The sequence below is a fragment of the Roseburia sp. 1XD42-34 genome (assembly GCF_009917385.1).
In the GTDB taxonomy this organism is placed as follows: Bacteria; Bacillota; Bacilli; order Bacillales; family Amphibacillaceae; genus Virgibacillus.
Genome location: NZ_QWLJ01000001.1, coordinates 57,672 through 173,014 on the forward strand (window position 1 = coordinate 57,672; position 115,343 = coordinate 173,014).

At 38.0% G+C, this 115,343-nt stretch carries 87 protein-coding genes, 2 pseudogenes and 1 riboswitch (1 of these 90 only partly in view); of the genes and pseudogenes, 58 read left to right on the forward strand and 31 right to left on the reverse strand.

What is annotated here, in order from left to right; genetic code table 11:
• Positions 1–412: 412 nt before the first annotated feature.
• From D1839_RS00250 to D1839_RS00300, 11 genes are all read left to right on the forward strand, one after another.
• Positions 413–1,759, forward strand: a complete 1,347-nt coding sequence (locus tag D1839_RS00250) for an aminotransferase family protein (protein WP_120377890.1) — start codon at positions 413–415, stop codon at positions 1,757–1,759.
• An 841-nt stretch (positions 1,760–2,600) separates the two neighbouring features.
• On the forward strand, positions 2,601–4,010 hold the full coding sequence (locus tag D1839_RS00255; RefSeq protein ID WP_120377891.1) for an APC family permease: 1,410 nt from the start codon (positions 2,601–2,603) through the stop codon (positions 4,008–4,010).
• A gap of 399 nt (positions 4,011–4,409) precedes the next feature.
• Positions 4,410–5,066 (forward strand): GntR family transcriptional regulator, encoded by a 657-nt coding sequence (locus D1839_RS00260; protein ID WP_120377892.1) that lies wholly within the window; start codon positions 4,410–4,412, stop codon positions 5,064–5,066.
• Positions 5,067–5,266: 200 nt separating this feature from the next.
• Complete coding sequence (locus D1839_RS00265; RefSeq protein WP_120377893.1) at positions 5,267–5,662, forward strand: thioesterase family protein; 396 nt, start codon at positions 5,267–5,269, stop codon at positions 5,660–5,662.
• Positions 5,663–5,676: 14 nt separating this feature from the next.
• Positions 5,677–6,807, forward strand: coding sequence for a Leu/Phe/Val dehydrogenase (locus D1839_RS00270; RefSeq protein WP_120377894.1), 1,131 nt, complete (start codon positions 5,677–5,679; stop codon positions 6,805–6,807).
• 231 nt (positions 6,808–7,038) lie between these two features.
• A complete protein-coding gene (gene pdhA / locus D1839_RS00275; RefSeq protein WP_120377895.1) occupies positions 7,039–8,103 on the forward strand; it encodes a pyruvate dehydrogenase (acetyl-transferring) E1 component subunit alpha in 1,065 nt (354 codons plus the stop codon).
• Positions 8,103–9,125 (forward strand): alpha-ketoacid dehydrogenase subunit beta, encoded by a 1,023-nt coding sequence (locus D1839_RS00280; protein ID WP_120377896.1) that lies wholly within the window; start codon positions 8,103–8,105, stop codon positions 9,123–9,125. Before pdhA ends, D1839_RS00280 begins: the two co-directional genes overlap by 1 nt.
• A 12-nt stretch (positions 9,126–9,137) precedes the next feature.
• Complete coding sequence (locus D1839_RS00285; RefSeq protein ID WP_120377897.1) at positions 9,138–10,355, forward strand: dihydrolipoamide acetyltransferase family protein; 1,218 nt, start codon at positions 9,138–9,140, stop codon at positions 10,353–10,355.
• On the forward strand, positions 10,356–11,765 hold the full coding sequence (lpdA, locus tag D1839_RS00290; protein ID WP_120377898.1) for a dihydrolipoyl dehydrogenase: 1,410 nt from the start codon (positions 10,356–10,358) through the stop codon (positions 11,763–11,765).
• 119 nt (positions 11,766–11,884) lie between these two features.
• The gene (nhaC, locus tag D1839_RS00295; RefSeq protein ID WP_120377899.1) at positions 11,885–13,309 is read left to right on the forward strand and encodes a Na+/H+ antiporter NhaC; all 1,425 of its coding nucleotides are present in this window, start codon (positions 11,885–11,887) and stop codon (positions 13,307–13,309) included.
• A gap of 701 nt (positions 13,310–14,010) precedes the next feature.
• On the forward strand, positions 14,011–14,766 hold the full coding sequence (locus tag D1839_RS00300; protein WP_120377900.1) for a GNAT family N-acetyltransferase: 756 nt from the start codon (positions 14,011–14,013) through the stop codon (positions 14,764–14,766).
• 443 nt (positions 14,767–15,209) lie between these two features.
• Here the strand turns inward: D1839_RS00300 and D1839_RS20645 are convergent.
• The 3 genes and pseudogenes from D1839_RS20645 to D1839_RS20655 all read right to left on the reverse strand — a co-directional run.
• Positions 15,210–16,019: pseudogene (locus tag D1839_RS20645) on the reverse strand (ATP-binding cassette domain-containing protein); the annotation flags it as partial.
• A gap of 15 nt (positions 16,020–16,034) precedes the next feature.
• Positions 16,035–16,289 (reverse strand): ATP-binding cassette domain-containing protein, encoded by a 255-nt coding sequence (locus tag D1839_RS20650; protein WP_120377903.1) that lies wholly within the window; start codon positions 16,287–16,289, stop codon positions 16,035–16,037.
• 3 nt (positions 16,290–16,292) lie between these two features.
• Entirely contained in the window at positions 16,293–16,454 is a 162-nt protein-coding gene (locus D1839_RS20655) for a hypothetical protein (protein ID WP_158589571.1), read from the reverse strand.
• A 210-nt stretch (positions 16,455–16,664) separates the two neighbouring features.
• Here D1839_RS20655 and D1839_RS00325 point away from each other — a divergent pair, with 210 nt between their 5' ends.
• From D1839_RS00325 to qoxD, 5 genes are all read left to right on the forward strand, one after another.
• Positions 16,665–16,898 carry a hypothetical protein gene (locus D1839_RS00325; RefSeq protein WP_120377904.1) on the forward strand — a complete coding sequence of 78 codons (234 nt, stop codon included), beginning with the start codon at positions 16,665–16,667 and terminating at the stop codon, positions 16,896–16,898.
• A gap of 522 nt (positions 16,899–17,420) precedes the next feature.
• Positions 17,421–18,371, forward strand: a complete 951-nt coding sequence (gene qoxA, locus D1839_RS00330) for a cytochrome aa3 quinol oxidase subunit II (RefSeq protein WP_120377905.1) — start codon at positions 17,421–17,423, stop codon at positions 18,369–18,371.
• A gap of 44 nt (positions 18,372–18,415) precedes the next feature.
• Complete coding sequence (qoxB, locus tag D1839_RS00335; RefSeq protein WP_120377906.1) at positions 18,416–20,362, forward strand: cytochrome aa3 quinol oxidase subunit I; 1,947 nt, start codon at positions 18,416–18,418, stop codon at positions 20,360–20,362.
• The gene (gene qoxC, locus D1839_RS00340; RefSeq protein WP_120377907.1) at positions 20,362–20,958 is read left to right on the forward strand and encodes a cytochrome aa3 quinol oxidase subunit III; all 597 of its coding nucleotides are present in this window, start codon (positions 20,362–20,364) and stop codon (positions 20,956–20,958) included. The genes qoxB and qoxC overlap by 1 nt, the downstream gene beginning before the upstream one ends.
• Positions 20,959–21,243, forward strand: a complete 285-nt coding sequence (qoxD, locus tag D1839_RS00345; RefSeq protein WP_120377908.1) for a cytochrome aa3 quinol oxidase subunit IV — start codon at positions 20,959–20,961, stop codon at positions 21,241–21,243. It abuts the gene before it with no gap.
• A 380-nt stretch (positions 21,244–21,623) separates the two neighbouring features.
• Here qoxD and D1839_RS21205 read toward each other — a convergent pair.
• Positions 21,624–21,758: pseudogene (locus tag D1839_RS21205) on the reverse strand (GntT/GntP/DsdX family permease); the annotation flags it as partial.
• Between the two features lie 627 nt (positions 21,759–22,385).
• Positions 22,386–22,622 (reverse strand): hypothetical protein, encoded by a 237-nt coding sequence (locus D1839_RS00355; RefSeq protein WP_120377909.1) that lies wholly within the window; start codon positions 22,620–22,622, stop codon positions 22,386–22,388.
• A gap of 259 nt (positions 22,623–22,881) precedes the next feature.
• On the opposite strand from D1839_RS00355, the gene D1839_RS00360 reads away from it, so the two are divergent.
• The 6 genes from D1839_RS00360 to D1839_RS00385 all read left to right on the forward strand — a co-directional run bounded on the left by D1839_RS00360 (position 22,882) and on the right by D1839_RS00385 (position 29,859).
• Positions 22,882–23,274, forward strand: coding sequence for an ArsR/SmtB family transcription factor (locus D1839_RS00360; protein WP_286164670.1), 393 nt, complete (start codon positions 22,882–22,884; stop codon positions 23,272–23,274).
• On the forward strand, positions 23,240–25,366 hold the full coding sequence (locus tag D1839_RS00365) for a heavy metal translocating P-type ATPase (RefSeq protein WP_147358265.1): 2,127 nt from the start codon (positions 23,240–23,242) through the stop codon (positions 25,364–25,366). The genes D1839_RS00360 and D1839_RS00365 overlap by 35 nt, the downstream gene beginning before the upstream one ends.
• 144 nt (positions 25,367–25,510) lie before the next feature.
• A riboswitch (cyclic di-AMP (ydaO/yuaA leader) is annotated at positions 25,511–25,667 on the forward strand.
• 502 nt (positions 25,668–26,169) lie between these two features.
• On the forward strand, positions 26,170–27,522 hold the full coding sequence (locus D1839_RS00370) for a TrkH family potassium uptake protein (RefSeq protein ID WP_120377911.1): 1,353 nt from the start codon (positions 26,170–26,172) through the stop codon (positions 27,520–27,522).
• A gap of 667 nt (positions 27,523–28,189) precedes the next feature.
• A complete protein-coding gene (locus tag D1839_RS00375; protein WP_120377912.1) occupies positions 28,190–28,513 on the forward strand; it encodes a PadR family transcriptional regulator in 324 nt (107 codons plus the stop codon).
• Positions 28,506–29,066 (forward strand): HAAS signaling domain-containing protein, encoded by a 561-nt coding sequence (locus tag D1839_RS00380; protein ID WP_120377913.1) that lies wholly within the window; start codon positions 28,506–28,508, stop codon positions 29,064–29,066. The genes D1839_RS00375 and D1839_RS00380 overlap by 8 nt, the downstream gene beginning before the upstream one ends.
• The gene (locus D1839_RS00385) at positions 29,059–29,859 is read left to right on the forward strand and encodes a DUF4097 family beta strand repeat-containing protein (protein WP_120377914.1); all 801 of its coding nucleotides are present in this window, start codon (positions 29,059–29,061) and stop codon (positions 29,857–29,859) included. The genes D1839_RS00380 and D1839_RS00385 overlap by 8 nt, the downstream gene beginning before the upstream one ends.
• A 119-nt stretch (positions 29,860–29,978) precedes the next feature.
• Here the strand turns inward: D1839_RS00385 and D1839_RS00390 are convergent, their stop codons facing one another.
• Positions 29,979–30,587 carry a YdhK family protein gene (locus tag D1839_RS00390; RefSeq protein ID WP_120377915.1) on the reverse strand — a complete coding sequence of 203 codons (609 nt, stop codon included), beginning with the start codon at positions 30,585–30,587 and terminating at the stop codon, positions 29,979–29,981.
• 473 nt (positions 30,588–31,060) lie between these two features.
• Between D1839_RS00390 and D1839_RS00395 the strand changes: the two genes are divergently transcribed.
• Both D1839_RS00395 and D1839_RS00400 read left to right on the forward strand, forming a co-directional pair.
• Complete coding sequence (locus D1839_RS00395) at positions 31,061–32,446, forward strand: sensor histidine kinase (RefSeq protein ID WP_120377916.1); 1,386 nt, start codon at positions 31,061–31,063, stop codon at positions 32,444–32,446.
• A complete protein-coding gene (locus tag D1839_RS00400) occupies positions 32,443–33,111 on the forward strand; it encodes a response regulator transcription factor (protein WP_120377917.1) in 669 nt (222 codons plus the stop codon). Before D1839_RS00395 ends, D1839_RS00400 begins: the two co-directional genes overlap by 4 nt.
• A gap of 126 nt (positions 33,112–33,237) precedes the next feature.
• Here the strand turns inward: D1839_RS00400 and D1839_RS00405 are convergent, their stop codons facing one another.
• Positions 33,238–33,561: a four-helix bundle copper-binding protein gene (locus D1839_RS00405; protein WP_072741757.1), complete on the reverse strand. Its 324-nt coding sequence runs from the start codon at positions 33,559–33,561 to the stop codon at positions 33,238–33,240.
• Positions 33,562–33,797: 236 nt separating this feature from the next.
• Between D1839_RS00405 and D1839_RS00410 the strand changes: the two genes are divergently transcribed.
• Positions 33,798–35,861, forward strand: a complete 2,064-nt coding sequence (locus tag D1839_RS00410) for a copper-translocating P-type ATPase (RefSeq protein ID WP_120377918.1) — start codon at positions 33,798–33,800, stop codon at positions 35,859–35,861.
• A 992-nt stretch (positions 35,862–36,853) separates the two neighbouring features.
• Complete coding sequence (helD, locus tag D1839_RS00415; RefSeq protein WP_120377919.1) at positions 36,854–39,154, forward strand: RNA polymerase recycling motor HelD; 2,301 nt, start codon at positions 36,854–36,856, stop codon at positions 39,152–39,154.
• 316 nt (positions 39,155–39,470) lie between these two features.
• Here the strand turns inward: helD and D1839_RS00420 are convergent, their stop codons facing one another.
• Together D1839_RS00420 and D1839_RS00425 are read right to left on the reverse strand one after the other, a co-directional pair.
• Positions 39,471–40,067: a hypothetical protein gene (locus D1839_RS00420; RefSeq protein WP_183030177.1), complete on the reverse strand. Its 597-nt coding sequence runs from the start codon at positions 40,065–40,067 to the stop codon at positions 39,471–39,473.
• A 965-nt stretch (positions 40,068–41,032) separates the two neighbouring features.
• Positions 41,033–42,022, reverse strand: coding sequence for a linear amide C-N hydrolase (locus D1839_RS00425; protein WP_120377920.1), 990 nt, complete (start codon positions 42,020–42,022; stop codon positions 41,033–41,035).
• Between the two features lie 88 nt (positions 42,023–42,110).
• On the opposite strand from D1839_RS00425, the gene D1839_RS00430 reads away from it, so the two are divergent.
• Positions 42,111–42,632: a DUF5915 domain-containing protein gene (locus D1839_RS00430; RefSeq protein ID WP_286164680.1), complete on the forward strand. Its 522-nt coding sequence runs from the start codon at positions 42,111–42,113 to the stop codon at positions 42,630–42,632.
• A 389-nt stretch (positions 42,633–43,021) separates the two neighbouring features.
• Here D1839_RS00430 and pdxK read toward each other — a convergent pair whose 3' ends face one another.
• On the reverse strand, positions 43,022–43,828 hold the full coding sequence (pdxK, locus tag D1839_RS00435) for a pyridoxine/pyridoxal/pyridoxamine kinase (protein ID WP_120377922.1): 807 nt from the start codon (positions 43,826–43,828) through the stop codon (positions 43,022–43,024).
• A 497-nt stretch (positions 43,829–44,325) separates the two neighbouring features.
• Between pdxK and sppA the strand changes: the two genes are divergently transcribed.
• The 6 genes from sppA (at position 44,326) to cydC (ending at position 53,067) form a co-directional block, all read left to right on the forward strand.
• A complete protein-coding gene (gene sppA / locus D1839_RS00440) occupies positions 44,326–45,318 on the forward strand; it encodes a signal peptide peptidase SppA (RefSeq protein ID WP_120377923.1) in 993 nt (330 codons plus the stop codon).
• 11 nt (positions 45,319–45,329) lie between these two features.
• Complete coding sequence (locus D1839_RS00445; RefSeq protein ID WP_120377924.1) at positions 45,330–45,797, forward strand: RDD family protein; 468 nt, start codon at positions 45,330–45,332, stop codon at positions 45,795–45,797.
• Positions 45,798–46,692: 895 nt separating this feature from the next.
• On the forward strand, positions 46,693–48,045 hold the full coding sequence (locus D1839_RS00450) for a cytochrome ubiquinol oxidase subunit I (protein WP_120377925.1): 1,353 nt from the start codon (positions 46,693–46,695) through the stop codon (positions 48,043–48,045).
• Positions 48,042–49,055: a cytochrome d ubiquinol oxidase subunit II gene (locus tag D1839_RS00455; RefSeq protein WP_183030178.1), complete on the forward strand. Its 1,014-nt coding sequence runs from the start codon at positions 48,042–48,044 to the stop codon at positions 49,053–49,055. The genes D1839_RS00450 and D1839_RS00455 overlap by 4 nt, the downstream gene beginning before the upstream one ends.
• Before the next feature lie 572 nt (positions 49,056–49,627).
• A complete protein-coding gene (cydD, locus tag D1839_RS00460) occupies positions 49,628–51,361 on the forward strand; it encodes a thiol reductant ABC exporter subunit CydD (RefSeq protein ID WP_120377927.1) in 1,734 nt (577 codons plus the stop codon).
• The gene (gene cydC, locus D1839_RS00465) at positions 51,361–53,067 is read left to right on the forward strand and encodes a thiol reductant ABC exporter subunit CydC (protein ID WP_120377928.1); all 1,707 of its coding nucleotides are present in this window, start codon (positions 51,361–51,363) and stop codon (positions 53,065–53,067) included. Before cydD ends, cydC begins: the two co-directional genes overlap by 1 nt.
• A gap of 323 nt (positions 53,068–53,390) precedes the next feature.
• Here the strand turns inward: cydC and D1839_RS00470 are convergent, their stop codons facing one another.
• The 4 genes from D1839_RS00470 to D1839_RS00485 form a co-directional block, all read right to left on the reverse strand.
• A complete protein-coding gene (locus tag D1839_RS00470) occupies positions 53,391–56,534 on the reverse strand; it encodes a hybrid sensor histidine kinase/response regulator (protein WP_199689867.1) in 3,144 nt (1,047 codons plus the stop codon).
• 505 nt (positions 56,535–57,039) lie between these two features.
• Positions 57,040–58,149 carry a bifunctional diaminohydroxyphosphoribosylaminopyrimidine deaminase/5-amino-6-(5-phosphoribosylamino)uracil reductase RibD gene (gene ribD / locus D1839_RS00475; protein WP_120377929.1) on the reverse strand — a complete coding sequence of 370 codons (1,110 nt, stop codon included), beginning with the start codon at positions 58,147–58,149 and terminating at the stop codon, positions 57,040–57,042.
• Positions 58,146–58,901: a GTP cyclohydrolase II gene (locus tag D1839_RS00480; RefSeq protein ID WP_120377930.1), complete on the reverse strand. Its 756-nt coding sequence runs from the start codon at positions 58,899–58,901 to the stop codon at positions 58,146–58,148. The genes ribD and D1839_RS00480 overlap by 4 nt, the downstream gene beginning before the upstream one ends.
• Before the next feature lie 425 nt (positions 58,902–59,326).
• Positions 59,327–59,899 carry a TetR/AcrR family transcriptional regulator gene (locus tag D1839_RS00485; RefSeq protein ID WP_199689868.1) on the reverse strand — a complete coding sequence of 191 codons (573 nt, stop codon included), beginning with the start codon at positions 59,897–59,899 and terminating at the stop codon, positions 59,327–59,329.
• A 198-nt stretch (positions 59,900–60,097) separates the two neighbouring features.
• Here D1839_RS00485 and D1839_RS00490 point away from each other — a divergent pair, with 198 nt between their 5' ends.
• From D1839_RS00490 to D1839_RS00500, 3 genes are all read left to right on the forward strand, one after another.
• Positions 60,098–60,979, forward strand: a complete 882-nt coding sequence (locus D1839_RS00490) for an ABC transporter ATP-binding protein (protein WP_120377932.1) — start codon at positions 60,098–60,100, stop codon at positions 60,977–60,979.
• Between the two features lie 14 nt (positions 60,980–60,993).
• The gene (locus tag D1839_RS00495; protein WP_120377933.1) at positions 60,994–62,598 is read left to right on the forward strand and encodes an ABC transporter permease; all 1,605 of its coding nucleotides are present in this window, start codon (positions 60,994–60,996) and stop codon (positions 62,596–62,598) included.
• 597 nt (positions 62,599–63,195) lie between these two features.
• Positions 63,196–64,950: an ABC transporter ATP-binding protein gene (locus tag D1839_RS00500; protein WP_120377934.1), complete on the forward strand. Its 1,755-nt coding sequence runs from the start codon at positions 63,196–63,198 to the stop codon at positions 64,948–64,950.
• A 407-nt stretch (positions 64,951–65,357) separates the two neighbouring features.
• Here D1839_RS00500 and D1839_RS00505 read toward each other — a convergent pair whose 3' ends face one another.
• On the reverse strand, positions 65,358–65,525 hold the full coding sequence (locus D1839_RS00505; protein ID WP_158589572.1) for a hypothetical protein: 168 nt from the start codon (positions 65,523–65,525) through the stop codon (positions 65,358–65,360).
• Positions 65,526–65,859: 334 nt separating this feature from the next.
• Here D1839_RS00505 and brnQ point away from each other — a divergent pair, with 334 nt between their 5' ends.
• Positions 65,860–67,218, forward strand: coding sequence for a branched-chain amino acid transport system II carrier protein (gene brnQ, locus D1839_RS00510; RefSeq protein WP_120377935.1), 1,359 nt, complete (start codon positions 65,860–65,862; stop codon positions 67,216–67,218).
• Positions 67,219–67,527: 309 nt separating this feature from the next.
• Here the strand turns inward: brnQ and D1839_RS00515 are convergent, their stop codons facing one another.
• Positions 67,528–68,184: a GntR family transcriptional regulator gene (locus D1839_RS00515; protein WP_120377936.1), complete on the reverse strand. Its 657-nt coding sequence runs from the start codon at positions 68,182–68,184 to the stop codon at positions 67,528–67,530.
• Between the two features lie 115 nt (positions 68,185–68,299).
• Here D1839_RS00515 and D1839_RS00520 point away from each other — a divergent pair, with 115 nt between their 5' ends.
• Complete coding sequence (locus D1839_RS00520) at positions 68,300–69,049, forward strand: EcsC family protein (RefSeq protein WP_120377937.1); 750 nt, start codon at positions 68,300–68,302, stop codon at positions 69,047–69,049.
• Between the two features lie 176 nt (positions 69,050–69,225).
• Here D1839_RS00520 and D1839_RS00525 read toward each other — a convergent pair whose 3' ends face one another.
• Positions 69,226–69,678: a nucleoside 2-deoxyribosyltransferase gene (locus tag D1839_RS00525; protein WP_199689869.1), complete on the reverse strand. Its 453-nt coding sequence runs from the start codon at positions 69,676–69,678 to the stop codon at positions 69,226–69,228.
• Positions 69,679–70,086: 408 nt separating this feature from the next.
• Here D1839_RS00525 and yfkAB point away from each other — a divergent pair, with 408 nt between their 5' ends.
• The gene (gene yfkAB / locus D1839_RS00530; RefSeq protein WP_120377938.1) at positions 70,087–71,220 is read left to right on the forward strand and encodes a radical SAM/CxCxxxxC motif protein YfkAB; all 1,134 of its coding nucleotides are present in this window, start codon (positions 70,087–70,089) and stop codon (positions 71,218–71,220) included.
• Positions 71,221–71,729: 509 nt separating this feature from the next.
• Complete coding sequence (locus D1839_RS00535) at positions 71,730–72,821, forward strand: mechanosensitive ion channel family protein (RefSeq protein ID WP_120377939.1); 1,092 nt, start codon at positions 71,730–71,732, stop codon at positions 72,819–72,821.
• A gap of 108 nt (positions 72,822–72,929) precedes the next feature.
• On the opposite strand, the gene D1839_RS00540 is transcribed toward D1839_RS00535, so the two are convergent.
• The gene (locus tag D1839_RS00540) at positions 72,930–73,727 is read right to left on the reverse strand and encodes a DUF3891 family protein (RefSeq protein ID WP_120377940.1); all 798 of its coding nucleotides are present in this window, start codon (positions 73,725–73,727) and stop codon (positions 72,930–72,932) included.
• A gap of 624 nt (positions 73,728–74,351) precedes the next feature.
• Here D1839_RS00540 and D1839_RS00545 point away from each other — a divergent pair.
• Complete coding sequence (locus D1839_RS00545; protein WP_120377941.1) at positions 74,352–75,305, forward strand: calcium/sodium antiporter; 954 nt, start codon at positions 74,352–74,354, stop codon at positions 75,303–75,305.
• A 371-nt stretch (positions 75,306–75,676) separates the two neighbouring features.
• Here the strand turns inward: D1839_RS00545 and D1839_RS00550 are convergent, their stop codons facing one another.
• From D1839_RS00550 to D1839_RS00560, 3 genes are all read right to left on the reverse strand, one after another.
• Complete coding sequence (locus tag D1839_RS00550; protein WP_120377942.1) at positions 75,677–76,279, reverse strand: alpha/beta hydrolase; 603 nt, start codon at positions 76,277–76,279, stop codon at positions 75,677–75,679.
• A 16-nt stretch (positions 76,280–76,295) separates the two neighbouring features.
• Positions 76,296–76,718, reverse strand: coding sequence for a MarR family winged helix-turn-helix transcriptional regulator (locus D1839_RS00555; RefSeq protein ID WP_120377943.1), 423 nt, complete (start codon positions 76,716–76,718; stop codon positions 76,296–76,298).
• Between the two features lie 673 nt (positions 76,719–77,391).
• Entirely contained in the window at positions 77,392–78,975 is a 1,584-nt protein-coding gene (locus tag D1839_RS00560; protein ID WP_120377944.1) for a Vga family ABC-F type ribosomal protection protein, read from the reverse strand.
• Positions 78,976–79,703: 728 nt separating this feature from the next.
• On the opposite strand from D1839_RS00560, the gene D1839_RS00565 reads away from it, so the two are divergent.
• From D1839_RS00565 to D1839_RS00575, 3 genes are read left to right on the forward strand one after another with little or no spacing between them, the layout of a single operon-like run.
• Entirely contained in the window at positions 79,704–80,456 is a 753-nt protein-coding gene (locus D1839_RS00565) for a DeoR/GlpR family DNA-binding transcription regulator (RefSeq protein WP_120377945.1), read from the forward strand.
• A complete protein-coding gene (gene pfkB / locus D1839_RS00570; RefSeq protein WP_120377946.1) occupies positions 80,453–81,367 on the forward strand; it encodes a 1-phosphofructokinase in 915 nt (304 codons plus the stop codon). The genes D1839_RS00565 and pfkB overlap by 4 nt, the downstream gene beginning before the upstream one ends.
• Before the next feature lie 11 nt (positions 81,368–81,378).
• The gene (locus tag D1839_RS00575; RefSeq protein ID WP_120377947.1) at positions 81,379–83,268 is read left to right on the forward strand and encodes a PTS fructose transporter subunit IIABC; all 1,890 of its coding nucleotides are present in this window, start codon (positions 81,379–81,381) and stop codon (positions 83,266–83,268) included.
• A gap of 498 nt (positions 83,269–83,766) precedes the next feature.
• On the opposite strand, the gene treR is transcribed toward D1839_RS00575, so the two are convergent.
• The 4 genes from treR to D1839_RS00595 form a co-directional block, all read right to left on the reverse strand.
• On the reverse strand, positions 83,767–84,474 hold the full coding sequence (gene treR / locus D1839_RS00580) for a trehalose operon repressor (protein WP_120377948.1): 708 nt from the start codon (positions 84,472–84,474) through the stop codon (positions 83,767–83,769).
• Positions 84,475–84,559: 85 nt separating this feature from the next.
• A complete protein-coding gene (gene treC / locus D1839_RS00585) occupies positions 84,560–86,224 on the reverse strand; it encodes an alpha,alpha-phosphotrehalase (RefSeq protein ID WP_120377949.1) in 1,665 nt (554 codons plus the stop codon).
• Between the two features lie 435 nt (positions 86,225–86,659).
• Positions 86,660–88,567, reverse strand: coding sequence for a PTS system trehalose-specific EIIBC component (treP, locus tag D1839_RS00590; RefSeq protein ID WP_120377950.1), 1,908 nt, complete (start codon positions 88,565–88,567; stop codon positions 86,660–86,662).
• Positions 88,568–88,970: 403 nt separating this feature from the next.
• A complete protein-coding gene (locus tag D1839_RS00595) occupies positions 88,971–89,531 on the reverse strand; it encodes a hypothetical protein (protein WP_120377951.1) in 561 nt (186 codons plus the stop codon).
• 2,093 nt (positions 89,532–91,624) lie between these two features.
• Between D1839_RS00595 and D1839_RS00600 the strand changes: the two genes are divergently transcribed.
• On the forward strand, positions 91,625–92,098 hold the full coding sequence (locus D1839_RS00600) for an acyl-CoA thioesterase (RefSeq protein WP_120377952.1): 474 nt from the start codon (positions 91,625–91,627) through the stop codon (positions 92,096–92,098).
• Between the two features lie 240 nt (positions 92,099–92,338).
• On the opposite strand, the gene D1839_RS00605 is transcribed toward D1839_RS00600, so the two are convergent.
• A complete protein-coding gene (locus D1839_RS00605; RefSeq protein ID WP_120377953.1) occupies positions 92,339–92,797 on the reverse strand; it encodes a YaiI/YqxD family protein in 459 nt (152 codons plus the stop codon).
• A gap of 663 nt (positions 92,798–93,460) precedes the next feature.
• On the opposite strand from D1839_RS00605, the gene D1839_RS00610 reads away from it, so the two are divergent.
• On the forward strand, positions 93,461–93,964 hold the full coding sequence (locus D1839_RS00610) for a GNAT family N-acetyltransferase (RefSeq protein WP_120377954.1): 504 nt from the start codon (positions 93,461–93,463) through the stop codon (positions 93,962–93,964).
• 509 nt (positions 93,965–94,473) lie between these two features.
• Here the strand turns inward: D1839_RS00610 and ebgA are convergent.
• Both ebgA and D1839_RS00620 read right to left on the reverse strand, forming a co-directional pair.
• Positions 94,474–97,503: a beta-galactosidase subunit alpha gene (ebgA, locus tag D1839_RS00615; protein ID WP_120377955.1), complete on the reverse strand. Its 3,030-nt coding sequence runs from the start codon at positions 97,501–97,503 to the stop codon at positions 94,474–94,476.
• The gene (locus tag D1839_RS00620) at positions 97,490–98,962 is read right to left on the reverse strand and encodes an amino acid permease (RefSeq protein WP_199689870.1); all 1,473 of its coding nucleotides are present in this window, start codon (positions 98,960–98,962) and stop codon (positions 97,490–97,492) included. Before D1839_RS00620 ends, ebgA begins: the two co-directional genes overlap by 14 nt.
• Before the next feature lie 179 nt (positions 98,963–99,141).
• On the opposite strand from D1839_RS00620, the gene D1839_RS00625 reads away from it, so the two are divergent.
• From D1839_RS00625 to argF, 9 genes are all read left to right on the forward strand, one after another.
• Positions 99,142–100,035, forward strand: a complete 894-nt coding sequence (locus tag D1839_RS00625; protein WP_199689871.1) for an AraC family transcriptional regulator — start codon at positions 99,142–99,144, stop codon at positions 100,033–100,035.
• Positions 100,036–100,217: 182 nt separating this feature from the next.
• Positions 100,218–100,607 (forward strand): hypothetical protein, encoded by a 390-nt coding sequence (locus D1839_RS00630; RefSeq protein WP_120377956.1) that lies wholly within the window; start codon positions 100,218–100,220, stop codon positions 100,605–100,607.
• Positions 100,608–100,892: 285 nt separating this feature from the next.
• Positions 100,893–101,183: a hypothetical protein gene (locus D1839_RS00635; protein ID WP_120377957.1), complete on the forward strand. Its 291-nt coding sequence runs from the start codon at positions 100,893–100,895 to the stop codon at positions 101,181–101,183.
• Between the two features lie 556 nt (positions 101,184–101,739).
• Positions 101,740–102,159 (forward strand): YwqH-like family protein, encoded by a 420-nt coding sequence (locus D1839_RS00640; RefSeq protein ID WP_120377958.1) that lies wholly within the window; start codon positions 101,740–101,742, stop codon positions 102,157–102,159.
• Complete coding sequence (locus tag D1839_RS00645) at positions 102,159–102,440, forward strand: DUF5344 family protein (RefSeq protein WP_120377959.1); 282 nt, start codon at positions 102,159–102,161, stop codon at positions 102,438–102,440. The genes D1839_RS00640 and D1839_RS00645 overlap by 1 nt, the downstream gene beginning before the upstream one ends.
• A 46-nt stretch (positions 102,441–102,486) precedes the next feature.
• Positions 102,487–103,164, forward strand: coding sequence for an LXG domain-containing protein (locus tag D1839_RS00650; protein WP_120377960.1), 678 nt, complete (start codon positions 102,487–102,489; stop codon positions 103,162–103,164).
• Positions 103,165–104,376: 1,212 nt separating this feature from the next.
• A complete protein-coding gene (locus D1839_RS00655) occupies positions 104,377–104,778 on the forward strand; it encodes a VOC family protein (RefSeq protein ID WP_120377961.1) in 402 nt (133 codons plus the stop codon).
• Between the two features lie 275 nt (positions 104,779–105,053).
• Complete coding sequence (locus D1839_RS00660) at positions 105,054–106,250, forward strand: class I SAM-dependent rRNA methyltransferase (RefSeq protein WP_120377962.1); 1,197 nt, start codon at positions 105,054–105,056, stop codon at positions 106,248–106,250.
• 829 nt (positions 106,251–107,079) lie between these two features.
• Positions 107,080–108,045 (forward strand): ornithine carbamoyltransferase, encoded by a 966-nt coding sequence (gene argF / locus D1839_RS00665; RefSeq protein ID WP_120377963.1) that lies wholly within the window; start codon positions 107,080–107,082, stop codon positions 108,043–108,045.
• A gap of 660 nt (positions 108,046–108,705) precedes the next feature.
• Here argF and thrB read toward each other — a convergent pair.
• Genes thrB through D1839_RS00680 form a run of 3 tightly spaced genes read right to left on the reverse strand, consistent with a single transcriptional unit; the run spans position 108,706 to position 111,963 of the window.
• Entirely contained in the window at positions 108,706–109,608 is a 903-nt protein-coding gene (gene thrB / locus D1839_RS00670; protein WP_120377964.1) for a homoserine kinase, read from the reverse strand.
• On the reverse strand, positions 109,605–110,666 hold the full coding sequence (thrC, locus tag D1839_RS00675; RefSeq protein WP_120377965.1) for a threonine synthase: 1,062 nt from the start codon (positions 110,664–110,666) through the stop codon (positions 109,605–109,607). Before thrC ends, thrB begins: the two co-directional genes overlap by 4 nt.
• Positions 110,632–111,963: a homoserine dehydrogenase gene (locus D1839_RS00680; RefSeq protein ID WP_120377966.1), complete on the reverse strand. Its 1,332-nt coding sequence runs from the start codon at positions 111,961–111,963 to the stop codon at positions 110,632–110,634. Before D1839_RS00680 ends, thrC begins: the two co-directional genes overlap by 35 nt.
• Before the next feature lie 214 nt (positions 111,964–112,177).
• On the opposite strand from D1839_RS00680, the gene D1839_RS00685 reads away from it, so the two are divergent.
• The 3 genes from D1839_RS00685 to D1839_RS00695 all read left to right on the forward strand — a co-directional run.
• Positions 112,178–112,330, forward strand: coding sequence for a hypothetical protein (locus D1839_RS00685; protein ID WP_158589573.1), 153 nt, complete (start codon positions 112,178–112,180; stop codon positions 112,328–112,330).
• A gap of 415 nt (positions 112,331–112,745) precedes the next feature.
• Positions 112,746–113,567: a squalene/phytoene synthase family protein gene (locus tag D1839_RS00690; RefSeq protein WP_120377967.1), complete on the forward strand. Its 822-nt coding sequence runs from the start codon at positions 112,746–112,748 to the stop codon at positions 113,565–113,567.
• 435 nt (positions 113,568–114,002) lie between these two features.
• On the forward strand, positions 114,003–115,343 hold the 5' portion of the coding sequence (locus D1839_RS00695; RefSeq protein ID WP_120377968.1) for a BCCT family transporter. It continues 207 nt past the right edge of the window; 1,341 of the gene's 1,548 nt are visible here — the first part of the coding sequence; the start codon lies at positions 114,003–114,005; its stop codon lies off the right edge, out of view.

Sequence of the window (115,343 nt, forward strand, 5' to 3'; positions counted from 1 at the left end):
TAGCATGGAAAAGTTTTGGATCATGTTTTGAGCAAAATGGAATGGAAGCTTCGCTTAGAAACAGTAACAAATCCACTGGAAATCTCATGTCAGTTTTTGAACACACATAACCAAACTGCTAAGTCTAATCGACTTTACTGTTGAAGTAAAGCGGGTCCTTAGATGAAAACCAGTTATATGGACAGAATTCCTTTTGGTATTTTCTGACTTTATGGCTGGTTTTTGTTTTATTTTTCATAATATGTAGTGATAAAGCTATTTCTATGCTTATTATCCTGGCATAGCTGTGCCAACTTAGTACCAATTTTGGAATTTAAGCGTGTATCATGGAGCAAGAAGACGCACAGAGAAAGAAATCGTTGAGAAACTCATAAAGCTGAGTTTTGTAATAATTTTATAGGGGGAATGGGTAATGAGTAATAATCTAATTGAAATGGATAAACGGCATTTCATCCATCCAACTTCATCGATTCAGCAACAGCAAAAGAATGGGGCAAAGGTCATTATGGAAGAAGGCGACGGTATTTATTTAAAGGACATCACAGGAAAATGTTATTTGGACGCCGTATCATCGTTATGGAATGTGAATATTGGTCATGGCAGGAAAGAATTAGCAGAGGCTGCTGCGGAACAAATGAAAAAAATGGCGTTTAGTTCAGCTTTTTCCACATTTAGCCATGAACCAGCAATTCGACTTGCGGAGAAAATCACTTCTCTTACACCAGAAGGGTTAAATGCTGTGTTTTTTACTTCCGGAGGTTCAGAATCAAATGATACAGCTGTAAAACTAGTGCGGCATTATTGGAAGATCCAAAACAGACCGGAACGCCGAAAAATAATCTCGCTTAAGCGAGGTTACCATGGGGTGGCGGCTGCTTCTACAAGCGTGACGGGAATCCCGGAATTTTGGGGGATGGCAGGACATATGATGACTGACTTTATTCATGTAGACACACATTATAACAATACAACAGATCAAGCGATCGCTTCCTTACGACAAGCAATTGAAGAATCAGGTCCAGAAACAGTGGCAGCATTTTTTGCAGAGCCTATACAAGGAGCAGGTGGCGTATTAATACCACCAGATGACTACTTTCCTAGAATTAGAGCTCTTTGCGATGATTATGGCATCTTATTTGTAGCTGATGAAGTCATTACAGGCTTTGGGAGAACAGGCAAGATGTTTGGAATCGAAAATTGGAACGTTATTCCTGATGTTATAACATTTGCTAAAGGTGTAACTAGTGGTTATTTCCCTTTAGGAGGTGTCGTTGTTTCAGAAACCATTCATGACGTGTTCAAAGAAAAGTCTCTTGGAACGCTATTTCATGGATTCACTTATAGTGGACATCCAACGGGTGCAGCTGTTGCCTTGAAAAATATTGAAATCATGGAACAAGAACAACTAGTGGAAAATTCACGATTGATGGGGAATAGTCTGTTGCTTGGCTTGCAAAAAATCAAAGAAAGCCTTCAGATTGTAGGAGATGTACGATTTGTAGGCTTACTTGGCGCAGTAGAGCTTGTGAAAGAACCTGCTTCCAACAAACGATTCACTCAAGACCAACAGGTAGCCTTAAAAGCGATTGAAGCACTACATGAGCGTGGAGTTATTTGCCGCGGAGTTACTTATAATAATACGGATATTATTTGTATTGCCCCCCCACTAATTATAAATCAGGAACAAGTTGATCAACTAGTCGAAAGAATATATGAAGCAATTTTAAAAGTTCAGCAACAACTTGGGATAAAACGATAGAGAGAGGATAAGTTTTTCAAGATAATGAAACCGATTACAAATTGTCTGGAACGAGTGTAGTTGGTGAGAGAAAGGGAATTTAGTAATTGTGGTTATCATCATTTTTGTTTATTTCTATTCTCACTTTATGTAAACCGAAAAATAAAACGCATCCGTTTATATTATTGCTGGAAGAACAGAAAGCATATTGTCTCCCCCTTTAAGGTACTTAAATAGGCATGGGATTTATGGAAAATAGTTTATTTATCCCGCATATAAGGTGCTGTCTCCCACTTAGAGGAGTTGGATAATTTGTACTGCAGTAAGTCTAAATGGGAGATAACAGCATCTAAATGTCCTACTTCATAAGCCTTTAGGTCATACCATTTTCGTACTGTGGGGGATGAATGAAAACCTCTACTAATTGAAGAGTCGTTTTATAGGGCGCATTTCAGTCAGTCATTTGTGTTTCCTTGATGGTACCTATATTCGCTTGTTTTATTTTTGCATTTGCCGAGCTTTGGGTAGTTCGAACGGCATTACTTGTTTCTGAGGCACATGCACCGGTAATATTCCGATTATTCAGTAAAATAATATCTAGTAGTGCTGGTATATGTTTATGCAGGAGTGGTTTTGAGTGGTTACTCGATGAGTCTTAGGGCGCCCATTTACCATACACCATGTATTTGTTGCTATTTTTTCCTCATCGTAAGCTTAGTTGCAAAAAAAAGATTTTATCTAACAGAAAACAGAAGCTGGTAGTTTTTATAAATTGTAAGTTAAAAGTCGCATGATTTAAAGATCCACAGAAAAAGTTACTTTAAAGAACATGTAGATAAAGGGGAAGTGAGGAATTGAAATAATGAGTGATGTAAATAAGTTATTAAAGGTGCTTGGAAACAAAGATGTGCTGGCACTTGCCTTTGGTGCCATGATTGGCTGGGGCTGGGTCGTTGCGTCTGGATTATGGATAACAGAGGCGGGCTCGCTAGGAGCGATTTTAGCATTTGCAATTGGCGGTTTACTTGTTGTATTTGTAGGGTTAACCTATGCGGAATTATCTTCTGCTCTTCCATTAGCCGGCGGAGAGCATGTGTATACATTTAAAGCGATGGGAAGAGTAGCTTCGTTTATTGCTACATGGGCGATTATTCTTGGCTATGTGTCTGTAGTAGCATTTGAAGCAGTGGCGTTACCAACCGTGTTTGAGTATATGGTGCCTAACTATAGTCAAGGTTATTTATACACGATAGCGGGTTGGGATGTTACTATAACTTGGGCAGGCGTTGGAATGGTTGGTTCATTACTGGTTGCTTGGATTAACTATCGTGGGATTAAGCTTACATCTGTTATTACGGGTATTTTTACGATGTTTATTATCATAGCAGGTTTGATGCTAATCACGGGGAGTACTTTTGGAGGTAGTATAGATAATATGCAGCCGCTAGTTTATGCAGGTGCAACTGGTGTATTTACAGTCATTATTATGACACCATTTATGTTTGTTGGTTTTAACGTTATTCCACAAGCTGCAGAGGAAATCAATTTACCACAACGTAAGATCGGTCAGCTGCTTATTCTTTCAGTTATGTTAGCAGTCATTTGGTATATTGCAATTATTTTTGGAGTATCTCGTATTTTAAATCCAACAGAACTTAGCGAGTCTAATCTAGTGACAGCTGACGCAATGGTAAAAGCATTTGGGGATAATAAGCTGATGGGGAATGTGCTTGTGCTTGGTGGAATTGGGGGTATTTTAACGAGTTGGATCGGGTTCTATGTTGGAGGGAGTCGGGCTATTTATGCGTTGGCCAATGCGGGAATGTTACCAAAATGCTTAGGGAAATTACATCCAAAATATAAAACACCTCACAGAGCAATTGTGTTAATTGTACTGCTTTCAACGGTGGCTCCTTTATTTGGAAGACCAGCACTTGTATGGCTAGTCAATGCAGGAGGCTTAGGACTTGTTGTTGCTTGGTTAATGGTTGCCATTTCGTTCATTTTGCTGCGAAAAACAGCACCACATATGAGGCGTCCATTCAAGCTTCCTGGAGGGACAATAATTGGTTGGTTAGCTGTCCTTATGTCTATCGGTGTGGTGATTTTGTATATGCCAGGCATGCCTTCATCTTTAGCTTGGCCTTATGAGTGGTTTATTATCGGAGCTTGGAGCATCTTGGGATGTATTTTGTATCATTATTCAATGGCTAAATATGGGAAGGAATACGCAAGTGAATATATGAAAAAAGAGTTAGATCGAATCGCTTAGTTCTACTTTAATAGTATGTAAGTAGATGCAAGCTCCTCCCTTTGAGAAGCGTATGAGATAAAAGAAGCCTAAGCGGGGATAATAACATTTAAATTCCCGATTCGTTTTCAGGTTCATTAGGTCATGCCCTTGCAGTACTAACAATCAATGGGGATAAAAGAAAACCTTTCGTTAATGGTTCACTTTACAAAGCTGTCATATCATTTACTTTTGATATATCTTTCCTGCATCGCTTCTTAAAATGGAAATATTTTATCTTTGTTACGAAAGAACTTTGTATGTTAATAGAACGTGAAAAATTTAGGTAACCAAAACATAATAATTTTGTTATAATAGGTTATATTCAGAATTTATAGACTAAATAAACTAGGTATTATCAACTACAGGGGGTTACCAACCATGCGAATTATAAAGCCGGAATCACTTCATTTACAAGCTTATGCTATTTTGAAAGGAGAAATATTAGAAGGGGGATATAGACCAGGAGAGCGAATAGTAGAGGCTAAAATCGCTAATAAACTAGGAATAAGCAGAGGACCAGTAAGAGAGGCTATGCGTATGCTTATTCAAGATGGGTTATTAACGTATAATGATGGGTATACAAGGGTGTATCAACCAACGTTACAGGATGTGGTCGATATTTTTCAATGCCGAGAAAGCCTCGAGGCATTAGCTGTCAGTCTTGCTATTAAGCAAATAACCGATAATGAAAAAAAGCAATTAGCAAATAATTTGGAATTGACTTATCATGCTTATCAACATAAGAATTCAATAGAGTTGAGTAAATTAGACCAAGAATTTCATGATATCATTATTCAAGCTTCTAGAAATAAGCAATTAATAGAATTGTTAGATGTGATAAGGACAAAAATTCACTATATGCGTATAACGATGGTACAAGGAGAATTTTATCCTTCTTTTGTAAGTGAACATGAAAAGCTGATCCAGTTTTTAGTTGATGGTCAGGAAACAAAAGCAACTACATTGATGAAAACGCATATTCAAAAAGGATTAGAAGGTGTATTAATGCAGATTGGGAATGGTCAGTCCAGGTGAGAAAATAACATCATCTGGATTTTTATTTTCATGTTGATATACTTTCACATGTGTAATGAAAATCAAAAAAATTATAGTTTACAGTTCTCTGTTGACTGCGACGTGAATATATATTAACATACAAAATATACCGAAAATTTAGAAACAAGTCCAGAATTATATATGATTTTATATATGTTTTGGGAAGGGGGATAAATTAATTGAAGACAGGGTTGCATGTTGGTAAAACAAAAACATTAACGATAACAGTAACGAACGAGATGTTTGCTCAATTTGATGGGAAAGTAGTTCACCCTGTTTATTCTACGGCTTCTATGGTGTATCACATGGAATGGGTGTCCCGACAGTTGCTTATTCCTTATTTGGAAGACCATGAAGAGGGGATGGGGGCAGCAGTAAGTGTTCAACACGTTGCTCCTTCGGGGTTAGGTTCCATCATTAATTTGACTGCTATTGTTTTGGGTGTAAATAAGAAAGAAATTACAACGGAGGTACGTGTGGAGAATGAGAAGGGATTAATTGGAAAAGGCAAAATAAAACAGGTTGTTTTACCAAAAGAAATAATTCAGGAAAAAGTTCGTACAACGTCTACTTAAGGAGGTTTGGAGAATTGAAGCAATTAGAACATTTGCAAGAGGTTGATGTGTTTCAAAAAATAGGTGGTCATGAGCAAGTTGTATTTTGCAACGACCCGAAGGCGGGGTTAAGAGCTATTATCGCGATACATAACACCACTTTAGGGCCAGCACTAGGTGGAACACGTATGTATCCATATTCAAGTGTTGATGCTGCATTAGATGATGTGCTTCGTTTATCAGAAGGAATGACCGCTAAATGTGCCATGAGTGATGTTGATTTTGGTGGGGGAAAGGCAGTCATTATTGGGGACCCTAAAAAGGATAAAACCCCGGCGATGTTTCGAGCGTTTGGGCAATTTGTAGATTCATTAAATGGCAGATTTTACACGGGTACAGATATGGGAACGACAATGAACGATTTTATTGATGCAGCAAAAGAAACGAACTTTATCAATGGTCTACCTGAAGCATTTGGAGGTAGTGGAGACACGTCCATACCAACAGCACAGGGCATTATTTATGCGCTAAAAGCGACGAATCAATTTTTATTTCAAACGAGTGCTTTGGAAGGAAAAGTTTACGCATTACAAGGTCTGGGAAAGGTGGGTAGGAAAATAGCCCTGCACCTGCTTGAAGCTGGCGCAGAGGTGTATGTAACGGACATTAATGAAAGCGTTATCAGTGAGTTTTTAGAAGAAGCTAACACATTTCAGAGTGCTGTGCATGTTGTCAGTCCGCTAGAAATTTATCAGGTAAATGCAGATGTTTTTATGCCTTGTGCGATGGGCGGTGTAATGAATGAAAGCACCATACAAATGCTGAATGTGAAGGCGGTTGTTGGTTCAGCAAATAATCAGCTAGCGCATGAAACGGATGCAGAGCTTTTATATGAAAAGGGAATTTTATATGCACCTGATTATATCGTTAATGCTGGTGGTCTTATCCAAGTTGCCGATGAACAATATGGGGCGAACAAGAAGCGCGTTTTACAAAAGACGAAATCAATCTATCAAATGATCCTCCAATTATACGCAGAAGCTCAAGCTAATCGTATAACCACGGTAGAAGCAGCAAATCGTAAATATGCAAGAAGATTGGAAGAACAACGAAATAGAAACAACTTCTACAGTCGAAATCGCAGACCTAAATGGGACATCAACTAATCATCATTACTAAGCTTTTTTTCTGTATACAATGAAATTTTAATACAGCTAGGATTTTCTTAAAAGATAAGAAAGCATTAATTTTAGCGGCTTATGAAATAAGCCACATCTGGCGCAAGCGCCCAGCAATTTGTTTTGGATGTTTCACATCCATGTTACTTTTCACCAAGTAGAAGGCAACTGTATTACTACCAATTGTATACGAGATATAAATGAAAAGGTGGGATATTCATGCGAGAAAAGTATCCATTACTACAGATAATGGATCAAGAAGGTAAATGGTTAGATGAATCGAAGAGGGAAGTGTTATCGGAAGAAAAAGTAAAACAGTTTTACTACCATATGTTACGGATTCGAACTTATGATCAGAAAGGAGTAGCTTTACAGAGGCAAGGAAGAATTGGAACTTATGTACCTTTTGCAGGGCAGGAGGCAGCTCAAGTGGGCAGTGCGTTGGCTCTTGGAAATGAAGACTGGATGTTCCCTACGTATCGAGATCACGGAGCTTCGCTTACCTTTGGAGCGGACCTAGATCGAATGTTGTTACATTGGAATGGGCGGATAGAGGGTTGTTTACCTTCAAGGGAAAAAAAGATTATGCCGGCATCTATACCCATTGCTACGCATTTACCGCATGCTACTGGTGTAGCAATGGCTGAAGAATATAAAGGAACTCGAAATGCGGCAATTGCCTATTTTGGAGATGGAGCAACATCAGAAGGGGACTTTCATGAAGGAATAAATATAGCGAGTGTTTTTAAGGCACCAGTCGTCTTTTTTAATCAAAATAATGGCTATGCCATTTCTCTTCCAGTTGAAAAACAAATGAATTCAGAAACCATTGTTCAAAAATCAGCAGCATATGGTATTCCAGGTATTCGTGTTGATGGTATGGATGCGTTTGCTGTTTACTTTGCCGTTTCTGAAGCTTTAGAAAGGGCTCGAACAGGAAAGGGCCCAACATTAATTGAAGCTGTGACGATGCGGTTTGGTGCTCATACGACAGCTGATGATCCGTCTAAATATAGAGACCAAGATGAAATAAATCGCATTCGGGACGAGGTCGATCCATTATTGCGCATGGAAAAGCATATGAAGTATCGTGGTATTTGGAAGCCGGCGTGGCGGGGTTCGTTGGAAGCAGGGATTCAAGAAGAATTAGAAACGGCAATAAAATGCATGGAAACATATGAACAACCAGACGTCTCTGCTATGTTTGATCATGTTTTTGCTGAGCCAACATGGACGATTGAAAAACAAAAGCAGCATATTCTGTCAATGGGAGGGAGTAGCTAATGGCATTATCCAAAGTGGCTAACAAACAGGAGGTTCAGGTTAGAGCACAGGAACTTACAATGATTCAGGCGATTAATGATGGGCTAAAAACGATGTTAGAAAAGGATGCAAAGGTACTGCTTTTAGGTGAAGATATTGGCAAAAATGGGGGCGTATTTCGAGCAACGGATGGTTTACAGAACAAATTCGGCGAAAAAAGAGTAATCGATACACCTTTAAGTGAAGCGGGTTTTGTCGGAGCGGCAGTAGGAATGGCATTAAATGGACTAAAACCCGTTGTAGAAATTCAATTTTTAGGCTTTGTTTACCCAGCCTTTGAGCAAATTGCTACACATGTAACACGAATGCGCACGCGAACGTTAGGCTATTATTCGATGCCTATGGTAATCCGTGCACCATACGGGGCGGGGGTTCGATCGCCTGAAATTCATTCCGATAGCGTAGAAGCTTTATTTGTCCATTTGCCTGGTATCAAAGTAGTTTGTCCATCCACGCCATATGACGCAAAAGGACTTTTGATAGCTTCTATAGCTGATCCTGATCCGGTATTATTTTTAGAGCCTATGCGCTTATACCGTGGGAAGCGGCAAGAAGTACCAGCACATGATTATCGCATTGAGCTTGGCAAAGGGGAGATCATCCTACAAGGTGAAGATGTGACCATTTTTGCCTGGGGAGCGATGATGCCTATAGCTATGGAAGCTGCTGAACTTATGAAAGAGGAACGTATCTCTTGTGAGGTGATCGACTTACGTACTTTATATCCATTAGATAAAGCGATCATCGCGGATTCTGTACAAAAAACAGGCAGAGTCGTTATTATTCACGAAGGGCATGAAACAGGAGGAGTAGGCAGTGAAATCGTATCGGTCATCATGGAAACAAGTTTTCTTTATTTACGTGCACCAATTGAAAAAGTGACGGGTTTTGATGTACCGGTTCCGTTATTTGCTTTGGAACATGCGTATTTACCTACAACAGAACGGGTGACGGAAGCGATTCAAAAAGTTTATTCATTTTAGGAGGTGAACGCATTGGTTCAAGTAAAACTTAGCGATATTGGTGAAGGGATGAATGAAGGGGAAATAAGTCATTATTTTGTAGGTGTTGGGGATGAGGTGTCTGTAGACCAGCCGCTTGTAGAAATACAAACGGATAAAATGGTAGCAGAAATTCCTGCTCCCGCAGCGGGTACGGTTGCATCGATTCATTATAAAGCAGGAGATATGGTTACGGTAGGGACTGTCATTATGGAAATTACCACCGAAGCTGAATTTACAGCGTCTCTAAGTGAGATGTCAAACACCCCATTGCAATCCATAAGTACTACTGTAGCAAAAAAGATAAACGCTACTACGGTTACTAACCCTTATAACCGCGTTTTAGCAGCGCCATATACAAGGAAAATCGCTAGAGAGCTAGGTGTCGATATAGAACAAATACAGGGGACAGGTCCAGCAGGGCGTGTACTAGATCAAGACGTGTATCAGGCTGTTGAGCAAGCAGAGACAGATAAGTGGACCGAAAAACAGGAAAACGCTACTGCAAAGATGGAACATGTCCAAGAGGAGATCAGGTTTTCTGGAATACGTAAACGGATTGCAGAAAGAATGAGTTACTCTGTACAAACTATTCCGCATGTGACTCATTATGACGAAGTAGATCTTACGCATTTGCTAGCAGAAAGAAACGTATTAAAAGAGATGGGGGAATCTGTTTCTATTGCTGCTTTTTTTATCAAGGCTGTCGTCATTTGTCTAAAAGAATTTCCTATGTTTAATGCGCAATTAGAGGCCGAAAAGGAGATTATTCGCTTATTAAAGCATTATTCTATTGGAATCGCGACACATACAGAAGATGGTCTAATGGTTCCTGTCATCCGCAATGCCGATCAAAAATCGATTCGCTCGATTAATGAAGAAATGAAGACGCTCGTAAAAAAAGCGAAGGCGGGTGACTTAAGATCAGCAGATATGAAACAGGGGACTTTCACAGTAAATAATGTTGGCCCGCTTGGTGGGATAGCAGCCACACCAATTATTAATCACCCAGAGACAGCGATCATGACTTTTTATAAGACAAAGAAAATACCTGTTGTTATAAAAGACGATGCGATTGAGGTTCGAAGTGTGATGAATGTTTCTGTCACATTTGACCACCGGGTCATGGATGGAGCGCATTCGATCGCATTCACAAATCGCTTTAAGGAACTAATCGAGCATCCAACAAAGTTACTATTGGAGTTGATGTAAATGGTAGTAGGGGAATTTGCAGAGCATAGAGAGCTAATTATTATTGGCGGCGGACCAGGGGGCTATCATGCAGCCATACGTGCTGCTCAATTAGGAAACCAAGTTACGTTAATTGAACAGGAACAATTAGGTGGTACGTGTTTGCATAAAGGGTGTATTCCATCTAAAATATTTACTCATGTCGCTAATAAATGGCATCAAACGCAACACTTGTCTGCATTTGGGATTTCAATAGGCGATCTATCCTTGGATATGCAGGAGCTAATGGCTTTTAAAACTACGACCATTAAACAATTGCGTAAAGGTATTGAAAAACTTTGCCAAGCAAATCGGGTAGAAATTGTCCGTGGGAAAGCAAACTTTATCAATGAACATAAGCTTGGAGTGGAAACAGAACACCAATTTACTATATTCACGTTTCAGCATGCTATCATCGCAACGGGCAGCTATCCTGTTTTACCTGGATTGTTAAAAAATAGTCCTTTTGTATGGACGGAGGAAACGATTTTCGCCTTACATGAAATTCCCAAAGATTTAATCGTTTGTGGTAGCGATTATATTGCTTTAGAAGTCGCATTTAGTTATCGAAAGTTAGGGGCTGAGGTAACCATTATCATACCAGAGAAAGCGGATTTTCCATTTGATAAGGCAATTAATCGCGAATTAAAACGGATGTTAAAAAAAGAGAAGATTCAACTGTATGGTGGAAATAAAATTAAAAATATAACTTCTATCGATGGTGAGGTTTGTGTAAGGATTTCTAGCAATAGTCAGGAAATTTCTTTAACTGGTACACACCTTTATATGGAAACAGAGCATAAGCCGAATATAGAATCATTAGGGATCAATCGGATAGGAATGATCTATTCGGAATCAGGCTTCATCAAAGTGGATAACGAAATGAGAACAAACATCCCTTCCATATTTGCGATTGGAAATGTAACTGGCGAGAAGCTTTCAGCGGTAAAAGCAATGAAGCAGGGTAAGGTAGCTGCAGAGGTTATTGCTGGAGTAGCGAGCGAGATAGATACAACTATGATGCCGACGGTAGTCCACAGTATCCCTCCAATTGCTGTTGTAGGATTGACAGAAGAGGAAGCAATACGCCAAGGTTACAAAGTAAGAACTAGTCAGTTTGGATTTAGTGGTAACAGCTATGCCCTGATTGGTAAGGAAAAAAATGGAGTGACAAAGATAGTTAAAGATGCCAAAACGGATCTGTTGTTAGGGTTTCATGTCGTTGGCTTCGGTGCGATTGAACTTATTAGTACTGGAGTTACTGCATTGGAATTAGTAGCGCGCGATGAAGATCTAATTTTTCCGTTCTATCCGCACCCGAGTTTTAATGAAACCTTTTTAGAAGCAGCTGAAGGCTTGACGAATCGTGCTATTCATATGAAACCTTCATAAGTAAATGGTATGCAGTTTATTTAACACTCCATGTTACACGTTGGAGCAATAGTTACAGCGAACGATTACACCCATATGTCACTGTTTTAACGTGAGTATAATAAGAAGGGGAAGATGGTATGTATCGTATTAAAGCTGTGCAAGCACCACCACTTTGGGAAGCAATAATGATGACTGTATTTATTGTATGTATTATCAGTGCGAGTATTATTTTTTTGGAAGCGGCACCACATATTCCGCTCATTCTTTCTCTATTAACACTATGTATTTACGGGCTTGCGAAAGGGAATTCTTATAGGGTAATAGAACAGGGAATTGTCGAAGGAGCAAAATCGGGGATGGGGGCCATTTTTATTTTCTTCTTTATTGGAATATTAATTGCTGCATGGATGATGGGTGGAACGATACCAACTCTAATGTATGCTGGTTTTGGATTGGTGACTCCGAGTTTTTATTTTGCTATTGTATTTGTAGTTACGGCACTTATTGGTGTTGTTGTAGGCAGTTCTTTAACTACGATCGCTACGGTAGGGGTAGCCTTTATAGGCGTTTCTGATGCTGTTGATGTCTCTTTAGCTATTACTGCTGGTGCGATTGTATCAGGGGCTTTTTTTGGTGATAAAATGTCACCTCTATCGGATACGACCAATATGGCGTCATCCACATTGCAGGTTGATTTGTTTGCACATATTAAAAATATGATGGGAACAACAGTCCCAGCTTTTTTGATCTCGTTACTTATCTTTCTGTTTATATCCCCAAACTTAACAGAAGCAAATTTTGGAAAAATGAATGAGTTCCAAAGTGGTTTATTGGATACCGGGTTAGTTCATTGGGCAAATGGCGTCATTCCACTACTCGTTTTATTAGTGCTATCCGTTAAAAAGGTACCGGCAATTTTAACTTTGACGGGAGGATCCTTAGCTGCCATTGTGATGTCTTATTTTCATAGTGCGCCATCAATAGGAAATCTATTTGCTATACTTATGGATGGGTTTGTTTCAGAAACAGGAGTAGAGGGCATTGACTCCTTGCTGACACGTGGTGGGATTAATGGCATGTTGTTTACAATTAGCCTTGTGTTACTTGCTTTAAGTATGGGGGGCTTATTGTTTACACTTGGAATTATTCCGCGATTACTTGCTTCGATCGATCATCTTTTGAATAAGGTGTTTTCAGTCATTTTAGCATCCGCAACCACTGCTATAGGAATTAACGTCTTAATTGGTGAACAGTATTTATCGATCCTATTAACTGGTGAAACATACCAATCACGCTATGCAAGAGTAGGACTGCTAAACAAAAATTTGTCAAGAGTAGCGGAAGATGCAGGAACAGTGATTAACCCGCTTGTACCATGGAGTGTATGTGGTGTTTTTATTACTTCTGTTTTAGGTGTATCTACATTGGCTTACTTGCCATTTGCTTTTTTCTGCGTACTTTCTCCATTGTTGACGGTGCTATATGGGTATACTGGTTGGACATTAACGTATAAAGATCCAGAAGTGGGAGCTCAATCTACATCTCGGAATGTGAATGTATAGTGGATTGCGTAGTATTTTTAACTGGATGTTTATCCCGCATGTAAGGTGTAAGACTCCCACTTCGAAACCTTGAGGGATACAAAGTCTAAGTGGGAAAGAACGGTACCTAAATGGCCGATTCATTTAAGGGCCTTTAGGCCATGCTCTTCTAAATACTATCATTTAGTAGGAGATGGAAGAAAACTCCCACTGAATGAAGTTTCACTTTATCAAGCGAGGGTTAGTGTGAATTACTGAGGCCTACCTTCATAAATAAATCGGGATATGTATGGTAAACTGAACGAAGATTAACTATAGAAAGCGTAAAGGACTTCCGGGAATTTGGGGGTCTTTTTCCTATTTAGAATAGCGGTAATTTATTGCGAACAAATGGTTTGAAAAAAGGAACAATAAAGTTGATTTGATGTTAATTCTTGTGTGAGGGAGCAGGGGATATCGACTGTGGACTTGGTAGCAGCAATCTGGATGAACCATACACTTTGAAGTAGTTTTCCGGAATCTTTGATAGACTCCAAATACATAGATCTACTGCAAAAATGAATAAGTATAGTATAATTAAAAAAGGTGTCGTTTTTTGTTATTCCTGATTGTAGTATAAATGATTATAAAATGGAAATCATTTACTACTTTAAAACAACAGGACAGTTACTATGAATCTTATCTTCTTTATCTTTTAATTATGCAATGATAGGAGAATAATAATGTGTGAAATTAGTTTCGACCATATTTATCATGCTGGTGAAGTTGTTGCACAATCGGATTTGTACGTTCATTATCAAAATAAAGATAAACTACTACACTATGATAGTAATTTCCTGCAATTTTTAAGGATGCCATCGTTGGAAGAATTTAAACAGACTGCTGGATATTTACGTAATTTCCATGCCAGGCATGGTCAGCATCATGTGAAGTTTACATTTCCGCAGAATATAAAGCCAACAGAAGAGCTGATTCAGCATTTCATAGAAGATAATTATAATTATAGATATTTGGAACTTTTTACTATAAAACCCAAGGAATTTCCTTATGTTGAAAAAGATTCAAATATAAGTATTCAATTTGTTACTGAAAACGATTATATGGACTACTTAAATTTAAAATCTCAACAGGATGTGCTGTTTGGTAGTGAGTTTGCAAAAGCACAACGAGATGTGTATAGACAAGATTTTCAAAATACAAACAAATGGCAAATTGTGTCGTATTTCCGGGGAAATATTTCGGGTTGTGTAGACGTAATTATTGGAAAAAGTACAGCGGAGATTGACAATCTTTTTGTGCTTGAGGAATATCGTAAACAAGGCATAGGGAGTAGGTTGCAGCAATTTGTAATGAATCAGTGTTCTGATAAATTAGTGATTTTAGTAGCAGATGGAGAAGATACACCTCGGGAAATGTATATTAAACAAAGATATTGCTACCGTGGTTTCCGATATGAAGCGCAAAAGGTATATTTGTAGAATCGCATATAAGGTGCTTGTTCCCACTTCAGGATTTGGACAATCGTATGGCAACAAGTTTAAGTGGGGTAACAACACCTAAACGCCTCCCTATTTCGTAAGAGCCCTTTGCCTTTAGTGGTACTAACAAGCCGCGGGGGAGCAAAGAAAACCCACTGAATAAAGGCTTATTGTATTCCTTGAGAGAAAGTATTAGTCCATTAAATTTGCTTTCATATTTGTTGTAAATTTAAGGAAAGATATCACGTATATAAGGACAAAACTTTCATATAAAAAATAACCATTGGATTTCTTTAAAAGTATAAAAAATACAGGGAAGTTTGTTTGGAAAAATATGGCGTGGTATTACGATTTTTTCATATAGGTGTTGGTAAACAACAAATTAACCACGCCATATTGACTGGATTTTTTGAACACCTCTTTATTTTAAAAAGAAATACTTCTTATTTCCATTCCTCCATATTCCAAACTCGGGTAATCCAGTCTTGGTAAAAATCTCGTTCATGTGAAACAAGTATTAAAGTTCCTGGGTAGTTTTCTAATGCTTCTTTAAGAGCATTTTTTGTTGTGATGTCTAAATGATTTGTCGGCTCATCTAAGATGAGAAAATTGCTATCTGCTAACATGCGTTTGCATAAGCGGACTTTCGTTTGCTCCCCACCGCTAAGTGTAGACAGCTCTTGAAATATATGTTCGGATCGTAGCCCGCAACGTGCCAACTTTTGCCTTACTTCCTTTTGTGTCAACTCAGGATATGCGAACCAAATTTCTTCTAAAGCGATGTGCTTTCCAATCCCAGGCATTTCTTGTTCAAAATAAGCAGGAAGCAATCAGTCGCCTAACGATATGTTCCCACTTATTGCTTGTAACCCCCCTAGCAATGTTTTTAAAGTAGTTGTTTTGCCGACTCCATTATGCCCTGTGAGCACTATTTTCTCCCCGCGTTGCAATTTTACATTTACATTAGAACATAGAGGCTTATCATAGCCAATCGTTAAGTTAGTCGCTTGAAGTACAATATTTGCCGGTTGTGTTGTAACCGTAAAGGAGAAAATAGGCTTTGGATTATGGCTAGGTTTTTCTATCCGTTCCATCTTATTTAGTTTTTTCTCCCGGCTTTTAGCTTGCTTAGCGGTTGAAGCACGCGCTTTATTTTTTTGAATATACCCTTCAAGTTTGTTTATCTCTTCCTGCTGTTTTTGATATTCGAGACGTATTTCTCTTCTGCGCATTCCATATGCTTGAAGAAATTGCTTGTAGTCGCCTAGTTATCTCGTTAATCGTTTATGCTCTAAATGATAAATTATTTGCGCTACATCATTCAAAAAGGTGGTGTCATGCGTTATGAGTATAAATGCATTTGGATACATTTGTAAATAAGTTGTGAGCCATTCGATATGGGCAGTGTCTAAATAATTTGTCGGTTCATCTAATAGCAAGACATCAGATTGCTCCAGCAACAGCTTGGCCAGTAATAATTTTGTACGTTGCCTGCCGCTTAATTGGCTGACATCCGTTTCCATACCTCACTGAGAAATACCAAGACCAGCAGCAACTTCTTGCATCTTTGCAGGGATACGATAAAAATCATGTTGATCTAATTTAGTCTGCAACTGGCTGTATTGCTGTAAGAATTGCTGGAGTTCTTTCGTTTGCGTCAGGAGCATTTTCTCTGTAATGGCCAGCATCCCCTCTTCTGCTTGAAATAAATCCTGAAACGCACCTTGTAAAAATTCCTGTATGGATTGATCAGCAGTTAATTGGATATGTTGTTCTAAATTTCCAACTTGAACTTTTGGATGCCAATTTATTTGTCCTTCATCTGGAATAACATCTCCAGTAAGAATGTGGAATGCTCATTATAATGCTACTGGTCATATTACTCGCTGGGGATCGAAATGGTAGTTGCTTATTTTGTTGATTCCTGGAGTTTTTATAGTGCTATTTATGGGTTTATTGAGAATTATCCCGAATCACATAATTATCCAAAACGTTTTAATGAAGCAAATGCAAAGAAGTTTTATTTGAACAGCAGAAAAATGATCAATCAGTTAAAAAATAGTTGGTATGATCATTTTTGCTTATCTCACTTTAAATATAGTCTAGGTAATGGGACGTTGCCTGTCCTTTGAATAATCGAGCGAAAAAACATCGAGTAATTATTGAATCTGTACCTGTTGCAGTAAGAAGAGCGTTCATAGGTTGTTTTTTATTTCAATTAAATACACAATAATGCCATTACCTAGCTTGATAAAAACAATATTTGCGAGAGCAGTGAAATTAGTTAACTATAGCATCTTTTGCTGTAGTATTCTCTAATAGTTATTAACTAAGTATGATACTAAATGATCGTTTTATGTTTAAAAGTATTTTAGGTATCATGCATCTCATTAATTGTGAAATATTGAGCTTGATTCTTCATTATATACAAGCTTTTACATAGTTTTTATTTATAATTATTATTAAAATACACAATTAATACGAAAAAAGTTCGACATTTTGTTACAATTTTAGTGAACATTTTTTGACGGTTAAGGCATGGGGGTTGTATTCACTTTTACTAAGCTTTAAGATGAAAAAACGGAAATTTAGGAAACATAACTTTTATTCCAAATATAATTACACAACAAGAATTAGGGGGAGGGGCATCTCTTATGAAATTGAAATGGGCCATAATAGGGGCTCTAATCACTGTAATAGCTGTGTTGACTGGCTGTGAACCGTTAACTGTACTTGATCCAAAGGGACCACAAGCACAAACACAAGCAGATGTGATTTGGATTTCTATTGCTATCATGGCGTTTATCGTTATTACCGTATTTGTTATGTTAATCTATTTACTTATTAAATATCGTGGGTCAAAACAGCCGGATTCCTATGAGCCTCCACATATTGAAGGAAATAAAGTAGTGGAAGCTATCGTTGTTGGAATACCGGTACTTATTGTGGCTGTATTATCGGTTGTTTCCGTAAAAAGCACTTACGAAGTAGAGGCAAAGCCTGAAGGTTATGGAGATAAAGAACCATTAGTTGTTTACGCTTCTTCTTCCGATTGGAAATGGCATTTTAGCTACCCAGAACAGGATATTGAAACGGTAAACTATCTTTATATACCAACTGATAGACCGCTGGAATTCAAATTGTATTCCTATGGACCGATTACAAGCTTTTGGATCCCACAGCTTGGCGGACAAAAATATGCGATGTCTGATATGATTACGACATTGCACTTAGGTGCTGACGCTCCTGGGGAATTTATGGGCCGTAATGCGAACTTTAGTGGGGAGGGCTTTGCTGAAAATACGTTTAATGTAAAGGCAATGCCGCAACAGGAATTTGATGACTGGGTAAAAGAAGTAAAACAAACTGCTGAACCGCTCACAGAACAAAAATTCGATGAAATATTGGAACCGGGTCATTTAGGACAATTAACGTTTACTGGGACTCACTTGGACTTTATGCCACCTCCTGAGGGACATCATGGGGGGCATGGTGCAGACGACAAAAAGAATAGTCATTCATCCCATGATAGCACCAGCTCTGAACAAGCTACACAAGAGGAACATGAAAAGGAAGCTGCAGAGTACGAAGCACATAACGACTAATCATCCGTTTTTACAACAGGGTTTTCCAGGAGGGAGAAGAGAGAATGGAATTTTTTGAACGATTTGCCGTACCGCATCCCAGTCCTGCTATATATGCCTCTATGGTTGCTATAGCTTTAACTTCTATTGCAATTGTAATAGGGCTGACCTATTTTAAAAAATGGGGCTATTTATGGCGTGAGTGGTTGACAACGGTGGATCATAAGAAAATAGGTATCATGTATATGATTTCCGCATTATTAATGCTATTCCGTGGAGGAGCAGATGTATTAATGATGCGGGCACAAACAGCTGTGCCTGAAAATACATTGCTTGATGCACAGCATTATAATGAAATATTTACAACACACGGTGTAGTCATGATTATATTTATGGCAATGGCGTTTATCATTGCGCTAATGAACTTTGTCATACCGTTACAAATTGGTGCACGGGATGTTGCATTTCCGCGATTAAATGCACTTAGCTTCTGGCTTTATTTTATGGGAGCTATGCTGCTCAATATATCATTTGTTATTGGTGGATCACCAAGCTCTGGGTGGACATCTTATTTTCCACTCGCTGGGAATGAGTTAAGTCAATCCGTAGGTACGAATTACTACATGCTTTCTTTGCAGATTTCAGGGTTAGGTACTCTAATTACTGGGATTAACTTTATTGTAACGATTCTAAAAATGCGCGCTCCAGGCATGACATTAATGAAAATGCCAATGTTCTCATGGGCTGGTTTAATTACTAATGTCATCATTGTATTTGCCTTTCCGGTATTGACCGTTGCATTAGCAATGGGAACCATGGATCGCTTGTTTGCTACCAATTTCTTTACAACAACAAATGGTGGTATGGACATGCTTTGGGCTAACTTATTCTGGGTTTGGGGCCATCCGGAAGTATATATTTTAATTTTACCGGCTTTCGGTATTTATAGTGAAATTATCCCAACCTTCTCACGTAGAAATCTGTATGGGTATAACACGATGGTTATTTCCATGGTCGTTATCTCATTGTTATCTTTTCTTGTCTGGGTACATCACTTCTTTACAATGGGGCAGGGTGCATTAGTTAATAGTATTTTCTCCATTACAACGATGGCGATAGCCGTACCAACAGGAATAAAAATATTTAACTGGCTATTTACGATGTGGAAAGGAAAGATTCAGTTTACTGTACCGATGTTATACGCATTAGGATTTATCCCAATTTTTACCATTGGTGGTGTAACTGGGGTTATGCTCGGTATGGCTTCCGCTGATTATCAATATCATAATACGATGTTTTTAGTTGCTCACTTCCACTTAGTAATTATTCCAGGGGTTGTTTTTGCAATGCTTGCTGGTTTAACTTACTGGTGGCCGAAAATGTTTGGATTTATGTTAAATGAACGGATTGGAAAGTGGGCTTTCTGGTTTATCGCAGGGGGAACCTGTTTAGCGTTTTTCCCAATGTTTATTTCCGGCTTAGATGGACAAGCACGTCGGATGTATACCTACTCAGAAGCAACTGGTTTTGGAATATGGAATATGCTCTCATTTATCGGAGCAATCGGGTTGGCAATCGGGTTTGTTCTTATTGTGTACAATATCTATTATAGTACGCGATATGCTTCTAGAAATATCGGCGATGATCCGTGGGATGCACGTTCGTTAGAGTGGGCTACACATAATCCAGTACCTGAATATAACTTTGCTATTACACCGCAAGTAAATTCCAGACAGGCTTTCTGGGACGCGAAGAAAAAAGGGCATAAATTATTTAAAGGCGGCTATAAAGAAATTCATATGCCGAACAATAGTGGTGTGCCATTTATTATGGCTGTCTTTTTCTTCATCTTTGGTTTCGGGTTTGTATTTAGTATGTGGATAACAGTCATTGCTTCCTTGATCGGTATTATTGCTTGTTTAATCCACCGTTCATTTGAAAAGGATCATGGCTATCATATATCGGCAGAAGAACTTAAAAAATCAGAAGTAGAATTGCGGGGTGCTAAGTAGTGAATATCAATAAGACACAGCCGCTTGAATATAGTACGGAACAAGGTCGCTTAAATATTTTAGGATTTTGGATATTTATTGGAGCAGAAGTGATGTTATTCGCTACGCTCTTTGCTTCCTATTTTACTTTGTTCGATCGTACAGGAAATGGCCCATCTGGCTCTGAAATTTTTGAAATCACGCCTGTATTAATTGAAACACTGCTATTATTAACGAGTAGCTTTACCATTGGACTTGGGGTTCACGCAATGAGAATTGGCAATAAGCAAGCAATGATGTCCTTTTTCATTGTTACGCTTGTATTAGGTGCGGCGTTCTTAGGCGTTGAAATTTATGAATTTGTACATTACGTAAATGTTGGCGCAGGGCTCCAAGTGAGTGCTTTCACTTCGATCCTATTAACGACTTTAGGAACACACGGATTGCACGTGACGTTTGGTCTGTTTTGGGGAATTATGATTTTGATGCAAGTGAAAAAACGGGGGTTAACTCCACAAACGGCTAATAAATCATTTATTTTCTCGCTTTACTGGCACTTCTTAGACGTTGTTTGGATCTTCATTTTCAGCTTCGTCTACTTGAAAGGAATGATGTAAATGAAGGAATTATTTCCAGCCAAACACGTTATGGGTTTTGTGTTTTCACTCATTCTAACAGGTGTCGCATTGGTAGTATACTTCATGGATATGTCATTTACTGCAGGAATGACGGTTCTTTTAATCACGGCGTTTGCGCAAGCAACATTGCAAGTAGTGTTGTTTATGCATGCTGGTGAATCAACCGATAAGGGATCTATCTATGTTAGCGTAATTTATGGAATCGTGATAGCGATTTTTACTGTACTAGGTACTTTATTAGCTATGATATGGGGATACGTATAAAATAAACGAGGAGTCTCTAAAAATTCATTTTCGATTTTTAGAGACTCCTTTTCTCTTCTATAAAAGGTACTGTTAGATTTTTAATTCGAGTTTAGAGAGCGGGGTGCTGTTGGTAAGTCGAAGTGGTGATAACAGCATCTACGAAATACTCTAATTCGAATGAGTTCCTCCTACTACTAACTAACTGTAGGGGATGAAAAGGACACCTTCGGATAGAAGATAGAAGATTAACTTTATCTAGATGGACAAAAGAACAAAAAAGAACGTATGAGAATTATTACCCGGGGGAAATCAGGTCAGCAATAATCAACATGATAAGGGAAACAAACCAAGTAATAGTAGGTGGCAATGACCAAACTAATATTTGTTCCTTCACGTTTTTAATTCCTAGCATACGGTTTACAACCCTTTAAAATCATCATTCCAATATCTGCACCAAAAATTCCAGCAACACGTAATGGGCCAGGAGTCGGTGGTACAGCATGATGGGTTGCAGCTAGTCCTACGCCTTGTGCTACCCCTAATGCAACTTACTGACTTCCTAGTCTATAAAAACAACTTATACGTAGGGATATTGCGGCAACAAACAAGAGTTGGATAATCTGTACTGTAACAAGTCTATGGGAGATACCAGCACCTAAATGCCCTGTTGCGTTCGGGAGGCCTTTAGGTCATACCATTTAGATTATACCATTACAGTACTAACAAGCCGTGGGGATGAATGAAAACCGCCATGGATGGAAGATTCACTTTATCATAGCTTTCTCCATTAGAGCTAGTATCTTGTAAACATTTAAGCTCCATATGTATATGATTTGCAAATAATTCCAGCGCCTCTTCTGAATAGAACTGATGTTAGATTAAGCTGAAGATAATGCTGCTTACTTAACGGGTGATGTTTTAAACTGCAAATCCCTTCAGAGTAATTCCCAGCATCTTTGGTAAAGCGGTTTTAACTCACAGATCCTTTTAAGAATGTAAGAATGCTTACCTATTATGTCAATTTTTTTAGTTAAACACTATTTTCTATGTTAAGTCAAAAACTTAAAACCAGAGATGATGTGAAAATTAACCGTATACATAAAGGGAGCCGTCTGCATACCCAATGCAAACGGCTAGAGGTATGATATTCGAGAAGTACGTTAAAATTTAGAATACATTTTTCCCTTTTTCTTTCTGTTATCAATCATTTCTTCTGTAGCGACTAAAAATACGCCCATTAGAAAAATGAACACAGCACCCATGACAGTACCAATGCCAATTCCAGTGATTTGACTGTAATCGCTTACAAAAAATCCATATAAAAATATTGCAATTCCAATCAGTAATACACTTGCTCCCACATACTTCGTTGCATTTAACAGCTTTTCATTTTTCATGTGTTCCTTCACTCCTTTAAGAAAAGGTAACAAAAATTCATATTCTGTTGGTTGAATTTCTTATTTAATAGTGGTCGTGCATTATTGCTAATTCAAAATCAATATTTCAATTTAAAGTATTTTCTTTATTATCAATCACGTTCACAAATTTGTCAAATTTAACGCCTGGATTCAGGCCATACATTGACAATTAAAATGGAAAATCATACACTATAAACAAACAGTCAAACAACTATTTGATTATAAGGGTGATGAAGGCGTGAAAACGGCTGCAGATAAGAAAGAAAACCAATCCGATGTTTGTGAGACTTTTTGTTATGATGAGGATACTGTAAATCGAATTCGTCCGAAAATAGACAAAATGGATGGTGTTGAACAAATATTTAAAGCCCTAGCAGATGCTACAAGGTTGAAAATTGCTTACGCTTTAACGTTAGAAAGAGAGCTATGTGTTTGCGATATCGCTAATATCATTGGCGCAACGAAGGCTACTGCCTCGCACCACTTGCGATTATTACGAAATATGGGATTGGCGAAGCATCGAAAAGAAGGGAAGCTTGTTTTCTATTCTTTAGAAGATGAGCATGTGCATCAGTTAGTAACGATAGCTACAGTTCATGCAAAAGAAGGTGTTGACAGTGGCGGAAAATAAGCATGTTTATCGCTTACAAGGACTATCTTGTACGAATTGTGCGGCAAAGTTTGAAAAAAATATCAGAGGTATTGAAACGGTAGAGGATGTACAGTTGAATTTTGGTGCCGCTAAAGTTACAGTTCATGGGGAAGCTTCCGTGGAGCAGTTAGAAGCTGCTGGGGCTTTTGATGGAATTAAAGTTTATCCAGAACGACAGCGTATGGAAGAACAAAAACAACCTTTTTGGAAAAAGAAAGCTAATATTACCACGACGCTATCCTTTTTACTAACAATGTTAGGATATGTATTTTTGTTTCAAGTTGGTGAAAGTAATCTTGCAACAGTAAGTACATTTGCCGCTGCGATTCTTATTGGGGGATGGGATCTGTTTCGAAGTGGTTTCAAAAATCTGCTGCGATTTGAGTTTGATATGAAAACGTTAATGACCATTGCTATTATTGGAGCTGCAATTATCGGGGAATGGGCAGAAGGGGCTGTCGTTGTTTTTTTATTTGCTGTAAGTGAAGCGCTAGAAGGTTATTCGATGGAAAAAGCGCGCCAATCGATCCGCTCTTTGATGGATGTAGCTCCAAATAAAGCGACTATTAGAAGGGGAGACTCCCTCATTGAAATTGATGTGGAAGATGTACAAGTGGACGATGTCATGGTCATCAAGCCAGGAGAAAAAATTGCCATGGATGGTGAAGTTATAAAAGGAGAATCTTCTATTAATCAATCTGCAATCACAGGGGAGTCCATACCCGTATATAAAACGGTAGGAGATGAAGTGTTTGCAGGTACATTAAATGAAGAAGGTTCATTAGAAATTCGAGTTACCAAATACGCAAATGATACTACAATTGCTAAAATTATTCATTTAGTAGAAGAAGCGCAGGCCGAAAAGGCACCTTCTCAGCAATTTGTTGATCGTTTTACAAAATATTATACCCCTGCAATTATTTTTATTGCCTTTTTAGTTGCTATCGTACCGCCGTTATTTTTTGGTGCTGTTTGGTCAGAATGGATTTATAATGGATTGGCGGTACTCGTTGTAGGATGTCCTTGTGCACTGGTCATTTCGACACCAGTAGCCATTGTAACTGCAATTGGTAACGCAGCACGTAAAGGAGTCTTAATTAAAGGTGGTATTCATTTAGAAGAAGCAGGCAAATTAGAAGTAGTTGCATTTGATAAAACAGGAACAATAACGGAAGGAAAGCCGGTTGTCACCGATATTATCTCATTAGGAAATATGTCTAAATCGGATGTATTAGCATACGCAGCAGCCATTGAAGCTTATTCACAACACCCGCTTGCCTCTTCTATATTACGGAAAGCGAAGGCAGATAAAGTAAACGAATTTCATGCTGATAATTTTATGTCCTTTACTGGGAAAGGAGCTAAGGCAACGATTGATGAAATAGAGTATATGATCGGCAGCTCAGCCTTATTTCAAGGTAAAGCGCATATGCCAAAGGAGTTACAGATGCAAATTCGTACGCTGCAAACACAAGGTAAAACGGTTATGCTGTTTGGGATGGCAACTAGTATTGAAGGTTTAATTGCAGTTGCAGATCAGGTGCGTAAAGACAGTCCATCTATGATTAATAAGCTTCATCAGCTCGGTAAGCGAACGGTTATGCTTACAGGAGATAATCAAGCTACTGGTTCAGCTATTGGACGCGAGGTTGGAATAAGTGAGACAAAGTCAGAGCTTTTACCGCAAGATAAATTAACGGCTATTCAAGATTTGAAGCAGCAATATGGAAAAGTTGCTATGGTTGGCGATGGTATTAATGATGCTCCTGCTTTAGCAGCAGCAGATGTCGGGATTGCTATGGGTGGTGCTGGAACGGATACAGCCATGGAAACTGCTGATGTTGCGTTAATGGCTGACGATTTAAACAAACTTCCATATACGATGGGGTTAAGTAAACAAACCATAGCGATTATAAAACAAAATATTAGTTTTGCACTAGGCTTAAAAGTGATCGCACTTCTCTTAGTAATTCCAGGCTGGCTCACCCTATGGCTGGCTATATTTGCTGATATGGGAGCTACACTATTGGTCGTATTTAATTCATTACGCTTAATGCGCGCAAGAAAATAACCATAAAGAGCTTGCTCTTTATGGTTATTTTTGTCCATTCCATTCGCCGGAGTTCACAAGCAAAAAAACTAGTAAAAATTATATTGACAACCTTACAAAATCGGAGTAAATTATAGCTTATCATAAGAAGAATAAAATGATCCATGTACCTTTTTGCTGAATCTTTTTTAGCGGGGAACCAATGAAAGATAGGTCAATGAAAAAATTATTTTTGGCCTTGGGGTGAATTCTTTTTTTGAGGAAGGGGCGCTCTCCATCCCTAACCCGACAGCTAACCTCGTAAGCGTTGATAAAGTTAGGAGAGAGATTCTAGGGAAATCAGCAAACCTTTGAGACCATATTTGTGATGGTCTTTTTTAAAAGATAAGAAAGCATAAAAATTGTTGCTTTGGGGATACGGACTTAACGGAATAGACACGTCCGGCGCAAGCGCCCAGCAACGATGCGACTTCACAAATCGCCCTCCGATAAGTCATCATCGGTTCGTTACCTCACCGTGATTTCTTTATCTCAGTTGCTTCGTTCCAGTTGCTACGTTGCTAACCGGGCGCTCTGCGCCTTTGTTCCACTATAGTAAAGTATAAGATTTTTTGGTTTATAGTATAAGAAAAACAAAGGCTTCCGCCATAAGACTCGGCGACAAGCCAAGTTTTTCTAATATGAAACAAAACATTTAGGTATGGTTAGAAAGAAGGATGCAACATGATTGTAACAACGAATAGAAATATTGACTCTAAACACATCCATGTAGTATTAAATAGTGCGCAAAAACATCGAATGGTTAGCAAAAAGGGGTGGGTACGATGAAGAAGATTATCTCTTTACATCCATTACGTGGAATAATTATTCATTGTAATCCGCCTCAAATTCTGGCAATCACGTTCTTGTTTTTAATTTTAATTGGAACTTTACTTTTAAAAGTTCCTGCAGCCACGTATGAACCGATTTCCTGGTTGGATGCTTGGTTTACTGCTACATCAGCAATAACAGTTACTGGGTTAGTTGTTGTTGATACAGGTTCAACTTATACGTTGTTTGGAGAAATTGTGATTATGTTTTTAATGCAAATCGGCGGTTTAGGACTCATGACTTTTTCCGTCCTCATTTTAATGATGATGCGTAAGAAAGTAGGTTTGCGACAAAGGCTGTTAACGCAGGAATCTTTGAATTTAAATCAAACCTCTTTAGGTGGATTGCTACGACTTGTGAAGCTATTATTCATCTTTTCTATTACGATTGAAGCAATCGCCTTTTTGTGCTTATCTATTAAATGGGTTCCAGAGTTTGGCTGGTCTGACGGCTTAAACCAAAGTTTGTTTCATAGTATATCAGCTTTTAATAATGCTGGATTTTCTCTCTGGTCTGATAGTTTATCACACTATGTAGGGGATCCACTTGTAAATATTGTAATTACTGGCTTATTTATTATAGGTGGTCTCGGGTTTACCGTTTTAGTTGATATTTGGGATAAAAAAGGGTTTCAAAAATTATCATTACATTCCAAATTAATGCTATCTGGAACCTTAGTGATCAATATTATTGCATTATTCGCCTTGTTTTTTCTAGAGTATGGCAATCCCGAAACAATCGGGGATCTATCTTTCGTTGATAAACTATGGGGCTCTTATTTTCAAGCAGTTACACCAAGAACCGCAGGCTTTAATTCATTAGATATCGCTGAAATGACCGTACCTTCTATACTGCTAATGATGCTGCTTATGTTTATCGGAGCGGGTAGTGGCTCTACTGGAAGTGGAATAAAGGTGACATCGTTTGTTGTTATGCTTTTAGCTACTGCTTCATTTTTGCGTGGAAAAAGTGAAACGACAGCGTTTAAACGGACGATAAAACTTCATATTGTTATCCGAGCTTTATCCATTATGATAATTAGTATAAGTTTAATCTTTTTAGCTATCTTCATATTAACCATTACAGAAAGGGCCCCTTTTCTTTCAATTGCATTTGAAGTCATTTCTGCTTTTGGTACAGTCGGGATTTCAATGGGGTTAACAGGAGATTTAACTACCATCGGTAAGATAGTCATTATGATAATGATGTTTATTGGCAGAATAGGACCGCTTACGATGGTGTTTGTTTTTGCTAAACGTAGACAATCATCGATCCGTTATCCAGAGGAAGATGTATTTACTGGTTGAGGAGGTGGCTTATTGCTGCCTTCTGTTTTTACATAGATGGTTATTTATCATATCCATTGGTCATAAAGAACAGTGTACTTCCCTAATTCCTTGTTTTACTACTCCCAAGGCGAAAACGGGATCGCTATTGGAAGAAGCAGCAACATGAGTTTAAATGAATGATTTATTTAAGGTATTGGAATATGACCTGCCTCCAAAGTCCTGAACTTGTTCAGTTATGGAGGGGTGAGTAAATTTCAAACAGGAATATTATTATTTTAGTACCTTGCAATATTCAATACTAAAGTATATTATATATGTATTAGTACTGTTTAATGTATAGTAGTGATGAAGGGATTGCTGAAATTAGAGGCAGAAGAAGTGATTTTCAATTTTTTACGTTTATTTAAGATGCTATAAGTCTCCCACTTCAGGAGTTGAAGTCAAATAGGAGATAACAGCACCTAAACTTTCGTAAGAGGCCTTTAGGTTATAGCTTTAGGCTAATAACAAACCGTAGGGGATGAATGAAAACCCCTACTGATGAAAGATTCACTTTACCTCCTCTAATGTAATGATTTCTACTTTTAGTTATTCATGGCATTTACAGTGCTGTACTCTACTTTAGCATTTAGATATTCCAGTAAAATTTAATGTTAAAAAAATAAAAATGAGGAGCATGGACTGCATGAATGTTCAATTCAAAAAGGGTGCATTGGAATTATGTGTGCTTGCATTATTAGATAAGCAGGATCATTATGGCTATGAGCTGGCAAACAAGATATCTAAACGGGTAGCCATTTCTGAAGGGTCGGTCTATCCGTTATTAAGAAGGCTTGCTAAAGAAGAATACTTTACAACTTATTTACAGGAGTCATCGGAAGGTCCGTCGCGAAAATATTATTGTTTAACAGACAAAGGAAGGGACTATCTACATCAATTGATTCATGAATGGGTGCAGTTTACACAAGGTGTAAATAAGCTGTTGCAGGAGGGTGATCATATTGAATAAAAAGGAATTTATGAAAAAGTTAACTGTAGGAATCAAAAAGCTTCCTAAAGAAGAACAACAAGAAGTAATCCAGGACTTCGAAGAGCATTTCGCTATAGGTCTGGCGGAAGGGAAAACGGAAGCAGAAATTGCTGCTGCGTTAGGGACTCCAAATCAGGTTGCAAAAGAACTTGTAGCAACGTATCATCTTGAAAAAGCGGATCATACTTCAAATACCGGAAATATCTTCAGAGCCGTTTGGGCCGTTATAGGGCTAGGTTTCTTTAATTTAGTAATTGTGTTAGGTCCGTTTATAGCTTTAGTATCAATTATTGCTTCTGGATGGATTGTGGGTGGTTCGTTCATATTATCTCCCTTGCTGATGTTAGTGAATGTCATTCTTTACCCAGATACGTTTATCTTTTTCGATCTTTTTGCGTCCATCGGTTTGGTAGGGGTAGGTATATTTATCATTATCGGAATGTATTATGTAACCCGTTATTTGTCTAAAGGTTTTATTAATTACTTGCATTTTAATGTTAAGTTGGTTAAAGGTGGTCTAAAAGATGAGTAGATTGAAAAAATGGAGCCTTATTGCAATCATATTTATTACAATTGGGGGTGTGGGGTGTTTGTTTACCTTTAAATCACTAGCTAGGCAGGAAGTAGCGGTGACAAAGGAAGTGTCCGCAGATGAAGTAACAAATTTAGAGTTTGAATTGGTTAATGAGGAAGTAACTATTGTACCAACTGAAAAATCGGATATAACCATAGAGCTAAAAGGAAGAAGCAATCGTCCTGACAAGGAAATTCTAGATATAGAGCAACAGGATGAAACATTAATCGTTCGTAAAAAGCCTGAAAAGTTTAGACTCCATTTTTTCAACCGAGGTGATTCATTAACCTTAATCGTTCGATTACCTCAAAAAGAATTTGCGTCCATGGAAGTGGATTCAAAAAATGGAGGCATTTATGGAGAGCAGTTTTCAGTGAAAACTATGCACGCTTCTGCAGCGAATGGAAAGATTGAGCTTGATCAAGTAAAAACCACAACTACAGAAGTTAACACCCATAATGGAGGTTTGGAACTGAACCATGTGGAAGGTAGACTTATTGGGAAAACAAGTAACGGGTCAATCGTTCTAAAAACAGATGAGTTAAACCAATCGATGGACTTAAATACAAAGAATGGAAGTATTGATATTAATGCGAATAAAGAGCCAACGAATGTAACATATGATTTACGCACAGATAATGGTGGAATTGAAGTGTTTGGCAATGACGATTGGGATACAGTAGTTGGGGATGGGACTCATATTATAAAAGCTGTAACTGCTAATGGAAGTATTGCTATAACGAAACAGTAGTCCTGGCGTTGGGATACAGTATTTGAGTTTGCGATGTTGCCAAGCCATAGGGTTGTATGTATGTAGGATTCAGCGGACATATCGTCACTGAATCCTTATTCTTTTAACCACGCATTTAGTTATTCTTCTACTGGTGATAGTTCATCTTCTGTAACCCATTTATGATTTTTAACCTCTTCACCGGATGTGGTTGATGGATAATCAACCATATATACAGTGGTTTGTTCGGCTGAATCAATCGTCGCTGTTGCGCCTTCCATGCCTTTCATATGGGATGCTTGTATAGTTGCCTCTTCCCCAGGTTCCAATGGTTCTTCACCAACATCCTTTAATTCTTCGTGGATGACCCATTTATGATCCTCTACTTTTTCACCACCATCCGTAGGAGTGTAGGTGACGGTGTATACGGTTGTGTCATAAGCGCCCACAATCGTTGCTTCAGCACCTTTCATTCCTTCCATATGACTTGCTTCAATAATCGCTTTGCTGCCAACTGGAAATGTTGGATTTTCGGCTTCTTTTAATCCTTCAGGAACTTCTCCAGAGCCGGAATGCTCCATTTCCTTATCCTCTGTACCATTAGATTCATTGCCTTGATTTTCTTCCTGTTGTTGATCTGCTTCCGGGTTTCCATTATCCTGTTTGTTATCCTGGTCGGTTCCGCAAGCGGCTAGGACTGTGGCGAAAATAATTGCCAAGAAACCTAGCATCCATTTTTTTAAGTTCATTAAGATTACCTCCTGTGAAAAAATTGCCTTTAGTATAGTAAAATACCCCGCATATTTGCAGATTTTATGCAGTTTTTATGACATATTTTCCCCTTATACTAAAAAAATATGCTTCTCTGCACAGAAACTTGATATTTTCCTTATAGGATAGAATCATCCTCCGTCTGTAGATAGCTTGCACATATTTTAGAAATAATATTATGAAAAGAACGATTGGTTTTAAAAAGTGGTTTGTTACTGTAACAGTTTACTCTGCTTAGAACTTGCTCCTCTGTTAAAACAACCTTCGATTATTTGTGATACTGTTTACATTACTTAAAAGATTCGTATTCACGGATTTATACCTGTTTTTTTAGCCTTTTTCTTGATAAAAATATACACTATACCTATCTTTCTTCTAGTAAACGAATAAATAAATAGGCTTGAAATATTCCTCCATGTTACGATTTTGGTAGAAAGAAGGTGAGAAATTTGTGTTTAATCGATTATCGCTAAAAATCGGGGTGCTGTTTTTTGGATTTATTTTACTTATCGGCGGTATTCTTTATTACATTCTCTACATTCACTTAGCCAACGCGCGAATAGAAGAAGTAATCCATAATTTGTTAGCGAGAGGGAATACACATAGTGATGTTCTGGAGGATAATTTTACTAGCACAACGATGGAACATGTCGGTCTAATGGAATCTGAGTCTGATTTTGTAGTTATTATTACTGATGCAGATGGCAAAGTGCTTGTTCGTTCTGATCCTTTGCAATCAGAAATGACGGAGATTATTAACCAAACAAATTATGATGCGATACCTTCTGAGGGAATTGTAGTTGAAGATAAGTGGAAAGAAAAACGGTATCTTGCGACGGATAGCCCAATTAGTATTCAAGGAGAACACCGCGGGCATGTATTTATGTTCGCCCCGACAGAGCAAATAAGAAGTATATTGGACCAAATAAGTAAGCAGTTCAAATTAATCGGAGTTATTGCTGTAGTTGTAACTATTATTACCGTATTTATTTTATCGCGTTTCATTACGGTACCGTTAATGAAAATGAAACAAGCAACAGAGCAATTAAGTGTAGGAAATAATGCTGTAGAGTTATCTGTGGAGAGGGATGATGAGTTAGGAGAGTTGGCCAAGTCAATTCAGTCTTTAGCCGATGATTTAGATCGACTAAAAAATGAAAGAAAAGAATTTTTGGCTAGTATATCTCATGAATTACGTACACCACTCACTTATATTAAAGGCTATGCAGATATTATTCATCGCCAACCATTACCTGAAGAAGAGCTAAAAACATATATTGGAATTATAAGAGAAGAGGCGGATCAACTATCCGACTTGATTAAAAATTTGTTTGAATTAGCAAAAATGGACAGGTACTCCTTTGTTGTTAAGAAACAAGCTGTTCATGTATATGAATTAATAGTTTCTATTGTCGATTTGATGCAACCAATGCTGCAAAAAAATAAGCTTACAGTATCTATTCAATGTCCTAAAGATAGGCTCGTGTTAGTAGATCCGAACCGATTTCAACAAGTTTTATTAAATATTTTGGATAACGCTGTAAAGCACTCACCGCACTATAGTTCAATTACAATCGAAGTGGAAACGTATGACGATGAAATAGTTATCGGTGTACACGACCAAGGAGAAGGTATTCCCGAAAAGGATTTGCCCTTTGTATTTGAACGTTTATATCGGGTGGAAAAATCACGCTCGCGCAAAAGCGGGGGGAGCGGCTTGGGATTACCAATTGCTAAAGAAATTGTGGAGTCCCATGGAGGTACAATAAAGCTGAATAGCCGAATAGGGGAAGGAACCAGTGTATTTATTCGCATACCGGGGAGGGGAACCGCTTGAAAAACGTTTTAATAGTAGATGATGAAAAGCGAATGTTAGACTTATTAGCTTTGTACTTACAACCTTACAATTACGCTTGTACAAAAACAAAAAATGGAAAGGATGCGCTCTATTATTTACAGAAGCAATCGATGGATATTGTTTTACTAGATATCATGATGCCTGATATCGATGGATGGGAGCTCTGTAAACGCATCCGTGAGTTTTCTGATATCCCGATTATGATGATTACTGCAAGAGATCAACAAGATGATATTGTGAAAGGGTTACGCTTAGGTGCCGATGATTACCTAACGAAGCCTTTTGATGAACAGGAATTGTTAGCTAGAATGGAAGCATTATTACGGCGAACGGAGCCAAAAAAGCATATAGAAGCAAGCGGTTTACGCTGGGATGAGGAAAGGTTTGAACTGACATATAATAACCAGCTTATTAGACTTACACCAAAAGAATTTCTTATGATCGGGAAGCTAATGAAGAATTCTGCAATCGTATTTACTAGAGAGCAGTTAATAGACTTGATTTGGGGATTTCACTCAGAAACAGAAGGAAGAACCGTGGATTCTCATATTCGCAATATACGTGAGAAAATAAGGCAGGCAGGATTTCCAATAGATGACTACCTCATTACTGTTTGGGGCGTTGGCTACAAATGGGAGGAGTAAAATAAAGCCTGCTGATTCTTCTGGACGAGAAAAAAGTCCAGAAGAATTAGCCCAAATCCGTACAGGCTTATTAAATACTAATCCATATGATTATTGTAATTTCCTATAATGAAAAACGGCTAGTTATTAAGCCGCGCGACAAGCTTCTGCACATTTAAAGCAAGCTTCTGCACATTTTTGACAGTGGTCATGATCATGCTTTTTGCATTCTTCACCGCAAGCTTCGCAAATAGTTGCGCATAACGCAGTCAACTCGGAAACAAATGGTGTCCCTCGAGTGAGTGCTTGTTCGACATAGCTACAAATATCTGCGCATTCACGATCCAAACGAATGCAATTTGCCATCATGTTTAAATCCTCTTCTTGTAAGCAGGCATCATAGCAATGGTTGCAAGCCGTCATACATTCATGCAGTGCTTGAATTAATTCTTTGTGTTGTTCATGTGCCATATTTATCTTCCTCCTAAAAATTATTTATTGTTATGTTTCCCGTGCATGAATACTTTAAACATTGATTTTAAATGTTTAAACCAACTCTAAATTAGGCAATTGAATAATAAATTGTGTTTATATAAATAAAAAATCGATGTATATCGTTTGACAGTTACCGTAGGGGGGTATAGTATAGTGGTATGTAAATTATCAAAATATACACATTAATAATAAAAAGAATAGGAGGTATACAGATGAAACAAAATGATCATCACAATAACCACCCTCAACATCAACACGATCAACAGTCTCATGAGGACCATGACAATAATCATCAACATCATGGACATTCGCATGGGCACCACCACGGCGGTCATGATCACGGAGATATGGTAAATGATTTTAAAAAGCGGTTTTTTATTTCACTGATTATTACCATTCCAATTCTAGCCTTATCTCCGATGATTCAAGGATTTATAGGAGTTGATTGGAGATTTTCGTATGACCAGTATATCTTATTTGCTTTATCAACATTTGTCTTCTTCTATGGCGGCTGGCCATTTATTACAGGAGCCATTGATGAATTAAAAGGCAAAAATCCTGGAATGATGACACTAATTGGACTGGCTATTGTGGTTGCATATGGATACAGTTCTCTTACGGTATTTGGCTGGGCAGGAAAGGATTTCTTTTGGGAATTAGCAACACTGATTGATATTATGCTACTTGGGCATTGGGTAGAGATGCGATCTGTTATGGGAGCGTCTAATGCATTAGAGCAACTGGTAAAATTAATGCCGAATGAGGCGCATAAATTAGATGAGCAAGGTAATGTCCAAGACGTCCCTTTGTCCGAATTAAAAAGCAAGGATTATGTCCTTGTAAAGCCAGGGGAAAAAATCCCAGTTGACGGAATAATTATGGACGGAAAATCAGCCGTAGACGAATCATTACTTACGGGTGAATCTGTGCCAATAGAAAAGGCAAAAAACGATGAAGTCATTGGTGGGTCGGTAAATAAAGAGGGTTCACTGACGATTCAAGTAGAAAAAACAGGGGAAGAATCGTTTTTATCGCAAGTTGTTAAGATGGTAAAAGAAGCACAAGAATCGAAATCCAAAACGCAAGATTTAACGAATCGAGCAGCAAAATGGTTGTTTTATATTGCGCTACTTTCCGGTTTTGCAACGCTCATTATTTGGCTATTGCTAGGGCATCCTTTTGATGTAGCTATGGAACGTATGGTTACGGTTATGGTTATTACTTGTCCGCATGCGCTAGGGTTGGCGGCTCCTTTGGTAGTTGCAGTTTCTACATCCATTTCAGCTAAAAAAGGGTTACTTATCCGTAACCGTGCTAATTTTGAAGGGGCTAGAAACTTAAATGCAGTTGTCTTTGATAAAACAGGGACATTGACAAAAGGTGAATTTGGCGTAACAGATATTGTACCAATGGAAGGACAAAATGAAGACGATGTCCTTTTATATGCAGCTAGTGTGGAACAAAATTCTGAACATCCGATAGCTACAGGAATTGTGGAATCAGCTAAGGACAAAGGAATGAACATTGCTAAAGTTACAGATTTCGAATCCATTACCGGAAAAGGGATTCAAGGTAAGGTGAATGGAAAAGTTGTGAATGTGGTTAGTCCGAAGTATGTGAATGATCAGCAGCTTGACTATGATAAGAAGTTATTCAATCAAATGTCCGAGCAAGGGAAGACCGTTGTATTCGTTCTTATTGACGAACAATTGGTTGGGATGATCGCTTTAGCAGATATAGTTCGCGAAACAGCAAAAGAGGCGATCGCATTACTTAAAGAGCGGGATATCCATTCAATTATGCTTACAGGAGACAATCAAAAAGTAGCCAATTGGGTAGCTGAACAGCTTGGGATGGACGAAGTATACGCTGAGGTGCTTCCTGATGATAAAGCGAGCCAAGTAAAAGAAATTCAACGCAAAGGATGGAAGGTAGCGATGACTGGGGATGGAGTAAATGACGCACCGGCATTAGCTACAGCTGATCTAGGTATTGCTATTGGCGCAGGTACGGATGTAGCGATGGAAACAGCCGATGTTGTACTAGTAAAAAGTAATCCAAAAGATGTTGTTGCTCTTATGGAGCTATCTAAAAAAACATATCGAAAAATGGTACAAAACTTATGGTGGGCAGCGGGATATAATATATTTGCAATTCCGTTAGCAGCAGGTGTCCTTGCTCCGATCGGAATTGTGTTAAGTCCAGCTGTTGGCGCTGTACTTATGAGTTTAAGTACAGTCATTGTAGCAATTAATGCCAAGCTGTTAAAAGCCTAAAATGATGGTGGTTTGTAAATAAATGAATGAAGGTTGATTATTCCTAATGATGAATAATCAGCCTTTTTTGACAGTTAAGAAAGCATAAAAAGGGGTGTTTGGGGATAACGAACTAATCGAATAGCCACATCCGGCGCGTGAGCGCAGCAACGATGTGACTTTAAAAATGCGCCCTACGATAAGGCGTCATCGGTTCGTCTCTAAGAGGAAGGACGACTAAAAACGGGCTTTCCGCCCAAGTATCGGCATATTCCTGTTTTAGTGGTAGATTCCTTTATCCCGTAAAGAGGCGTTGTAGATTTCCACTTTAAGAATGGATGATGTGAGCTGGAACAAGTCGAAGCGGGAGGTAACAGCACCTCAACCCCTGATTCGTTCAAGGGTCTTTAGGTCATACCCTGGTGGTACTAACCATGAGCGGAGATGAAGAAACCCTGCTGATGGAAGGTTCGCTTTATCTTTAGTTGATTCGTTCCATTCGCTACGATGTTAAATGGCGCCCTGAGCCTTTGTCCCATTATAGGAAAGTATAAGAATTTTTTGGTTTGGTTTATAGTATAAGAAAAACAAAAGGCTTTCGCCATAAGAGTTGGCGATAAGCCAAGTTTTTCTAATTCACTTCCCTTCAAAATCTTAATTGTTGTAAGCCAGGTTACCATCTAATTTAGAGAGAGTATGGATCAAATAAAATACGTAGGTACAAAAAAATATACCTTTACAATGAATTTTAATATATAGAAAGTGGCTTAGAAAATTGTGGAGCATGTTCTTTACAGAATCGGAAAATATAGATATTAGCGGCAATGTTTATAGGGGAGGCGCATATTGTAAAATAAAGGGTGAAATGCAAAATAAACCTATTGAAGCAAGGCGATAAAAATGCTATGCTATATAGGTTGAGGTGGGAATTTATAGTTTTTTATATAAGTATCTAATTTTATTATAGCGTATCTAGAACCAAAAGTCAATAAAAATGATAAGGGGTTGGTAGAATGACTCAAATGCACCAGTATTTTCCTTATGAACAACGACGTGTAGACCATATTCGCGAGGAAATAAAACAAAAAGAGTTAAAAATAGCAGCTAAAACATCGGACTTGAAACAAGATGTCATTGAACTGCGAAAAACGTTTTGGGATGATGTGACTGTAAATCTGGATGAGCCTGATGATGTGATTGAAACAGAAGCAAGTATTAAACAGCAAGCTGAGTTATTGACGCAAAAAGAAACTATTCATGGCAGTTTAGCGAAAGAATTAAAAACATTAAATAAACTTAAAGACACCCCTTATTTTGGTCGAATTGATTTTACAGAAGATGGTGAAGAAAAAGAGGCTATTTATATTGGGATTGCTTCATTAATGGATAGTGCAGAAGAAAATTTTCTTATCTATGATTGGAGAGCTCCTATATCAAGTCTTTATTATGACTATGCATTAGGTAGTGCGAGCTATCAAACGTTAGATGGAGAAATCTCTGGAGAAATATCGTTGAAGCGACAATTTATTATTCGTAATGGAGTAATAAAAGCAATGTTCGATACAGGACTTACGATTGGTGATCAATTGCTACAAGAAGCTCTAGGTAATAATGCAAGTACGACGATGAAAAGTATTGTCGCAACGATTCAAAAAGAGCAGAATAAAATCATTCGTAACGAAAAGAGCAAATTATTAGTAGTACAAGGGGTAGCGGGCAGTGGGAAAACTTCTGCCGCATTACAAAGGATTGCTTATTTGATGTATCGTTATCGGATGCAATTAAATCCAGAAAATGTCATGCTATTTTCGCCAAATCCGTTATTTTCAAGCTATATCCGTAATGTGTTACCTGAACTTGGAGAGGAGAATGTAAGACAGACTACTTTTTACTACTTTGTGGAAGAAAAAGCAGGAGAAGACTTTTCGATTGAATCCCCTTTTTCGCAAATGGAGTATATGCTGACAAATAAAAGAACAGCAGATAGTCAAATTCGCATGCAAGGGATTGCCTGCAAATCCTCGCTCGTATTTAAGGAAATGATCGATAATTATATTGCTTCTTTATATATTTCCGGGGTTTGTTTTAAACCTGTTGTGTTTCGCAACCAAATTATTATCTCGAACGAAGCAATTGCTAATTATTTTTACTCGTTGGATTCTTCCGTTTCTTTATTCAATCGGATGGAACTAGTCACAAACTGGCTGTTGAAAGAACTAGCTTTCATTCAAAAGCAGGAAGTGTCGAAAGATTGGGTAGAAGAAAAAATAGAATTGCTCGATAAAGAAGCCTATGCGAAAGCGTATCATAAGGCACAAAAGCAAACTGCTAGCAACGTAGTGGACGAAGAGATGATTTTAAGAAAAGCCGTTGTGGGTAAAATGTTTGTTCGTATCAAAAAGCGAATAAAGCAGTATGCGTATGTAGATGTTCCAAAAACATTTACACAATTGTTTAAGTGTCAGGAACAACAAAAGAATTTACCAGCGGAATGGAATGATATTGCTGCACAAACAATAAAAAGTATGCAGTCTAATATTTTGAGGTGGGAAGACGCAGCGCCGTATGCGTACTTTAAAGGGAAACTGCTTGGAGATATGGCGGATCGTTCCGTTCGCTATTTAGTTATAGATGAGGCACAGGATTTTTCCGCTTTTCAATTTGCCTATATTAAGGAACTGTTTCCACATACGAGAATGACGTTATTAGGGGATGTGAATCAAGCTATTTATAATCCCATCTCCAAACAAAATTCATTACTTTTAGATGAAAAAAATGATGTGGAGCGAATTACATTAACGAAAAGCTATCGCCCTACGAAACAGCTTGTCCAATTTACAAGGCATTTCGCCCCTGAAAAAGATGTTATTGAGCCGTTTGAACGAGAAGGAAACAAACCAAAGCTTGTTGCTATAAAAGAAGAAAATCAGCTTGTAAAAGTACTAATGAAAGAGGTGCAAGAACTGCTTCAAAAAGGGTATCAAACGATAGCGCTTGTTACGAAATCGATGCACGAAAGTAAACAATTATATAGGACATTAAAAGGAAGGATAGATTGTATATTAGTTGATGAAGAGACGTACACGTTTACAAAAGGGATTTTAATTATTCCGGTGTATTTAGCAAAAGGTATTGAATTTGATGCGGTAGTTATTCCAGATGCAACAAACAAGCATTATACAAAGGAAGATCAAATCTTATTTTATACAGCCTGTACGCGAGCAATGCACGACTTATCGATAATGGTTATCGGTGAGCCAACCGCCTTTATAAAGGAAACGCCTAAAAACACGTATCAAATGACCGAGATTTAGAGCGTGTTTATAACAGATGCAAACGAAAATACGTAAAAAAAGATGGGGCACTGTTAACTTGGCTACTTATCCGTATGACTGAGTAGTCAAGTTTTTTATTAGCTCAGCTTTATAAAGAGGGGAAGGTATTCATATTCATCCCGCATGTAAGGTGCCGTAAGACTCCCACTTCAAGACCTGAGTAAATACAAAGGTCTAAGTAGGAGAAAACGGTGCTTAAATGCCCGATTCGTTTAAATACCTTTAGTTCATACCCTTCTATGTACTAACATTCAGTAGGAGAAGGAAGAAAACTCCTGCAGAATCAAGTTTCACTTTATCGCCTATTTCTAAAAACGCGTAAGTTAGGAGATAAAAAGGTATGTATTAGTGCTTTTGTAAAATAAATCACTTTACCTGTAAACAAAATGATTGGCGTCGAATGATAAATAGCGACGGTTTTACAAATTGCCTTTCCGCCTACGGTAAATGCAGCGATAATACTTGTTAAGAGAACAGAAACAAATATAAAGACGACGGACCCTTCTGAAGTTTGAATTAATTTTGCTAGTTGGAATACAACAGCAGTAGAAGCTGCACCACTAACAATCCCTGCGATATCACCAACTACATCATTGAAAAAACTGGAAAAAACCGGCGCTTTTTTAGCAATATACGCTGCTTCTTTTGCTCCTTTCACTTTTTTTGCTGCCATAGCATGAAAATGCTTCTCTTGCGAGGTAGCTGCAGCAAGACCAATAGTATCCCCAATAATCCCTATCATTATAAATACAAATACAATAATTAAGCTTAGTAATAAACCTGATCCTTCTTGAAATAATGTAGATATCAATGCAAATACAAACGCCATTCCAAACGTTAGCACGCTAATTTTACTACTCCATGGAAATGATTGACGCATCAGTCTAAACAATTTGTTAACCTCCAGTCTAATTAAATGGACATAAAACAGGAAAGTAATTCTCTACGGAATAACACGAGACGCAAAGACGTTTAGTACAAGCGTTTATCCCGCACTTAAGGGGGCTGCCAATTTTGGGGGATACTTGTCCTAACAATAAGCCTAAGTAACAGAAAGCAGCGCCTACATGCTCTTTTTGTTCGTAAGCAAACTTTAACTCAAGCCCTAGGGGTATGTAACTATCAGTGGCGGGAATAGCGTCTAGTTTTGAAATTCACTTTATCTACTCTCTGTTGTTAAGGGGACCAAAGTTGTTGAATGGAAGAGTGTGATACGTAAATGCTTTTTTAAGTAATAAATAGCCTGTATTTCTTATTTATCTAAAGCAAATAAAATACTTACGCTTATAAGAAAAACGATAAAGGCAAGCCAAGCTATTTTCAGCGCAATAATAGATGAGAGGGCGGCTTCATATTTTGAAAAGCGTATAAAAATACTAAAGTACTTCGCTAGTAGTCTGTCCTTTATAAAATGTGGTAGAAGGTCTATCTTGGATATTATATTTTTTTAACAGCTATAATTAATTTGCTATAACTAGTTATAAACCACACTTAAAGAGTGGATTGTTTTAATAGTTAATCTAGGAAAGGCATTATGTTTAACTATATGAAGTGAAAAAAATCTCCTGAATGATTGATTATAATAGTTAGGTGCTTCTCCGGCTACCACCCCGGAGAAGCAATTTGAATTACCTGTACTACGAGATATTTATTCCTTCGGTTAAAAGAATTAACATAAGGAATAATGTTTAAACTAAGCAAATAAAGTTTCTTATATGAAACATATACTATATTTTTAAATAAATCAACACTTTAACTTGTTTTTTTATGGAATACTAGCTAGGTATAACGAATGTACCATCCAAAACGCCTTTCAATTGGTATTTCTCTTTTAAATACATATCATTAAATGGCGAGTTAAAATTTTTTAATGTTAGTGATATCTTGGTACCAATCGGATTGTGTGATATTGAATTTCACTTTATTTGGAGCGTTTAGATCCAATTTGTGAAAGTGTGTTCCGTATAAATTACTATTAAAGTCTGTATAAAAATAATAGCTGAGGTTGGTGTGGTCTCTAAGCACGCTCCACTGTGTCCAATTGTAAAAACCCTCGTATTTTCTTAAATATACTGTCCCAACCGGAACGGAAAGTGTTTGTAATATTTGTCGTGCTACTCCAATGCTTTGTTGCAAGTTTTTCGGTAAAAAAGCGGTTTGCTGGAGAAATGCAGCACGAACAAAACGCGATTGCGGTGTAGGGTCACCAGGTATACCAAGTTGTCCACTTCCGGCAATTTCAAATCCACAAATTGCGTTACATTTATCTTCTAGAGTTAAATGCTCATATAAACTAAGGTTTTCTAAATGCCACTTATAAGGTGGATCATTCGTTAGCACTCCTAAAGGTGTTTTATATGTCCGCATTTTTCCATTTATAAATTCTACAATTAAATGATTGCCGGAAAGATCACGAATTATATAATGGTATGAATCTTCAAATGAAGTATTTTTAATGATAGTAAGCTTGGTAAGTCCTGTTTCTACTTCTTTAAGGTTCTTAAAATTACCTAACACATATGCCACTACATTTATGTTACTTAGTAGTGTCGTACTTGATGGTGGTTCCGGGTATTCGCTACAACCTAAAAACAAACTGGCAATGGAAAGACCAGCTTCGTTTAATCCATCCCAATAATAGAGAGTATCCCACCCCGGCTTAAGCGATTTAAGACCAGCCCCGATAAATGCTAATTTATTCTCCCATTCCATTTCTCCAGACTCCCTTATCTCAGGGAAAGCTTGCCCTCGTGGCACAAAATCAATGGATGTAGGGAGTTTTACACTCCAATCCATTGTCCGAGCTGAAATAAGTGGGTGTTGGTAAGATTTACGTGGGATTGATATGTCTGTACACGTGTTGACAACTCCTTTCTAGTTAACCATTTCCATGAATATACCAATTACTCACCTGGTCTACAAATTCTGCTAACAAATTCGCTATGAAGTCAAATTAAACTTCCCCATGGCAGGACCAAAACTAGGGAAGCTAGTAGGAGTAGTACAAAAACAACTGCAACAATTGTCGGAGCAAGCTATTGCTGACATGGCAAAAGGGGAGCGCAAACTAATTTTACCATCAGGAGAAACGGTGCAACTTAGTGAAGAAGATCTTATAGTAGAACAAGTGGCAAAAGAAGGGGTAGAAATAGCTGAAAACCAGTCCTATACGGTACTGTTAGATACAGTATTAACAGAAGAACTGAAGCATGAAGGATTAGCTCGGGAGCTCATACGCGCTGTGCAGCTTTATCGAAAAGAGTTACGTTTATCTGTTGACCAACGTGTGTCTATTACATTTGATGCGAGCGAAAAGATGAAAGCAGTCATTACGTCGTATCAGGAATTGTTGGAAACCAATTTGTTGCTAAACGACATCACATTTGGGGTAAATCCGGTCATGAAAACGGTACAACTGGATGAAGAGAAAGTACGTATTGGAATCGGAATTGAATAAATCTGTTTACTAAAAATTAATTTTGAAATGGCCAAGGGAAAAGGAGCGTCAAAGTAAAGGAAAAAACGGACCTTTCGGGCGCAATACTAATACCTTGGCTGTTTTGGCAAAGGTTTAGGTTTATTATAAGCTAATCCAAGATGCTATGCACTTATGCAAAACGGACAGTAACGTTATTCGTCTTGCTAATTATGCAACACATCTTGGCTCTTTATCCCATATATAAGGTCTGTAAAACTCCCACTTCAATTGTATAGCAACAGGTCTAAGTGAGAGATAACAGCACCTAAATACCCTATTTCGTAAGAGGTCTTTAGGTCACATCATTACGGTCCTAACAAGCCGTGGAGCGTGGAAGAACCCCCCACTAATTAAAGATTCACTTTATATTAGTTGGTATACTTATTATAAGCGCCATGTCTTACAGGACCTACATATTCATTCAATTTCCAACCATGCTTGATTGCCGCTGTTACGAAGTTTTTTGCAGCTGTCACGGAATCTTTGACGGAACGCCCCTTTGCTAGATTAGCTGTAATAGCAGCAGCAAAGGTACAGCCGGCACCGTGGTTAAAGCTTGTATTTATTTTATCTTCTTCTAATACTGTAAATTCTCGACCGTCGTAGAAAAGGTCGATGGCTTTCTCGTGATAAAAGGCTTTTCCCCCTTTAATTACGACTTGTTTAGCACCTAATTCATGAATTTTTACAGCTGCTTGTTTCATGTCGTCTAACGTTTTAATTGGACTGGTTTTTGCTAGTTGTCCTGCTTCAAACAGGTTTGGGGTGGTAATGGTAGCATGCGGAAGCAATAATTCGCGCATGGCATCTGTGTTTTCTGGTTGCAGAACTTCGTCGTCGCCTTTACAGACCATGACTGGGTCGAGGACGTAGTTTGCTAAATCGTATGCTTCGATTTTTTTAGCACCCAATTCTATAATATCAACAGAACCTAGCATTCCGGTTTTCATTGCATCGACACCGACAGATAAAATGGTATCCAATTGCTTTTCAACGATTGATACATCAATCGGGGAAACATGGTGACTCCATCCATCTGGGTTCATCGTAACAATAGAAGTGAGAGCAGTCATGCCATATACATCATGCTCTTGAAATGTTTTTAAATCGGCCTGAATTCCAGCGCCACCGCTAGAATCAGAACCTGCAAGTGTTAATGTTTTTTTCATCGTCATAGCAATCGCTCCAAACGTATAAATGGTTTGTATTTCTTCTTTATAGGATATAATAGAAACTCTGAGATGAAAAGCGATAGATACTAATGGAACGGTAGTTTAAATAAATCTCGAAAAGGCTAGTCTAGCATATGTTATTTTCATGTTGGTTATAATGAATAAATGAAGGGACCATGTTTGTAATATTTGTTTAGGGGAAAAATAGAATGAACTATATATTGATTATTCAAAGACGTAAAGGACTCTGGAATTACCCACTTTAGAGGAGACGAATCGTATTAGTTAGAGAACTTTAGTCATTGTGTTATTCATCGTTACTTTTATCCCATATATAGGTCTGTAAGACTCCCACTTCAATTGTATAGCAACAGGTCATAGGTCTAAGTGGGGGATAAAGGACACCACGCTGATTAAAGATTCATTTTATTGAATCATGCAAAAACAATAGTGTATGATGGAATTACTCATAAAATATGGGAGAATATGGAGGAGATCATGTGAATTCAAAACGCTGGTTTGCCATTATTGTAGCTGTGGTTTTATTAGTTGCTTCGATCGGATTTCGATTTGTTAGTAGTTTAGCAACTACTAATTTTGCAGAAATGTTTGCTTTTCCAAGTGAGAAATATGAAGAAGAAGTGATCGAAGAGGGAGTAGGGGAAAAGATTGCAGTTTTAGAACTTAACGGGATTATTCAGGATACTGCACCAACTCCGTTAGTGAATACAACTTCGTACAACCATAAACGCTTTTTGGAAATGCTAAATGAAGCAGGAGAAGATACGTCCGTTGATGGTATTATTCTTCGTGTAAACACTCCAGGTGGAGGAGTCGTGGAAAGTGCTGAAATCCACGACAAAATTGTAGAAATTCAAGAAGAATATGAAAAGCCAATTTATGTTTCAATGGGTAATACGGCAGCCTCTGGAGGGTATTACATATCAGCGCCAGCTAATAAAGTAGTCGCTCATCCAGCAACTTTAACCGGTTCCATTGGTGTAATTATGGAAGGATATGACCTGTCTGAGCTAGCAGACAAATGGGGAATTGATTTTAATACGATTAAAAGCGGAAAATATAAAGATATTATGTCATTCTCTCGAGAAATGACAGGAGAAGAGCGAGAAATTCTCCAAACGATGGTCAACGATATGTACGCAGATTTTGTCGATGTTATTGTGGAAGGACGAGAAATGACTGAATCCAAAGTAAGAGAATTAGGAGATGGTCGTGTCTATACCGGAAGCCAGGCAAAGGAAAATGGTTTAGTGGATGAGTTAGGTTCATTAGAAGATACGATTGCTTATATGACAGAGGATTATGATTTTAGCGATGTGGAAGTTGTAAAATACAATTATTCTGCTGGTTTGGATGAATTTTTTGGGATGTCAGTTCAATCTATGTTTACAAATGAAGCAGAGTTTCTTGGGGTTATGGACATGATTCGTGAATCGAACGCGCCGCGTGCCATGTATTTATATTCCAATTAAGGGGGGATAAAATGAGTGAACTCATTGCTACAGGAGCGCCTGAACTGGTGACAGATACGAGAAAATATGCTGGATTCTGGATGCGGTTTTGGGCGTATCTGATTGATTTAATTGTTGTATTTAGCATTAACGGCATTCTTTTAACCCCGTTTAAATTTATCAATGATGGAAAAGTAGTGGACATTGGTTATTGGACGGTGACGGGGATTATTGCATCAATTGTTTTTTACCTGTACTTCTTGTTGATGACAAAAAAGTTTAGCCAAACTTTAGGGAAAATGATTTTAGGTATTAAAGTTGTGCGAGCGGATGGAGAGGACTTGAGGTGGAGTGATTTAATTTTTCGAGAAGTAATTGGACGATTTTTCCACCGTGCGTTTGATTTTTTGGTGCTTTTGTATATCGTTGTTGCTTTTTCTAATGAAAAACAGGGTATTCATGATATGATTAGTAATACGAGAGTCGTGTTCGTTGAATAATGTATAAGAAAGCCACACAGACAGCTGATGTGTTTAAGTCTGCTGTTTGTGTGTTTTTTTAAGAGATAAGAAAGTATAAAAATTTTGGCATTGGAATAACGATATAACGGAATAGTCGCGTCCGGCTTAAGCGCCCAGCAACTAGGCGACTTCACGAATCGCCCTACGATAAGTCATCATTGGTTCGTGGTTAAGAGGAAGGCCGACTAAAAACGGGTTTGCCGCTCAGGCGCCGGCTTACTCCTGTTGCAGGAGCATGATTCCTAAAACTTTAGTTGATCTGTTCCGTTCGCTTCGTTGCTAAACTGGCGCCCCGCGCTTTTGTTCAGAACGGTTGCGCTTGTAGAAAAGAACTGGTTTGAAGGCGATATAGACACTTGTTTTACATATCTTTTAAGAGTCAGCTGTTAACAAAATGAGGAAACAGCTTCTTAGGGTGTGTACCATTTCGTGCAAATTATTTTGCTCACAAATGAACATGTGAATAAGGCTTACAATTATTTTTAAACCAAAAGCCAAAGAAATTCTCAATTTTATGTGTAAATTATCAATAATAGGGAATGTAATAATGATAGAGCGATACTTTTATTTTGATGATTCGGTTATAAAAAATCAGGCAATTTAATTTTAGGATTGCATTCTTAGGATATATCATAAGCGTTAATACTATGGAGATGATTGCAGACAAATATTTGTTTGAAGTTTGTCATACTTTTGTCATGGCTTTATTCCCTTTTTTATAAGAAAATAGTTTATACTAATTATTATGTGAGTAAATCACTAATTATTAACTTATCTTTAGAATAATGTTAAGTTAAAAAACAAATAAGTAATTCTATAATTGATCATTACTGAACAATACGGCTAAAGCCGATGATTAGGAGGATTGCCGATTATGATGGATTTGGATCCAGTGTTAATGAGTCGATTGCTAACAACAATCACTTTAGTCTTTCACATTATTTTTGCAACTTTAGGTGTCGGGGTCCCATTAATGATTTCCATCGCAGAATTTATCGGGATAAAGAAAAAAGATCCGCATTATATAATGCTTGCAAGAAGATGGGCTCGGGGATTTGTTATTCCGGTAGCAATTGGGGTAGTAACAGGAACTGCGATCGGCTTGCAGCTATCTTTGCTATGGCCTGAATTTATGCAAGCTGGAGGGCATGTAATTAGCTTGCCGTTATTTATGGAAGTATTTGCTTTCTTCTTTGAAGCTATTTTCTTAGGGATATATATGTATACTTGGGATCGATTCAAAAACCAAATGATGCATTGGTGGTTATCATTACCGATTATTATCGGCGGTGCACTTTCTGCCTTCTTTATCACAACTGTTAATGCGTTTATGAATACACCAGAAGGCTTCAAAATGGGTAGTAATGGATTTGAGGCAATAAATCCATTGGAAACGATGTTTAATCCAGCGACACCGACAAAAGTCTTTCACGTGTTAGCTTCTGCTTATTTAACAGTAGCAGCCATTTTAGCAGCTATTGCCGCGTTTGGATTGTTACGGAAAAAAACGAAAACATATCATAAGAAGGCATTAAAGCTAACCGTTACGTTAACATTTATTTTTGCGATTTTTACAGCAATAGCTGGTGACTTGTCGGCTAAATTTCTCGCAGAATATCAACCGGAAAAATTGGCAGCCGCTGAGTGGCATTTTGAGACAGAAAAAAATGCTGATTTAATATTATTTGGCTGGCTAAATGAAGATAATGAGCCAGAAGGTGTTATCCGTTTCCCAGGCCTGCTTAGCTTTTTAGCTTTTAATGATTTTAATGGAGAGGTTATTGGTTTAGAGGAGTTTCCGGAAGAGGAACGTCCGCCACTATGGATTCACTATATGTTTGACTTAATGGTCGTCATTGGCTTTTTCCTGCTAGGTATTTCATTCCTTTATCTTCTGTTATCAAAACTAAAACGGTGGAATGAAAATAACAAATGGATGCTATGGATGCTTGTTTTAAGTGGTCCTTTGGCTATGCTGGCGATTGAATTTGGTTGGATTTACGCGGAAGAAGGAAGACAGCCTTGGATCTTACGTGGATATATGAAAGTGGAAGAAGCAGCAACGACGTCGCCTTATGTAGGTTGGATGTTTGTATTATTTTTACTCCTTTATATTGGACTTGGAGTTATAGGAGCTGTGGTGCTTCGCAAAGTGTTTAAAAATAATCCAGTAGAGGAAGAGCTAGAGAAAAAATATCCGACCATCGAAAAGGGTGATCAATCATGAGTTATGAAATAATTGGGATTACAGTATTATGGCTCTTTTTATATGGGTATTTAATCGTTGCTTCTGTTGACTTTGGCGCAGGCTTTTATGCGTATTATGCAAAAGTGACAAAAAAAGGTCATATTATTAATCAACTAATTTCCAGATATTTGTCTCCAGTATGGGAAGTAACCAACGTCTTCTTCGTTTTCTTTTTCGTTGGCATTGTTGGCTTCTTCCCAGACTCGGCTTATTACTATGGTACTGCACTGCTCGTTCCAGGTAGTATTGCGATCATATTGCTGGCGATTCGTGGTTCGTTTTATGCGTTTGAAAACTATGGGTCGAAAAAAAGTAATCTGTATATGTTTCTTTACGGGGCAACAGGGTTATTAATTCCAGCATCTTTATCGATTGCTTTGACGTTATCAGAAGGAGGATTTATTTTTGAGGAAAATGGGAAGGTCTCCTTAGACTATTTCGCATTGTTTACGAGTCCTTATTCCTGGAGTGTTGTATTCCTAGCGATCGTATCGGTATTGTTTATTAGCGCATCATTTTTAACATTTTATGCGGCAAGAGCAAATGACTGGGAAGCATTGAAGCTTGTTCGGAAATATGCGCTATTTTGGGCGACACCGACGATTATTGCTGCATTGACAACGTTTATTGCACTAGGACAGCATAATGAACGTCATTATCAAAATATGTTTGACTACTGGTGGATGTTTGGATTATCGGTTGGTTTCTTTATGATTGCAATGTGGTTAATCTATGAAGGAAAACGATATGGATTGGCTTTTATTAGTGTTATGTTACAATTTTTCTTCGCTTTTTTTGGATATGGCATAAGCCATTTTCCATATATATTGGATCCGTACATCACCGTTTATGAAAATGCGACACATGAATCAACTGGAATTGCGCTAATCATCGTATTTATCGCTGGCTTGTTCCTGCTGGTTCCATCATTAATTTTATTGATGCGTCTGTTCCTGTTTGATGCAGACTATGTAAAAGGAAAAAAATAAGCAAATAGTGCATGGTGCTTCGCAAGCGCTCATGCATTGCCTTCCTTTATTTAAAGTGAGGGATTTCTTGCACTATAGGAAAGTATAAAATTTCTATGATTTATAGTATAAGAAAAACTACAGCTTCCGCCATAAAGATTTGGCGGTAAGCCAAGTTTTCTAAAAAGATAAGAAACGATAAAATGAGGTGCTTGAGGTTATCAAAATAACCGAATAGCCACGTCCGGCGTATGAGCCCAGCAACGATGCGACTTCACCAATCGCCCTACGATAAGTCATCGTCGGTTGTAGCTAAAAGGAAGGCCGACTAACCACGGGCTTGCCGCTCAAGCGTCGGCATACCCCCTGGTTTTAGTGGCATGATTCCTAAAACTTTAGTTGCGTCGTTCCAGTCGCTACGTTGCTAAACGGGCGCTCTGCGCTTTTGTTCTTTTTCAGTAAAAACCCAGGTCTTTTTCCTTTTCCTGGAGGAAGCAGAGCAGTAAGTCTACTTGAAATTTGTAGTACTTCCAAAAAAATTTTTGTGTATATAATTAAATTGTAATCGAGCTCATAGGGTGAGGAGCATCTGCATGAATCATATGAAGAATTATCTTTATGCAAATAAAAAAAGCACCATTTATTTACTAGTGTTGGCATTGTTAATGGGTAGTGTGATAGTGGCACAGGCTTATTTACTTGTCGCTGTCATTGATGGTGTATTTCTACAGGAGCGCAGCTTCCAGGAAATCCTTCCATTTTTGGGGGGATTATTGTTCATTTTATTTGCCAGGAGCTTTATTCCTTTTATTAGTGGAAAAATTGGAATCCGTCTAGGATCAGAAGCAAAGAGCCATTTTCGGCACAGACTGGTTGCTCATTTTTCCAACAACCCGGTGCAAGCTTCACTGAAAGGTCAAGCGGGTCAAAAGGTAAGTGTCATGATGGATGCGATCGATGAAGTAGATAGCTATTTTAGCAGCTATATTCCACAGGTTATCCGCTCGTCCGTCATTCCTGTGATTATCTTAATGGTTGTTTTTTTAGAGCATGTTAATTCCGGTTTGATTATGCTGATTACTTCGCCGTTTATCCCTTTATTTATGGTGATTATTGGCATGCAAACGAAGAAAAAATCGGAAGAGCAAATGGAAGAGCTAGCTGCTTTTTCCGGACGATTTCTTGATACTCTACAAGGTCTTGTCACATTAAAATTGTTTGGCAAGGCGAAACAGCAGAAACACGCCATCCAAACGAGTAGTTTGCGTTTTCGAGATGCAACAATGGAAATATTAAAAGTAGCTTTTACGTCATCGTTTATGCTTGAACTCATTTCCATGCTGGCAATCGGTTTGGTTGCTTTGGAAGTTGCATTACAATTGATTGTTTTTGATGGGATTTCCTTTTTTACAGCTTTTTTAGTGCTCATATTAGCTCCAGAATATTTTACGTCACTACGTGAGCTAGGAACGGCATTTCATAATGGGAAAAGCAGTATGGGGGCAGCAAAAAAAGTGGAAGAGGAATTAGCTCTGGATGAGGTATCTGCTGTTACATGGGGAGAAACACCGCTTTCTAAAAAGGAGGAACCTGTACAGCTGGAATTACAAGGTGCTACATTTCAATATGGAGAGGACGAGTTTATGTTACGCCCTATTCATATTACTTTTGCTCCCAGAACGAAAAACGCCATTGTGGGGAAAACAGGGTCAGGTAAATCCACGCTTTTACATCTCATTGCAGGCATTATGCTGCCAGATGAAGGGAGCATCTTAGTGGATGGTAAGCCTTTAACTTCCTATCAGGAAGCGGATTGGTTTGCTCAATTAGGCTATATTTCACAACATCCGTATATATTTGCAGGTAGTATCGCTGATAATATTGCGATTGGAAATAAGCAAGGAACAACAAGAGAAGCAATCGAACGTGCGGCAGAGCAAGCAGGCCTTGCTGACATGGTTGGTGAGTTAGAGAATGGGTATGATACGTATGTTGGAGAAGGTGGACGAGGGCTATCGGGAGGAGAGAAGCAACGTTTAGCTTTGGCGAGAGCATTTTTAAAACGGCCAGCAATTATCTTGTTTGACGAGCCCACGACAGGGCTTGATTTAAGAACAGAACGCATTCTTCAGGCTTCGATCGAAAAGTTAGCTAAAGCAGCGACTATTATAACTGTTGCACATCGTCTGCATACGATAAAAGATGCTGACCGTATTTTATACCTTGATCAAGGCCGTTTGGTTGCTGAAGGAACCCATGAACAGCTGATTCAACGTGTAGAAGGTTACCGTAAGATGGTAATGGTACAGCGAGGAGGGCAGCGATAATGAAAGAGCTAACCTTTGTAATGCGAATGATGATGAAGGAAAAAAAAGATATCGTACTCTCTATCGTATTCGGGTTTATTGCCGGAATGGCTGCAGTACTCTTGTTTTCTGCTAGTGGCTACTTGATTTCCAAAGCAGCATTTGCACCACCTTTTTACACACTGATGCTTGTTATTGCATCAGTAAAGTTATTGAGTTTTGTCCGAGCATTTAGCCGCTATGGAGAAAGATATGTGTCCCATCGCGGTACATTTACCATGCTTAGTCAATTACGGATGGCTTTTTACGAAAAACTGGAACCGTTAGCACCAGGAATCTTTCATAAGTATCGCAGCGGGGATTTACTGGCTCGTATTGTTGGTGATGTGGAAAGTTTGCAAAATTTCTTTTTACGTGTCGTGTATCCTCCGGTAGTATTGGCACTCGTATTTATGAGTACGATCTTTTTTACGACCTTTTATTCTTTCCAAACAGCAGTCATTTTGCTGATTGGATTCTTACTGACTGCAATTGTGATCCCGGCCATTTTTGCTGTTCGTCAACGGGCGATTGATAGTGAAGTCCGCATAAAAAGAGCAAGTCTTTCAACGGAAGTCACAGAGCTTTTGTATGGCTTCCGTGATTTGAAAATTTATCAGCAGTTAGATGATAAAGAGCAACAGTTGCTTCAAGCTTCCGAGTCTTACATCAAAGAGCAAGCTAAAGAAGAAAGGACGACGCTGTTGAATCAGTCGTTAAATCAATTCATTTCTCTGCTCGTAACGGTAGCAGTATTAGCTGCAGGTGCTTATCTGATTGGAAAAGATGAGTTAGATGGAATCTTTCTCGCCATGCTGATTATGATTACCCTGACTGTTTTCGAAGAAGCGCCGGCAATGGCTGTATTTCCCAACCATTTTAACGATAGTAGTCGTGCTGCAAAGCGGTTATTTTCAATTATTAATCAAAAAGAGAAACTGGTTCATAAGGAAGATTTAGTGATAAGTGAAGCACCGGAGATTCAGATGGAAGATGTCACATTCACTTTTTCGACTGAAGAACGTCCAGCTGTAGAAGGTGTGCATGTGTATATGCCTTCAGGGTCAAAAACAGCATTTGTCGGAGCAAGTGGATCTGGAAAGTCAACGTTAATGCAGCTTATGCTACAGTTAATCACACCGGATCAGGGAAAAGTAACAATAAATGGAACCGAAATGGCGAGCGTGCAACAGGAAAGCATTTGGAAAGCAGCAAATGTCGTCTTACAAGAAAACCATTTCTTTTATGGAACCATTCGTGACAACTTATTATTGGCAAATGATACAGTTGCAGACGCAGAATTACAGGCTACGCTTAGAAAAGTTCAATTGGAGCATTTTCATTTGGATGATAGGGTATACGAGCGAGGAGAAAATTTGTCCGGCGGGGAAAAGCAGCGTCTTGCTATGGCTCGGGCGATGTTAAAAAGCGGTAAGCTTTGGCTTTTAGATGAGCCTACATCCTCTCTAGATGCCGTTACAGAACACATGGTTTATGAACACTTATTTAGGGAGGCAGCAGATGATACGCTCGTGCTAATTAGCCACCGTCTGGCAGGATTGGAAAAAATGGACCAAATTATTGTAATGGACGAGGGCAAAATCGTAGAAGCTGGCACATTTGCAACATTGATGGAAAAACAAGGTTACTTTTATGAAATGAAGAAGCTGGAATATAATTTGTTATAAATGGAACAAAGGCGCAAGCGCCCGCTTAGCAACGTAGTGAATGGAACGAATCAACGAAAGATAAAGTGAACCTTTAATCAGCGGGGATTTCTTCATCCCCGCTGATGGTTAGTACCACAAGGGTATGACCTAAAGGCCCTGGAAGGAATCGGGGGTTTAGGTGCTGTTACCCCCCGCTTCGACTTGTTCAGCTCATCATCCATTCTTTTGGGGAAAACAGCACTTTAATAGCCTATTTCGTAAAGCGGCCTTTTGGTTATACTTTCGGTACTAACAAGCGTGAGGGATGGATGAAATTATCCACCGATGGAAGAATCACTTTATCAGGCACTACTATCCTCATGCTCATAGTTTGCTTTCTTCACTATCATAAACGATATTTTTGTTCCTTTTCCGACTGTACTATCAATATGCAGTCCCTCGTTAAAGAATCGTTTTAAACGTAAGTCTGTATTTACGATCCCAACTCCTGATTTACTTGCGGATTGTTTTGATAATATGTGTTGTAAAGTTTCTTCATCTATTCCGACACCATCGTCTTCTACAGATATTTCTGCATGTGTTGTATAGCTCTCAACACGAATAATGATTTTACCACCTTGAACCCGATTCATAATACCATGTCGAATAGAATTTTCCACTAAAGGTTGGATAGATAGAAACGGGACTTTCAGGTTATCACATATCTCTGTATCTATTTCCCATACAACCTGCAGGCGATCTGTAAATCTTACTTGTTCAATATAGAGATAAGAACGGACCATATTCAATTCTTCTTCCAGAGGAATTAATTCATTCATGTTTTTGAATTTAAACTTATTTCTTAGAAAATAACTAAATTCATTCAGTAACTCCTGCATTTTTTCTAGGTCGATGACACTTAAGCTCGCAATTGCATTTAATGTATTAAATAAAAAATGTGGCTGAATTTGTGCCTGTAACCAAGCAGTTTCTAATTGCAATTGCTCCTGAACCGCTTGTTTGATGGTAGTTAACGCCTCAATTCTTGACCTGATCTCCATGGCTTCCACTGGTTTTGTTACATAGTCATTTGCCCCAGCTAAAAAACCGCTACGAATATCATAGCTCTCACTTCTCGCTGTAAGTAATAAAATAGGCAGTTCTGTTAAGGAAAACTGTTCTCGGATCGTCTCCGTGAGTTCATACCCGGACATCTGTGGCATCATCACATCGGAAATAACTAAGTCCCATTCTTTTTGGTTCAAAATAGTAAGTGCGTCATGTCCACTCGTTACCGTTGTAATATTATATTCCTCGGAACGAAGGATTGTTTTCATGACTTCCAAATTAACCGGATCATCATCTACAATTAATATGTTGGGACATTTAGCAGTTTTGTTAACTTTCATGGCATCTTCGTCTTGTAGCGACGTTCCCGCTTGTTCGGTATCGGTTAAGGTTATCGATCGGCTCTGCTGAATGGGTACTGCATGTAGAGGCGGATCGTATAAATGAGAAGTTATCTCATTTTTATTTGCTAATTCTAAGGAAAAGGTAAATGTCGATCCTGCACCTTGAGTAGAAGCCACTTCTAATGTACCACCGTGCAATTCTACTAATTGTTTACTTATGCTAAGTCCTAAGCCAAACCCGCCTTCTACCATTGTTTCTTTCGCGTTTGCTTGCTCATATGGTTGAAACAGTCGATGAAGCATATCTTTGTCCATGCCGATCCCCGTATCACTGATGGTGATAACCGCTTGATTATTTTGGGCGAAAGCGTCTATCGTAACTTGCCCTTCATTTGTATATTTTACAGCATTATGAAGTAAATTAAAGACAATTTGAATGACGCGGTTTTCATCAGCAAATACTGGTGGAAAATCATTCGGTATTTGATTGACGATCGTAATTGGTTTTCCTTCTACAGTGAATTTTAGCATGTCCATGACTCCTGTAATAATAGAACCAATCGCCATAGATTTTTTCTGCAAACGGGGACTTCCTTGCTGTAGACTTGTTACATCTAATAAATCATTTAATATGAAGTTCATCCTGCGCCCAACAGATAAAATTGTTTCTAATTCTCGCACACTTCTTTGTTGTAGTGAAGATTGTTCCCTTTCTAAGACTGCCTGTGACATATTTAAGATACTGTGCAACGGATTTTTAAATTCATGAGATGTGTTAGCTAAAAATTGATCCTTATGGTTATTCATTCGTTGTAACGTGGAGGCAAGCTCTTTCGTCTCCGCATGCATGTTAAAATAATCTTTAAACCACACCGCAGCAAAACATCCTATGGCAATAAACAAATCAAACGGATAATGTGGCACCGAGACGCCGCTTTCTCGCCAAGTGATAGCCCATGTAAAATGATGAATCAACGCCGTGAGAGAAAAGAGCAGTAACAAATTTACTCTTGGATATTTCATAAATTGCTTCCAAATCGCAATGCTGGAGACGATGGTGGATGTCCCAACTAATAGGAAATAGACTGGAAAAATCATAATGATTTGCGTTACGTTTAAAAATAATGTTATCCCAGCAGTACCCAACACCATCACGAAATACACGGGAAAAATCCGCTTCCAATACCGAAGCGTTTGATGATTTGTACATTGTAGCAAAGCAAAAAACTCAATTAGTAATAAGCTGTTTGCCAAGCGAAAATCCCATTCATGACCCATATAAACTAATTGGTGGAATAACTTTTCGTCACTGCTTAATAGATTTCCTCCAACTGCACTAAACAACAGAATCGAAAAGAATAGTAGCTTCTTTTCTCTATCACCAAGAAAATACAATAAGAGAGCATAGAATGCATGGACTAGAAACGCAATGGTAGTTGCAACTTGCATTGTATAGGAAAATTTCATGTCTTTAATAATGGCATTTTCTGAACCGAATTTGACCGAGCGAACAATCCCGCTACTACGATTATCCACAAAATTTGCTGCTTGAATCCAAATGTCAATAACCCCGTTTTCGTCCGCTGTTAAAGTGGTGGAGTAAGGCAAGTTTTTTGGACTGTATGCGTCTTTATTTTTTGCTACTTGCCCAGATCCAGCCAAAGGGCGCCCATTGACGTATACACTGGATGCACTGCGTATACTCATTATTCGTATACTGTAATTTACTTCTTGGTCAGGGTCGACTAGAATGCGTAGCCGATACGAACCAAAGCCGTATGGAGATTGTAAGATTTTGTTCCATTCACCAGGAACTTCAATAGATTTTGGAGATTTGGTTGTTTGTAGAGAGTTTGCTCCTGTTAATAGTGCAGACGGGTAAAAATCCCATTCGCCATCTAATAAGAGAACTTTATCATCGTTCGCACTCCAATCTCGCAAATCTAATTGTCCATTTTTAAAAGGCGGTTGTTCTTGTGATTGAAAGGATGTCATCCATAAAATTCGTGAACTTGACAATAAAATTAAAAACAGAATAAGGATAATAAAAAAATGCCTTTTTCTTGTGAGAAAAGGCGCTGATTTAGTAGTCAAAGCGTACTCTCCTTTTATAAACAGAAATCGAAAGATAAATGCGAGATGATAGTAAAAATTGAAAAATAACGGTGCTCTTATGTAGCGGATAGTGCTACAGCTAGAAACAGATACTGATGAACAAAGATATGCTCTTACACTGTTTTATGAAAGTAAAATAAATCTAACATCTATTATAGCTGTAATTACGAGATTATTCATTGGTTTATTTTTTTTACTTGTTTTTGATGGGAAGTAGAGTAGAGGTTTTTAACGTTTAAGTTAAGTTCATTTAGTTATATAAATAAAGCAATGCTTTTATCGTTATCCATTATATCGTTTGTTGTTATGTATAGGCGTAAAAGGTAATAATGGAATGAAAAAGCGGCGTTTTATCCTTTACTTTAATTCCGAGAACCGAGATATGGATATAGGGTTATGCCAGGGAGTTCTTCATTTGGACCCTGGCACACTATAGTAGGAAACAGAGACAATATTTCTTTTTTACCTGCTGCTGTAAAGATGGCTATTGTTCAAGAGATGAATGTTTATACATAGGATACCCTGTCCATTTGATATCTTTGCCGATAGTTTCAATCGTAATGTCCGTAAGTTCAATTGCTTCTTCCATTGTTTTTGCTCCAGCACCCTCTAAAAAGGTAGGAGCTTCTTTTCCACCGATGAGCTTTGGCGCCATGTATAAGATCAGCTTATCAATAAGTTGCTGCTCTAAGAAAGCAGCGTTTACTGCTCCTCCCGCTTCCAAGAGTAGTGAAGAAATCCCTTGCTCTCCTAAATATGCTACTACTTCTTGAGGGTTTACCATGTGTGAGTTGGCTGTTACGATAATCCTTATCCCTAATGCCTCTAGTGCTGACCGTTTTTCTTGATCATGTTTTGCCGTTGTGAAAATCCAAGTCTCTGCTTGTTGATCTTGAATAAGCTGATAATGAAGAGGGATTTTTAATGTTGAATCCATCACGATACGAAGCGGATTTCGTCCATTTGGAATACGTGCCGTAAGTGCTGGGTTGTCCTTTAAAACCGTATTAATACCCGTTAAAACCCCCATATGTTGATGACGTAATTGATGAACGTCTTTTCTAGCTTCTTCTGATGTAATCCATTTACTGTGAGCAGTATGTGTAGCTATTTTCCCATCCATCGTAATTCCTGTTTTCAATGTAATAAATGGTCTTTTATGCACCATAAATGTATGAAACACCTCATTCATTTTACGCGCCTTTTCTTCACAAATACCCACTTCTACATCAATGTCTGCTTTTTTTAGAATCGCAACACCGTTACCAGAAACGATAGGATTAGGGTCTAACGTGGCGATGACTACTTTTTCAATACCGGCATGAACGATTGTCTCTGCACAAGGACCTGTTCTACCGTAATGGGAGCAAGGCTCTAATGTGACGTATAAAGTTCCTCCACGCGCTTGTTCCCCTGCCATTCGTAATGCGTGAATTTCTGCATGTGGTTCTCCGGCTTGCAAATGTGTACCAATTCCGACAATACGGTTATGATTAACAATGACACACCCTACTAATGGATTAGGATCAGTTTGTCCTTTCATTGCGCGAGCATGATTTAAAGCTATGTCCATATAAAAATCATGTGTAGTCATCGTAATAAAGCTCCTTTTGGCTGGAAATGTCCAGATTTGCTTATTTTCGTTTGCAAGTATTTCCGGTTATATTCAGAAACGTCTCCCCATAAAGGAGTTCTTCCATTTATAGAAATTCCAGCTTCTTTAAAAGCCACTAATTTTTCAGGATTGTTGGTAATGACTGTTATAGGTTTCTGGCGTAATTTTTTTAGGACATGAAGTGCGTTCTGATAATTTCTAGAATCGTTTACGAAACCTAGTCTTTCATTTGCTTCGACAGTATCATAATCGTTTTCTTGAAGGATGTAGGCCATTGCCTTACTAAATAACCCAATTCCTCTACCTTCGTGATTCGCTAAATAAAATAGAGCGCCTGAGCCGTTTTCTTTAACGCGTGTCATTGCTTCTCGCAATTGAAAACCGCAATCGCATCGCTTGCTGCCAAAAATATCACCTGTATGACAAATGGAGTGCATCCGTACAAGGGCATGATCTGCAGTAGCAAAATCGCCATAAACCAAAACACTGGATTGCTGATATTCTGCTAAGTTTGCGGAAGACAACTTTGCAATAATTGCTTCAACATCTTCTGTAACTTCTTTATAGTTCCACCAACAATACCAGTGGAATAAGGTTGTTTTCCCGCCCAAGTTAACAGGTAGCTGAATGGGACCAACTAAATATATGGAATCATATTCAGTGTCAATCCGTTGTATTTTATTTTGCAAAATAGACAAAACTTGAGGATCTAACTTTATCTGTTGCTCCATTTTGTAATCTCCCTTCATATGTTCTAAGTATAATGAAAAAAATAAGGAGCATCAATTGTTCGGTTTATTTTAAAAGATGGGAAGTATAAAATGAGGTGCTTGGGGGATAACGAATATGGTCATCGTCGTTTAGAATTTGTACATGTTACGTTCTATTCGTGATCTATCTGTATATCTGAAACATGTTGCCTCGTATGTCGAGCAAGTGATGTAAGAACATGTTCAAGCTGGAAAGTCTTTGGGAGAAGCTGCTAAGTTACTAATTGAAACGGGCAGGAGTTCGCCAAACTAAAAAAATGGCATGGCTTATCGAAGCGAGAAAGGCGTACAGCACCACTCACAATTTAACCTTATCTGCATAGTATACTCATCCACGCACTAAAAATTTCACATAAAAAGCAGGAGAGCAAGCCACATATTTGGGATTATTGCTCTTCTGCTTTTCCATTATCGCCAGCAATGCCATAAAATACAAGCCTGGTAAAGTCTTCTGTGATAGGCAAAATATGCCGATATATTTCTTCTCGTTGAAATGCCTCCTGAAAAATTTGCAAATACGTAAATATTGCTTCGTTTGATATTTGGGAATCAATATAGCCTAGTTTTTTTCCTTCTTCAAAGAAACCCATCATCATCGGAACTGCTTTTTTAGCGTATACATCCTGAATATAGCTAGCTTTACTGTTGTATTTTTTCATAAGTGTTTGGTAAAAGTTTTCGTTTATTTGTTTCGCTGTTTCGCTCTTAATAAAAATAATCGCTTTAATTTTCTCGGGGAAGGTTTGATTACTATTTATTAACTGTTCAAAATTTTTTAGCTCGCGGTCAATATAATATTTAATAACTTCATCGATAAGATTGTCTTTACCAACAAAATAATTATAAATGGTAACTTGAGAAACATTTGCTTTGGTAGCAATTTCTTTCATGGATACTTTTTGTACGCCATAATCCATAAATAGATCTAGTGCTGCTTGTAAAATTTGTGTCTTTTTCATTTCACGTCTTCTTTGAAAACCATCCAATGTATTTCACCTCAACCCTAGTTTAATAAAAAATATGTAATATAACAATGAAAATATTTCAAATCCTATTGCGTAAAGATCAAAAAATATATAATATGAATTATATCATTTAAAATATTTCATATCATATAGTTGGATTGCCGTGAAGGCCTTTAAAAAGGAGGATAAAAAATGACCGTGCTACAAACGAAAGACTTAACCAAGCGTTTTGGGAAATTTACAGCCTTGAATCAAGTAAACATCGAGGTAAATGAAGGAGAAGTATTTGGTTTTATTGGACCGAATGGGGCTGGGAAATCAACGACAATTCGCGTTCTTTTAGGGATTTTAAGAGCGACTAGTGGGGATGTACGGATTTTTGGAAAGGATGCCTGGCAGGATGCAGTTGCGATCCATCAGCGAACAGCTTATGTGCCAGGGGATGTTCATCTTTGGCCGAACTTAACTGGCGGTGAAGTAATTGATTTATTTATACAATTACGTGGTGGTATCAACAATCATCGTAAAGAGGAGCTTATACAGCGTTTTGAGTTGGATCCTACGAAGAAATGCCGTACCTATTCAAAGGGAAATAGGCAGAAAGTTGCTTTAATCGCTGCGTTTTCCTCAGATGCAGACTTGTATATATTAGATGAACCTACATCTGGACTTGATCCGTTAATGGAGAATGTATTTCAAACTTGTGTAATGGAAGCGAAAGAAGCAGGAAAAAGTGTCCTACTATCGAGCCATATATTATCTGAAGTGGAGAAGCTATGTGACCGAGTTGGGATTATTAGACAGGGTGAAATAATAGAAACAGGTTCTCTCCGTGATATGCGCCACTTAACGAGGACGAATTTACTAGTGGAAACGAAAGAGCCAATCAGCAAGCTAGATGAGCAAAAAGGAGTCCATGAGATAAAAAGGGACGGAGTGGAAGTTTCATTCCAGGTGGATACAGAAAATTTGGATCAAATTATTCGCTATGTAAGCACGTTTGGAGTTGTCAAGTTGGAAAGCGCTCCGCCTACTTTAGAAGACTTGTTTATGCGCCATTATGAAGGGCAATGAAAGGGGTGATAACCATGACTGGTTTATTATTTAAAAACACGGGAAAGCTGTTGCGCTTTCTTGCTAGACAAAACCGATTACGAATGTCGGTTTGGATCATATTTCTTGTTGCTATCACGTTGGTTATTGCTGTATCTTTTACGGATCTATATGATAACAAGGCGGAGAGACAGGCAATTGCTGAGACTATGCACAATCCAGCTATGACGGCGATGGTTGGAAAAGGATATGGATTAGCTAATTATACATTTGGGGCAATGATGGCTCACCAAATGCTTTTATTTACAGCAATTGTCGTAGCTATTATGAGTATATTATTAGTAACGCGCCATACACGGGCAGAAGAAGAGGACGGACGAATGGAGTTAATGAGATCGTTGCCTACAGGTCGCTTAGCTAATCTTATGGCTGTAATGAACTTAGCTTTTTTTACGAATCTACTACTGGCCTTACTCACAGGTGTAGGGCTGTTTGCGCTTGGCATTGAGAGTATGGATTTAGAAGGTTCGTTATTATATGGAGCTTCGCTTGGTGCAATTGGATATTTTTTTACTGCTGTGACAGCAGTATTTGCACAGCTATCTGAAAGTTCGCGAGGGGCTAACGGATTAGCATTTTTAGTTTTAGGCATTGCCTACATGATTCGTGCTATGGGCGATGTTAGCAACGAAGCACTGTCTTGGCTTTCTCCTTTAGGTTGGATTTTAAGTGGAAAAGTGTATGTAACGAATGATTGGTGGCCGATGCTGTTAACTTTTGGGGTAGCACTCCTGATTTGGCTGCTTGCTTTCTACTTAAATCATATTAGAGATATGGGAGCTGGCTTCCTGACGTCAAAACCTGGTAAAAAGCAGGCATCTAAATTTTTAACTACACCTTTAGGTTTACTTTTTCGAATCCAGCGCACGACAATCATTGCATGGGCAATCGGTTTGTTTGTTATTGGTGCATCCTATGGATCGGTACTAGGGGATTTAGAATCTTTTTTTGCTGATGTGGATATTATGCAAGAGATGTTAACGCCTGTTGCAGGATATACGTTAACCGAACAATTTATTGCTATGCTTATGAGTATTATGGCAATGTTCAGTACGATTCCGGTATTAATGGCAATGTTAAAGGTTGTTAGTGAGGAGAAAAAACAGCGTATCGAACATTTTTTTAGCCGTGCCGTATCTCGTCACAGGTTGTTAGGGAGTGCACTAGTCATTGCATTTATCGTAGCTTTCGTCATGCTATCTCTTACTGCAGTTGGTTTATGGAGTGCTGGAACAGCAGTTATAGAAGATGGACTGGAGTTTGCTGTCGTGTATAAAGCAGCACTTGTATATGTACCTGCTGTTTGGGTCATGCTTGGGGTTACGATCACATTGATCGGGGTTTCTGGTAAATTTACAAATTGGATTTGGGGTTATTTGATCTATTCATTTATCATGGTCTATTTAGGGAATCTAATTCGATTTCCAGAATGGATGATAAAACTGTCTCCATACGGGCACATATCACAATTACCAATTGAAGCCATGAACTGGGACGTGGCCTTGATTCTAACTACGATTGCTGTCGGCTTTACGTGGATTGGATTTATCGGGTATAGAAATCGTAATATGGAAGGGTAGTAATACATAAGGAACCCCTTTGGGATAGAGACCACTGTAAATCTGATGATTTTTCAGTGGTCTTAGTAAAATTGTATGGTTCTTTTCAGGGAGAAGTCGATGTAATATTGAAAGTTACCTTTGTTTTAAAGTCGCGCGTCGAAGTAAGGAAGTTGTGCCTCAAAGTATAAAAGGGATCGTCCAAGTGAGGAGGGACGTGCGCCAAAACCATAAAGGTCGTGCCTTATCTGTTTTTTCCACTGTGGTTGCCATGGGACTTGCTATTATAAACCAAACAAAAAAGCACGAATCCTATTCTTTGCATATACCATGAAAAACCAGAGCATATTAGCTTACGAACTAATCATAAAACAACTTACGATTTTTTAATGTATGCTAAAAAATTACTATTGCGTATGACTTTACGTCATAGGATATACTATCAATGGAATAGATTGGAGGCATACCATTTTGATTTTCTGGTATTCAAAAACGTACTTGTACAGTAGGTTACAGGTAAATAAGCCGATAATAGGTGCAGTTTATATCCATCATTTCTCTTTTCCTTTATAATGAATAAAAAGAGGCAACTAATGGCAATGGAGGTAGTGTTATTTTATGGGAAATAATAAGCATAGTTTTAAACCTTTTATATCATTAATTCGATCGACCAATATACCGAAGTGGGCGCTTATTATTGGGCTAGTGGGAAGTGTGATTACAACCATCGTTGGTCTGAGTATCCCATTGCTGACAAGAGAACTCGTTGATGGTTTTTCAATAGCCTCTTTAAGCTGGACGCTAGTAGCTGTGATCGGCATTGTATTTATTTTGCAAGCCCTCATCGATGGTGTCTCTACATACTTATTAGCTGCAGTTGGGCAAAAAATCGTTGCGCGGTTACGTGAGCGGATGTGGTTAAAACTTATTCGGTTGCCAGTTAGCTATTTTGATAAGACGAGGAGTGGCGAATTAGTCAGTCGTGTTGTTAACGATACTGGGATCGTAAAAGACCTTATTTCACAGCATTTCCCACAATTTATCAGTGGGATTATTTCCATTATCGGCGCCGTAACGATATTACTGATTATGGATTGGAAAATGACGCTCATAATGCTTATCTCCGTTCCTATAACTATCATCTTAATGGTTCCACTTGGAAGGAAAATGGCTTCGATTTCGCGTAGTTTGCAGGATGAAACAGCAACTTTTACAGGCAGCATTCAACAAACATTAAGTGAAATTCGACTCATGAAAGCCTCAACTGCAGAATCATATGAAGCTAAAAAAGGTACGCAAGGGATAAGAAAGCTTCTTACACTTGGCTTAAAAGAATCAAAAATCTTCGCATTAATCGGTCCAATCATGTATTTCATCGTCATGGCGGTAGTCGTGGTAATTATCGGTTACGGGGGGATTCGCGTAGCGAATGGAACAATGTCAACAGGTTCATTAGTAGCCTTTTTGCTTTATCTTTTTCAAATTGTCATGCCGATTACGACGTTCGCTATGTTTTTTACCCAATTGCAAAAAGCAAAAGGCGCAACAGAAAGAATTATTTCTATCCTGCATTTGCCTGAAGAAGCTGGACAGGAAGGTATTCGTAAGCAAATTACAGACCAACCGATTTATGTACAGCATGTTTCCTTTGCTTATGAGGAGAAAGAACAGGTATTAGAAGATATATCGTTTACCGCTAAACCTGGTGAAATGATTGCCTTTGCTGGACCAAGTGGTGGGGGGAAAACAACTTTATTTGGTTTGTTGGAAAGGTTTTATCAGCCTACGTCTGGAGATATTTTAATTGGTGATCAATCAATTCAAGCGATTTCACTTAAAGATTGGCGCAGGCAAATAGGCTATGTTTCTCAAGAGAGTGCAATGATGGCAGGGACCATTCGTGAAAATTTAACCTACGGATTAGCGGAGGTTGCTGATATTTCAGATGATCAGCTATGGGCAGTTGCAAAAATGGCGTATGCTGCTGAGTTTATTGCTGAATTTCCTGATCAATTAGATACGAAAGTAGGGGAAAGGGGGATTAAATTATCTGGCGGGCAACGACAGCGGATTAATATTGCTCGAGCTTTTTTAAGGGATCCGCGAATTTTGATGATGGATGAGGCCACCGCAAGCTTAGACAGTCAATCAGAAAAAATAGTACAACAAGCCTTAACGAAACTAATGCATGGAAGAACAACCTTTGTCATCGCGCATCGATTAGCTACTATTGTACATGCAGATAAAATTATTTTTATTGAAAATGGTAAAGTAACAGGAGCAGGAAAACATGAAGAGTTATTTGAGCAGCATGCTTTATATCGTGAATTTGCCGAGCAGCAACTGACCAATGGTGGAGATAATGCGCAGTAACTGTTCCAGGATTGCTGTGCTTGAGTGTGTAGTAATAGATTTGAAACGTATGAAAAATGGTAGGACAAAAAAGTATAGTAGTCTAAGAAGGATCCGAACTTTATAATTAGAATTAGTTTGGGTTTTTCTACAAGATAAGAGCGTATAAAATAAGGTGCTTGGGAATACCAAAATAATCGAATAGCCACGTCCGGCTTAAGCGCCCAGCAACTAGGCGACTTCACGAAATCGCCCTACGATAAGTCATCATTGGTTCGTACCTCACCGTGATTCCTAAAACTTTAGTTGCTTCGTTCCATTCACTACGTCGATAAACGAAACGGGCGCTCTGCGCCTTTGTTCTTTAAATGAACACGTACGTTGCAATCATTTGCCATTGAAGCTGACCATTTAGTTGTGCTCCAGCCTCATTCCGTATTTGCTTCCAATTTCCTGCCGACAAATGAAAGTATCCCTCCAGTTACAACAATTATCCAAACAGTTAAACTGCGATTTTCAATAGAGTAAAACGATAGGAAAGCCACGATTGCCACAGTCATTACAATCATAACTTGAATGGTATGTTTGCTGTTCATAAAAAGAGCCTCCGTTTATTGAACTTCATATATTAAATTATAGCAAAATGGGTTGGTACTTCCAAAAATAAAGTGTAAAAATAATCGACTGTTTTGGAACTATACGTCCCTTACTTTTACCAGTAAAGGATAATAAAAAGCCCGATAAATAAGTGAATAATTACTAAAGTGTGACAAATGTATTATTTTAAGTCGAAATGTTGAAATAATTTAAGTAATATATTGCATGTTTGTCGAAAAAATAGTATGATGTATGTCATCAGCGATATATTGCATATCATTTTGTGCTATTTTAATATCTTTACAATTCTAACATCGGGAGCGAACATCATATATGAATAACAAATTATCTTTTTCTACCTATCTAGCAATAGGCGTTATGTTATTTGCACTATTTTTCGGAGCTGGTAATTTAATTTTTCCTGCACAACTAGGTCAACTTGCTGGGGACAATGTCTGGCAAGCGGTAACCGGATTCTTAATTACAGGTGTAGGGCTTCCTTTATTAGGTATCTTAGCTATGAGTTTCTCTGGAAGTGAAAGCTTGCAAGATTTAGCTGGCAGAGTTCATCCGGTTTATGGTGTTCTGTTTACATCTTTATTGTATTTAACCATTGGACCGTTTTTTGCAGCACCGCGGACAGCAACTGTTGCCTTTGATGTTGGATTTTCTTCTTTTATGACTGAAGAATTCTCACAAATCGGATTATTTTTATTTTCCTTTTTATTCTTTGTGATAACCATGCTGTTTTCACTTTACCCGGCAAAAATTGTCGACTATGTTGGTAAACTATTGGCACCAGGAATTGTTATTCTCCTTCTCATTTTGTTAACGATGGTCGTTGCCAAGCCAATGGGAAATCCTCAAGTACCTCAGGGAAACTATTTGAATGGACCGTTTTTAAAAGGATTCTTAGAAGGATATAACACGATGGACGCACTCGCATCACTAGTGTTTGGGATCATTGTTATTAAGGCTATACGCTCCTTTGGTGTTACGTCAAAAACGGAAATAATACGAACAACAGCTAAAGCTGGATCGGTAGCGATTGCTTTACTTGCCGCCATTTATATTGGGATTGCTTATTTAGGGGCAACAAGTACTGGTGTTTATGGTATTTTTGAAACAGGGGGAGCAGTCCTAAGCAGTGCTGCAACGCATTATTTTGGAACATTTGGAATGGTATTATTAGCCATCGTTATTACGTTAGCTTGTTTAACAACGAGTATCGGTTTGACGACAGCTTGTTCGGAATACTTTCATTCTTTGTATCCAAAGTTAAGCTATCGGAAATTTGTTTTTCTGTTTACAATAGTTACGTTTACGATTGCGAATTTCGGATTAACAAATATTATTACGTATTCCATTCCAGTTTTAATGCTGTTGTATCCACTTGCGATCGTATTAATGTTACTAGCGTTTTTGTCGCCATTATTTAATCATAAAAGAGCAGTTTATATTTCTGTAACGTTAGTGACGTTATGCATTAGTTTGATTGATGGATTGAAATCGTTATGTGATTCATTAGGAATAGCATATTTTCCATGGTTGAAGCCCGTTATTTCTTTTTATAAATCAGTATTGCCACTTTATAATGAGGGGCTCGGATGGCTAATCCCAGCATTGATCGTCTTGATTATTTCAGGGACTGTATTGCGAGTCCAAAAAGCTTCTACAGTACACGCTTCTTAAATGAGGTACGTCAAAAAGGATCTGCTTGAAAAACGCAAGCGGATCTTTTTTGACGCTTCTTCAAGCTTATATATTGAAATGGGATAAAATAGTTACAGGAAAAATTCATAAAATTATGTGCATAAGGAGAGATAAAAACGTGGTGGGTAAATTCCTGATGTTCGAATCAAAGTACACTAGATGACTATGTGCACCTGAAGGCTTGGCGTGAGCCAAGTTTTCCATTGTTGCGTTAAAGCTGGGGAGCCTACAGTTGACTACGCCTTTGTCAGGTATAGATACACGTTATGTTGAGTCTCATGACCATAGTTATTGTAAAGATTCGATTTCGTCAATTGTTCGTAACCAATTTTCTTTCATGATATGTGATAATGTGTCTGTTTCCCCTTCCTTCATCAGCTCCATAATTTGAGCATGTTCTTCAATGGACTTTTCTGTTAAGATAATGGAATTATGAAAAAATAATCGTCTAACATGCGCTTGCAAATGGGCAACGATTCGATGAATATAAGGGTTGTTTGCAGTATCGACAATGATTTGGTGGAATTCTTCATCAATTTTTAATGCTGCATAGTAATTTTCAGAATGAATCGCTTTTGCAAATCTGTCGTTTGTTTTCTCGAGTAATGTCAGGATATCACTGGTTAAATTTTCAATCGCTAATTCAGCAGATAAGGCTTGTAAAGCTGCTAAAGGTGGAAGCAGATCTTTCATAGATTCTTTTTCCACTTCGGTTACCTGTGTCGCCTTACCAGGAAACATTTGCACAAAACCTTCTGTTTCCAATAATTGTAACGATTCTCTAACTGGAGTTCTGCTAATACCCAATGCTTGGGCTAGCTCTGAGTCATTCAGTTTCTCCCCTGGCTGCAATGTACCATCTATAATCCATTGTTGAATTTGAGTATATGCGCTTTCTTTTGCTGATTGTCGAACAGGTTTGGAATGATTTGCAGGTATTGGCATCTCTGTTCCCCCTTTATCGAATAAATTTCTTGTATAATAAATAGTATACAATAAAATAAGGAACCATGGAAATATACAATATATTAGTGTTGTTTTATTTGAAGGAGGCGGTTAAATGGATTCCTATGAAAAAACGGTGCAGCATGAACTATCACGGTGGAGAAAGAAGATGTATCAAAAACCTAACTTATTTAACCAAGTCTCTAAAAAAGCACAAACGAAAATAAATAGTTGGATTCCTGCAAAAGCACAACGCTTCATTACAGAGAGTATTAAAAATATGGTAAAAGCCATTTTAGCAGGGTCTCAGCTGACAACAAAACAGTCAATGATTCTAGAAAAGAGCTTATATAAGCAGGATGAACTAGTGAAAGAAAAATTAGTAACTTACCGGAAGACAGCTACCATTGAAGGAGCAGGTACTGGTGCAGGGGGAATATTTCTTGGTTTAGCTGATTTTCCATTACTATTATCTATAAAGGTAAAATTTTTATTCGAAACTGCAGCTATTTACGGTTTTAATACAAAAGAGTACGAAGAGCGCTTATTTATTTTGCACGTCTTTCAACTTGCTTTTTCGAATGATGAGACGCGAAGGCAAACCATGGACATTATTGAAAATTGGGAGCAAGAAAAGCAGAAACTGGTAGAAATGGATTGGCATGTTTTTCAACAAACATACCGCGATTATATAGACCTGATTAAATTGTTGCAAATGGTTCCAGGTTTTGGTGCCATAGTAGGTGCTTATGCCAACTACAATTTACTAGATCAATTGGGAGAGACGGCGATGAACGCATACAGGTTAAGATTGTTGAAGATACCAGGTGATGAAACTGAAATGATTAAAAATGGGAACAATTAAAAAACTTGGCTTATCGTCAAGTCTTATGACGGAAGCCTTTGTTTTATTTATACTATAAACCAAAAAATCTTATACTTTCCTATAGTAGAACAAAGGCCTTCTTACTAATATTCTAATTGTCTAGAGCTTTCCGCTAAAACAAATATAGCCGCCCTTATACGGCATCTTCGGCTTGTTTAAAAGTTATACTCAATAACATAATCAGCACGAGTCAGGTAAGCTTGACAGCTCTCTGACAGCATCAAATTGACAATGCCTCCTTTTTCATGGACTAAGATCACTGGCTTTCCGCTAGCTACAGCATAACCAATCTCCATAGCTGTTCCTGAGTCAACGTGCCCATGTCTTTCACCATGCAAGAAAGTTTCTCCATCATAATCAATTACAGCAACAACATGAGTAGCCCAATCAATATGTTTTATATCATTTTGATAAACAGCATTAGCCCACTGGGAAGAGCCAAAAGGAAGAGAGTCAAGTTGTTCCTTTCTAGGAGAAAAATAAGCTTCAACAAAAGGATTAGTTTCTAATGCTTGCTCAACTCTTTTTACTCTCTCAACCTGTTCATCATTGAAAAATGGAGACGCTAGGTATACCCTTGCTTTTGTAATCTCTGTCTTTGGATTCATCTATATCCTGTGTTAACTTTAAAGAAAGGAGAGTTTTTTATGTAAAAAAGTCCTTACTTATCATGTTTTTCAGTATTGCTTCATAGAGAGTTTACGTACAATAATTAATTTAGCGCATCTTAGGTATACTGTAAAGCATTAATTTTTAAATTTTTTGTCCTATCTAATCATAATGGAAGGCATCGTCGTAAAAATACACCAATCAGTTTAAATGTAATAGGAAATTGTCTTTGGAATCATCTCAACCAATAAAATTTCCAGTCCTTATTCTTTTTCAAATCGGTAACAACCTTGATAAAGAGATTCTCTACTTATATATTAATTAAAGTTACATAGCTTTTTGCGTTGACATAAGCCCTAACCTTTATTCATACTTATGAAAGGAGTTATAAGATAGGAGTAGTTAAAATGAGTAAACAGTATAATAGCATTACCAAAAGTAAGCCTACACCTCAAAATGATCCTTGGGAGGCTTATTTAGATGTGGAACAGCATGGAAGGATGACATTATCAAACATTGAATTTACAACCACAACGCTATGTAATATGCGCTGTGCCCATTGTGCTGTTGGTTACACATTGCAAGGGAAAGACCCAGATGCATTGCCCATCGAATTGTTGGAGAAAAGACTTGATGAAATTCCTCATTTGCGTACGTTAAGCATAACAGGCGGGGAACCAATGATGTCGAAAAAATCCGTCCGTGATTATGTTGTACCGCTACTTCGTTATGCACATCACCGAGGTGTGAAAACACAAATCAATTCAAATTTGACATTGCCATATAGCAGATACGAGGAGATCATTCCATATTTAGATGTGTTACATATTTCCCATAATTGGGGAACAGCGGAGGAGTTTGCGGATACGGGTTTTGCGAGAATGGAGCACAAGCCTTCGTTAGAAAACCGAAAGAAATATTTTACGAGAATGGTAGAAAATGCGCAGCGTTTGTCCAATGAAGGTGTCATGGTATCAGCTGAAACCATGTTGAACCGGCGTACATATCCATATTTGGAAAGTATTCATGATCACGTCTTAGAGATGGGATGTGCTAGACATGAGATTCACCCGATGTATCCTGTTGATTTTGCTAGTAATCTAGAAACATTGTCTTTGGAAGAAATCCGTACAGGAATAGAACGATTACTCGATCATCGTAATTCTGAAGTGTGGATGTTATTTGGTACATTGCCATTCTATCCCTGCAGTTCATCGCAAGCTGATTTAGAATTACAGAAGCGATTATTTAAAGAAAAGCATGTTTCAGTAAGGAATGATCCGGATGGACGCTCTCGTTTAAATGTCAATATATTCTCAGGTGATATTATTGTAACGGATTTCGGTGATGAACCGAAGCTCGGCAATATTCAAACATCTTCTTTGCCTAAGGCTTATGAGCGATGGATGGAGACAGAAACAGCGAAATCACTTCATTGTCATTGTCTTGCGGTGAAATGTCTCGGACCAAATGTATTAGTGAAAAATACGTATTACAAAGATATTGACTTTCAACAGCGAAAAGCAGTGATTGATCGATAAAATAAGCGTTTCATTAGTTGGGGGTATTTCTTCCCCGTCTATCGATCAACTTGAACACGTTGATTTTTTCTTTTTATGAATGAAAAAGTGAAGCTAGGGAGTTTACCGCCTTTGCTGATAGAAGTGAGCAACTAAACACAGGGGTTCTTGATAAAGGTAGATCTTTTTACTGCGTGCACGTGCCACTGCTGCGTTTTTTCTTTGGGGTATGCCTCTGATCAACGGGTCGTATAGCATATATTGAGGTGCTTTCCCCCTTGAACACTTCAAAAGTGAAAGACTCGGCGTCATCCTGCGATCGAAATAAATAGGGAGGATCCGTTTATAAGCGTTACTTGTAAGAGTAGCGTTTTTTAGTGTGATAATTTCTTTATCATTTAGGTGCTTAGCAACAGACCAGCTAGAAGAGCAAATGAATCGATTGTTTTTATATAATATATGTCTAATTAGCCATGGTTACTTATATACATAGTAGAGCAGACATTATATGGTGGAGGTAATGTTGTATTATGCTGTGGGAGTTTCTGCAGGCGTATCAGAAAATAATTTATGTTAGTTTAGCGATTTTTATTTTTATTGCTTTTTTCCTTTCGCGCAAGTTAGTGACGCGTTATTTGTTTGCATTGTTATTAAAGGTTAGTAATCATACATGGAACGGATTTTTTGTGCAGTTACGTGCTTCCTTTGAGCGGTCTATTCAGGGGCTCTTTGTCATTTTAGGTGTCTATTTAGCTGTGGTGGTCTTTCCATATTTCCAACATACCAATACGTTTTTCCTTAAAGTGGTTCGCTCTGCGATTATTTTTATGGTTGGCTGGGGGTTATTTCATTTATCTTCTTCGTCCTCTCTCTTATTTGCTAAGCTTAATGAAAGATTTCAGTTTAATATTGATTCGATTCTGATTCCTTTTTTATCAAAAGCAGTCAGAATAGTCATCGTCGCAATCAGTTTTAGTATGATTGCGCAAGAATTTGGCTATGATGTGAATGGATTTGTTGCCGGGCTTGGTATCGGTGGGTTGGCTTTTGCATTGGCTGCCAAGGATGCGTTAGCGAACTTTTTTGGTGGTATCATTATTATTACGGAAAAGCCATTCACGATTGGGGACTGGATTTTAACTCCGAGTGTAGAAGGAACGGTGGAGGATATTTCTTTTCGCAGTACAAAAATACGTACATTTGCACAAGCTCTCGTTACAGTACCGAATGCAACATTGGCCAATGAATCGATCACCAATTGGAGTAAAATGACCAAGCGGCAGATCACGTTTAATTTACGACTAACCTATGATACACCACGTGACAGAATAGAAAGGGTCGTTTCTCAAATTAAACAGAAGCTTCAAGCAAATAATGCGATCCATCCGGAGACGATTTTTGTCCATTTTGATCAATATCAGGAAAATGGCTTAGATATTTTCTTATACTTCTTTACGAATACAACGGATTGGGGGGCATATCTACAGATAAGGGAAGAAGTTAACTTGATGATTCTTGAAATTTTAGAATCAGAACATGTGACCATTGCTTTGCCAACTCAAAAATTATTTGTAGCGAATGAAGCTGCTAATTTTGCACATCAGAAAGAGGGGGAAGCGTAGAGAAACAGACTTCCAAAGTGAATAAAATAGATGGGTAGGTGCAGACCAATGATTACTATAAGAGAAAGGGGCCCATGGGGAATGGGGGAATCCCCCAACAAGGGTGATCTACATAAAAGAAATGGTTGTTTCTTGTACAGGAACTTGCTTATATGCAGGGATTAACCCTTGTTCGATGATAGCTCTTTTCGCTACCCATTTATAAGGATAAGTGAAGGTCGCTGGTGCTGTAAACGGAAACTCTGACAATGCAATCGTCTGTTTATCTTTCCAAGTTACTGCCAATTTGTCGCTTGTAAAATATCTCAATTCAGCAGATAAAGGTATGCCATGTACAAAGAAGGGATGTTTATTTTCCCCTGGTTCATTGAGGCAAATAAACAATGATAGGTTATCGCAAAGCTGTAGCAAACTGCTATGTACAGCAAAAACGGCCGCATCAAAATGCTCTAAAGAATGAATGATCCGGTGCTGTCGGTTTTTTTCTTGAACAACAAATTGTTGACTATATGAGGAGGCGTCTTTTTCCAGAAAACGAGTATAGTGTACACTGCATAATAAACTTGCGTATACATCAACTGCTTCTACTGATTCAATTCCAGCTGTATATAATACCGTCTTGGCTGGATTCGGAAAATCTGTGAAGCTATATGGCGCCTGCGATTGGTCATTCCAAAACGGCTCTTGGTCAAAGGGTTTCCAGCCAACATCATGTTGATCAATAGCATAAATGATGGAAGAATGAAACGGAGAGTTCGGAAGATGGGCTTCGTTCCAATGCTTGATCATACTTCCGGATAGTCGGGCATGTTGATCCTGTTCAATAAAAATAAAACCATCTTGGTGCTCGCGAATAATCAGTGGAAGTTCCTCCTTTTTAAATGAAACTATAGTAATTGACGTTATTTATTGCTCTTTCTATGTATTATATATGTATTCCTTATTTAAGGTAATGTAAAACATGTGACTATAAAAATGATCTTACTTCACTAAGTGAACAATCCTAAATTTTGTTGGACGTGGCAATTGATTTTACCACAGGGTTCTTTTACAATATCCATTTTACCTATATATTTACCTACTGATGTACATGAAAAAATGTTATTTTCTTCAATGTTTTCTTAAAGGTAAGCAACTATGATAAACAATCTCCTGTCAGTATTTTCCTCACAAACTTCTCATATTATATTCTTACACAGAAATGCGAAAAAAATAAACCTTTTTTGTAACTTTTTTGCTTTCCATACGTTAAAATGTATGGTAGCTATTTTAAAATGGGAAAAATAAGGGTATGAACAAGTATATGCGATTACTTAATGGTCGAAATAGATGCTTGCAATAGCATAGAGGGCATTTTATCCAAGCATGTATCTCTTTGACTAAACAAGGTTGACAATGTTTACACAACTTATCGCATTCTGCGCTGCTTCTTGGATAGATGCTGAGTTCGAATGATTTCTATATGTATCATTGCTCTCTGTTCGCTTGATGGGAAAACAAACTAACTTACAGAAAAGGAAGAAAACGTTCATGGCGTATATATTATTAATTATTGGATTTGGGTTATTAATAAAAGGTGCCGATTTTTTTGTGGATGGGTCGTCGAATATTGCCAGATTGCTAAGAATCCCACCTATACTAATTGGTTTAACTATTGTCGCTTTTGGTACAAGCTCACCAGAGGCAACGGTTAGTATTATTGCCGCAATACAGGGGAACGCTGATGTTTCCATGGGAAATGTGATTGGAAGTAACATTTTTAATTTAACGCTTGTAGTGGGAATAGCTACCATATTATTTCCAATGAAGGTGGAAAATGAAACAATACGTAAAGAAATTCCCTTTACATTGCTAGCAAGTGTCGCGCTGTTAATATTAATTAGCGATACGGTATTGCAAGGCTTTAATTTAAATACGATATCCAGAAGTGATGGAATTATCTTTTTGCTGTTTATGTCTGTATTTATGTACTATGTCATTGAAGTGGCGTTAAAAAGTCGTGAGAACTCAAAAGAAGCAGATGTTGTACAAGACGTTAAATGGGGGAAAAATATTCTCATTACTCTTCTTGGACTTGCTGGCATTATTATCGGTGGACAAATGGTTGTAGAAAATGGTAAAGAAATCGCTTATTCCTGGGGAATGAGTGAAGCACTTGTCGGTTTGACAATTATTGCGATTGGAACATCGCTACCAGAGCTAGTTACATCGATTGCTGCTGCGTTAAAAAAGGAGAGCGAAATTGCTTTAGGGAATATTGTTGGAAGTAATATTTTTAATATCTTATTTGTCCTAGGAGCTTCGGCAGTCATTACACCTCTTGAAGTAAATGGGAAAATTATCGTTGATATTATAATGATGATCGCTTTAACAGTATTACTGCTGATCTTTTCGCGGACGAACTTTAGAATCGGAAAACGTGAGGGTCTCGTGTTAGTTGTCGCATATATCCTTTATATGGTCTATATCATTATTAGAAATTAAACGAAAAAGAGCTGGATATTGGAATGCTTCCTAACAGTCAGTCCATAGCGTCCAGTTCTTTTCGTTGTAGAATGTTCGTTTTTTCAAGTATCCCCCATGTAAGATGCCGTACTACTCGTGCTTTAAGAGCGGAAGGCACTACGTAGATCCAAGTGTGAGTTAACGGATTTACGTTCCTAATTCGTTCGGTCAAATAGGGTGCTGATCGCAGGAAGCATGTCACGCGGAAAAATTGTGCTTCTTTTTCAATGGAACTTAAGCGCTTAGCTGTTTCCTTGCTATTTCATGAAAGAAAAATTTTACTGAATGAAGCTTCACTTTATGCTAAAAAAGGACATATTGGACACGTAATAACATCATGTTAAGGAAGTTTATAACTTTCGATACCAATTTTCAGCCGCCTCTATCTCTTGTAATGTTAATTGGTGCCCGTGATTTTCCCAATGTAAATGAACAGCTGCTCCGGCGTTTTGCAGCAATTGTTTTAGGTCTTCTGATTCGTCAACTGAGCAGATAGGATCGTTTGTCCCTGCAGCAATAAATACGTCTTTTTTCGTTAGCTCGGGTAACTCTATTCCTCTTCGTGGCACCATTGGATGATGAAGAATCGCACCACGAAGAGAGTCCTGGTAATGGAACAATAAACTAGCGGCGATATTTGCACCATTTGAATACCCAATAGCAATGATGTTGTTTCTATCAAAACTGTATTTTGCAGCTGCTTCATCTAAAAAGCTATGTAATTCTTTCGTTCGAAAAATAAGATCTTCTTCATCAAACACGCCTTCTGCTAGCCGTTTGAAGAAACGTGGCATACCGTTTTCAAGTATATTTCCTCTTACACTTAGAACATTGGAAGTTTCATCAATTTTAGCTGCTAATGGCTGCAGATCTTTTTCTGTCCCACCAGTACCGTGTAACAATAACAATGTTGGCTTTGTAGAATCGCTTCCTTGTTGAAAAATATGTTTCATCTTACGTTCCTCCTTGCTATAAACGTTTTCCTATTTTCTTTAACACATCGATAACGGTTTGCTTCTGTTCATCACTAATATCCATAAATAATTCTTCAATCACTTTCTGATGCTTAGGAAAGATTTCGTCCATCAGTTTTTTTCCTTCATCTGTTATATCAATATAAACGACACGACGATCTTTATGACAATGCTCTCTTAGTAGCATCCCTTTTTCTTCGAGTCTGTCAATGACATAAGTAATCGAACCTGTTTTAATCAGAACACTGTCAGAGATTTCACGTACGGTTTGCTTTCCTTTATGATAAAGTGTTTCAAGAATAGTGAATTCAGAAGTTTTCATTCCATAGTTTTTGATATCTTCCATCACATGTTCTTGAAGCGCCTTTGAGGCTTTAATTAATACGACAAACGCTTTTAATGATAGGTTTTCTTTCATAGTTGTATATTCCCTTCATTTTATGAACTGTTTTTAATTCATTTATTATTAATTAAATATAAGTGATTGTTGTTCCTATGTAAAGTTTAATGGCCATGTAAAGGCTTTATGTAGAAATGGTCGGTTTTTATACTTTGATTTAGTTACATTCTTTATTATGTTGTATGAAAGAGGGGGATTTTGGCTGTTTAAAACGTTTTTCGAGGTAGAAAGACTTAGAGACCCGCTCCTTACTATCGTATTACAGGAACTGAACATCACACCTTGCAAATACATTAAAATGATAATTAATTTGATAATTAATTTTATGTTAATTTAGGTTATGAAGCAAGTGAAAATCAGAAATTGTTAAAACTCATTTTTGATAAAAGTTTATATCTCTCTAATAAAAAAGCTAGCTTTTTAACGAAGCATTCTATCAATGTCCAACCTTTATTAACGAATGAAAGGCGATATTGCATGAGGTATACTACAATATCACCTTAGGTATCTAGAGCAAGTTTGCGACTTTTCTTCGTAAGATAATAATCGGATAGCCGCGTCCAGCTCCATCGCCCAGCAACTAGGCAACTTCACGAATCGCCCTACGATAAGTCATCATCGGTTCGTCACCTCACCGTGATTCTTTTATCTCAATTGATTCATTCCATTCGCTACGGTGCTAAACAGGCGATTATGCCTTTGTTCTTTGTAATTCCCCTTTTCTTGCTATAAGAGCCTGGAATTCTTGTTCCAATTGCTCCGAATGTTCTAAGCTCAGCTTTCCAAGTACTTCGGTAATTTTGGTTTCAATGACCATTAGTTCCTGTTCTGTTGAATCTTGGTTTGAAACGTTGGTGTCTTGTTTATAGTCTTCATAAGTACCCATAAACATTTTTATCGTCTGATCCTCAAAAGCCATGATGCGGGTTGCAACTGTATGAATCAATCTGCGGTCATGGGATACAAATAAGACAGTACCCTCGTAATCTACAAGTAGTTCTTCTAAAGCTTCTACAGCTTCTATATCAAGAAAATTGGTTGGCTCATCAAGAATGAGTGTGTTAATATCACTAACAAATAGTTTAGCAAAAGCTACTTTTACACGCTCGCCACCACTAAGTACGGCGACTTGTTTGTACACATCGTCCCTGTAGAAATGAAGTCTAGCTAAAACTGTACGAATTAATGTCTCCGTTTGGTTCGATGTGTCACTAACATTTTGTAAAATGGACTTGCTTGTATCCAGTACATCTAAATTTTGGCTGAAGTAGCCAATTTTCATGGCAGGAGAGTGGTGAATTTGCTTTGTTTGGTGTAGCAATTTTTTAATGAGAGTTGTTTTTCCGGTTCCATTCGCTCCGATAATAGCGATTTTATCACCACCTTTTATTTGGAAGCTCACTTTGTTCCATAGTAGCCGTTGGTCAATCTGTCCTTCCAGATTTTCCACACGTATAAGGCTTCTCCTGTTGTTAATTGCATCTTCATTGGGCAAGTTCATCTTAATAGGAGTCGTTTCTTTCACTTTTTCTACTTTTTCCAGTTTTTCCAAACGCGTCTCCATTGCTTTTGCGGCTTTTCTCAGCTTCTTTTGCTTATTGGCGAAGTAAGGCTTGGCACCTGTTATTTTTGCTTCCGAATTGCTTGTCTGTTTTGGTTTTTTTGTTGCCCGCTGCGCTTTTTTCTCTTTTAATTCCAGCGCTTCTTCCAACTGTGTTTTCTTTTTTACGTAGTTTTCATAGGCTTGTTCTTGCTGATATAGCTTCAGCTCTTTTTGTTGTTGGTAATCGGAATAGTTGCCTTTGTATTCCGTTATACTGCCATCTTCCAGTTCCCAAATACTTGTGCACAATGTATCCAAAAATTCACGGTCATGGGAAACAAGAATAAGCGCGCCTTTCCACTTTTGTAGCTGTTTTTCTACTTTTTCAATGTGGAAAGTATCTAAGTTTGTAGTTGGCTCATCAGCTAATAAGATATCGGCGTTACTAGCCAACGCAGTATTAATATACGCCTGCGTCACTTCGCCGCCGCTTTTCGTTGTGTTCATTTGTTTTAGCTGTGGCACTAATTCAATCGTACCGTATAGGGTTATCTTTCCGGTTTCTGCGGTATTTTTTTGGGCAAGGATTTGCAGTAGTGTCGTCTTTCCGCTTCCATTTTTGCCAACCAAACCAATACGATCCCCCTTGTGGATACGTAATGTCTCTGTAGCGATTAATTTACGATCTCTGATAAAATGTGTTATATTGCTTGCTTCTAATAATAGACCCATCCGATCATCTCCTACTCTGATTAGAATACTTGGCTAACTCCAAGCCGAGGAAATGCCTCATTGCATGGATTCGAATACAGCAAAAATGGTGCGTTCCGGCAACGATTAAATGCCTCAGGTTACGTTTGCTGTTTCCTTAACATGCAAAAAGACCTCCTGTTGATTCCAGAACAGGAGGCCTCCATAGTGTGGTCTGAAAAATGCGCATATCAACAGGATGCCAGTTCTATTACAAAGAACTTATCCTGATCATAAAATGAGATATGCGTATTGTGTAAACCAATTACATAGAGCACCATCCTATTCTGAAATGTTTGTAAGTGCATGCAAAAATTGAACAGACATATATCTGTTGAGATGCAGCATTCTTATCAAATGATTTCAGTAAATAGGATTAATACTTCATGTAATTGGGTCACCCTTTCCATTATTTATTGGTTACATTATATAAAAATTTTGCTGAATTGTCTATCCTCCATACGTAGTAGCTTTTGGCCACTTTGTTTATTTAAAAATTTATAAATAATGGAGCATCATAAGTGATATATCATTCGTGGATGAAAACCCTATCCGTTTGTTCATTCATTTCCTCTATACCATTCTATACATATACTTTAGAATTAAGAGACAACCAATAAATAAGGCTGGTTGTTTTTGAATGAATTCGATTGATTTTAAATGAAATTTAATGTATGATAAAAATAAGCCAAGCTTGGAGTGATTAAAACATGCTAACTGCAGATAGATACGATATTATTATGCAATTATTAAATGAAAAGAAATCCATTAAAATACAAGACGCCATGGAAGCAACAAAAGCTTCTGAATCAACTGTTAGAAGAGACCTAACAGATTTGGAAGCCCAGGGGAAATTGGTGCGGATCCATGGAGGTGCTATCTTACCTGAGCGGAAATTACAAGAATTCAGTTTGAAAGAAAAATCATCCAAAAACATTCAAGAAAAATTAGAAATTGCACAACTAGCAGCATCTCTTGTTAATGAAGGTGATTGTTTATTTTTAGATGCTGGAACCACAACCATTCAAATGATTCCATATGTAAAAGACAAAGACATTGTGGTTGTAACCAATGGCCTTTCACATGTGGAAGTGCTAATGAGACACGGTATTTCAACTTATCTTACAGGTGGCTATATTAAGGAGAAGACAGGAGCTTTGGTTGGTGCACAAGCTATTCAATCGATTTCCAGTTATCGCTTTGATAAATGTTTTTTAGGCGCTAATGGTTTTCATATTTCGTTAGGTTACACGACACCTGATCCAGAAGAAGCAATGGTAAAGCGAACCGCGTCCAACCATGCGTTACAAACATTTATCCTAGCCGATCATTCGAAAAAAAACAAAATAAGTTTTGCTAAAGTAATGGATTTGCAGGAAGCTGCTTTAATAACAGATAAGCTTTCTAGAGAAGATGTAAAACAATTTAGTAAGGAAACCATATTGAAGGTGGCAGATAAATGATTTATACATGCACAATGACCCCATCCGTTGATTACACGACTTATCTTCCTTCCTTTCAAGCAGGGGCGCTTAATCGTGCAACTCAGGTGAACTTTTATCCGGGGGGAAAAGGGATTAATGTCTCCAGAGTATTGAAAAGGTTTGGTATAGAGTCTCAAGCACTTGGCTTTATTGGCGGGTTTACTGGAGATTTTATTATTCAAAAACTTAAAGAAGAAGGAATAACATCCGAGTTTATTCAAACGAAGGAAACGACTAGGATTAATGTCAAAGTAAATGCAGATGTAGCCACAGAATTAAACGGTCCAGCACCAACCATTTCTAAAAAACAGCAGCAAGCGCTTCTGGAAAAAATAAAACAATTTAATAAAAACGATTGGTTTGTTCTAGCAGGAAGTATTCCTAATAGCATTGAACCTGAATTTTTAGTAGCAATAGCGAAAGTATGTAAACAAGCAGACGTTCGCCTCGTTGTTGATACTTCTGGAAGAGGACTGCAGCATCTAATGAAAACGAAACCATATTTGGTGAAGCCAAATGAATATGAACTTGGAGAGTTGTTTCAAACAACTATCACATCGACAGATCAAGCGATATATTGTGGAAAACAACTGATAGCAGATGGTATCAAGCATGTCGTTCTATCCTTAGGTGCAAATGGCGCTATTTATCTTTCCAATGATGTGATTGCTGTTGCTGACCCGTTACAAGGTGACGTAATAAATACTGTCGGAGCTGGCGATTCCATGGTGGCTGGTTTTATTGCTGGATGTTTATCATATCACCATAAAACAGATGCTTTTCGTTATGCGGTGGCTGCAGGTAGTGCAACAGCTTTTAGTAAGGATTTATGTGAACGATCGCTTGTGGACAAATTAGTCCAAAATGTGTCAATTAACATATATGAATAGGATGTGAAAACATGAAAATCACAGAGCTATTAAATAAAGAAACTATTTTACTTGATCTAGAAGCTTCTTCTAAGCAGGATGTAATTGATGAATTAATTAATCAGCTAGATCAAGCGGGACGATTAACCGACAAAGCAGCTTTTCGTGAAGCAATCTTACAACGAGAACAACAAAGCACGACAGGGATTGGCGAAGGTATTGCTATCCCTCATGCGAAATCACACGCTGTTAAAACACCGAGTATTGCATTTGGTAGATCAGCTTCAGGAATTGCCTATGACTCGTTAGATGGGAAACCTGCTCATTTGGTTTTTATGATTGCAGCAAGTGAAGGAGCCAATAATGAACATTTACAAGCATTATCACGGCTATCTACATTACTTATGGATGAACAGTTTCGCACTAAACTAATAAATGCCAGCAATGCAGCGCAAATACTGGAAGCTGTGAATCAAAAGGAAGCAGAATTAGATAAAAGAAACAGTGAAAAAAAGAGACAAGCAACCAGCAATATTTTAGCTGTAACTGGATGTCCAACTGGTATCGCCCATACATATATGGCTGCAGAAAAACTGTCAGAAACCGCAAAAGATATGGGTGTCGCAATTAAAGTAGAAACAAATGGCTCTGATGGTGTTAAAAATCGGTTAACCGAAGAAGAAATCGAAAAGGCCGATACCATTATTGTTGCTGCTGACACAAAAGTTGAAATGGACCGCTTTAATGGAAAGCCCGTTATCCAAGTTCCTGTGGGAAAAGCCATTCATGAAGCAAAGGATTTATTACAACGAGCTATTCAAAAGGATGCTCCGCTTTACCGTGCAGAACAAACAAGAGACATTGCAAAAGATAGCGGAATAAAAAATGGTTTTTATAAACACCTCATGAATGGTGTTTCCAATATGTTGCCATTTGTCGTTGGTGGGGGCATTTTAATTGCGCTATCTTTTTTCTGGGGAATTCAGTCCAGTAATCCAGATAGTGAGCAATATAATACCTTTGCTGCTATGTTAAACGAAATAGGTGGAGGAAAAGCCTTCTTCCTCATGGTTCCTGTACTAGCAGGGTTCATCGCTTCAAGTATCGCTGATCGTCCGGGATTTGCACCTGGGATGGTTGGTGGGTTAATTGCCATTACCGTTTCTGATGTAGAAGGCGCTAGCGGATCAGGGTTTTTAGGTGGATTAATTGCTGGTTTTCTTGCTGGTTATATTACATTATTTGTTAAAAAATTATTAGCAGGGCTGCCGGAGGCATTAAACGGACTAAAACCTGTACTATTCTATCCATTAATCAGTATCGGAGTAACGGGTCTCATTATGATGACCATCAATCCACCGCTAACGCAAATTTATACAGCTATTTCTTCTTTCTTAGAAGGGATGAGCGGTACGAACCAAGTACTTGTTGGAGTCATTTTAGGTGCCATGATGGCATTTGATCTCGGAGGTCCAGTGAATAAAGCTGCCTATACGTTTGGTATTGCCATGCTGGACGCCGGAAATTACACATTTATTGCGTCTATTATGGCAGCTGGAATGGTACCTCCGCTCGGTATGGCACTGGCAACAACGCTTTTTAAAAATAAGTTTACGGAAACAGAACGGGAAGCAGGAAAAACTTCCTATGTATTAGGTGCTTGTTTTATCACAGAGGGTGTCATTCCATTTGCAGCAGCAGACCCAACCCGTGTTATTCCTTCCGTAATGGCTGGTGCTGCTGTTACTGGAGGGCTGACGATGCTATTTGATATAGGATTGCGAGCACCTCATGGAGGTCTATTTGTTATCGGATTAGTGGAGGGTGGATTTATCTCTATTCTACTTTATGTAGCATCGATTATTGTCGGATCTGTAGTTACAGCAGTGCTTGCAGGCTTGTTGAAAAAGAAACTGGCATAAGAATGAATATGGAATATGGAAGAAAAGCTCGGGTTAAAAGTACTTTAGTCAAAGAAAACCCGAACGATGATTCAAAATTCTTTAGTTAGAATTTCGAATTAGTTCGGGTTTTTCCTTACAAGATAAGAGAAAGCATAAAATTTGTTGCTTTGGGATAAGGGAATAACGGAATAGCCACGCACGGGTTCAGCGCCCAGCAACTAAGCAACTTCACGAATCGCCCTACGATAAGTCATCATCGATTCGCCTGTAAGAGGAAGGCTGACTAAAAACGGGCTTGCCGCTCAGGCGTCGGCATACTCCTGTTGCAGGGGCATGATTCCTTTATCTTTAGTTGATTCGATCAAGTCGCTACGTTGCTAAACGGTCGCCCCGTGCCTTTGTTCCAAGAGTACAGGAAGGGAATAGTGTTAGTACACACTATTCCTTCTTGTAATAGATAGGGTGGTGGTGTTTTTATGATGATACTAACGAAGGGAGAATTCTATTTATAAAGCTTCAATTCATCCTTCTTGCAAAATCCACAAACTTAAATTTATCTGGTCGATGGCGAGACTCTGTATATTGAAATAACCTAGCATCGTCTAAATAAACTAAGCTTTTAATTACAACTACGTTTGTATAATGCTTTAAATCCAATAACTCTCTGTCTTGTTCTGTAGGTTCTTCAACGGTAATTTCTTTTTGAGCGAAGCTAATGGTTAAACCAAGTTCATGCTCAATATAATCGTATATCGATTGCGCACATGTTTCCCGGCTGGGCATAGGGATAATTGTTTCGATAAAATAATCTTTGTCTAAAATAACGTTTTCCCCATCAATGTTTCTTACGCGATTGACATTCCAAATTGGTTCTTTTGTGGACATGGTTTTATAGATTGGGTTGGGACGTTCTACCCTTTCCATATAAGTGACCGTTGTTATGGCGGCTAAGTTTAATTTTTTAGCCAGTTCTTTGAAGCTGACAATTCCAGATACAGGGAAATCAAGCCTGTTTCGATCGATAACCACAGACCCTTTCCCGCGTATCTTTTGAATGTAACCATGTTGTGCTAATAAATGCAATGCCTTTCGAATGGTTTCCCTTGATGTTTGATATGTTTCCGCCAATTCATTTTCGGAAGGCAGTAACGTATTAACAGGCAATTGCTCATGATTTATTTGTTTAACTAATTGATGGTAAATGCTGATATATTTCTTTTGCATAGTCATCCCTCATTATGGATTGATATCTTCCACCATACCATATAAACAAAGGGCGCGCTTCACGATTTCCTAAAGATAAGCTGTTTTAATTAGTTGTTACATAATAAATGATGGACTCGTAAGGGCGCAACGGTATTGCTTCTGAAATGGGCGATGAATCAGGATAATTAGACAGTAAGATAGTACTTTCTTTATGACCTAAATCATCAATGCTAATTTCCGTATGTTCACCGTAAAAATTACTTACGACGATTAATCTGTTATTTTGCCATTTGCGAGTATAAGCAAATACACTTGGGTGGTTTATATCGATGATTTTAAAGTCTCCATACGTAATGATATCATATTTTTTCCGTAAGGAAATAAGTGATTGATAATGTTTAAAAATCGAGTTTGATTCTGCTACCATCTTTTCTGCGTTAATGGTATTATAGTTTTTTGCTAATGGAATCCAAGGTGTACCAGAAGTAAAGCCAGCATTTTTCACTGGTGACCATTGCATAGGAGTACGAGCATTGTCTCTTGATTTTTGTTGTAAAATTTCAATGATGACTGTTTCTGATTTACCTGCTTCTTTTAACTGGTTATACGCATTTAACGATTCTACATCTCGGTATTGATTGATAGAGGTAAAACCAGCGTTTTTCATACCTAATTCTTCCCCTTGATAAATATACGGGGTACCTTGCATCATATGCAGTGTTGTAGCCAGCATTTTGGCTGATTCTGCATGATATTTCTCATCACTTCCAAAACGAGAGACTATCCTAGGCTGATCATGGTTACACCAAAACAAGGCATTCCATCCGCCACCTTCATACATGCCAACTTGCCATCTGTTGATAATTTCTTTTAGCTGAATAAAGTTAAAAGGAGCTACGGTCCATTTTTCCCCATTAGGGTAATCGACTTTTAAATGGTGGAATTGGAAGGTCATATCTAATTCTTCACGCTCGCGTTTCGTGTAAAGAATACACTGCTCCAATGAAGTAGATGACATTTCGCCAACCGTCATCATATTATTTGGCTGGAACACTTTTTTGTTTAGCTCATGTAAAAATTCATGAATCCTTGGTCCATCCGTATAAAATCTTCGGCCATCACCATGTTCATCATTCGGGAAACGTTGATCCTTGGAAATTAAATTGATTACATCGAGACGGAAACCATCAATTCCTTTATTTGCCCAAAATTGGATCATTTTGTATAGCTCTTCTCGAACTTGCGGATTTTCCCAGTTTAGGTCAGCTTGGGTTTGATCAAATAAATGTAAGTAATATTGCCCTGTTTCTTTATGATACTCCCAAGCAGAACCGCCAAATTTAGATAACCAATTGTTTGGTGGACCACCATTTACTGGATCTCTCCAAATGTAAAAATTACGATATGGATTATTTTTAGATTTAGTAGCTTCCCTAAACCACGCATGCTCGGTAGAAGTATGATTAATGACTAAATCCATAATTAGCTTCATGTTACGCTGATGTGTTTCAGCTAATAATTCTTCAAAATCATTCATGATTCCGTACATGGGATCGATAGCATAGTAGTCGCTGATATCATAACCGTTATCCTTTTGGGGTGATTGATAAACAGGAGTTAGCCAAATTACATCCACACCTAATTCCTTTAAGTAATCGAGTTTGTGGATAATACCTTGTAAATCACCCACGCCATCACCGGTTGTATCCTGAAAGCTTTTTGGATAAATTTGATAAACGACAGCTTGTTTCCACCAAGCTTCATTCATGTCAACACCTCATTTGCTGATTCTATTGTTGTTATTCCGTCGTAGTGGAAGGGACGGTATTGTTTGGATCGTAAGAAAAATTTGCGCAGTTACTTGTATAGAAAAAGTAAAAAATTACTACTACGAATGGAGTCTGCATGTTAACTATTACATTTAGTCACTATCTAATCTCTCCTCTCTCTAATGAATAGGGTAATTTCCTGCACATAACTTGGTGCTTGCATGCATTTTCTCCTACATATAATTAGGCAGTAAGTCTTACTCTCTCAATACTACTTGTGAACCCTTGGAGGGTAAGTGAAGCGTCCAAACACTAGTCAAATAATCGATTATTCATTCACCTAACAATCCGTGTTGGTGAAAGCCCATTATTTGAAGCTCCACTTGATAGCAATGAAGGCTAACGCATAAGCGCCAGCCAGGTTTTATATGGCTTTACTCGAGTGATTTACGCTTGCGGAGAGCTATAATATACGTAATGACAAAAGGCACAATGATAACAATGATCATTCCGATAATAAAGGAGAACCAATGTTCTGGAATAATGGAAAATATTCCCGGCAAACCACCTACACCAATAGAAGTGGCTAGTACCTTTTGCATGGTGATAAACGCTCCAGCAATAGAGGATCCGACAATGGCAGCAATAAATGGATATTTAAAACGCAAGTTCACTCCAAACATTGCTGGTTCTGTAATACCGAGCCATGCAGATATCCCGGATGTTCCTGCAAGTCCTTTTAACTTATCATCTTTTGCTGCAAGCATCATTGCAAAAGCAGCTGCTCCTTGGGCGATATTGGATAACGCCAGGATTGGCCATAGAAACGTAGAGTTAGTGCTGCCGATTAATTGTAAATCAACGGCAAGGAAAGTGTGGTGCATTCCGGTAATAACCATGGGGGCATACAAAGCTCCATACACGAAGCCTCCAACTACTGCGTAATGATCAAACAATGCTACTAACCCATCTGTAATCCAATTTCCGATGGTAAAGGTAATTGGCCCAATAATAATAAATGTTAACAATCCAGTTACGAGTAATGCGACAGGTGCTACAACAAGCAATTGAATAGAATCCCATACGCGCTTCCGTAAGAATAATTCAATTTTCGCCAGTACCCAAGATGCAAATAATACAGGTAATACTTGACCTTGATAACCAATTTTATTTACTTCCAGTCCGAATAAATTCCATGTTGGCACCGCTCCTTCTTTTAAAGCTGCACCATATTCCCATGCATTGAGTAAAGCTGGATGTACAAGGATTAACCCAAGCACAACGCCTAATAATTCGCTGCCACCAAATCGTTTCATTGCTGACCAGCCAATTAAAGCAGGTAAAAATGTAAGTGCTGTATTTGCAATGATATTAATCATATCAGCAATACCCGCCCATTGTGGGTACATTTCAATAACAGCTCGATCCCCAAAAATGCCCGGATTAGCTAGAATGTTATTGATTCCCATTAAGAGTCCTGCTGTTACAATGGCAGGTAAAATAGGAATAAAAATATCGGCCAGCATTTTAATCCCGCGTTGCAGAGCGTTTTGTTTCTGCCCGCTAGCTGCCTTCACTTCCTCTTTAGAGGCTTCCCGAATACCTGTTTTCTCTACCATCGCTTGATACACTTTATCCACCGTACCTTGACCAATAACAACCTGGAATTGACCATTTGCCGTAAATGAACCTTTTACCACATCTAATTTTTCCAACGCTTGAGTGTCCACTTTGTTTTCATCTTTTAATGCAAACCGGAGTCTTGTAACACAGTGTGTGGCCGCTTGGATATTGTCCACACCGCCAATCGCTTTAACAATGTCCTTTGCTTCTTCGGTAAACGGCTTGGTGGATTCTGCCTGCTTTGTTTGTCGTCTTTGCTGTGTTAAAGTAAACAGTTCATCCCCCGCTTGAATGGATGTGTTGGTTGTAAGGCTTGAAAGGCTCCAATCAGCGCTATTCGTAATAATAATAGGAGTCACTAAATTAAAACCCTTTTTCTTTATCAAATCCATGTCAAATATAAGGAGTGTGTCTCCTTTTTGGATTCGATCTCCTTGTTTTACAAAGGCGTCAAATCCTTCACCATTCAAATTAACTGTTTCAAGACCAATATGAATAAGCAATTCAATACCGGTATCGCTTTCAAGTCCAATGGCATGTTTGGTTGAGAAAAGTTGGACTACTTTTCCGGAAAAGGGAGCAACAACTTTCCCAGCGCTCGGCTCTATAGCTAAACCTTCTCCCATCATTTTTTGTGAAAAGGTTGGATCAGCGACTTTTTTTATTGATATAACATTTCCGCTAAGAGGTGCGTAAATCGCTTGTTTTCCATTCCCCATTGGAATTCCTCCTCATAATATTTTAATTAATCAATTTAACATGTATATACAAGTTAATTGTATTATAACTTGTATATACATGTTTTGCAAGCGTTTTAAATGAAGAATTCAAGATATCTTTTAATTACTTAACAGTATGGACGATCAGGAGAAGACCAAACGCATATGCTGGTCGTAAAGTTGCTCCTCGGATCTGGAAAGTCGTACATCGCAGTGGAAAAATCGAGTTCCGCTGTTGCAGGCGCTCGCCTCATCTCCGAAGTTGCTGCGAAAAGGTTGGTTATATATCCACCGTAAGCTAGTAATAAAATGGAGTATCAAAAATGAGAAATGGAGCAGTCAAATAAAGATGATAAAAGCAAGAAAGGGGAGGGGAGGGGAGGGAGAGGGAGTATTTTTAGCTCTAGCAGTTTGTAGTTTGTGTGCTGCTAACTTGAGGTTGCTTGCAATACTCCTTTATTTCTCCCTTATAAACGAGCTGAAACACATCTGCCTTTTGCAAGTCGTAAGGTGTAACTAACGGAATTGGTTTATTGAACTGAGTTACGTTGCTTTCTTGAAGAACGGTAGCAACAAATTGCGAGCAGAAAAAGGCATTTTTTCTATTAATAGGTCGTTTAAGAAGAAAGCCAAATAAACCGATGAAATTATAACGATACACATCTTTTTCTGCATTTATTTTGTGAATATATTGTTGTATTTTTTGCCACTGCTCTTCTGTGACCGATACAGAATAAATGACACCATTAGCATGTTTAAATAAACCCTCGTTCATATTTTCTTTTACAAAGCCCCCTATAAAAGGATTTTTAGGCGCTTTTCTGCCAAAACTGTAAACTTGTTCAAGCTCTTGATCGAATGCTATGGAAGCGTGATTGTACGGTTTTTTTGTGTACAATTTAATTAATCTCGTGAACCAAGATCTTGTATCTGTAAGAAGCAAGTAGATTTCTTTTTGTTGCACCATTATCTCTCCTATCATGAATTAATCCGTCTTTCTATCTTCGTAATGGTATATACGATACAGCTCTTGGATTGGATTCTAAAATTTTTCTTTAAATGTTTAGAATTCCATTATAGCTGGTTTCTACCTTATTTAAGCTGTTGCTTATAATCTGAGAGTTCGAAAGTGTTGATTCTGTTAGCTTTTCATTTAGCCACATTAATTAAATCATAATGTGTATTCTTAAAAGAGCGCTGTAGGGTAGCGGACTAGATTGGTAGCCTATTATTTCGCTTCTCATTCGAATGTAACGAAATTTATAAAATACAGAATGATGGTTGTATATGTTTTGTGATTCATTATAATTTGCTCACGTTCGTAGCTGTAGTTACATCCATATTTTTTGGTTTTAAACATATATATATGTAATAACACTATACACATGTTTTAATTGTAAATATGGTATGAATCCAAATGAAGATACTAAAGCGATATATCCCTCTACGACTTTAGACGTATTTTTACTTCTTTTATTTATGGGTTTGGTACTATATAATGTATAATAGCTGACTATAGTTTATACCTAACTATTAATTAATGCAAGGTAGTGTTGCGAATTTCAATAATGTCTATAAAGTAAAAAGGCTATCTTTAATTAGACAACCTTTCTACTTCATGGATAAAATCAACTATTGGATGTTTTATGAAATGAAGATCCTCAAGTCACTTCATCACCAATAGCCTGCTTATTGGAATCTATGTTCACCCCGATTAAGGCTACCTTTTAAAGATAGTTATTAAGATAATGATTTACGCAAAAAAGCTTGTCTAGCTTAAGTGCTTAAGCTAGACAAAATTTTCCCTGCAGTCTTCGAATCAATAGGGGCAATCTTTCCGGTGTCTATCCTGCATGTAACTCGTGTAATGGATCTGTTCTTCCATTCTGTGAGTGAACCCAAGCCTGGATGAGTAAGGTACAAACTACAAGCCAACTAACCTATTCTGTTTAAAGGTTAAGTCTTTTAGGATACTAATAATCAGAGTGTCGGGGAAAAAGCCCATTGCAATTTTTTCTTTTGCCTCCATTTAGTTGGTATATTGTTTTCAATGTTATACATTGTTTCGCTTATAATACCTTGCTTTGGTCATCTGAATCCAAATAGTGCCTCTTGCTTCTAGCTAATGTCATTTTCGCTTGCATTCGTACTTTACCCTTCTCTCCAATACTTCCACGGCTGTCTTATCGCCTACTTCGTATAAAAACATCGAACTAATCTGCTTTTATCTGTTAGTGCTTACCATTTGGGGAACAGCTGCAAGTTAAATGTCAGATACTAGTCATTCAATTAATTGGTAGGGGATAAAATAAAATGCCCCTTTATGAACTGAAGTTTTATTTTATAAATAAATTTTAACAAATAAATAATATGCAATCTGTTTGTAAGGGATTTCTGTCAAAACGACATTTATTAATATATGTTATAATACTATAGTTGTGTCTTTATATATGAGGCTACCATTTTAATAGAGAATCTAATTCTAATCGATGTAAATCGAGTGAAGGGATGTAATCAATCCCAGAACGCTTGCGTTTATTTTTCACATCCATTTATTGTTACATCTTCTCGTTAAGGAAGGTGTTTTTCATTGCACTATAGAAAGGATAAGACTTTTTTGATTTATAGCATAAGAAAAACAAAAAGGCTTTCGCCATAAGACTTAGCGTAAAGCCAAGTTTTTCTAAAAAGATAAGAAAGTTAAAAATTGTTGCTTTGTGGATACGGACTTAACGGAATGGCCACGTCCGGCTCTAGTTCCCAGCAACTAGGCGACTTCACGAATCGCCCTACGCCTTTGTTCTATGTGATGTGGATAAGTGTTTTGGTTGAAGTATTTGGAAATAAGGTTTAACAGTTTTGGTAAAAATGATTAGTAAATTCCTATATTGGCTAAATCGAGGCAATTTTAATTAGGATGGCTAGCCAAAAGAGATTTATATTATTTTTTTCTTTTTATCCCATCCATAGAAATTTTAGACCTTTTATAGAAGCACAACTAGATCATTGCGTAGATAAGCGAATAGGGTAACAAGTTTCATGCAAGGGGGAAAACAGATGGAAAAACTAGCAATGAGTGAATCAAAAACTATTCAAACAAGATTGGTTTTGCCACCGGATACGAATCATTTAAATACCATATTTGGTGGGAGAATATTAGCGTATATTGATGAAATTGGCGCACTATGTGCTATGCAGCATGCAAAAAGTACCGTAGTGACAGCATCTATTGATTCCGTTGATTTCTTATCACCTGCAAGAGCAGGTGATTCGTTAACTCTAGAAGCTTTTGTTACTTATACAGGAAGAAGCTCCATGGAGATATATGTGAAAGTAACTGCTCGCGATTTAATTAATCAGGAAGAGCGTTTAACGACAGAGTCCTTTCTCACGATGGTTGCTGTCAATGAGGAAGGAAAACCAATACCAGTACCGCAAGTATATCCGGAAACGGAAGAAGAGAAAATTTTATTTGAGTCGGCTCCTTTTCGTAGAGAAAACCGGAAACTGCGTTATACCAATCGAAAATAAATAAGTAAAGAAAAAACTGTTGATCTATTGTGGATCGACAGTTTTTTCTTGTAGTCTAGGAAATTATAAAATTTTGCAGCTGTGGATAAACTTACTAAGTTGATTAGCCACGTCCGGCGCAAGCGCCCAGCAACTAGGCGACTTCACGAATCGCCCTACGATAAGTCATCATTGGTTCGTGCAACAACGTCTTCCCATGATTCCTAAAACTTTAGTTGCTTCGTTCCACTCGCTACGTTGCTAACCGCGCGCCCTGCGCCTTTGTTCTAGTAGTGATCGAAAGCGAGTTTCAAATAGCTTTCGATCTTCTTCAGAAAAAGCTTTAGGACCTTTCGTTCGTTTTCCGCTCTTTCTCGCCATCGCATTTAAATAACGTGTTTGTAAAAGAGAGTCGATATTTTCATCCGTATAAATGAAGCCTTTGTGGTGGACGACATCACACCTCTTCGCGAGTCCTAATGAAGCCAGACCATAATCCTGTGTGACAATAACATCACCCTGACTGACGAGTTTCATTATTCGATAATCGGCAGCATCAGCTCCGGAGTCCACATAAATGGTTTCGGCTCCTTCAGGCATAGCTTTACTAGAATAATGGGAAAAGCTTTGTACAAGTGTTACGGGAATTTGGAATTCTCTCGCTAACTTGATAATCTGATCTTTTACAGGACACGCATCTGCATCGACATATATTTGCATTAACATAACCTCTCCATCGTTCTTTTGCATTGCAGTGAGCATAATTCGAATACATGTAAAAGTCAAGTCATATAGCCCGAGCATACCAAATTATTACGGGAACTATCTTCTTGTGTTTCCTGTTTTAGTTGATTTAATAAAAGAATGCTCTCTCATTAACTTGTCGTGGGTATACACCTCGTTGGCTTGTCAACACGGATTGTAAAAATGAAGCGAAGGTTATGGAATTGTGAAAAGTATATGGGAGGGGTGGATCAAACTGGGTTTTGATTCTCCTCCTCGTTTCATTTGGAACCTTATTACTCGAGTAATAAAGTGAATCTTCCACCAGTGGGGGCTTCATTCATCCCGCATAGATTGTTAGATGGACGAATCGGGCATTTACGTCCGGGTTATCTTCCACTTAAACTCGGTGAAGTACAGATTATCCAACCGGATGAAATTTAGAAAAATAAAAAAATAAAACTTTCATTGTCGAGCGTTATGGATTATAATTACTAACAGTTTAATTCATATGCTTTTTAAGCCTTGTATGATTTGTTTGCTCAGTGCTCAAATAGAAACTAGTTTATAGTGGACTATTAACCTAAACAACTAGAAATTGTTTTATGATTTGCTTCTCCGGGTAGGAGACTATCATTTATTATTGGAAGTGGTGATACCATGCGGTTAGTCAAACCAGGTTTGGAATGGGAGAAGGAGCATCGAGCTTATATGGAGGAATGGGGTCCAACGCGAATGATTCCCAGCAGCTTCGAGCTAACAGGTCACCAAACTTATGAAACGTATTTACATGTACTTGCTGAACGAGAAAGTGGACAAGAAAAATGGGTGCCTAGCTCCAGTTATTTTTTAGTAAACGATAAAGACAAAATAGTTGCTATGGTTGATATTCGACATGAACTTAATGATTTTTTATTCCAAGTGGGAGGACACATTGGTTATGGCGTCCGGCCATCCGAGCGAAGAAAGGGATATGCAACGAGAATCCTTCATGAGGCGTTACAGATATGTAAGGAGTTGCACATCAAACAAGTACTCGTTACCTGTACTACGGACAACATCGGATCAGCAAAAGCGATCCTCAAAAATGGAGGAAGAGAGGATCACCCACATATAGACGAAGATGGTAAGGAGACGAGGAGGTTCTGGATATACAATGGGTAATTGTTTGGAGACGCTTCATTTTAGTAAGTAGTGGTTGAAACTGTCCATTTATGGTAAGGAGGATTGATTTTAGCAGGGGAGGCAACACGTATTGTAGAATCAGCGTTGTGGTACATGCGGTGAGAAACCACTTGACCCCTTGCAGCATGGTAACTAATCTAGGTTTGACGACTTGTTGAATGGGTCGTTTTACAGCCTATTTCTATTAAAATAGCACACTGATCGATAATTTAGAAGGATATAAGGGCTTTATAGACTTGTCATTTATTCATTATAGCAGGGAATTTTCAAGGAAAGAAGGCTGGAACACTCCTTGCAAGAACGGATAAACCGTATGGAATTAAATGGTGGTTCCCCAAAAAAACTAGAGTTAAAATTTTTAGGGGAACCACCGATCGCTGGTAAGTTCCCCTGGATGAAGATAGTTTTGATACTTTATATTTGCGTTTTTTTCTTGTGCTATAACAAGAAATGTTCGTTTACCAAATGTAAATAGAAGCTTATACGTACTAGCATTTTCTTGCTAATTCAGTGATACGAGTTGTCGATATATCTTTAGGAGCAAGCGTAAAGCTGATTGAAAAATCATCGAACTTACAACGATATTTATCCAGCTGGTCTTGACCACAGGAGTTACTTCCTAATCCGTTCTGCTGTTTATCAAGGTGAAGGACGAGATAATCTCGTTCCACTAAATCAATCGTATGTTTTGCTTTTTCCAAATCTCGATCCTCATATTTAGAAACACTGAAGTTAAGCAGCTCTTCTGCGTGGATGAGTAATGCTGTATCTTCATTAGCTAAACTAATCCAATCGCAATCCATATGGTTACCGTTCTCTTGTGGCTTAATATAATCGACAAACAACTCATCGACGCTAGCATGAAACACACCAGGATATGCAGATTGACAGGAGTCCACGTAGTTTTCATGTGGTCCTAATCCACGCCAGGACACGTTTCCAAATCGCTTATTAACGTGCATCTTGACCCCAATTCTTGGTAGCATTGGCGGTGCATTTTCTTTGCGGCCAGAGGCAATTCCTTCTACCTCCAGGTGCAATTTTCCTTGTGGTGTGATGGTATAGCGATATGATAAGTCGTAGTACCAGGAACTATTTGTCGTTCCATAGAAAGCATGTACATTCCATACGAAGTTCCCATCTTGTATGTCGTATGTCACATTACGAACTATATGATGATCCAGATGCATAAAGTATTTGTTTTGATAATCTTCCAGAATATACATATCATTATCAATTGGAGCGCGCCACCACGTAAATGTCGGTCCCTGTTCAATCTGTTGTTCACCATCAAAGGTTGCAGTGAGCAAGTTTCCGCGTACATGATCAAAGCAGTAGGTGAAATGGTCGCCAGATACCATTACAGTACTTCCTTCTGTTAGTAGCGTCAGCTCAGGTGCTTGCGGAACTGTAATCACTTGAAGAGATTCTTTATGGTAGACATAGACGGATCTTGTAACTTCAAACCCAGCAGGAGCCCAATTTGTATCCTCTTTTAATTGGTAAATAAAGTGAACGGTATATTGCGCCCCAGGTTGGTAATGTTCTAAAGCGGGATAATGAATTTGGAACCTTGTTGTGTGTCTTGCTGCTAAATTAGGCAATGGTAGTTCTGTTTCATTGAGCAGCTGATCATCTTCATAAAATTGACAAACAAGTTTGTAAGCTCCTAAACTAGTAAAGTCGAGCCGATTGGTTAGTTGATACATTCCTGACGGTATATCAAGAGGTACTGTTTGCACCGGTTCGATCACTTTTTTATACTCCATTAAACCTGTTGATGGTGTACGATCTGGCATGATGAGGCCGTCAATACAGAAGTTTCCGTTCGTAGGCTCATCCCCGAAATCTCCACCATAGCGATAATATACCTCACCATCTTCTGTAACGGTTTTAATCCCATGATCAAACCATTCCCAAATAAAACCACCTTGCAAATGATCGTGATGGTAGAAGAGTTCTTGATATTCTTTTAGATTTCCAGGACCATTTCCCATTGCATGTGCATATTCACATAGTATATGTGGTTTTTCTGTTTTTCTAATCACTTCATCCATGGTTAATTTATTGTCGTGCTCTAACCATGTGTACATGGTAGTATATACATCGCTTACTTCAGCTTCAAAATCCCCTTCATAATGTACTAAGCGAGTTGGGTCAGCTTGTTTCACATATGCTGCCATTTTTCTGAAGTTATATCCAAAAGCGGATTCATTTCCTAATGACCACATTAGGATAGATGGGTGATTTTTATCTCGTAATAACGTCCGCTTTATCCGGTTAACATAAGCTTCTTCCCACTCAGGGTTATCTGAAATCCATTTGTAATCCCCAGTTAATTCAAAACCGTGACATTCTAGATCTGCTTCTGCAATCACATACATACCGTATTTATTACATAAGTCATAAAAGTAAGGCGCGTTTGGATAATGCGCTGTACGAACAGCATTCATATTATGTTGTTTCATGAGAATGATGTCTTGTTCTATACTCTCATAAGTGGTTACACGTCCTTTATCTGGACTATAATCATGTCTGTTGACACCTTTTAATTTAACCGCTACCCCATTTACAAAAAAACACTTTCCTTTTACTTCAATTTGTCGAAAACCGATATCTTGTTCAATGATTTCAACTAGTTGCCCATTGTTATAAACGGTCATTATCAATTTGTATAAATAAGGGTGCTCTGCAGACCATTTTATCGGATGTTGCACTTCTTGGATTAAACTTTCATTTCCATCTTGCTCTTTGGTAAAAATAACCTCTCCTTCAGCAGTTTTTAGTTCATAGTGAATTCTCTGCTTTTGTAAGTGGTCAAACACAGGATTGACAATTAATGTAGCTTCTTTGTACATAGCATCAAACTGTGTTTTAACGGTAAAGTCATAGAGCCCCGTTCTAGGTCTGGAAAAAAGTTCAACATCTCGGAAGATCCCACTTAACCACCACATATCCTGATCTTCTAAATATGTTCCATCAGACCATTGGAAAACACGAACGGTTAACGTATTCGTTCCCTCTACTAACACATCGCTTAAATCAAATTCACTTTGAATTCTGGCCCCTTTACTATAGCCGATAAATTGATTATTGACATAAACTTCAAATGCTGAATCCACGCCTTGAAATCGTAGGATATATTGATAGTTATGATCTGTTTGCTTAACTTCAAATGTTCTTCGATAAATACCAGTCGGATTTTCTGTTGGTACATACGGCGGTATAATAGGAAAGTTATACCACAAGTCGGAATAGTGCATCTTGCCATAGCCTTGCATTTGCCAATTTCCGGGAACTTCAATAATATCCCATGACGAGATATCAAACTCCGTTTTATAAAAATCTGCCGGGCTATATTCTGGAGCATCTAAGAACAGAAATGACCATTCCCCGTTTAAATTTTGATAGAAATGTGGTTTTTTGCTTGCTGATAGACTCGTAAAATGTGCCCTTGCTTCTAATCTGTTAATCCCATCTAGTTTGTGATTTTCCCATCTTTTTTTAGTTACGACCATTTTCTTCACCCTTTATTTTTTCTTTTCTTTCATATCTTTTGTAGCAAATAAATGCAAAGCCGATGAAAATAACAATCCCCAGCACGTTGTAAATAAGACTGAATAATGGATTCATCGCTCCTTCCGCAACAACTCCTGTCGCAAAATAATCTATTAATGCAGCAGGTGAAGGGAATGTGGAAACAAAGAAAGCGAATAAAAAGAAGACTAATAGCATAATCCCCATGACAATTCCTGTTGTGCGTTTACCTACTTTAAACGTTCTCGGAAGATCGTCTTTTTTAACTCGAAACATGATGTAAGCAATAAGTAAGAAAAGTACAGGTATTAGTGATGTTGCAGCTGTCATATTAATCAATGTTTTTAACAAGGAATTAACAGAACCGATTCCTAAGGCAGGAATAATTAATAATATGGTTACAACAACTGCTTGTAAGGTTAAAGCGTTAGTAGGATTCCCTTCATGGTTTGTCTTAGCAACCCATTTCCCGAAGATCCCTTCTGGAATCTCGGAGAACAAAATCTTAACTGGTGCAGCAGTCCAGATCACTAACGAACCGACAGCACTTAATAGCATGATTAAGCCTACAAATCTCGTAATGCCATCACCAATGCCAAAATAGCTACCTAAAATTACAAAAGCTTCAAATAAAGCATCCGAGTAGTTATCCTGAAGTGCTTCCGCAGGCATGATTAAACCTACCGCTACAGAGCCTAAAGCATACATAATTCCAATCGAAAAAGCAGAAATGATGATGGTGCGAATAAAGGTTTTATTACCACCTTTAATGTCTTTTACATAGACGCCGATGGCTTCTGCCCCTCCAACTGCTTGTAATATCCAAGCTAAAGTGGCAAAGTAATTCCAATTCATCGATGGCATAACCGATTCGCTCGTAAACTCCTGTGCTGACGGCTCACCTAAAATAAATATGACAGCTAAGGCAAAAATGATAAAGCCAACCCCCATTAAAATTCGTGCTACCCCTGATACGTCTGTCACTTTCGAAATCCAGGAAACACCTTTAATGGATACGAATGTAGCTAACCAAAAAAGGAAAATGGACAGAATGGAAATAGCAATGGTTGCGCCGCTTCCAAAAATATTTTTTCCTGTAAAGGTGTAGGAAGCATAGATTAATATTTGTGGCAGTAAAGCAGTAAAATAAAATAAGTTGACAAAAAAGTAAGACCATGAGCCTAGGAAGGCCCATTTTTCACCTAACGAAGTTCTAATCCAGCTGTATACCCCTGATTCAGACTCGGCGTTGGCGGAAGAGAACTCACCAATCATTAGAGCAAAAGGAATAAAATAAAAGATCGTGGCAAATAAAAAAGTAAGTACTGCAGATAAACCAATACTTGCAGTTGCATTTATGATGTTATTAAATGCAAAAACTGCCGTGAAAGCCATTAACAAAAACGAGGTTGCGCTAATCTTTTTTCTATTTTCTGTCACAATTTTAGCTCCTTTCTTTGCTGTTAGACACTTGCAAGATGTACATGTACAATGGGATTTGTTACTATTAAAATAAGCAAACTATTTGTGGTTGCGCTTTCATTGTATCGATTATGATCAGTAAAGTGAATGTTCCCTTGTTGTTTGTTCTTGACATTATGTTGCAAGGAGGAATTTTATTGTTTCATTCGATCGGCACTTTCCAAACAGATGAGCAACTGGCTAGTGATTTTTACATTTATGAATGTGGCTTTGAGGATGTAAAGCCAAGAGACCCATATCAATATCAGCCCATTGACTATTATCTAATTCATTACATTCTTGAAGGAGAAGGACTATTTTTTATTAATGATGAAGTACATCATTTAGGTGCAAAACAAGGGTTCATTATCCCGCCAAATACGAGAAATAATTATTATCCACTTGTAGGAAATCCATGGAGTTACCGTTGGATTGGCTTTAAAGGTGCTGCGTGTTATGATTTATTTTCACGATGTGGGTTATTAAGAAATACTGCTAATGGGGTGGAGAATTTCACGTATCGTTATGAAAATAAACGAAAAATGGATAATCTATTTGCCAATGTGTTTACTTATTCTCAAAACAGAAAACCATATGCTGCGATTGGGGAAGCCTATCATATTATTAATCTATTAATCGAGCAATATGAAGAAGAGATGCGATGTAGGATTACGCAAGGAGAGAAGTATGTAAAGTATGCAATTGATATAATTGAGAATAATTATGATCAGTCCACTTTTTCCGTAGAGCAGCTCGCGCAAATGATAAAAATTGAGCGCTCTTATTTGTATCGGTTGTTTAAGAAGTATTTAAATGTAAACCCAACACACTATATTGTTCAATATCGCATTAATAAGTCGACAGAACTGCTTAAGAGAAGCAGTTCAAGCATTGAAGAGATAGCATATTTAGTTGGTTTTAATAATCCTTCCCATTTTTCAAGACAGTTTTCAAAATGTAAAGGTGTATCGCCGTCCAAATATCGGTCTCAATTTAAAATTATTGATACGGGGCAGAGAAATCAAGAGAATAAGTTTCGTTCATCCATCTGATGAAGCATAAGCGCGTATCATACGTTTATTACACCACATTTATTAATTAAATTAATTAACAAATGTGGTGTTATTTATTCGGCATATAAGGTGCCGTAAGAGCCTGCTTCGGGAGCTAAAGTAGCGCAAAAAGTCGGATAACGACATTTACATTCTCCAATCATTGAAGGTTATCTTTATGGATGCCTTGTAAGGTAATACTAATTAATGACAATGAAAACCAACTAGCTCTGCGACTATTCGATTATTTTGGTTTCCGCTCCAATGGCTTGTATACACAGTTTTTGACAGGGAAAAGAAACGCGTTTAACGCAATTATCGGATTGTCTTCTCGTTGTCCTATTTCGATATTTGATGAACCAACGATAGGAATGGACCAAGCATTACGTAATAATTTTTACCGTGCTTTACTAAAGGATTATTTGGAAGTGCCACGTACTATCCTATTTTCAAGCCATCACTTAGAAGAGATTGAAGAACTGGTTGAATATGTTTTGTTACTAGATAAAGGAAAGAAACAAATCGATGAGTTAAAACATCAAGCTATTGGCTTAATGGTAGAACAAAGCTGATTTATCCATATATACAAGGGATAACGGTGTTGTATCAAGAGAGTATGGGAACAGATACAATGTATGTTGTTGACAGAGCAAATGAAGCTAACGTGGAAAGTGCAAAGCGACTTGAATCAGTGTTACACCTGTTTCAGCTAGTGATATTTGTGTCTATGCAACCGGTTCAGAAAAAGGAGGGATAGATCGTGTTTATCAATGATGTTTCACTTTATCAATTGTTTGGAAACAGTATTAATATAAACAAAAAAGCTATGTCGGTCTAATTTATGTGTCTTTAATGGTATGCAGCTTATTGCAGTGTTATTTGGAATCGATGGGGCAGTTTCATTTGGGATTTCGTTTGCATTTCCTTATAAAGAAGCTAAAAAAAATGTGGAGCAAGAAATAGACCCGTTTACCTATTTTGCCTATGATCGTAACTGGGAAGAATTAGTTCCCTATCAACAAAAACAGTGGGAGTTTCCTGTTCCACAAAAAGTAACTGTAACATCTGATAATAATATGGGAAACAAAAGACAAATGATTTACAAAATCAAGTGGTGGTGGTTATTTTCAATCACCATTTTTCGTTAATGGAATTGACATCCAGCCGTATTTAGAAGATAAACCACTCCAGAGAGTTTCTCTTCACGGTGATCAACTCGCCATTCAAAAATCTAAAGAAACAGAAGTAACCTTCTATATTTTAGATAGGGAGCTACCTTTTAAACAATTTTCTAAAAAGAGTTTTTCCACTGATTCAAAGTTCTTAGGTGGTTAGAATGTTATTTTAATCCGAGTTGGCAAAGACGTCGAGGTCGAATTAACAGAGGATGTTGCTTACTTAGATGAATAAACACACACTAGATAAGTCTCCAATTTGGGCGGAGACTTTTTTGGTTTGTATAATATGGGGAAACCATAGCTGCTTTATACACGGAAATTGATGTCTGAAAATTAAGTTAATTAATGCGGAGTGATTATCATATTGCTTTGTTAGCTATTTGCTACTTCTTACCTACGGATCAAGGGTATTTCTGTAAATAAATATAGGCTAAAGTTCCTCTTAAAACAAGGTTTTTAATACTATATAATGGAAGTAATATAGAAGATAGTTGTAGTTGGGAAAAAGAAGTGCTGAGGTGAAGAGATGGAATCATTGCATTGGATTAATAGCCAAATAACCAGAACGCAAAATTCACTATATATGCTAAATCTTCAATTGGAAGATAAGCGAAGAGAATTAGAGCGCCTTGCATTAGCACAATCAAATTTACAAGACCGCCAGGAAGAATTTAGACAGCATATATCCTGGTGTACTACTCCTGAATTGACGGATAATACATGGGCAGGGTATTTAGCTGATCAATATCAGCAGTGGAGAGAAAATAAACTGAAGAAAAGTTATGTGGATTTATACAATCACCAATTAGTAGAAACGATGGAACAACTCAACAATAAAATTAGAGAAATAAAGCAATCAATCATTGATATTCGAATGGATTTATCAGCTCATAACCATATATTAGACGATTTATACGGTAAACAGCGAAGGGAGTTAATGAATTAATGAGTGAAGAAATAAAAATAGCACATGAACCCATACAAAAAACAATTACAAAACTCGAAATGATTACACAACAACTTAGCTCGGATGTTACAAATGGACATGTAGGGGATAATACGCTCGATATGACCACAAAACTGGAAGAATTGAATTACTTGCTAGAGGGTGTTTTGGCTTCTTATCAAGCAATACTATTGGAGCATAGCAAATCAACAATGGATGCGGTTGATCAGTTTATTGAATCAGAACAATCTATTGCCTCATCGATACAGTTTATAAAGTAAAGGTAGAAATCGCACTCCTTATCCCCTTTATTAGGAGGTTTTTTTCATGAAAGTGTTACATAAAGAAGGAATGGTGGATTATATAGAGGACTGCACCCATAAAGCAGTTGGAATACAACAACAGATAAAAGCTATTTTGCAAGCTGTCAAAAAAATTGTTGCATTGAAAGAAGCTTTAAAGGGAAAAGGCGGGAATGCAATTCGTTCTTTTTATGTAGACGTTCATGAGCCTTTTTTGATTTATATGGATCATTTTTTAACCTCATATCAACAAACATTACAGCAAATGAAAAACGCTGTGCAATCCTTTGAGCCGGACAAGAAGGGTTTTTTTCACCAGTCATTTTTTGAACAGGACTTAGAGCAGGGGGTCAGAAAGCTTGAATACGTCATACAGAGTATTACGCATGAAGCCAATGCAGAGCTTATGAAAATACAAGATATCGTTCAGCTTCCGTTATTAGATGATGAAGAACTGTTACATCGGATATGGCAAGCGAAAAATAGAAAAAATAATATAATTGATCAGTTATATACTTTGGATCAGTCCCAAACAAAAGCATTGGATCCGCTTATCCAAGATTTGATGAAAATGAAAAATTATCTAACTGACATGCAGCATATCTTTCCTCCAGCTAACACATCTATTACTGAGTACGAAAAAATAAAATTAAAAAATGTGGAAAATTATGAGGAAATAGCGGAGAGAAGCCGATTTAGATAAGGATATGATAAAACAGCGAGTAGTGATAACGTCTAAAAGTAAAATTTACTGAACAAGTAAATTTAAATTGCTATTTCATTTTGAAAACAAGCTCTTTTTTATAGTCCAGTCATGTGTCAGCGCTACAAAAGCTTAACCGTTATGTGACGGCGCCGTAAGAAATCCATTTGTTTTACGTAGTAGTTAAATGTGACGGCGCCTTATTTGACAGAGCAAAGGTTTAATTAGCAGTTAGATTACGTTAATTTTTTAATATCCTTAGGTGTCGAAAGAAAATACTTAAAGATTACTTTATCCATAGTATGGTTATAAGGTGAGAGTTCGATTATAATTTTTTTAATTTAATTAAAATTAAAACTATAATACACCGCCAATTATTTTGCGAATTGCTTTAATTTGCAAGGTGGTTCATGTGCCAAATCAATACAGCTGAGGGTTGAACTTGTAAGATGCGTGAAATATTCGTGTAGGAGGATCTTTCATTGGATGCTGAGATTGGTGTGATTGGTTTAGGAACAGTGGGAGTATGACATTGTGTCAGCTAGCTAAGCGAGGGGTACCTACAATAGAATTTGAACGATTTTGAATTGGTCATGATCGATCAGCAGCAGGAGGGAGAAGCAAGAATTTTTGCACGGGGTATATAAGGAGGGAGCTAGAAAAAGAAACCAGTAAACCACTATTATTAGTGAGGACGGGTTTTTGGACGCTGTTATAGATCCGTTAACGAAAAAAGTGAAAAAGAGGGGCACAGCCATGCTATCTGCTTTGTTCCCTATTTTTTTATTATTTATTTTCTCAGGGGGATTCCTATGGTGGGGCAATCCTTATTCCCGAATTGTTTAAAAAACCAATTTCTTAGGGCTGGAATGGGTGCACAAACCTTATCAAGAAGTATAGAGGACGTTGGTACTATGATGGCATCGTTCATACCATGTGGAGGTCAGGGGCATTTTATATAATAATAACACTAGGAATTCCCATTTTTGTAAGTCGTGGCTTTGCATTGTGGAATAAGATGGGATACTTACCGGCAGCTATTGCCATTATCTTAGCATTTACTGGAATTGGCGTTTTACATTGAATAAGGAAGAGATAGAAGCCACTTTAAACGATGCTGAGTTTAAGCAGGTCGTTTAATGGATTTAATTTACAAAAAGAATAAAATGTGTATCATAGGGATTATGTATAAATGTCGTTAGGAGGGACTGGATGAAAAAGGGATTATTGCATCATGTAGAAATCAACGTATCTGATTTAACCAACAGTATACAGTTTTGGGGATGGCTACTGGAGGAGCTTGGATATTCCGTATATCAACAATGGGATACCGGGCAAAGCTGGAAAATAGCAGATACATATCTTGTATTCGTGCAGACAGATAAAAAGTTTATAACTAATGGATTTCACCGTCGTAGAGTAGGGTTGAATCATTTAGCATTTTACGGAGAATCAAAAAAGCAAATTGATGAGATTACAGAACAAATAGTTGCTAGAGGAATTCCGATTTTATATGAAGATAAGCACCCTCATGCTGGAGGACCTAGTCATTATGCAGTATTTTTTGAAGATCCCGATCGGATAAAAGTAGAAGTCGTTGCCTCGGTAGAGTGAGATAATGGAGAGGCTCCACTTGTTTATCGCTAACTGAGTATTGCACTTTTATTCATTTGCATGCAATAATAGAAGGAACCTTCCATCAGTGGGGACTTTTATCTCCTTAATTGTTATTCCAAGGGTCCAGCTGCAAGACCTTTGGACGATTCGGACATGCGAGTTGCAGTTGATTCTTCCAGCTATTCTACTGGAGTCTACCTCGTTGATGGGAGAAGTAGTCTAACTGCACGTTGTTGCATGCAGGATAAGAAACTTTAGTTAGGGATGAAAAAATGAGGAAAGAAATAACGTTACAAGTAAACGATAGCCATATAAAGCAATTGCGGCAAGGGTATCCGCTAATACATCAAGAAGCAGTACAGCCGCAACAATTACCAGAAGAAGGAGCTGTTGTCGAGCTAGTTGATTCAAAGCAGCGCTTTTTTGCTAGAGGCTATTATGGGAAGCAAAATAAGGGAATTGGCTGGGTGCTAACTTATCATAAAAATGAAATGGTAAACGCAAAGCTATTTCAGTCAAAAATATTCACGGCTATCAACAAGCGGCAAGGCTTTTATCAATCAGAGGATACGAATGCGTTTCGAGTTTTTAATGGAGAGGGAGATGGCATAGGCGGACTAACGATCGATTATTTTGCAGGGTATTACTTGATTAATTGGTACAGCGAAGGAATTTATTCTTTTAAAGATGATGTAGTAAGGGCTTTGGACGTATTGGGTAATTATTATGCGATCTACGAGAAAAAGAGATTTCATACGCAAGGAAAGTATGTAGAAGATGACGATTTTGTTAAAGGAGAGCGCGGTTCATTTCCGATTATTGTAAAAGAAAATGGCATGCATTATGCTGTTTACTTAAACGATGGGGCAATGACGGGAGTTTTTCTGGATCAACGAGATGTTCGAAAGGCGATTCGTGATACCTATGCAAAAGGTAAGCGTATGTTAAATACATTTTCTTATACAGGTGCTTTCTCTGTTGCGGCCGCTTTAGGCGGAGCAGAAAAGACGACAAGTGTGGACTTGGCGAAACGGAGCAAGCCGAAAACTATTGAGCAGTTTAGTGTAAATGGCATTGATTTTGATCAGCATGAAATTATCGTTATGGATGTGTTCGATTATTTTAAATATGCACGGAGAAAACAGTTGCAATACGATCTCGTAATAGTTGATCCGCCTAGTTTTGCACGGTCCAAAAAGCGTACGTTTAGTACATCGAAAGATTATCCTGCCTTACTTACAGATGTAATTTCGATTACCAAAGATCAGGGAATCATTGTTGCTTCAACAAATAATGCTAGCTTAGGGATGAAAAAATTCAAAGGCTTTATCAGGCAAGCGTGTCAGAAATCGCAAGCGAATTATAAAGTTCTTGAACAATTTCAGTTACCATCAGACTTTCAAACGAATGAACGGTTTATCCAAAGTAATTATCTGAAGGTATGCATTATTCAAATACAGAAAAAATAAGTAGCCAAGCACCGTTCTGTTCAAAGATAAGAAAGTATAAAATGAGGTGCTTGTGGATAATGAAATAACCGAATAGTCACGTCCGGATCCATCGCTCAGCAACTAGTTGACTTCACGAAATCGCCCTACGATAAGTCATCAGCGGTTCGTGGTGAATAGGATGGCCGAAAAAACGGGCTTACCGCTCAGGCGTCAGCATACCCCTTTTTTAGTGGCATGGTTCCTAAAACTTTAGTTGATTCGTTCCAGTTGCTACATTGCTAAACGGGCGCTTGTTCCTTTGTTATAGTAAAAATCCCCCACCATTTTAGTGATGGGGGATTTTTTAATTCGGGCTATGTTCAATTCCCAAAGTTGCCTGCATAAGGGGCGAATTCGCACCAATTTTGCCTGAAGTTGCTCGCGTAGGGATTGAATTCGCACCAGCCTTGCTTGAAGTTGCTCGCGTGAGGATTAAATCCGCACTAGCCTTGCTTGAAGTTGCTCGCATAGAGAGAGATGGAAGTTGCTCATCCTTAGCGCATTGATGCTAAAATGTTGCCCTTCAAACCTGAAAGGTCGCTAATGCAATCAAAATATAATTGCTAAGTTTCATCCAATCCAATCTCCCTGAGTGCCAAGTATGAACTGAAGACATGCCTATAGGGAGAAAAAATCCCAATTCATGAAATATCTAAAATGGTGTTCTCAGTAGCTAATTGATGTACATGTATCTAAACAAACAATTTTCATTTAGCTTCATTTTCTTTATAATATAATGTATAACTATTGTATGTTTATTAATTTTAGTGCATAATAATGCATAATATATTTAAAAGGCGGCGATAAAATGGCAATTGGTGCAAAAGAAACATTAAAAGGATTGCAAGGTAGAGACTTTTTAACATTGGCAGACTATTCACGTGAAGAGATAGAAGAATTAATCAAATTAGCACAAACACTAAAATTTAATTACAATAGTGGAAACCGAGATCTATTATTAAGAGGAAAGACTTTAGGTATGATTTTTGAAAAATCCTCCACAAGAACAAGGGTTTCTTTTGAAGTTGGGATGTATCAATTGGGAGGAAACGGTATCTTTCTAAACTCCAAGGATTTACAAATTGGAAGAGGAGAGACGATCGCAGATACAGCACAGGTACTGTCAAGGTATCTGGATGGAATTATGATTCGGACTTATTCGCAAGCGGATGTAGAGGAATTAGCAACTCAAGCAAGCATTCCTGTTATTAATGGACTAACAGATGTATATCATCCTTGTCAGGTTTTAGCTGATTTGCTAACCATAAAGGAATTAAAAGGAACGCTCCAAGATTTAAAACTAGCATATATTGGTGATGGAAATAACATGGTAAATTCATTAATGCTGGGAGCGAGTATATTAGGAATGCATGTAGCTGTTGCTGCGCCAAATGATTATCAGCCAGATAAGGAAATTGTGACAAAGGCACGTGCGCTTGCGACCCAATCTGGTGGTAGTGTCGGCATTACGGATCAGCCTCAAGAAGCTGCTCAGCAAGCTGATGTCATATATACGGATGTTTGGACTAGCATGGGACAAGAGGAAGAGCAAGCAAAAAGAGAATTGGCGTTTACGAATTTTCAAGTAAATGCACAATTAATGCGTTTAGCAAAAAGCGACATGAGCTTTATGCACTGTTTACCGGCTCATCGCGGAGAAGAAGTAACTGCAGATGTGATTGATGGTCCTCATTCGGTTGTTTTTCAGCAGGCGGAGAATCGATTGCATGCGCAAAAAGCATTATTAGTAGCTTTAATGGGTGAAACAGTGTAAAGAGGGCGTTCTTTTCGCAAAAGAAAACCCAGAAGAATAACATTTAACACAACAAGCAATGAGTGGTAAATAGCATTCTGTATATAAGGTGTTGTAAGACTCCCACTTCAGGAGTTGTATAAATATGTATTGCAAAAAGTCTAAGTAGGAGATAATAATAGCACCTAAATGCCATAAATGCCCTATTCGTAAGAGACCTTTAAATTATACCCGATCCGTAGTGGATGAGTAAAAACCTCGACGGATGGAAGATTCACTTTACCATTACTAATTTTTTGGCGCTCTGTTAAAGGAGATGGTGGAAAATCTCCATCATCTCTTTTAACCTTACATGACTTTTATAACTTCTTGGTGCCATCACATACCTATTCCATACTTCCATTCCACAGGTTCGTTTTAATCTCCATTTAAATCTATGATAAATGATCTTGCATTCTCCACCCTCTCCTTTACTTTTTGTCCCACAACTTTTTTCGTCTAGAGCTACAACATTATTTCATTTAAGTCAAGAGGAAGGCCGACTAAAAACGGGCTTGCCGCCCGACGTCGGCATACTCCTGTTGCAGGAGCATGATTCCTTTATCTTTAGTTGTTTTGTTCCATTCGCTACGTTGCTACACGGGCGCTCTGCGCCTTTGTTCTGTTATGCCTTCTCTGTTACTAAACTAATTTCGTTTCTACCCTTACTCCAGTAAAATCTATATTTCTTTGCTGGATATGATAGGAAGGCAATGTGTTTTGTAGCTTTTGCTTTATAGTTGCTACGGTTCCTTTAGGGAAAAATGATAACATAGTTGGTCCTGCCCCACTAATGACAGTCCCATATGCGCCATGTTCTTTTGCCATTCGTTTAATAGCATCGTATTTGGCAATTAGCTTTGCACGAAAAGGCTCATGAAAGATGTCTTTTTCCATCATTTTCCCCGCTAGTTTGTAGTTTTCACTCATCAATGCTGCAATTAGGATATTCCCTATACTGCTAGCTTTTGCAGCTTGAGAACGTGAATATACCTCAGGAAGAACTTGTCTTGACACATCTGTTTTCAATTCTTCTTGCGGAATGAACACGAGCATATCGATATTTAATGGGTTTATTTTGCAAACATCTATGGATTTATCGTTGTTATAGGCTGTAACTACTAATCCGCCAAATAGGGCAGCGGCAACGTTATCGGGATGGCCTTCTCGTTCCGTAGCCAATTGTAGTTTTTCTTTGCTGGATAGCCCCAGCTGACAACATTGATTAGCTAACTCGATACCAGCAATAATTGCTGAGGCACTACTTCCTAATCCACGAGCTAAAGGAATTCCACTATGAATGGTCATAGAGCAAGCCGGAAGTTCCTTCCCATATAGCGCTGCAGTTTGATTGGCTACCTGATAGATAAAATGCTCCTTATAGTTGTTAAAAGCTGGTAGCATTTCTGATTGCTGATCGATCTTCCAAGTATTACTTGCTGAAACGGTTAGTGTAAGATATAAATCCACTGCTAATCCTAATGAGTCAAAGCCAGGTCCAATATTTGCGGAGCTGGCCGGTACGGAAAGGCTAAATGGTTTCATGTAGTAACCTGCTTCGCTAAATATTCCATAACCGCTTCCTCGTCATTTGGTAAAGACACTGGGTCGATGTTTAACTCATCAATGGCTGTTTGTGGATCCTTTAACCCATTTCCTGTTAATACAGCTACAACTTTACTGCCTTGTTTAATCGTTCCGTTCTTTGTTTCTCGAATAACTCCAGCTATGGATGCATTGGATCCTGGTTCAGCAAAGATTCCTTCCGTTTGAGCTAACGTTTTGAAAGCATGAATAATTTCTTCATCGCTGACTGCTTTAATTGCACCGCCTGACTCATTTCTAGCTGCTTCAGCCAGTTTCCAGCTAGCAGGATTTCCAATCCGAATAGCTGTTGCAATCGTCTCTGGCTGTTCAATAACTTTGTTGTTGACAATAGCTGCTGCTCCTTCTGCTTCAAAACCAAACATTTTTGGTAGCCCTGTCTGTTTAAAAGCATCGTATTCCTTAAATCCTTTCCAATAGGCACTTATATTTCCAGCATTGCCGACAGGAATAGCTAACACATCAGGGGCTGCACCTAATTCATCACAAAGTTCAAAGGCAGCTGTTTTTTGTCCTTCAAGCCGGTAAGGGTTGACTGAATTAACTAATGTGACGGGCTGTTTTTCACTTAGATGGCGAACCATCGTTAAAGCCTCATCAAAATTACCATCTATTTCGACGATCTCTGCACCATACATAATAGCTTGTGCTAGTTTACCAAGAGCCACTTTCCCTTTAGGAATGACAATAATTGCTTTTATTCCTGCCTTCGCAGCATATGCCGCGGCAGAGGCAGATGTATTTCCTGTGGAGGCGCAAATAACCGAATTACTACCTTCTTCAATTGCTTTAGCGACAGCCATTACCATTCCTCGATCTTTAAATGAACCTGTCGGATTAGCACCTTCCATTTTTCCATATAATTCAATACCTAATTCCTTGGACAAGTTCGTCAGATGGATGAGTGGTGTGTTGCCCTCATGTAATGTTAGTGCAGGCGTATGATTCGTAGTTGGCAAAAACTCATGATAATGTTTTAGCAGTCCCGGCCAATTCATCTGGTGCATCCCCTTCCACTTTATAGTAGCTCTTGATTTGTTTGACAACGTCTAATTGTTGAAGCTGTTTTAATGCTTTTTCAAAAATTGATAAAGATGTTTGATGTGTAATCAGTATAATTTCCGCCAAGCCGCTCTGCTTCATTGGTGTTTGTAAAATGCGTTTAAAGCTGATGGATAGATCATTAAACAAGGTTGATATTTCGGAAAATGCCCCAATACGATCTTTCACGTGAATACGTAAGTAATACTGTCCTAAGCGTTGCTCGCTATTTCGTAATGTGGTTGTAATCCTAGGTTCAAATGAAGCATTTCCGCTTACGCCTAGGCGCATATTCTTAATTACGGTAACGAGATCGGAAACGATTGCTGTTGCTGTAGGTAAGCTTCCGGCACCTGGCCCGTAGAACATGGTTTCACCAACCGCATCCCCATACACATAAACTGCATTATATTCATTTTTTACACCGGCTAATGGATGATCATTAGAGAGAAAAGTTGGTTGCACACTTACTTCAATTTGCTGATTTTCACATTGCGCAAATCCAATTAATTTCATCGTATAGCCGAATTTTTCACCATATTGTAAATCCGCTAACTCTAGATCCTTAATTCCATTTACCTCTACTTCCGATAATGCCAAATCGGTAGAAAAAGCCAATCTTCCTAATATCGCCATTTTTCTAGCTGCATCCAATCCTTCCACATCCGCTGTAGGATCGGCCTCAGCAAAACCTAATTCCTGTGCTTCCTTTAATGCACCCTCATAAGTAATTCCATTATTTGTCATTTTCGTTAAAATATAATTCGTGGTTCCATTGACAATTCCCATAACTTTTTGAATGCGGTCCGAAGCTAAACCATCTGTAATCCCTCGTAAAATAGGTATACCACCAGCTACGCTTGCTTCGTAATAAAAATCACATTTATGCTGACGAGCCGTTTCTTCTAATTCCGTTCCGTGTAAGGCGATTAGATCTTTATTGGCACTTACTACATGTTTTTTAACTCTAAATGCTTCCAGTATATATTGATAAGCTTCATCAATACCTCCCATTACTTCTATAATAACATCAATTTCGGGATCTTGAAGAATATCTTCTGGATCGGTAGTGAGAAACGTTTGATTGAGATCAACATCACGCACCTTATCTACATTACGAACTAATATACGTTTAACTTCAATGGCACAGCCTAATTGATGAACGAGCTCTTCTTGATGATTTTTTATAAGTTTGATGACTCCTGAACCGACGACACCTAATCCTAATAGACCGATGGAAACCTTGTTTCCCACTTCATCACCTCATCGCTTTTGTTTAATAGCTATTTAAACACGAATAATGAAGGATAGCAATAGCGAAATTTTCAAATAAAAAAATAAACGGCTTACATGTAAGAAAATATGATTTATGTGTCATTTCTATGGACTAGAAGAGAAACTTCGTTTAACCTTTTGCTCTCTTTTTGAATAAACTACAAAGAAAAGAATGTGCAAAGAGGTGTATAAATTGAATGTTACAACAGTAGGATTTCTCTTCTTTTTAAGTTTAGTATTTGGAGCAGCAGTAGGTTGTTTATTTAATCATATGAAAGTAGGAGCCTCCATAGGGCTTGGGGTGGGGATGTTGATTGTGATTCTATTTCGAATCAAGCGATGGTAAACGTTTCATTTTCCTTTGCTAAGGATGTGGTATCGTAAACCGAACCAAAAAAGCAGCAAGTCCTGTTTGGGTAGGAAATCTAACCTTATGAACAAATAAATAATGTGGTTCAACAAGTGCTGTGCATATGCTCTAGTGCATATAAAATTAACCCTACAGTATATGTTGTTGCGAGGGTTACAATGGTTCTCGTTCGTCAGTTAGACAAGCAATAGTCGTACAAGACATGAAAAAGGATAAAAAATGGTTGTCAAAGTAGGGTAAAACGGAACTTGGCTAAAAGGTGTACCGTGTTCACTGACGTAAGGCGGCAATTACCCACGTATTCAAGTAAAGAAAATCAATGTAGCATGAAGTTTTCATTTTTTTTTGATATACTAACATTACCTCACATCATTACAAGGAGGAAACATCGTTGAATAAAGAAGCAAAGTTACAAAAGGATGCCATGCGCGTTTTAAAAGAAACGAGTAGAACCTTTTATATTCCGATTACGCTACTAAAATCCGTATTAAAACATACGGTTGGCTCTGCGTATTTATGTATGCGGGCAATTGATGAAGTGGAAGATCATGAGCAACTATCTCCTGAGACAAAACAACATTTATTGCGATCAACTAGTAAATTATTACAAGAACGCTCATTTGATGAAGAGGCGTATCACCAGTTAATAAAGCCGTATGTAGCTTTATTGCCAGAAGTAACTATACGGCTGGATGATTGGTTAAAAGTATGCCCTGAAGATATAGTTATTAAAATTAAACAGTCTACAAGTATTATGGCGGATGGAATGGCCAAATGGACAGAAAAGAATTGGGACTTGCGAACAAAAGAAGATTTAGACGAATATACATATTATGTTGCAGGGTTAGTAGGTGTAATGCTTTCAGATATCTGGGAATGGTACGATAACACGAAAACGGATTATAATCTAGCAGTTGGTTATGGCAGAGGTCTGCAGGCGGTAAATATGTTAAGAAACCAGGAAGAAGATGCGGACCGAGGCGTTCATTTTGTTCCAGATGGTTGGACAAGAGCCGATCTATTTGCATATGCCAAGGAAAATTTGCAGCAAGCAGAAATCTATATAAAGGATATTCAAACAAGAAATATTTTACTATTTTGTAAGATCCCTCTAGCTTTAGCTAAAAAGACATTGAAGGCATTAGAAAATGGGGAAGAAAAAATGTCACGTAGTGAAGTTGAAGCTACGGTAGATGATATTTTAAAACAATAAGTGTTGAAGTATTGAAACTTGAATTGTTGACAAAATAATAACGGCAACCTATAATCATGAACTGTGTATAAAAACGAGCAAGCCGGTGGGTTCTTGTCAAGATTATTTCATGCTGTTTTAGCAACATAGGTATGACGAAGGCCTTCGTTATGGTAACTTGGTAAGTAGTAAGTAAAGTGAAGTATCGGGGAATAATCTTTATCCACCCAATGGTCTTTAATGACAAGTGAAGTAGAACGTGTTTGAAAAAGTAGATGAAGAGGTAATTTAGAATTTCATTGTACTTTGTTTCGAATATTTAGATCTAGTGAAATAGTTAACCAGAGCTAGAAACAAACGATTAAATTATAGAAATTCATGCCGTTTTATTGATTTTTTTAAACTGCTTGTATAGGCGAATTATAGGCACTTGCTCCTAAATTTAGGAGGAAAAACGTGGACTTAAAAAAAGACACGAAGTTAGATTGGCCGGTCTTCCTCATTAGTGGAGGAATACTAATACTGTTTATTCTATTGTCACTTTGGAGTAGCGAAGCGGTTGGAACTGCTGTAAGTACATTATTTGCATATGCTTCGCAGCTCTTTGGTGCATATTGGCAACTGTTATTGTTAGGGAATTTTTTTATCGGACTATTTTTAGCTTTTTCAAAATATGGAAAAGTAAAATTAGGACATCAAGCTCAGCCTAAATATAGCTATTTTAAATGGGTATCCATGATTTTAGTAACGCTCTTGGCAAGCGGTGGAGTGTTTTGGGCTGCATCCGAGCCAATGTACCATTATATGGCAAATCCTCCATTATTCGGCGGTGAGGAATTTCAGGATATCAATGCTGCCTTTGCGCAATCATTTATGCATTGGGGTTTTTTAGCATGGGCCATTCTAGGAACACTTGCTGTTATCGTAATGATGTATGTTCATTACAGTAAGGGATTTCCACTTAAGCCAAGAGGTCTACTGTATCCTGTGTTTGGTGAAAAGATATATCGTAAAAGTGTAATTGGAACGATTGCTGATGTAATAGCTATTATTGCAACTGTTGCAGGAACACTTGGACCTTTGGGGTTTTTAGGATTACAGATTGCTTATGGAATGAGTCACTTACTTGGGACACCTAATAATTTAACTGTAAGTATTATTGTGATTATAGGATTAGTGATAGTTGCAGCAATTTCTGCTGCTACTGGTGTGGATCGTGGAATCGTGACATTAAGCCGTTATAACGTAGTCTTCACGATACTTTTAGCAGTCCTCATACTCATTATTGGGCCAACAGCATTTATTATTGATGCGTTTGTTGGTGGTACGGGAGTACATTTACAAAATTTCTTTACGATGTCCTTATTCCGGGGAGATGAAGGGTGGCTTTCCTCTTGGACGATCTTTTTCTGGGGGTGGTTTCTTGGTTATGCTCCCATGCTGATCGTGTTTATTAGTCGAATTTCTAGGGGAAGAACGATTCGCGAGTTAGTTATTGCTGTTTCCATTGTAGCCCCGATTGTGAATAATTTTTGGTTCTCCATTGTTGGCGGCACAGGAGTGTTTTTTGAAAATAAACATCCAGGATCTGTTTCCGACTCTTTAAATGAGGGTGGTATGCCAGCAGCAGTAATGGCGATTACCGACCAGCTCCCATTAAGTGTTTGGTTTGGCGTTGCCTTTCTGCTTGTGTCCATTATTTTTGTTGCCACAACAGCTGATACAATGGCGTACACGGTTGCAGCAACAATTACAGGAAACGATCATCCAAAGCGCTGGCTACGCGTATTTTGGGCG

Coding starts and splice junctions, on each gene's coding strand:
- D1839_RS00250 (WP_120377890.1), top strand. CDS start 413: ATGAGTAATAATCTAATTGAAATGGATAAACGGCATTTCATCCATCCA.
- D1839_RS00255 (WP_120377891.1), top strand. CDS start 2,601: ATGAGTGATGTAAATAAGTTATTAAAGGTGCTTGGAAACAAAGATGTG.
- D1839_RS00260 (WP_120377892.1), top strand. CDS start 4,410: ATGCGAATTATAAAGCCGGAATCACTTCATTTACAAGCTTATGCTATT.
- pdhA (WP_120377895.1), top strand. CDS start 7,039: ATGCGAGAAAAGTATCCATTACTACAGATAATGGATCAAGAAGGTAAA.
- D1839_RS00280 (WP_120377896.1), top strand. CDS start 8,103: ATGGCATTATCCAAAGTGGCTAACAAACAGGAGGTTCAGGTTAGAGCA.
- lpdA (WP_120377898.1), top strand. CDS start 10,356: ATGGTAGTAGGGGAATTTGCAGAGCATAGAGAGCTAATTATTATTGGC.
- nhaC (WP_120377899.1), top strand. CDS start 11,885: ATGTATCGTATTAAAGCTGTGCAAGCACCACCACTTTGGGAAGCAATA.
- D1839_RS00300 (WP_120377900.1), top strand. CDS start 14,011: ATGTGTGAAATTAGTTTCGACCATATTTATCATGCTGGTGAAGTTGTT.
- D1839_RS20650 (WP_120377903.1), bottom strand. CDS start 16,289: ATGGAAACGGATGTCAGCCAATTAAGCGGCAGGCAACGTACAAAATTA.
- D1839_RS20655 (WP_158589571.1), bottom strand. CDS start 16,454: ATGCTGGCCATTACAGAGAAAATGCTCCTGACGCAAACGAAAGAACTC.
- D1839_RS00325 (WP_120377904.1), top strand. CDS start 16,665: ATGGTAGTTGCTTATTTTGTTGATTCCTGGAGTTTTTATAGTGCTATT.
- qoxA (WP_120377905.1), top strand. CDS start 17,421: ATGAAATTGAAATGGGCCATAATAGGGGCTCTAATCACTGTAATAGCT.
- qoxB (WP_120377906.1), top strand. CDS start 18,416: ATGGAATTTTTTGAACGATTTGCCGTACCGCATCCCAGTCCTGCTATA.
- qoxD (WP_120377908.1), top strand. CDS start 20,959: ATGAAGGAATTATTTCCAGCCAAACACGTTATGGGTTTTGTGTTTTCA.
- D1839_RS00355 (WP_120377909.1), bottom strand. CDS start 22,622: ATGAAAAATGAAAAGCTGTTAAATGCAACGAAGTATGTGGGAGCAAGT.
- D1839_RS00365 (WP_147358265.1), top strand. CDS start 23,240: ATGCAAAAGAAGGTGTTGACAGTGGCGGAAAATAAGCATGTTTATCGC.
- D1839_RS00370 (WP_120377911.1), top strand. CDS start 26,170: ATGAAGAAGATTATCTCTTTACATCCATTACGTGGAATAATTATTCAT.
- D1839_RS00375 (WP_120377912.1), top strand. CDS start 28,190: ATGAATGTTCAATTCAAAAAGGGTGCATTGGAATTATGTGTGCTTGCA.
- D1839_RS00385 (WP_120377914.1), top strand. CDS start 29,059: ATGAGTAGATTGAAAAAATGGAGCCTTATTGCAATCATATTTATTACA.
- D1839_RS00390 (WP_120377915.1), bottom strand. CDS start 30,587: ATGAACTTAAAAAAATGGATGCTAGGTTTCTTGGCAATTATTTTCGCC.
- D1839_RS00405 (WP_072741757.1), bottom strand. CDS start 33,561: ATGGCACATGAACAACACAAAGAATTAATTCAAGCACTGCATGAATGT.
- D1839_RS00410 (WP_120377918.1), top strand. CDS start 33,798: ATGAAACAAAATGATCATCACAATAACCACCCTCAACATCAACACGAT.
- helD (WP_120377919.1), top strand. CDS start 36,854: ATGACTCAAATGCACCAGTATTTTCCTTATGAACAACGACGTGTAGAC.
- pdxK (WP_120377922.1), bottom strand. CDS start 43,828: ATGACGATGAAAAAAACATTAACACTTGCAGGTTCTGATTCTAGCGGT.
- D1839_RS00445 (WP_120377924.1), top strand. CDS start 45,330: ATGAGTGAACTCATTGCTACAGGAGCGCCTGAACTGGTGACAGATACG.
- D1839_RS00450 (WP_120377925.1), top strand. CDS start 46,693: ATGATGGATTTGGATCCAGTGTTAATGAGTCGATTGCTAACAACAATC.
- D1839_RS00455 (WP_183030178.1), top strand. CDS start 48,042: ATGAGTTATGAAATAATTGGGATTACAGTATTATGGCTCTTTTTATAT.
- cydD (WP_120377927.1), top strand. CDS start 49,628: ATGAATCATATGAAGAATTATCTTTATGCAAATAAAAAAAGCACCATT.
- cydC (WP_120377928.1), top strand. CDS start 51,361: ATGAAAGAGCTAACCTTTGTAATGCGAATGATGATGAAGGAAAAAAAA.
- ribD (WP_120377929.1), bottom strand. CDS start 58,149: ATGACTACACATGATTTTTATATGGACATAGCTTTAAATCATGCTCGC.
- D1839_RS00480 (WP_120377930.1), bottom strand. CDS start 58,901: ATGGAGCAACAGATAAAGTTAGATCCTCAAGTTTTGTCTATTTTGCAA.
- D1839_RS00485 (WP_199689868.1), bottom strand. CDS start 59,899: ATGAAAAAGACACAAATTTTACAAGCAGCACTAGATCTATTTATGGAT.
- D1839_RS00490 (WP_120377932.1), top strand. CDS start 60,098: ATGACCGTGCTACAAACGAAAGACTTAACCAAGCGTTTTGGGAAATTT.
- D1839_RS00495 (WP_120377933.1), top strand. CDS start 60,994: ATGACTGGTTTATTATTTAAAAACACGGGAAAGCTGTTGCGCTTTCTT.
- D1839_RS00500 (WP_120377934.1), top strand. CDS start 63,196: ATGGGAAATAATAAGCATAGTTTTAAACCTTTTATATCATTAATTCGA.
- D1839_RS00505 (WP_158589572.1), bottom strand. CDS start 65,525: ATGAACAGCAAACATACCATTCAAGTTATGATTGTAATGACTGTGGCA.
- brnQ (WP_120377935.1), top strand. CDS start 65,860: ATGAATAACAAATTATCTTTTTCTACCTATCTAGCAATAGGCGTTATG.
- D1839_RS00515 (WP_120377936.1), bottom strand. CDS start 68,184: ATGCCAATACCTGCAAATCATTCCAAACCTGTTCGACAATCAGCAAAA.
- D1839_RS00520 (WP_120377937.1), top strand. CDS start 68,300: ATGGATTCCTATGAAAAAACGGTGCAGCATGAACTATCACGGTGGAGA.
- D1839_RS00525 (WP_199689869.1), bottom strand. CDS start 69,678: ATGAATCCAAAGACAGAGATTACAAAAGCAAGGGTATACCTAGCGTCT.
- yfkAB (WP_120377938.1), top strand. CDS start 70,087: ATGAGTAAACAGTATAATAGCATTACCAAAAGTAAGCCTACACCTCAA.
- D1839_RS00535 (WP_120377939.1), top strand. CDS start 71,730: ATGCTGTGGGAGTTTCTGCAGGCGTATCAGAAAATAATTTATGTTAGT.
- D1839_RS00545 (WP_120377941.1), top strand. CDS start 74,352: ATGGCGTATATATTATTAATTATTGGATTTGGGTTATTAATAAAAGGT.
- D1839_RS00550 (WP_120377942.1), bottom strand. CDS start 76,279: ATGAAACATATTTTTCAACAAGGAAGCGATTCTACAAAGCCAACATTG.
- D1839_RS00555 (WP_120377943.1), bottom strand. CDS start 76,718: ATGAAAGAAAACCTATCATTAAAAGCGTTTGTCGTATTAATTAAAGCC.
- D1839_RS00560 (WP_120377944.1), bottom strand. CDS start 78,975: ATGGGTCTATTATTAGAAGCAAGCAATATAACACATTTTATCAGAGAT.
- D1839_RS00565 (WP_120377945.1), top strand. CDS start 79,704: ATGCTAACTGCAGATAGATACGATATTATTATGCAATTATTAAATGAA.
- pfkB (WP_120377946.1), top strand. CDS start 80,453: ATGATTTATACATGCACAATGACCCCATCCGTTGATTACACGACTTAT.
- D1839_RS00575 (WP_120377947.1), top strand. CDS start 81,379: ATGAAAATCACAGAGCTATTAAATAAAGAAACTATTTTACTTGATCTA.
- treR (WP_120377948.1), bottom strand. CDS start 84,474: ATGCAAAAGAAATATATCAGCATTTACCATCAATTAGTTAAACAAATA.
- treC (WP_120377949.1), bottom strand. CDS start 86,224: ATGAATGAAGCTTGGTGGAAACAAGCTGTCGTTTATCAAATTTATCCA.
- treP (WP_120377950.1), bottom strand. CDS start 88,567: ATGGGGAATGGAAAACAAGCGATTTACGCACCTCTTAGCGGAAATGTT.
- D1839_RS00600 (WP_120377952.1), top strand. CDS start 91,625: ATGGAAAAACTAGCAATGAGTGAATCAAAAACTATTCAAACAAGATTG.
- D1839_RS00605 (WP_120377953.1), bottom strand. CDS start 92,797: ATGCAAATATATGTCGATGCAGATGCGTGTCCTGTAAAAGATCAGATT.
- D1839_RS00610 (WP_120377954.1), top strand. CDS start 93,461: ATGCGGTTAGTCAAACCAGGTTTGGAATGGGAGAAGGAGCATCGAGCT.
- ebgA (WP_120377955.1), bottom strand. CDS start 97,503: ATGGTCGTAACTAAAAAAAGATGGGAAAATCACAAACTAGATGGGATT.
- D1839_RS00630 (WP_120377956.1), top strand. CDS start 100,218: ATGCCTTGTAAGGTAATACTAATTAATGACAATGAAAACCAACTAGCT.
- D1839_RS00635 (WP_120377957.1), top strand. CDS start 100,893: ATGCAGCTTATTGCAGTGTTATTTGGAATCGATGGGGCAGTTTCATTT.
- D1839_RS00640 (WP_120377958.1), top strand. CDS start 101,740: ATGGAATCATTGCATTGGATTAATAGCCAAATAACCAGAACGCAAAAT.
- D1839_RS00645 (WP_120377959.1), top strand. CDS start 102,159: ATGAGTGAAGAAATAAAAATAGCACATGAACCCATACAAAAAACAATT.
- D1839_RS00650 (WP_120377960.1), top strand. CDS start 102,487: ATGAAAGTGTTACATAAAGAAGGAATGGTGGATTATATAGAGGACTGC.
- D1839_RS00655 (WP_120377961.1), top strand. CDS start 104,377: ATGAAAAAGGGATTATTGCATCATGTAGAAATCAACGTATCTGATTTA.
- D1839_RS00660 (WP_120377962.1), top strand. CDS start 105,054: ATGAGGAAAGAAATAACGTTACAAGTAAACGATAGCCATATAAAGCAA.
- argF (WP_120377963.1), top strand. CDS start 107,080: ATGGCAATTGGTGCAAAAGAAACATTAAAAGGATTGCAAGGTAGAGAC.
- thrB (WP_120377964.1), bottom strand. CDS start 109,608: ATGAAACCATTTAGCCTTTCCGTACCGGCCAGCTCCGCAAATATTGGA.
- thrC (WP_120377965.1), bottom strand. CDS start 110,666: ATGAATTGGCCGGGACTGCTAAAACATTATCATGAGTTTTTGCCAACT.